Source organism: Stenotrophomonas sp. Marseille-Q5258, assembly GCF_946900935.1.
GTDB lineage: Bacteria > Pseudomonadota > Gammaproteobacteria > Xanthomonadales > Xanthomonadaceae > Stenotrophomonas > Stenotrophomonas nematodicola.
Map to the genome: position 1 here is coordinate 1 of NZ_CAMPPN010000007.1, position 114,149 is coordinate 114,149.

Genomic DNA, 114,149 nt, shown 5'->3' on the forward strand with positions numbered 1-114,149 from the left:
TCAAGGTGATTGCCGCCAACGGCCCGGTGAGCCTGCAGTCCAACACCGGCGAGCTGGAGCTGCTGGCCGACCAGGCCATCACCGTGACCGCCACCGACGACCGCATCGACATCCTGGCCCAGCAGAAGGTGGTGCTGCAGGCTGGCAACAGCGCGATCACGCTGGAAGGCGGCAACATCACTTTCAGCTGCCCGGGCACGTTTACCGTCAAGGCCGGGCAGCATCCGTTCATGGGCGGGGAGAAGAACGAAGCCTTCCTGCCGCCGCTACCGGACGGCACACAGCAACTCACTCATTGGATAGCACTGAACTACATGGACGTAGACACGCAGCAGGCTATGGCCGGTACGCCATACGAAATTCACTTCGACAACGGCGCCACCATTACCGGCAGGCTCGACGCGGATGGCAAGGCGCACCACGGTCCCATCCCTAACAGGAAGGTCGCCAAGGTGATTTATCAGGCGCGCGAACCGAACAAGGACAACGCCTGGCCCGCGCTTGAGCTGATCGCCGCTGCCAAGGAAGGTGGTCATGGCTGACGGCGGGGTTGACCGCCCCAACCAGGCCGCACCGGTCACGCTGCAGCAGCTCCGCGAAGCCCTCGCATTCGTCACCGATCAGTACAGCGCTGTAGCTGACGGAACCAAGAACGTCTTTGTCTGGCTGTGGGAGGCCATCCAGGGCGACTTCAACGAGCAGCGCACCACCGGTCAGATTGCCTTCGACACCGCCGTCTCGATGATTCCCGGCGTGGACCAGGTCTGCGACGTACGCGACATCATCGCAAGCTGCAAACAGATCAACAAAGACAGCAGCGACACCTGGGCCTGGGTCGGGCTGGTGCTGTGCCTGATCGGGTTGATCCCTACCGTCGGCTCCCTGCTGAAGGGCGTGCTGAAGATCTTCTTCCTCTACGTCCGCCGCTTCGGCCTCAATCACGTCGCCCGCGCCGTGGACGAAGCGATGGACTGGGTCATCACCTTCCTCCGCCGTCGCGAGGTGATGAAGTACTGGAAGTCGCTCAAGTGGGATCGTCTGTTCCACGAACTGGCGAATCAGACCCGTATCGTACGTGCCCTGGTCAGCCCCAAGATCCTGCTGGACGCCTTTGATCGCGCCATCAGCCTGATGGACAACCTGCTCGGCTTCGTCAAGAACATCCCCTTCATTGGACCCGCCGCGCAGGACACCATCAAGCTGGTGAAAGACGTCAAGGCCCTGGCGACAAAGAAGATCAGCGCCCATACGGCCCCCGCGCTGAAAATCCTGGACGAGATCATTCGTCGCCTTGAGATCGAGGATCTGGTACAGCGCCGCGGCGTTCTTGACGCGGGGAATGTGCATTTCACGGGAACGCTGCCGGAAGCGCGTGCGGTTACATTGATGCGGCAAGCAAGTCCGCCGCCCCGCTGGCTAAGCACAGGAAACATCTCAAGGAATACGCCCATAGCTCCTAAAGATGTGCGTGCACAAGTCGATCAAGCATCCAATGATCATGACTATCCGAAACTCACCAACTCTCAGATTCGGAGCTTCTCCACTTTAGAAGCAGTAGAACTCAACGGCCCGCTCAAACTGTATCGAGTCGTTTCTCCAAGTAACTTTGCTGCCAGTGCCGACTGGATGTCAGAAGACGTTTTCAAGAAAATCATGCGATCTGACGACCCCAAATCAGACTGGCGCAAGTTTCATGCCGTATGGCCCGACTGGAATCCAAACGGTCAGTTCGTCATCTATGAGCTCAAACGCGGCGAAAAGTTAAAGGTTTGGCGCGGGAAATCTGCGGCTCAAGAGAAGGATGAGCTACCCGGGCATCACCTTGAAGGAGGTTACGAACAGATCAAGTTCGATAGCAGTGCTCTGTTCGACGAGGAAGGACGTTCTCTGCGAAGTTCAACTGATACCATAAAAACTGCAAAGGACAGCAGCATTTACTACGAAGCGCATCCGAGGACTGGGGCTCTCACCCCCAGCCCTATGACTTATGACGCGTGGAAGGACCTTCCGGCACATGAACAGGCCAGATACCAAAGCCTGCGCACAGAGATCAATCATCCGAAGATCGTGGGTCCGTTCGACACGAACTGGGGAACCAAGGATTTTGACTCGCAGTCGAATGACGTCAGACTTGGCCTACCCTATCTTCCCGGCCAGATAACCAGGAGTTGAACGAAATGTCCAAGAGCCAGCCTGAGCTCAACCCTTGGCACAAGCGTCAGGCGGCACTCTTGTACCACTTCGCCTCAGCAGGTTACCTGAAGGGACTCCTCCCCAAGATCGATGCGCTCATCAGCTTCGCTGACGAAATCGTTGATCAACGAAGTCCTCTCGATGTCGCGGGAGCCGCGCTTGCAGGCTGGAGTTCCGTCAGTACAGCAACTCACTTCTCCACGTTTGCCTACCCTGCACTTGTTGAGTTTCGTGAGAGTGCCATTCACGCGTTGGCAGCACGCGCCTTCCAACGCTACTTTGCCGTTGGTGATAATCAGTGCGCCCGAATGCTCGATGAGTACGCGTATCAGATGACTTGGGCAACCACCGAGCAGGAGAGCGAATTCAGAGCCCGATCTGAGGCGGCCTTCAGGCATGCGGAGAACATCAGCGACATCATCCGCCGACCATTTTCATACACCGATTTCACCTTCTGGATAACGTGGGAACAGGAGAAGGTGGCATTCCCCTCCATTCCCAGCTTCAGAGTCCACACAGATATCCAGGCCCGATCGGGCCATATGCCGCCCAGGACCGGCGTGTACATGCCGGCAGATGATCCATTTGGAGCCCTTCAGTTCGCTTGGACTGGCGGACACGGAGAGTTGGGAGACGCACGTACGCTCAACTCTTTTGGGAGATACGTATTGGATCGAGTGGGTAGGGGGGGGCTGTGGTCCAACGCTGCGCTGCTCCATCAGATCATCAACGAACGCAAGCACAAGAATCTTGTGAGCGAGATGGAACGGTCCAGCGTGTCGCTCGGGCCCTCGACTGTCGCTCGCCACTCCTTTGAAGCGCGCCCGTGTAGATGGTACTTCGTCGAGATGCTGGACGACGAATACGAAGAGATCGACGGCACCTACGCAGGCACGGCGAACGTCGCGACTTCCACTCTCCCTCACAGAGTCGAAGCGGGCCAAGTCGTCCCACAAAGCGGCTGGTGGTACACCCCGGCAAAAATGGGATCACGCCGCTACTTCAAGAAGGATGACCGCTTCCCCGAGTTGAAGGGCAGCGACTACGGCAATGTGCTTTGGATCTGGTCACCCGATCAGTCCGATCCGAAGCTATGAATGAGACTGTAAGTTCATCAAGATATTTGGAGCTCAATTCCTGGCAAAAGCGTCAAGCCACGCTGCTCTACCACTTCTCGTCACTGGCATATGTGGAAGGCCTTCTAAACAGAATTGATCTGCTCGTCTCTTTCGCTGAATCACTTTTGGAAGAACGCTCCAATCTAGATCCGGCAGGAAGAATGCTCGCGAACTGGCAGCCGATCGACACTGCTGGACACTTCTCAACGTACGCTTACCCTGCTCTGATGGAATTCAGGGAGGGTGTTATCAAGGACATCGCCGCGCGCGCGCATCAGGTTTTTGACATCGCCGGCGAGCGCCAGTGCTCACGCATGCTGGACGAGTATGCGTACCAGATGCCTTGGGCGACTCAGGACCAGGAGGAGCAGTTCAAACATCGTGCCCAGGCTGTCTTTCACTATGCGAGCAAGATCAGCGAAATGATGAGTAGGCCGAGCTTGTGGGACGATTTCGTATTCTGGTCACTATGGCAGGAGGACGGGAAAGGGTTTTCGCACATCCCGAGATTCCGTGTTCGCTCAGACCTTTGTTGCTTCAGCGGCGACACGCCCCCGCGCACGGGCGCGTATGTCCCAGCAGATGATCCTTATGGCTCCTTGCAGTTCGGCTGGACGGGTGGACATGGTGAACTTGGCAATACCTACACGCTTAACCAATTCGGCAAGCTCGCATTGGAGCGTGTTGGCAGGGAAGGACTTTGGGAAGATGTCGACGGACTTCATCGACTGATCAGTGGCCCGGAGGGCCTCCTCCTTCGAAACATCCAACAGCGCGAAAGGTCGCGCCCCCACCTGGCACCCGCAGCTGCATCCCGGGAAAGCTTTGAGGATCGACCTTGCCGTTGGTTCTTTGTTGAGCTGATCGACGATGAGTATGAGGAGATCGACGGCACCTACGCAGGCACGTCGAGCGTCGCGACCGCCACTCGCCCACACAGAGTCGAAGCGGGCCAACAGGTGCCACAGAACGGCTGGTGGTACACCCCGGCCCAAATGGGATCCCGCCGCTACTTCAAGAAGGATGACCGCTTCCCCGAGTTGAAGGGCAGCGACTACGGCAATGTGCTTTGGATCTGGTCGCCCGATCAGTCCGACCCCAAGCTCTGAGCGCGATCATGGGTTCAGGCGCAAATCTGGTGCTCAATCTGTGACACAGGCGTCAGGCCACGCTGCTCTGTCGCTTCGCCTCCCTCCCTTGCCTCAAGGGTCTGCTGGAGCAGATCAATCAGCTGATCGGGTTCGCCGGCAGCACAGCATCCTTGTAGATCGAGGCGATAGTGGACTTCAGAGGTGATTGTGACGATCTCTCCTTGCAGCCTTGAGGCTACGAGGCGCCGAGGTACTTACCACGAACTACTGCGCTGGTTGTCGGACTTGTTGGATGCAGCAGCGTGACCTCGCCCATCCGATTCCCGCGATCACGGAGGTGTTGGCCACCAATGACACGCACATCCACCACATACATATCAGCATGGGCACCGATCAGCCATGAGCCTGCTTTTTCCTTTCGTCCTCGCTGCCGCAGCACTTTCACACGGCCCCTTCGAGATGCTCCCGGAACCGACCGGCCCGATCAACTGCCCCAAGCCGCCCGCAACGATCCGTACGGTGGAGGGCCGCATCTATGAATGCCATCCGCAAGAGGGAGAAGATGCTTACCGGGATGTCACCCCACCTGACGAGCAGACGCACTGGAGGATGAGGTTCGGTTCGACACGACTGCCACCGCAGGGAACAGGCAGCTATCACCCGCCCGAAGATTGGCCGTTCCGGGCAATCGTCTCATCAAGCAATCCCGCAGCAATGGCGGCGGAGTACTTCTATGTTTTTGATCGCCGCGGCGTAGTGATCGACTCCAACGATGCGTCGGCTATTGGAGAGCAGTTGATGGAAGTGCGCATCTCCGGCATCCGCCTCTGGCCGCGTGCGAATGTGTTCTACCTCATGCCGCCACCAGACGACAAGGAAAAGCTCAAGTGGACGAGCCCAACCGATCGGATGCGGGATGTGGGCTTCTACGGATTGGTGGTCGATGGAAAGATGCTGTGTCCCGTGCTGGATGAAAGCCTGGTCAGCAGTTGGCCTGGACCAGACATCCCCAACCACCCAGCAGGCACGTACATCAATGGTCACTGCGGCGAGGCCTACCGGATCGAGTCTACCCTCCCGAACGATCCGGACGACAACTTCCGCTACTACGCCTATCCCGGCTTCCGCGCCGGCGGCGCTGCGCTGCGGTGGAGCTTCCAGCGGCATGACGAGCCGGTGCGACCGCTACTTAATCGTCTCGGTGTGTGTGTGGCCTTCTGTCCGCCGAAATAGGCGGGAACCTTTCTCCCCACCCCAACGTCCAGTACACCGATCAGCCATGAGCTTTCTCTATCCCTTCGCCCTAGCCGCCGCGTCGATTTCACCGGGTCTATTCGAGACTCTGCCGGGAGAGCAAATGGGCCCGATCAACTGCCCCAAGCCCCCCTCCACCATCCGTACGGTGGAGGGCCGCATCTATGAATGCCATCCGGAAGAGGGAGAGGATGCGTACCGAGATGTCACCCCACCTGACGAGCAGACACACTGGAGGGTGAACTTCGGTTCGACACGACTGCCGCCCCAGGGAACGGGAAGCTATCACCCGCCCGAGGATTGGCCGTTCCGGGCGATCATTTCTTCCCGCAACCCTGCCGCGATGGCCGCGCAGTACTTCTACATTTTCGATCGCCACGGCGTGGTGATCGACTCCAACGATGCGTCGGCTATCGGAGAACAGATGATGGAAGTGCGTATCTCCGGCAGTTGACCAAGAACGAGGTAACACCGAGGCGTTCGCTACGGACAACACGCATATCCACCACATCCATATCAGCATGGGCACCGACCAGCCATGAGCTTGCTTCTACCTTTCCTCTTCGCTGCCGCGGGACTCTCTCAGGCTCCCTTTGAGACTCTTCCGTCTGCAGCAATGGGGCCGATCAACTGCCCCAAGCCCCCGGCCACTATCCGCACGGTGGAAGGCCGGATCTATGAGTGCCATCCGCAAGAGGGGGAGAGTGCCTACCGGGATGTCACCCCACCTGACGAGCAGACGCACTGGAGGGTGAACTTCGGTTCGACAAGACTGCCACCCCAGGGGACAGGCAGCTACCACCCGCCCGAGGATTGGCCGTTCCGGGCGATAGTTTCATCCCGCAACCCTGCCGCGATGGCCGCACAGTACTTCTATATTTTCGATCGCCACGGCATGGTGATCGACTCCAACGATGCGTCGGCTATCGGAGAACAGATGATGGAAGTGCGCATCTCCGGCATCCGCCTCTGGCCGCGTGCGAATGTGTTCTACCGCATGCCGCCGCCGGACGACAAGGAGAAGCTCAAGTGGACGAGCCCAACCGATCGGATGCGGAGTGTAGGCTTCTACGGATTGGTGGTCGATGGAAAGATGCTGTGTCCCGTACTGGACGAAAGCCAGGTCAGCAATTGGCCCGGGCCGGACATTCCCCATCACCCAGCAGGCACGTACATCAACGGTCATTGCGGTGAGGCCTACTTGATGACGTCGTATTTAAAGGATGATCCCGATGGCAACTTTCGCAACTACACCTATCCCGGCTTCAGCGCTGGCGGCCTTGAGCTGAGGTGGAGCTTCCAGCGACATGACGAGCCGGTACGACCGCTGCTCAATCGTCTCGGTGTGTGTGTGGCCTTCTGTCCGCCCAACGTCCAGCACACCGATCAGCCATGAGCCTGCTTCCATCTTTCTTGTTCGCTGCAGCAGCACTTTCACACGGCCCCTTCGAGACGCTCCCGGAACCGACCGGCCCGATCAACTGCCCCAAGCCGCCGGCAACGATCCGTACGGTGGAAGGCCGCATCCATGAATGTCATCCGCAAGAGGGAGAGGACCTTCGACACCGCCGTCTCGATGATTCCCAGTGTGGACCACGTCTGCGACGTACGCGACATCATCGCAAGCTGCAAACAGATCAACAACGACAGCAGCGACGCCTTGGCCTGGATGGAGCTGGTGCTGTGCCTGATCGGGTTGCCCTACCGTCGGCTCCCTGCTGAAGGGCGTGCTGAAGATCTTCTTCCTCTACGTCCGCCGCTTCGGCCTCAATCACGTCGCCCGCGCCGTGGACGAAGCGATGGACTGGGTCATCACCTTCCTGCGCCGTCGCGAGGTGATGAAGTACTGGAAGTCGATCAAGTGGGATCGCCTGTTCCACGAACGATAGTCCCAATCACCGGACCGCTCCCCCACACAGACAGCGGCGACGCCCCCTCCGACCGACCGCCACTGCGGCCCTCCCTGGCCGCCCGTGATGCTCCTCAGGCCGCGCGCCCGGCGCTGAACTGCTCTTCTTCCGTCGAACCGCTCAGGGCGGTCGTCGAGGACTGGCCCTGCTGGATCGCCTGGGTGACGGCATCGAAGTAGCCGGTACCAACCTCGCGCTGGTGCTTGACCGCCGTGAAGCCGCGGTCGGCGGCGGCGAACTCGGCTTCCTGCAGTTCCACGAAGGCGCTCATCTGGCGGCGGGCGTAGCCGTGCGCCAGGTTGAACATGGAGTAGTTCAGGGCGTGGAAGCCGGCCAGGGTGATGAACTGGAACTTGTAGCCGTAGGTCGCGATCTCCTTCTGGAAGCTCGCGATGGTGGCGTCGTCCAGATTCTTCTTCCAGTTGAAGCTGGGCGAGCAGTTGTAGGCCAGCAGCTTGCCGGGGAACTTTGCGTGGATCGCCTCGGCGAAGCGGCGCGCAAATTCCAGGTCCGGTTTGCCGGTTTCGCACCAGATCAGGTCGGCGTACGGGGCGTAGGCGAGGCCGCGGCTGATCGCCTGGTCCAGGCCGTTGCGGGTCTTGTAGAAGCCTTCCACGGTGCGCTCGCCCGTGGCGAACGGCTGGTCGTTGGCGTCGATGTCGCTGGTCAGCAGGTCGGCCGCCTCGGCGTCGGTGCGCGCCACCAGCAGGGTGGGCACGCCGAGCACGTCAGCCGCCAGGCGCGCGGCGTTCAATTTCTCGATCGCCTCGCGGGTCGGCACCAGCACCTTGCCGCCCATGTGGCCGCACTTCTTCACCGAGGCCAGCTGGTCCTCGAAATGCACGCCGGCGGCGCCGGCTTCGATCATCGCCTTCATCAGTTCGAAGGCGTTGAGCACACCGCCGAAGCCGGCCTCGGCGTCGGCCACGATCGGCTGCAGGAAGTCGATCTCGTCCTTGCCTTCGGCGTGGTGCAGCTGGTCGGCGCGCAGCAGGGTGTTGTTGATGCGCTTGACCACTGCCGGCACCGAATCGGCCGGGTACAGCGACTGGTCCGGGTACATCTGGCCGGCCAGGTTGGCGTCGGCGGCCACCTGCCAGCCGGACAGGTAGATCGCGTTGAGCCCGGCCTTGACCTGCTGCATGGCCTGGTTGCCGGTCAGCGCGCCGAGCGCGTTGACGAAGTCCTTTTCATGCAGGTACTTCCACAGCTTCTCAGCGCCCAGCCGGGCCAGCGAGTGCTCCACGTGCACGGTGCCGCGCAGGCGGACCACGTCGGCGGCGCTGTAGTTGCGCTGGATGCCGGCCCAGCGCGGGTCGGTGTTCCATTCGTGCTGGATCTGTTCGGCGGTGGGCAGCTTGCTCATGTCGGTTCTCCAGGGGGCATTGGGGCAGCGGGGCAGAGCCCCGCTCTACGGGTATGTGGCGGCGGGGCAGAGCCCCGCTCTACGGGGATGGGTCAATCGATGCGGTCGTAGGCGGGCAGGGTCAGGAAGTCGGTGAGTTCGTCGCGGCGGCTGAGGTCGGCCAGCAGGGCGATGGCTTCTTCGATGCGCGACGCGCCGGGCAGCGCGCTGCGGTCGCCAAGGCGCGCGGGCAGCTGGGCCAGTGCGGCGTCGAGCAGCGCCAGGTCGATGGCGGTACCGTCGTCCAGGTGCTGTCCGCCGGTATGCAGCCACTGCCACAACTGGCTGCGGCTGATCTCGGCAGTGGCCGCGTCCTCCATAAGGTGGTGGATCGGCACGCAGCCGTTGCCATCCAGCCAGGCCGCCAGGTAGCGCACACACACGTCCACGTTGCCCTCGAAGCCGGCGCGGGTGATGGTGCCGGTCGGGGTGGCGATCAAAGCGTCGCGATCCACCTGCACATCGCGGCGCAGCACCTGGTGCTGGTTTGGCCCGGGCATGTGCGCATCGAAGATCGCCTGGGCCACCGGAATCAGCGCCGGATGCGCGACCCAGGTGCCGTCGTGGCCAGCGCTCACTTCGCGCAGCTTGTCCGCGCGCACCCGTGCCATCGCCTGCTCGTTGGCGGCCGGATCGTGATTGATCGGAATCTGCGCGGCCATGCCGCCCATCGCGTGTGCGCCACGGCGATGGCAGGTCTGGATCAGCAGTTCCGAGTACGCCTTCAGGAACGGCTGGGTCATGGTCACTTGGCCGCGCTCGGGCAGCACCTTGTCGCGATGGCGGCGGAAGGTCTTGATGTAGGAAAAGATGTAGTCCCAACGCCCGCAGTTCAGGCCGACGATGCGGTCGCGCAGCGCATGCAGGATCTCGTCCATCTCGAACACTGCCGGCAGCGTCTCAATCAGCACGGTCACCTTGATCTGGCCGTGCGGCAGGCCGAGCATGCCCTCGATGTGCGACAGCGCGGTTTCCCACAGCGCGGCCTCTTCCATGCTCTGCAGCTTGGGCAGGTAGAAGTACGGGCCGCGCTGGCGGCACATCAGGGTGCGGGCGTTGTGGTACGCGAACACGGCCGCATCGAACAGGCCACCGGCCAGCGGCTGGCCGTCGATGCGCACGTGCTTTTCGTCCAGGTGCCAGCCGCGCGGGCGCACGATCAGCACGGCCTGCTCGTTCAACGGGCGCAGCGCGTACTGCTTGCCGTTGGGCGCGGTATGGGTGAGGTCGCCTCGCACGGCGCCGATCAGCGCCTGCTGGCCCGCCAGCAGGTTGCGCCAGGCCGGGGCGGTGGAATCCTCGAAGTCGGCCATGAACACCTTGGCGCCGGAGTTCAGCGCGTTGATGACCATCTTCGGGTCGGTCGGGCCGGTGATCTCGACGCGACGGTCCTGCAGGGCATCCGGAATGGGCGCCACGGTCCAGTCGTCGGCGCGGATGGCGGCGGTATCCGTCCGGAAGTCGGGCAACCCACCGCCGTCGAAGAAGGCCTGGCGCGCCTGGCGTGCCTGCAGCCTGCGCTGGCGCTCGGGCTCGACCGCACGGTGCAGCGACACCAGCAGCGCCAGTACCCCCGCCGGCAGCAGCGCGGACTGGCCGGCGAGCTGGGTGGTGAGGGCGATGCCCGGCGTGGCCGGGGCGTCGGCAGGGGTGGGCTGGGCGGTGGCGTAAGCGACGGCGGACATGGACGACTCCTGCGGTGCGGTAGGGCTACACCGTGCGCCGACGTATCGATATTTGACAAAGCAGTTATTGCAATGCTTTACATAAGTTGTGCTTATACTCGTTACGCCATGCCCACACCGCGCCCCCCAAGCCCCCGGTTTTCCTACAAATCCGACCGGCTGAAACCGCTTCGGGCGTTCTGCCAGACCGTCCGTCTCGGCTCGGTCTCACGGGCAGCCGAGGCGCTGTTTGTGAGCCAGCCGGCCATCAGCCAGCAGTTGCAGGCGCTGGAACGGGAACTGGGGGTGGGTCTGTTCGAGCGCAGCGGGCGCCGGCTGGTGCCCAGCCGTGAAGGCCAGCTGCTGTATGAAATGGCCCAGCCGCTGGTGGAGAACCTGGATGGGCTGGAGGCCAGCTTCCGCGACAAGGTGAAGGGGCTGGACGCCGGCGAGCTCAACATCGCCGCCAACAGTTCGACCATCCTGTACCTGCTGCCGCGCATCGTGGAGCGCTTCCGCCAGCGCCATCCGGATGTGCGGCTGACCCTGCACAACGCGATCAGCGCCGACGGCACCGACCTGCTGCGCAGCGACGCGGCCGACCTGGCGGTGGGCTCGATGACCGACGTGCCGGCCGACCTGAGCTACGCCCCGGCCTACCGCTTCGAGCAGGTGCTGATCACCCCACCCGCGCATCCGCTGGCCACCCTGCCCGAGCTGACCCTGGCCGCGATCTCGGCCTACCCGCTGGTGCTGCCGCCGAAGCGCCAGATCACCTACCGCCTGGTGGACCAGGTGTTCCAGCGGCAGCGCGTTCCCTATACGGTGGCGCTGGAAGTGGGCGGCTGGGAGGTGATCAAGCAGTACGTGGCGATGGGCATGGGCATCTCGATCGTACCGGCGCTGTGCCTCAACGATGCCGACTGCGACCGCCTGGCCACCCGCTCAATGAGCGCCTGGTTCCCCGAGCGCAGCTACGGGGTGATCGTGCGCCGCGGGCGGTTCCTGTCGCCGCAGGCGCGCGCCTTCATCGAGCTGATCCAGCCGGACCTGTTCAGTCCGCGCAGCTATGATGAAAGCGGTCACTCCGAACGCTGACGCGCCTGCCATGTCGATCGAACTGCGCCACCTGCGCTATTTTCTGGCGGTGGCCGATACCCTTCACTTCGGCCGCGCCGCCGAGCGGCTGGGGATGTCGCAACCACCGCTCAGCCAGCAGATCCGTCAGTTGGAAACGCTGCTGGGCGCGCGCCTGTTCCTGCGCACCAACCGCCGCGTGGAACTCACCGATGCCGGGCGCGTGCTGCAGGAGCAGGCCGGCGCGGTGCTGGCGCGGATGGACAAGGCAGTCGACCTCACCCAGCGCGCGCAGCGCGGCGAAACCGGCGAACTGCGCATCGGGCTGACCCGCGCCACGCCGCTGTCCACGCAGATTCCACGGGCGATCTTCGCTTACCGCCAGCAGTTTCCGCAGGTGCAGTTGAAGCTGCGCGAGATGAATACCCTCCAGCAGATCGATGCGCTGATGGCCGGCGAGCTGGATGTCGGGCTGATCCGCAAACGTGCGCTGCCGGCACCGTTGATGTCGCGCCGGTTGTTCAGCGATCCACTGGCGCTGGTGGTGCACGACCAGCACCCGCTGGTGCGCGGTCTGCCCGCCGATGCGGCAGTGGCGTTGCGGCTGTTCGCGCATGAGCCGTTCGTGGGCTTCCTGCGCGAGGTCGGTGCCGGCATCCATGATCATGTCATCGCGCTGTGCCGCAGCGCCGGGTTCACGCCGCGCATCGTGCAGGAGGCCGGCGAGGCCTCGACGCTGATCAGCCTGGCCGCGTCGGGACTGGGCGTTACGGTGTTGCCGGCCTCGTGCAGCCACATTCAGGTGGACGGTGCGCGCTTCGTCGCGCTCAGCGATCGCGCGGCGAGTTCGGAAGTCCACGTGGCCTGCCGGCGCGGTACGGCATCACCGTTGATCGCGCACTTCACCCGGCTGCTGCAGGACGTCAGCGGCTGAGCGCGAGCACGCCGGTGGCCGGTTGCGTACGGCGTCCCAGGCGCCAGGCGACGGCAGCGCCGGCCACGGTCAGCAGGCCGACGAAGCCGCACACGCCGAGCCAGTCCCAGTGCGTGTAGAACACCCCGCCGAGTACGCCGGCCACGCTGGAGCCGAGGTAGTAGGCGAACAGGTACAGCGCCGATGCGTCGGCGCGCATCGCACCGGCGCGGCTGCCGACCCAGCTGCTGGCCACCGAGTGCCCGCCGAAGAAGCCGAAGGTCACCAGCGCGATGCCGGCGGCCATGCAGCCCAGCCACGGCAGCGCCAGCAGCGCGATGCCCAGCGCGATCAGGCCATAGCAGATGCCCAGGACGCGGCTGCGCCCGTAGCGGTTGGCCTGCTGCCCCATCCATGCCGAGCTGAAGGTGCCCACCAGGTAGACGCTGAAGATCAGGCCGACCACGGTCTGGCTGAGGCCATACGGGGGCGCCATCAGGTGGTAGCCGAGGTAGTTGTAGAGGGTGACGAACACCCCCATCAGCACGAAGGCGGTGGCGAACAGCAACGGCAGGCCGGGGTCGGCAAACAGGCTGCGCCAGCGCGCCGGCAGTTCACGCAGGCCGCTGCGGCGGCTCTGGAAATGGCGCGACGGCGGCAGTTGGACCCACAGCAGCAGCGTGCTTGCCACCGCGATCAACGAGACCACGCCGATGCCCCAGCGCCAGCCCCAGTGGTCGGCGACGATGCCGGCGATGAGGCGCCCGCTCATGCCGCCGATGGCGTTGCCGCCGATGTACAGGCCCATCGCCAGGCCGAGCGCGCGGCTGTCCATTTCTTCGGCGAGGTAGGTCATGCCCACCGCCGGTACGCCGCTCAGCGCGATGCCGAGCAGCGTGCGCAGCACCAGCAGGGTGGACCAGTCATCCACCATCGCCGTGGCAACGGACAACACGCTGGACGCCAGCAGCGCGGCAACCATCACACTGCGCCGGCCGATGCGGTCGGAGATCAACCCGGCAATCAGCATCGACACCGCCAGCAGGCCGGTGCTGAGCGACAGCGCCAGCGCGCTGCTGGCCGCCGACACGCCGAAGTGGCGGCTGAACTCGGGCAGCAGCGGCTGCACGGTGTAGAGCAGACCGAAGGTGGAGAAGCCCGCCAGGAACAGGGCGGCAGCCGTGCGCCGGAACGCCGGCGTGCCCTGCACGATGTGGGAGGTGGGCGTCAGGGCTGCGGTGTCGCCGTTCATTGCGTCAGGGCCCAGGGGGCGGGCCGGTGCGTAAGGGTCAGCGGTCAGGATAGGCAGCCGTTACAGGACGATCCATAACCTGGAATGTCTGGATTGAGACGTTTCGAATATCAATGCAGATACCGGTCGAGTCACCACCGGCGAGGGGTGACCCGCGCCGGTGCAATGTGCCGCTTACAGCGCCTGCCAGGTGAACCCGTCGCCGCGCCGCCAGTACACGTGCGAGGCCTTGCCGTACAGCGCCGAGGCCTCGACCAGGCCGAAGAAGCGGCCATCCAGGCTGTTGCCGCGGTGGTCGCCCAGCATCAGCACCTTGCCGGCCGGCACGGTCAGCCCGGCGATGTCGGGGCCGCCGCCCTGGCCAAGATCGAGCTGGGCCAGATGGGTACCGAAGTCCTCGACCTCGCCCTGGCTGGCGTCGGCCAGCGGGCGGCCGTTGATGGTCAGATGGCCATCGCGCAGGTCGACCCGGTCGCCGCCCACGGCAGCGATGCGCTTGATCAGACGGACGCCATCGCGCGGCGAATCGAACACGGCCACATCGCCGCGCTGCGGGGTGCCGGTGGCCATCAGCTCCAGTCCGGTGAAGGGCAGGCGCAGGCCATAGGCGCGCATGTCCACCACCACGCGATCGCCGGGCATCAGCGTGTGCTGCATCGAACCGCTGGGCACCTGATAGTGGTTGGCCAGGGTGTCGCGCGCAGCGGCGAGCAGGCCCAGCATCACCAGCAGCGGCAGCGCTTCCTTCTTCAGCCAATGCAGTACGCGGTTGTGTCCTGCGGCGGGGCGGGCAGCGTGGGTATCCATGTCAGCGCTCGGTGAGGGGTGGCGGTGTGACCGTGGTGGCGGCCGGCAAGTTCCCGGGCGCCCGACGGAAAGCTACGCGGTATTTACGCCGCCGCTGCGGCCGTGGCATGGCGGTTTTACGGCCTGCGGCCGCATCGTGACCCCACCGCGCCGCAGGGCGCTCCAACGAGGTGTTCCATGACCATCCTGCTGATCCGGCACACGCCGCCGAGCGCGGCGCCGGATGCCGCGCCGCTGCCTGCCCGGGTCGCCGGGCACCGCCTGGCCTGCCATGACTGCGACTCGCTGCCGGCGCTGGTGCGCTGCCTGCAGGCCGCACGACGCAGCCGCCCGGCCTGGGTGCTGATCGCAACCACCGCCGTGGCGGCTCCGCAGTGGGCCCGGTACGGCGCAGCGGTGCGCGCGGCGCTGGACGCGCTGCCGGCGCCGTACATCGAGATGGCCAGCAACGACGATGACGCGCTTGATGACCGCCTGCATCCGCAGCATGCGCCGGCTGCACGGGTGGTGTGTGGCCGCAGCCGCGAGGAAGCCTGCCGGCTGTCACTGGCGATCGCCGCACGACGCCTGCAGCCCGCCGTGGGGAGTGCCTGAGCCATGTCGATTTTCATCATCCGTGGCCCGGAAGCCAGTGGCGCGCTGATCCGCACGGCGGTGCCGCTGCCGGCGCCGGTGCTCAAATCGCTGGTGCACCGCGCGATCGACGCCGGTACCACCGTGGCGATCCGCGCCTGCGGGTCGGAACAGGAACTGCTGGACGCCCTGCGCGTGGCCGACCACAGCCGGGGCGAGGTCACACTGCTCGATCCGGGTGCGTGCGTGGGCAGCGTGCGCCTGCAGCGGCTGCTGCCGCACCTGCGCAACCCGTACGTGGAAGTCCATGACGATGACGCCCGCACGCCGGAAGCCTGCCTGCCGGCCGATGCCGGCCAGCGTATCGGCGTGGCGCACGGCTACTGCGCGCAGAGCTACGTGCACGCACTGGAGATCGCGCTGGATCACCTGGGCTGCAGCGAGCTGCGCGAAGGCGTGCACGTGGGAACGTGAGAACCGCGCAAAGCAGAACGGACTACTGAGGCGACTATTGGAGTTTCAACGCCAAGGAACCCTCTTATGTGATTCCCGCCGTGGCTACCATTCAATAGAATCTCTGTGCGATGCTGCGCTAACGAAGCGTAGTCGGGACCAACTGAACCCTTCAGCGCTACGGCTAATCTCTCGTGCTGGAGCGCCTGTGAATGATTGATGCCACACCTGGAGTTCCTCCTCACATCGCAATGCTGCTGAACGAGGAGTTTGATTTAGCCGACGGACGAAGATCTATGCGAAAGCTGAAAGGCATGCTTCGCGAACTAAAGGATCAGTCGCAATCGGCAAGTGCCTTCGCCCTGCCCAGCCAGACCAATGAGTTTGATGGATTCAAGGCAGTGCTCAGTGGAGGGCTAGATCTATTTGCTGGGCAGGGTGCGTGCCAAGCCGTCCCCTGCAGAGTGAGCTACGCGAGACAAATTTCCCGAAGTATCGCCTTGATGGCAGATCAAGTTTTCGCCAGCGACACATTCTTCAGCACGATAAATTCTTTGAAATCCAGGCCAACCATAGAGGAGGCATTCCCGCTCCTCTCCGACCTCGTGGTACTCAAGCAAGTCAAGCCATTGATCGCCGCAGGTCTATTCAAATTTTCACCGCCTTTTTCTAGACTTTGCTCTGATTGCATTACTTCATTCGACGCAAGAATTGATCAACTTACAGACCGAGCTCTTCGCGAGTTTGGGGCCTCATTAAAAGTTGAGCGAGACGCTGATGGACACTCAATTGATTTTGGCGCGATGTATAGCCCCGGCATCCATATTCACTTGAATGATGAATTTTTACACGGCAAGAGTGACACCGAAGTAATCAGATCTGTCCTCAGAGAATCAATAAAAACGATATTTCTTGATGCAAAAAGTGCCAGCTGGCAGGGTGGAAGTGTATTCTCCAATTCAAATGCAGGCATATCCGCCCTGCTCTCAGAAGATGGAAAATTACTTGATTCATGGGATTTGCGGGCATTCTCTGCAGAGAGATCCGCAAACCTTCCTTGGATTTCAGGCCTTACCATTGAGCAGACTTTAAAACTGCGAAATGAAGCCAGCTCAGCTCTTCCGGCACTTCGCGAGTTTATGGCCAGGAGGCTTACTGCAGACCAGTCGTCACCATTTAATCCTCACTGGAGGGATACGGTATCTGAGCTGCGTGAACAAGCAGCGCAGGTTAGGTCCGAGCTGGAGATTTCCATATCCAGGTCGAACACAATTCGGAGAAATGCCACAGGCATTCTGGGCCTGTGTGTTTCTGCTGTATGCCTAGGCACACAGGGGGGAGTAGCAGCACTCGGAGGGCTGTTGTCCACTCTGGGTCTGATCCACTCTCTTCCTGCCAAAGATTCGCTGCCTACAAAACAAATCAAGGCAAAGCCCGGCTATGTCTTAGTTGCGGCTGAAGACATTCTTCGCCATGCCGCAAAGTAAGCGGCGACCAGTACATCACCGGACATCGTTCGAATCGAGGAATTAGGTAGAAAAACGGCAGGGCCTCCCCTGCCGTTTCAATGTCAGCGCTTACCGGCGGTAGGCGTACTGACCAACGGTATGCCCGCCGGTGGCGGGCACCCTCCGGGCCGTCGGCAAGCGACGTTAGAAACGGCATTCGCCGTTCCTTGCGGCACCTACCGCACCCACCAACGGTGGCTGCTTACTTCAGGCCGCGGTTGACCAGCAGCGGTTCCACCGACGGGTCCTTGCCGCGGAATTCGCGGTAGAGGTCGGCCAGTTCGACGCTGTTGCCGCGCGAGAGGATCTTGTCGCGGAACACCTGGCCGTTTTCCGGGGTCAGGCCGCCATGTTCCTTGAACCACTCGAAGGTGTCATGGTCGAGCACTTCGGCCCAGAAGTAGGCGTAGTAGCCGGCCGAATAGCCGCCGCCCCAGATGTGGTCGAAGTAGGTGGTGCGGTAGCGCGGCGGCACCTGCGCCAGGTCGACCTTGTACTTCTTCAGCGCGGCCGCTTCAAACGGCGCCACGTCCTGCAGCGGCGCGTCGGCCGGCTGGGTGTGCCAGGCCAGGTCGAGCAGCGCGGCCGAGAGGTACTCGGTGGTCGCGTAGCCCTGGTTGAAGGTGCGTGCCTTGAGGATCTTGTCGACCAGGGCCTGCGGCATCGGTTCGCCGGTCTTGTAGTTCTTGGCGTAGTTGGCGAACACCTTGGGGTCCAGCGCCCAGTGCTCGTTGAACTGCGAGGGGAACTCGACGAAGTCGCGCGAGGTGCTGGTGCCGGCAATGGACGGGTACTTCACCTTCGAGAACATGCCGTGCAGCGCATGGCCGAACTCGTGGAACATCGTGGTCACGTCATCGAAGCTGAGCAGCGCGGGCTGGCCGGCGGCGGGCTTGGTGAAGTTGCACACGTTGTAGACCACCGGCTTGGCGCCGGTCAGACCGTCCTGCTCGACGAACACGTCCATCCAGGCGCCACCGGACTTGCTGTCGCGCTTGAAGTAATCGGTGTAGAACAGCGCCAGCGAGGTGCCGTCCTTGTCGAACACCTCATAGACCTTCATGTCCGGGTGATAGGTCGGGATGTCGGTGCGCGGCTTGAAGGTGATGCCGTAGAGCTGGGTGGCGGCGTAGAAGACGCCGTTCTGCAGCACGTTGTCCATTTCGAAGTACGGCTTGATCTGCGACTCGTCCAGATCGTACTGGGCCTTGCGTACCTGTTCGGCGTAGAAGTCCCAGTCCGAGGCGGCGAGTTTGAACCCGCCCTTCTGTGCGTCGATGACCTTCTGCATTTCGGCGATTTCGCCGCGTGCCTTGGCGGTGGCGGCCGGCACGGTGTCAGTCAGCAGCTTGAGCGCGGCGGCCGGGGTCTTGGCCATCTGGTCGGCCAGGCTGTAGGCGGCGTAGTTGTCAAAGCCAAGCAGCTTGGCCTTCTGCGCACGCAGCTGGGCCAGGCGCTGCACGGTCTGCCGGGTGTCGTTGGCATCGCCCTTCTCGGCGCGGGTTTCCGACGCCTTGAGCACGGCGGCGCGCTGGTCGCGGTCGCTCAGCGAGGCCAGCACCGGCTGCTGGGTGGTGTTCTGCAGCGGCAGCACGTACTTGCCGTCCAGCTTGCGGTCCTTGGCGTCGGCGGCGGCGGTGTTGATCGCATCCTCGTCCAGGCCGGCCAGCTTGGCCTTGTCATCGACGACCACGGCACCGGCGGCGGTCGCGGCGACCAGTCGGGTGTGGAACTGCGTGGCCAGCGTGGTTTCTTCCACGTTGAGCTTGCGCAGGGAGGCCTTGTCGGCATCGTTGAGCTGCGCGCCGGCGCGGACGAATTCCTGGTAATCACGCTCGACCAGGCGCTTCTGCACCGGGTCCAGGCCAAGGGCGTCGCGCTGGTCGTACACAGTCTTGATGCGGGCAAACAGCTTCGGGTCGAGGTTGATCTCGTCCTGGTGCTCGGCCAGCCTGGGCGCCACTTCTTCCTGGATCTTCTGGCGCGCGTCGTTGGTATCGGCCTGGACCAGGCCGAAGAAGATGCGCGACACGCGGTTCAGGGTTTCGCCGCTGCGCTCCAGCGCTTCGATGGTGTTGTCGAAGGTGGCCGGCTCGGGGTTGTCGGCGATCCTGCGGACCTCGGCCAGGTGCTGCTTCATGCCTTCATTGAAGGCCGGCAGGTAGTCGCTGTCCTTGATCCTGTCGAATGGCGGCGCCTGGAACGGCAGCGTGCTGGCGCTCAACAGGGGATTGGTGGAGGCCTCGGCCGGCGGCTGCGCGGCGGGGCTCTGGGTATCGGTCACGGGGGTGGACTCCTTGCCGGAACAAGCCGCCAGCGCCAGGCTGATGGCAGCGGCCAAAACTACGGTACGCGACATGAAACGGGCTCCTTGGAAGGGGGTGCGGCGGCGGACAACCACAGCCGATCACCCTACTCCGATTGCCCGTGGGCAGCATGTGCCGGACGTGGCGTCTGGCTGTGCACGCCCCGGCACCCGCGCGGGCGGGGCCGGGCGGCGCTCAGACGGTGCCGCGGTTCTTGCCCTGCCAGGGGCGGTAGTACTCACGGATGGCCGCCATGTCGGCGGCATCGTCGCCGCTGGAGTAGAACAGCGGGCCGATCCCGATGGTCTTCTCGGGGTAGTGGAAGTACGCGGCCAGCACCGGCACGTCGGCCATCCGCGCGATCTTCAGGAAGCCGGCCTTCCAGTGGGTCACCGCCTTGCGGGTGCCTTCGGGGGTGATGGCGTACCACATGCGCTCGGAGCCCTTGATCAGGCTGACGGCCTGCTCGACAGTACCCTGCGGCGAACTGCGGTCCAGCGGAATCACGCCAAGGGCACGCAGCAGCGGTGACAGCGGCCACCAGAACAGCGAGGCCTTGCCGAGCACTTTGACCTGCATGCCCAGCGCGATCTTGGCGGCCATGCCCCAGAACCCGTCCCAGTTGGAGGAATGCGGGGCCACGATGAAGACCAGCTTGGGCAGGTCCGGGAAGGTGCCGACCACTTTCCAGCCGCCCAGGCGCAGCGTGCAGCGGGCCAGCCAGCGCAGGAAGCGGTTGGGTTTGACCTGCGGCATGTTGGGCGGAACGGCCGGCAACAGCGGACTTCGGTTGTTCAAGCGATCACTCCCAATTGCGTGTGGTGCGCCCGCGCTTGATCTGCGCGCGGCCCTTTTTTTCATCCAGGCGACGCAGCTTCGCGCCGTACGAGGGCTTGGTGGCCACCCGTGGCTTGGGCACGCTGAGGCTGGCCTGGATGAAGGCGGCCAGGCGCTCGCGCGCGTCCTCGCGGTTGCGGTCCTGGGTGCGGAAACGCTGGGCGTCGATGACCAGCACGCCCTCGCCGGTCATGCGCCGGTCACGCCGGGCCAGCAGGCGCGTGCGCAGCGGTTCGGGCAGGGACGGCGAGTTGGCCACGTCGAAGCGCAGTTCCACCGCGGTGGAGACCTTGTTGACGTTCTGCCCACCGGCCCCGCTGGCGCGCACGAAACGCTCGACGATCTCCGTATCCGGAATCGACAAGTGCGCGCTGACGGTGATCGGCCCGGTTCCCATGCGCCGCATTGTAAGGGGGGCACCGCCTGCGGGGCGACTGCAACATCTCCGATGAGGCCGATAACGTCCTCAAACTACCGCCTGATGACGGCCTGGGAGGTATGCTCCGGGTTCCATGCACTGCAGGATGCCCCGCACATGCTTTCGATCCATCCGCCGGCCCGTCGTGGCCTGACCCGTTTCGCCCTGGCCGTGGTGCTGGGGCTGGCTGCGATTGGCCCGGCCATCGCCGCGCCCCCGTCGGACGCCGACATCAACCGCCTGCTGGCCGCCTCGCGCGCGCAGAGCATGCTCGACACCATGTTGCCGCAGATCGAGGCGATGCAGCGCCAGCAGTTCGTCCAGGTGGCCTCGCAGCGCCAGCTCGACGAAGCGCAGCAGGCGCAGCTGCGGCGGATCGAACAGCGCACCAACCAGACCATCCGCCAGGCGCTGTCGTGGCAGCAGCTGCGGCCGATGTACGTGGACCTGTACAAGAAGACCTTCAGCAAGGAAGACGTGCTGGCGATGGCCGAGTTCTACGAGAGCTCGGCCGGGCAGAGCCTGCTCGACAAGACGCCGGCGCTGATGCAGAACGTGATGGTCGCCGTCCAGGACAAGATGCAGCCGCTGTTCGTGGACCTGCAGAAGGACCTGGAAGCGATCGTCAACGAAGAGACGGCCGCACCGAAGTCGCGGTAACGCGGTGGTGGGGCAGCCGGGCAGAGCCCGGCTCTACGGGGCGGTGTGCCAGCCGAACAGGTCCATTGCCTTGCGGAATTCGCCATCGACCGGGGCGCTGACGTCCATCGCGGTGCCATCCAGATGCGGGAAGCGCAGGCGCTCGGCGTGCAGCAGCATCCGGTGGATGCCCTGCATGCGGAAGCTGCGGTTGTGGCGACCATCCCCGTGGCTGGTGTCGCCGATCAGGTGATGCGACAGGTGCTTGAGATGCCGGCGGATCTGGCGGAAGCGCCCGGTCTGCGGCTGGCAGCGCAGCAGCGCATAGCGTGAGGTCTCGAACTCGCCGACCGGCACCGCGATCTCGCCCACGGCCACACGCTGGAAATGGGTGATGGCCTGCTTTTTGACCGGTTTGCCCGGGCCGCCGTCCAGGTCGTGGTCGACCGTGAAGGCATCCTCGGCCGGCCAGCCGCGGCAGATCGCCAGGTAGTCCTTGTCCACGTCGCCGCCCATCAGCGACTTGCCGAGCGCACTGGCGCTCTCGCGGTCGAAGGCGAGCAGCAGGCAGCCGCTGGTGGCACGGTCGAGGCGGTGCACGAGGAAGATCGGCTTGCCGAGCTGCTCACGCAGGCGGTCGGCGAGAAAATCGTCTTCGCCGCGGGCCAGCTTGCTGTCGTGGACCATGAGCCCGGCAGGCTTGTTGACAACCGCAAGGCGGTCGTCCAGATGCAGCAGCTGCAGGGGGGCGGTATCGAGGGCGGTATCGGTGTCGTTCACCGACCGATTATCCCCGTCGCGCGCCTGAATCGCCATCAACGGCGATTCAGGCGGTGCGCTGCGCGCCGGTCAGCGCCGCCACCAGGCACTGGCCAGCGAGAACAGGCCCGCCGCGCCGCTCACCCAGCTCCATACCGGTGCATCGCCGAAATACCAGCCACCAGGCTGCATGCCATACAGCACGGCAGCGACGATCAGCAGGCCGACGCCGGCAATCGCAGCCACCGCACGCTTCTGCAGCTTCTGCAGGTTGCTGTTCAAGGCCACCAGGTCCTGCGAACGCATCGACAGTTCGTGCCCGCCTTCGACCTGCTGCTTCAGCCAGGCATGCACCAGACGCGGCATGTCCGGGGTGTGGGTCATGATTTCCGGCAGGCGCTTGCGCAGTTCCTTCATCACCCGGCGCGGGCTGTAGCGCTCGCGCAGGATGCGTTCGAGCACGGGTCGCGCCACTGCCCAGATGTCCAGCTGCGGGTCGAGCTGGCGGCCCACGCCTTCGATGTTGAGCAGGGTTTTCTGCAGCAGGATCAGCTGCGGCTGCAGGGTGAGCTGGTAGCGCTGGGCGACGCGGAACAGCTTCATCAGCACTTCGGCCAGCGAGATCTGCGACAGCGGGCGGGTGAAGTACGGCTCGCATACCGAGCGCGCGGCCGCTTCCAGCTCGTCGATGCGCACGTTGTTGGGCATCCAGCCGGCTTCGACGTGAAGCTCGGCCATGCGCCGGTAGTCCTTGTTGAAGATGGCCATGAAGTTCTCGGCCAGGTAGTACTGATCTTCCTGCGAGAGCTGTCCCATGATGCCGAAGTCCAGCGCGATGAAGCGCGGGTTGTCGCGGCGTGCCGGATCCAGGTCGACCCAGATGTTGCCGGCATGCGCATCGGCGTGGAAGAAGTTGTCGCGGAACACCTGGGTGTAGAACACCCGCACGCCCTTGGCGGCCAGCGCCCTGCGGTCGATGCCGGCCTTGTCCAGCGCAGCGATGTCGTCGGACGGAATGCCCCAGACGCGCTCCAGGGTCAGCGCGCGCTCGGCGGTGTGGCTCCAGATGACCTCGGGCACGTACAGGTCGTCCGAGTCGATCCAGTTGCGGCGCAGGACGCTGGCGTTGGCGCCTTCGCGCTGCAGGTCCAGCTCGGCGGCCAGGGTGTTCTCCACCTCGGCCACCACTTCGCGCGGGCGGATCCTGTCGGCGCGCGGGTGGGTGCGCTCGACCAGCGCGGCGGCCGATTTCAGCAGCGCGATGTCGGCGTCGATCTGCTTTTCGATGTCCGGGCGCAGCACCTTGACCACCACCTGGCGGCCATCGGCCAGCGTGGCTGCGTGCACCTGCGCGATCGAGGCCGAGGCCAGCGGCTGCAGATCGAAGCTGGCGAACGCCTCGCTGACCGGACGGCCAAGCGCCGCCTCCACGATGCGCTGGGCGGTATCGCCGTCGAAGGGTTTGACCCGGTCCTGCAGCAGGGTCAGTTCGTTGGCCACGTCGGCCGGGATCAGGTCGCGGCGGGTGGACAGGATCTGCCCGAACTTGACGAAGATCGGCCCCAGGTCCTGCAGCGCCAGGCGCAGCCGCGCACCGCGCGACTGTGCGGCGATGTCGGCCGAGGCGCGCGGCACGAACGGCTTGGCCAGGCGCAGCCAGCGCTCGGCCGGGGTGCCGTCGAGCAGGTCGTCGAGGCGGTAGCGCAGCAGCACCCGGCCGATCCGGCTGGCGCGGAACATCGCCTTCATGCGCGCACCTGGCGCTGGCGTACGCGCTGCACGCGCACGGTCAAACGTTCCACATCGTCGCGCAGCACATCCACGTCGTCGTGGAAGGCCTCCAGCTCAGCACGCGCTACCACGTCGCGGGACTCCTCGGTGACAAATTCAGCGGCGCTGTGCGCCAGGTCGGACGCGCCACGGCGCGCATGCTGCAGGGCCGAGCGCAGCGCCAGGGCGATCTGCACGCCGAGTACCTCGCCAAACACCCGCACGAACGGCAGCTGCCAGTCCGGGTCGTAACGGCTGGCAAGCTGCTGCAGGCGGCGCGCCAGTTCGGCATCGCCGGCCACCTTGACCCGCCCTGCCGGGGCATCGCCGCCGCGCCGCGCGTTGGCCAGGAACGGCAACTGCGCCAGCACCCCGCCCAGCGAACTGCGTACCGCCAGATCCGGTTCCTGGGTCGGATCCACCGGCCCCACCGTCAGGCGCTGCCCGGCCACGCCGATGCGCATCGCCAGCGCAGGCGCCTCCAGGGTCAGGGCGATGTGGCGGCCGTCGAGCGCGCCCAGCGCGCTGCCCGTGTCCGGGTCCAGTGCCACGGCGCGGTTGAGTGCCACTTCCAGCGCGTGGCCGGCCAGGGGCTTGAGGGAAGAGAGCAGGGAACGGGCCATCGCCGCATTCTACCGCGCCCCCTTGAACGGCGGGCGTCCGCACGGCGGGTGCACCTGCCTTTTTGCCAAGCACCGTGCGCGGGTCCATGCTTGCTTTTTTCAGCACGCCAGGAGCGGTACTACGATGGGCAAGACCCGGGTCGGGATCATTTTCGGCGGGCGCTCGGCCGAGCACGAAGTCTCGCTGCAGTCGGCGAAGAACATCGTCGATGCGCTGGACAAGGAACGCTTCGACGTGACCCTGATCGGCATCGACAAGCAGGGCCGGTGGCACGTCAGCGACCCGCAGCAGTTCCTGCTGAACGCCGATGACCCGTCGTGCATCGCGCTGCACGCCTCCGGCCACGCCGTGGCGGTGCTGCCCGGCCAGTCGCAGCGGCAACTGGTGCCGACCACGGCGACGGCCGTGCTGGAGCAGATCGACGTGGTATTCCCGATCGTGCACGGCACGCTGGGCGAGGACGGGTCGCTGCAGGGCCTGCTGCGCATGGCCAACCTGCCCTTCGTCGGCTCCGGCGTCCTGGGCTCGGCCGTGGCGATGGACAAGGACGTGGCCAAGCGCCTGCTCCGCGATGCCGGCCTGGCAGTGGCACCGTTCGCCTGCATCACCCGCGCCGGCGCGGCCGCCGCCGACTACGCCGCGCTGGTGGCGACACTGGGCCTGCCGTTGTTCGTGAAGCCGGCCAATCAGGGCTCGTCGGTGGGGGTGAGCAAGGTGCGCAGCGAGAGCGAATTCCATGCCGCGCTGGCACTGGCGTTGTCGTTCGACCACAAGGTGCTGGTGGAATCGGCCGTGAGCGGCCGGGAGATCGAGTGCGCGGTGCTGGGCAACGAAGTACCCGAGGCAAGCGTGTGCGGAGAGGTGGTGGTGCACGATGATTTCTACTCGTACGACACCAAGTACATCAGCGAGACCGGCGCGGACATCGTGGTGCCCGCCGACATCGACGCGGATACGCAGGCGCGCATCCAGGACATCGCCGTGCGCGCCTACCAGGCGCTGGACTGCGCCGGTCTGGCGCGGGTGGATGTGTTCCTCACTGCCGGGGGCGAGGTGGTGATCAACGAAATCAACACCCTGCCCGGCTTCACCCGCATCAGCATGTATCCCAAGCTGTGGGCGGCCAGTGGGCTGGGCTACACCGCGTTGATTACCCGCCTGCTGGAGCTGGCAATGGCCCGGCATGCCGCCGAGCGCGGGCTGCAGCACGCCGTTGCGACGACGGCCTGAATCCTTCGCAGGATCCAGGCCGTCGCGGTCACGCGCGGCAACGCGCGTTGCCCGGGTACCGCGCCGGAGAGAAGGCGCGGGCCGGGGGGCGCACTATCCGCGCTTGCGGAACATCGACACCACGGCCAGGATCAGGAACACGACGAACAGTACCCAGGCGATGCTGCTGGCGGTGCCGGCGATGCCGGAGAAGCCCAGCACTGCAGCGATGATGGCGATGACGAAAAAGATTACGGCGTAGTGCAGCATGTCTATCCTCGCGTGATGCGTGCCGGATTGGCGTGCTGCCATCGTTACCGACCGGCGGTGTTCAGCAAGTGACGGGAAGTTCGCCGCGCGATGAAGCCTTCAGCCTCGTGAGCCCTTCGTCAATGCTTACGACAGGCACGTAACCGAAGTCGCGCCGCGCCGGTTCCATGCTGTACCAGTGCGGCGTGCACAGCTGTTCGGCGAGGAAGCGCGTCATCGGCGGCTCGCCGCGCAGCCGCAGCAGCGGCCACAGCCGCTCGGCCACCGCACCGATGCGGTAGGCGGTCTTGAAGCTGATCGACTTCTCCACGGCCGGTGCACCGACTGCCGCCAGCAGCTTGTTGAGCAGCTCACGCATCGGCAGCGGCTCGCCGTTGGAAATGAAGTACGCCTTGCCGGCACACGCCGCGCCAGGCGCCAACGCGTCGAAGGCGAGGAAGTGGGCGAGCGCGGCGTTGTCGATGTAGGTGGTATCGACCTTGTTGAGGCCATCGCCGACGTAACGCAGGCGGCCGGCGCGCGCGCGTTCGGCCAGGCGCGGTACCAGCTGCTGGTCGCCCGGCCCCCAGATCAGGCGCGGTCGCAGCGCCACGGTGGCCAGGGAGGCATCGTTGGCGGCGAGCACGCGCTGTTCGGCGATGGTTTTGGTGGCCGCGTACGGCGCCTGGAAGTCTTCGCCGTACGGCACCTCGTCCGCGCCGAGCCCTTCCACCGGATGCGTGGCGCGGTGGGTCACGCTGGGCGTGGACGTGTAGACCAGGCGGCCGATGCTGTGCGCACGGCACGCCGCGATCACGTTGTCGGTGCCCACCACGTTGGCCTGGAAATAGCTGTCGTAGCTGCCCCACGCACCGGCTTTGGCGCCGTTGTGGAACACCGCATCGACGCCGGCCACGGCGTGCCGCACGGCATCAGGGTCGGCGAGGTCGCCGCGGATCTGGCCGACCCCCAGCGCCTGCAGCGCCGGGTAGTGGCTGCGGTTGAAGGCGAGTACCTGGTGGCCGCGCTCGACCAGGCCGCGGCACAAGGCCTGGCCGAGGAAACCACCGCCGCCGGTGACGAGGATCTTCATGCGTGCTGTTCCATTCGGGTGGCGGCCCAGATCGCCAGCTTTTCGCGGCCGATCTTGGCGTTGTGGCGGATATCGACCGGGAAGGCCGGATGCGGCAGGAACACCTCGATGCGTGCGGTATGCGCGTGCGCGGCCGCTTCGACCCGCAGCTGCTCGCGCAGCGCAGGCGAATCGGCGACGCCGGGCTGCAGTTCATAGCACAGCACCGGGCGTTGCCGTCCGGCCGCACCGACACCCACCAGCGCGGTGCGCGCGATACCCGGCAGCGCATTGAACACCGGCTCCACCTGCTCGGTGTAGAGCGGCCCCTGCACGGTCTCCACGCGCTGGGTCTTGCGCCCGCAGAACCACAACCGGCCCTGCGCATCGAAGTAGCCGACATCGCCCATGCGGTGCACCACGCGCGTGCCACCCCCGGGCAGGGGTTCGACGATCTTGGCCGCGGCGGTGGCCTGCGGCCGGTTGAAGTAGCTGTCGGTCGCGGTGGGGCCAGCCACCGTGATCTCGCCGACGCTGCCCGCGGGCAGCACGCGCGCCTGCGACCACGCGGCCAGCGGGGCGTCGTCAATGGCGATGATGCGCACCTCGTTGGGCGCCACCACTGCACCCACGCAGGTACCTGCGCCGGTCTCGGTGGCCGCGCGCGTGCTTTCCAGCTCGCGGCCCTCGATCACCGCCACGGGCAGGCACTCGGTGGCTCCGTAGGGCGTCCAGAACTGCGCCTCGGGCGGCAGCAGGCGCCGGATCCGCGCCACCACGTCCGGCGGCACCGGCGCGCCGGCCGAGGTCACCCGGCGCACGGTGGGCAGCGGCTGGCCGTGGTCGGCCAGTACCCGCATCAGCGCCGGCGAGCCGAACAACTGGGTGACGCCGAACCGGGCGATCGCGTCATGCAGCTTGCGCGGATCAGCCTTGGCCGGACGCGTGGGGTCCATGTCCGGAATCACCGAGGTCAACCCCAGCGCCGGATCGAACAGCGCGAACGGCGGGAAGGTGGGCAGGTCCACGCCGCCAGGCTCCATGCCGAACGCGGCGCGCAGCAGGTCGACCTGGCCGACGAAATGGCGGTGGCGGTAGACCACGCCCTTGGGAACGCCGGTGGAGCCGGAGGTGAACAGGATCGCGGCCACGTCCTCGCCGTCGGTGTCGGCCATCGGCTGCGGCGCGCGCGCGCCGGCCGCCTCCAGGCGTGCCAGGGTGGTGCCGCCCCAGCCCCAGCGCCGGCCAACAGTGACCTGGATCGTCGCCGAGGGGCACCAGCGCAGCACCTTGCGCGCCACGTGGGCCAGGCCGATGCCGATGAAGGCCTGCGGCTGCGCTTCGTCCAGGCACTGGCGCAGCGCGCGCCTGTCGATGCCCGGGTCGACCAGCACCGGCACCGCGCCGTTCCTGAACAGCGCGAACATCAGCAGGAAGAACTCGGGCGACGGCCGCACCATGACCACCGCGCGCACGCCGCGGCCAATGCCGTAGGCGGCCAGCCCGGCAGCCATCGCATGGCTGCGGGCATCCAGGGTGCGGTAATCCAGGGTCACGTCGTAACGGGCCATGCCGCCGGGGCCGGGCTTTCCCGGGCAGCGGATGGCGATCTGGTCGGGGCGCTCGCGGGCCAGCTCGGGCAGGCGGGCGGCGATGTTGGTGGCGCTGTTCATCCGTTCATTGTCGCCGCTGCAGAAAATTCTTGCGCGCCGGGCGGCAGCGTGGAAAATTCGCGCCCTTCCCTCCTGCTTCCTGCCGCCCAAGGCCGGCGCCCCATGCCCCATCCCTGCCTGACCTGCGGCGCCTGCTGCACCCAGTACCGCGTGGCCTTCCACTGGATGGAGTCCGACGAGGTCACCCCCGGCGGCGTTCCCCACGCGCTGACCCAGGTCCTGGACCCGCACCGGCTGTGCATGCGCGGCACCCTGTCCAAGCCGGTCTACTGCGTCGCGCTGGACGCGGAGATCGGGGTGTACTCGCGCTGCAGCATCCATCCCAACCGGCCCAGCGTGTGCCGCGAGGTGGATGCGTCATGGGAATACGGCAAGGCCAGCCCACAGTGCGACAAGGCGCGCATCGCGCACGGCATGCCGGCACTGACGCTGGCGGACTGGCGGTGGCGCGATGACGCGGGCAACGACGACGACCACCCGGACGACAACGGCAATTCGCCGGCACCCCAGGCACCGATCGCGGCGTGAAGCGGGGCGCTGGGGGCGCCGGCCCGCGGCCGGCACTGCCTGGCGTGCCTTACAGCGGGTTGGCGTCCAGGAACGCGCGGATCTCCGGCACCAGCACCTCGTGCTTGTCTTCCAGCACGTAGTGCCCGGCATCCTCGAAGGCATGCACCTGCGCCTGCGGCAGCGCGGCCTGGAACCCGGCCAGGAAATGGTGGTCGAACACGAAATCGCGCAGGCCCCAGCCGATGAACGCCGGGCGGTCGGCGAACGACGGCAGCGCCTTGCCGGCACGCTCGAGCAGCGACCAGGCCTTGTCGGCCGGGCCCAGCGGAATGTCCTGCATGAAGCGGATGGTGCTGATCCGGTTGGCGTAGCTGTTGTACGGCGACACGTACGCACGACGCACATCGGCCGGCATCTTCCGCTCCACGCCGAACCACGACGCGCCGGCGGAGAACGCGTTGAAGGTGCGGATGATCCACTCGCCGATCGACCAGTGCCGGCCCAGCGCGATCTGCCAAGGCATCTGCTTGGCGGCGGGCATCGGGAAGGCGGCGGTGTTGAGCACCACCAGGCGCTTGACCTGGTCGTGGTGCGACAGCGCCCAGCCGAAGCCGATCATGCCGCCCCAGTCGTGCACGGCCAGGGTCACCGGGCCGGTGATGCCCAGGTGGCGGAGCAGCGCGTCCAGATCGTCCACCCGCGACTGCAGCGTGTAGTCGTAGTGCGCGTCATCGGGCTTGTCCGACAGGCCCATGCCGATGTGGTCCGGCACGATGCAGCGGTACCGGTCCGACAGCCCGGCCACCAGCGTGCGCCAGTAGTAGCTCCACGACGGATTGCCGTGGACCATCACCACCACCTCGCCGTCGCGCGGGCCTTCGTCGAGATAGTTCATCGACAGGCCGGGGCGCACCTCGACGCGATGCGGATGGGCGGGGTAACCGGGAAGCTTGGACATCGGGTCGCACCTGTAAAAAGGGCCGGAAGTACCGGCCCTTGGAGTCAACGCAGGGGTCTGTTTACCAGACCACTTCGGCCATCGAGCAGTTCAGGCCCGAGCCGATGCCGAGCAGGGCGATGCGGTCGCCCTTCTTCAGCTTGCCGAGCTGCTTGAGCTTGCTCAGCACGATCGGGACCGAGGCCGGGCCGATGTTGCCGTGCTCGCCGAAGATGGTCATGACCTTCTTCGGGTCGATGCCGAAGTTCTTGATGAACGCGGCGGTGTGCGGCTGGCTGACCTGGTGGATGACGAACTGGTCCAGCTCGTCCACCGCCCAGCCCAGCGCTTCGCGCGCGGCGCCAAAGGTCTTCTGCGCCAGCTTGATGCCTTCGATCAGCAGCATGCGGGTGTCGGTGACCATGCGGTCCAGGTTGCCGCGGCACAGCTGGTTCCACTCGGTGGCCGAACGCGTCACGCCACCGCGGTAACGCGGCGCATCGGGCACCAGTTCGGTGCGTGCCATCACCATCGCGGCGGCACCGCAGCCCAGGGTCAGGGCGGCCATCTCGTTGCGGAAGTCATCGGCGGTGACGCCCGGCAGGGCCATGCGCTCGAGGGTCTTCTCGTACACCAGGTTGGCGGTTTCGCCATCGACGATCAGCGCGTAGTCGATCTCGCCGCGCTCGAGCATGCGCGCCGCGATGTCCATGCCGTTGATGAAGGCCAGGCAGGCGTTGGCGACGTCGAAGGTCATGCACTCATCGCCGACGCCCAGGTTGCCCGAGACGATGCTGGCGGTGGACGGCTCCAGGTAGTCGCGGCTGACCGAGGTGTTGACCAGCAGGCCGATCTTGTCGGCACCGATCCCGGCATCTTCCAGCGCCTTGCGCGCCGCCAGGGTGGCCGCGTCGGAGGCCAGCATGTCCGCGTCCCACAGGCGACGGGCATGGATGCCGGCGATGTCGCCGAGCACGTCGGTACGGATACCCAGACGATCCAGCGTCGGCTGCAGACGTTCGTTGATTTCCTTGGACGTCAGCGTGTGCGGCGCGTCGATGTGCGCCAGGCCGGCGATAGAGACATTCTTGAAGAGCATCAGTTAGCGCCAAGGCTCAGGCAAAGGGGGCGCTATTGTAAGCCGGCGCCGCCTTCACCGCACCTTTACGAATTCACGCCCGGGCGTATGGTCCGCCCCGGGTGTGAAGGGTTCAGCGTGGCGGGCACTGGAAGGCCAGGAAACGCTGGCTGCCATCGGCCGGCAGGCCGGCCGCCTGAACGGCATTGGCCCCGGCACTGGGGGCCTCGTTGCGGGCCAGGGTTTCCAGCTCGTCCTGCACGCGCAGGGGGTTGCGGTTGTAGAAGCCGACCTTGCTCTTGACCGTCACCACCACCTCGCCCTTGCTCTGGCAGCCACTGGGCACTGCCCCGGCCGGGAGGACGCGGACGGTCTTGCCGACCGGTTCGATCGGCACCCAGGTGCAGGCGGTGACGCTGAGGATCAGGGCGGACAGGAGCAGATGGCGCATGCGGGAAGCCTTGCAGGACGACGAAGGGGATTGTGCGGGAAACGGCTGAATCGGCTGTGATCACCGCCCTGTCGCCAGGGCGGTGATCCTCCAGGCCGGCTTAGCGGGCCTTGGGCGTGGCCACCGGAGCGGCCGGCGCGGAGGCCTTCACGGGCTTGCCGTCGGCGTCGATCACGGTGACCTCGCCCAGGTTCAGCGCGCGGACCGGTGCCTCGGTCTGCTTCAGGTCACCGACCACGATCCAGGTCAGGGTCTTGGGATCGAGCGTGGCCGCGGCCTGCTGCACCTGCGCCGGGGTCATCGCCTCGATCTCGGCCTTGCGCTTGAACACGTAGTCGTCCGGGCGCTTGTAGCTGACGATGCCGCTGATGGTGCCCAGCACCGCGCTGGCGGTTTCATAGGCGCCCGGCAGGCTCAGGGTCTGGATGTTGCGGATGCGCTCGACCTCGGCCGCAGTGGCCGGCTTGGCCGCGCTGGCGAACTCGGCGATTTCCTTCTGCATCTCGGCGATCGACGGGGCGGTCTTGTCGATCTGGACCGGGGCACGCGCCGTCCACGGGCGCTGGCCCAGGGTGTTGCTGGCGTTGCTGCCGGCACCATAGGACCAATGCTTCTGCTCGCGCAGGTTCATGTTCAGGCGCGAGGTGAAGTCGCCGCCGAGCACGCCGTTGGCGATGTCGAAGCGGGTGGTGCCGGCGTCCATCGAGGACGGCACCACCTGGGCGGCGAACAGGTTGGCCTGCACGGCGCCCGGCTGGTCGATGAGGAACACGCGGGTTTGTGCCGGACGTGCCACATCCACCGGGGCCTTGATCTGCGGCGCCGCGCCGTCGGCCTTCCAGTCACCGAACTGGCGTTCCAGCAGCGGCACGATTTCCTTCAGCGTGGTGTCACCCACAACAATCAGGGTGCCCTGTTCCGGACGCAGCCACTGGGCGTGGAAGTCCACCAGCTCGGCGCGGGTCAGGGCCTGGATGTCGGCCTCGTTGCCGCTGCCGGTGAAGGGAATGGCATACGGATGGCCGGCGCCGTACAGCAGCGTCGGCAGCACGCGCATCGCCGAGGCGCTCGGGTTGACCTTCTCCTGGCGGATGCCGGCGATCCAGCTGGCCTTGATGCGGTCGATCTCGGTCTGGTCGAAACGCGGCTGGCGCAGCATGTCGGCATAGAGCGCCAGCGACGGCGCCAGGTTTTCCTTCAGGGCCGACAGGTACACGCTGGTGTTGTCCAGCGAGGCCGACGCGTCCAGCTTGGCGCCCAGCGCATCGGCGGCATCGGCGAACGGCAGTGCGCCGCGCTCGCCGGCACCTTCGGTCAGCATGCCCATCGTGAAGTTGGCGGTGCCGGACTTGCGGCCCTGGTCGGCGGTGAAGCCACCGGGGAACTCATAGCTGAACTGCACCACCGGGATGTCGTGGCGCTCGGCCAGGATCACCTTGGTGCCGTTCTTCAGCGTGGCGCGGTGCAGCTGCGGGAACTTCAGTTCCGGGAAGGTCTTGGTCTGCGGCACGCCGGTGCTGCGGTCGACGCCCTTGGGCAGGGTGGTGTACCTGGCGTCCACGGCCGGCACGGTGAACGGCTGCGGCGTTGCCGACGGCAGTTCCGGCAGGGCCACGCGCGCGCCCGGCTCGACCACGATGGTGTGGTCGCCGGTGCCCAGCCACTTGGCGCCCACGGCGCGCACGTCGGCGGCGGTGGCCGCGTCGATGTTGGCCAGCGACTTGCGGAAGCAGCCCGGGTCGCCTTCGAACACGGTGCATTCGGCCAGCGCGTCGGCCTTGCCGCCGAAGCCACCGATGCGCTCAATGCCGCGGATGAAGCCGGCGCGGAAGGCCGTCTTGCCCCGGCTCAGTTCTTCGGCCGTCGGACCGTCCTTGAGCAGGCGCTTGATTTCCTCATCGATGATGGCCTCGACCTTGGCCGGGTCCACGCCCTGCTTGACGCTGGCGACGATCATGAAATTGGAGCCCAGCTGCGAGCTGTAGGCGCCGGCGCTGATGTTGTCCACCAGCTGGTCCTGGTGCACCAGGCGCTGGTCCAGACGCGAGGACTTGGCGCCGCCGAGCACCTGCGCCAGCAGCTGCAGCTGGTCGATGTCGGTGGTGCCGACCTGGGCCACGTTCCAGGCGCGGTAGATGCGCGCCTGCGGCACCTTGTCGGTCATCACTTCGCGGGTGGAAGCCGGGCGCTTGGCCACGTCCACCTTCGGCTGGGCCATGCTCGGACCCGCCGGGATGTCGCCGAAGTAACGGGCAACCTTTTCCTTGGCCGTGGCCACGTCGATGTCGCCGGCCAGCACCAGCACCGCGTTGTTCGGGCCGTACCAGGTACGGAACCAGGTCTTGACGTCATCCAGCGAGGCGGCGTTGAGATCGTTCATCGAGCCGATCACGCTGTGGTGATACGGGTGCCCTTCCGGATACAGCGCGCGGTTGAGCTTTTCCCACACCTGGCCATAGGGCTGGTTCTCGCCCTGGCGCTTTTCGTTCTGCACCACGCCGCGCTGTTCGTCGAGCGCGGCCTGGTCGATCGCGCCAAGCAGATGGCCCATGCGATCCGACTCCATCCACAGCGCCATGTCCAGCGCGGTGGTGGGCACGTTCTCGAAGTAATTGGTGCGATCGGTGTTGGTGGTGCCGTTCTGGCCGGTCACGCCGACCTGCTTGAAGGGCTCGAAGTACTCGCCGGCGTGGTTCTCGCTGCCCTGGAACATCAGGTGTTCAAACAGGTGCGCGAAGCCGGTGCGGCCGGCCGGTTCGTCCTTGCTGCCGACGTGGTACCAGATGTTGACCGCGACGATCGGCGCCTTGCGGTCGGTGTGCACCACCACCCGCAGCCCGTTGGGCAGGGTGAACTCTTCGAACGGAATGTCGACCTTGGCCACCGCAGCCGGCTTGGCCAGCACCGGTGCCGGGGCAAGCGCGCCCAGCGCGGTGGAAAGGGCTACGGCCAGCAGCGCAGCGCGCGGGCGGAGTTGGACGGTCATTCCTGTTCCTTGGTCATGAAAGTGAAGGCCGATGCTAGCGCGAGCGCCCGTCGAAAGGCATCCGCCAACAGTCATTGCCGGTGTCCAGGGCTGCGATGCGGTGTCCGCGCCGGATGACGCGGACAGAACGGCGCGGCAACGGACAGGTGTCCGGACAGCGGACACTCACCGCGACCCAAAAATCCCTTTCAAATCAATACGTAAAAGTTGGCACGAAGCCTGCTTTGTCCTAAGTGCCCCTTGGGGAACCCAGCCTAAAGCTGACTGATGGCTGAACAAACAAAGAAAAATGCAGATTGTTCTTGCAAGCCCAGATTCGGTGTACTACCTTACTACCACACCACTGCTCACCAACACTAAACAGGACCCGCCATGAACACCAAGACCCTCGCCATTGCCATCGCCATCGCCGCCAGCACCGCCTTTGCCGGCAACCTGCAGGCCGCCTCGGCCATCACCACCCTGGACACCGTGCAGGTGCGCCCCTCCGCCGACCAGATCGCCCAGGCCAACGTCGAGCGCAACAGCACCATCCCCACCCTGGCCGTGGTCGAAGTCCGCCCGACCGCCGGCATGATCGCCGAGTACCGCGCCGAGCTGACCGCCAACCGCCGCGTCACCACCCTGGCCACCGTCGACGTCCGTCCGACCGCCGAGCAGTACCAGGCCCTGGCTGCCGAAGAAGCCGGCAACCGCGACTACGTGGCCGCCCTGACCGCTGCCGCCACTGCCGTTGCCCGCGACGTGATCGTCAACCTGCCGACCCTGCACGTGCGCCCGAGCCCGTCGGACCTGCAGGCCCTGGCCCTGGAAACCGCCGCCTCGGTGCTGGTCCGCTGATTTCCGGCTGCGAACTTTCGCAGCCGCGGCGTACACTGCGCCGATGACTGCCTCGCCTACGTTCCACGTCGTCCTGTTCCAACCCGAAATTCCGCCGAACACCGGCAATGTGATCCGCCTCTGCGCCAACACCGGCGCGCGGCTGCACCTGATCGAGCCGCTCGGTTTCGACCTGAGCGACAAGCAGCTCAAGCGCGCCGGCCTGGACTATCACGAATACGCTCGACTGCAGGTACATCCCGACCTGGATGCCGCCCTGCAGGCCATTGCCCCCAAGCGCCTGTTCGCCCTGAGCACCCGCGGCAGCGTGCGTTATGACACCCAGCCGTTTGAAGACGGCGATGCCTTCCTGTTCGGCCCGGAAACCCGCGGCCTGCCCCAGGACCTGCTCGATTCGCTGCCGCACGGCCGCCGGCTGCGCCTGCCGATGCAGCCGGGCAACCGCAGCCTCAATCTATCCAACACCGTCGCGGTGGTGATGTACGAAGCCTGGCGCCAGAGCGGATTCGCCGGCGGCCAGTAGGCCTGTGCCAACCAACCGTCGGCCCGGTGGCCTTCAGAACGCGTTGATGCCGGTCAGCTCGCGCCCGATCACCAGCTGGTGCACGGTCTCGGTGCCCTCGTAGGTGATCACCGATTCCAGGTTCAGCGCATGCCGGATCGCCACGTGCTCGGTGGTGATGCCGGCGCCGCCGAGCAGGTCGCGGCATTCACGCGCGATGTCGATCGCCATCCGGCAGTTGTTCCACTTGGCCAGGCTGACCTGCTGCGGCTGCAGCTGCCCGGCATCCTTCAGGCGTCCCAGCTGCAGCGACAACAGCTGCGCGGTGGTGATCCGCCGCGCCATGTCGGCCAGCTTGATCTGTGCGCTCTGCGTGGCGGCCACCGGGCGGCCGAACAGCACGCGCTGCTTGGTGTAGTTCAGCGCTTCGTCCAGGCACGCCACCGCCGCACCGATCGGCCCCCAGCTGATGCCGTAACGCGCCTGGTTGAGGCAGCCCAGCGGACCCTTCAAGCCCTGCACATTGGGCAGGCGGTTGCGCTCGGGGACACGCACATTGTCGAAGAACAGCGCGCCGGTGAGCGACGCACGCAGGCTCATCTTGTGCTTGATTTCCTGGGTGCTGAAACCGGGCATGCCCTTTTCCAGCACGAACCCCTGGATGCCGTCCTCGGTGTGCGCCCAGACGATGGCGATATCGGCCACCGGCCCACTGGTGATCCACATCTTGCTGCCGTTCACCACCCAGTCGCCGCCATCGCGCACGGCCCGGGTCTTCATTGCCGCCGGGTCCGACCCGCCGTGCGCCTCGGTCAGCCCGAAGCAGCCGATCACCTTGCCGGCGGCCATGTCGGGCAGCCAGCGCAGGCGCTGTTCCTCGCTGCCGTAGGCGAAGATCGGGTACATGCACAGCGAGCTCTGCACCGACACGAAACTGCGCAGCCCGGAGTCGCCACGTTCCAGTTCCTGGCAGATCAGCCCGTAGCTGACCGCATTGAGGCCACCACCGCCGTACTGTTCGGGCAGGCTGGAGCCGAGCAGGCCCAACGCCGCGATCTCGGGGATCAGTTCGTCGGGGAAGCGCCCCTGGTCGAACGCGTCGCCGATGATCGGCAGGACCCGTTCATCGGTGAAGCGCGCCACCGTGGCCTGTACGGCACGTTCCTCCTCGGTGAGCAGGGAGCGGACATCAAACAGGTCGTACGGATTCAGTGACATGGCTACCCGGGGCATCGTGGCGGTGGAACACGGCGCCCATTGTGGTCCCTGCGCAGGGGCAGGCCAAGGCATGCCGCAGCACGGCCTACAATGCCCATGTCACAGCAGAGGAGCCGGACATGCAGATCCGCGCGGAACGCCCCGACGACATCGACGCCATCCATGCCCTCACCCGCGAGGCCTTCCAGGACGCGCCCCACAGCAGCCACACCGAGTCGTTCATCGTCGATGCGCTGCGCCGGTCCGGTGCGCTGTCGGTTTCGCTGGTTGCCGAAGAGGGCGCGGCGCTGCTGGGCCACGTCGCGCTGTCGCCGGTCGAACTGAGCGACGGCAGCACCGACTGGTATGGGCTCGGCCCGATCTCGGTGCTGCCCGCGCAGCAGGGCCGTGGCATCGGCAGCGCCCTGATGCAGGCCGCCATCGATGCGCTGCAGGCCCGCGGCGCTGCGGGCTGCGTGCTGCTCGGCGATCCGGCGTATTACGCGCGCTTCGGCTTCGAGGCCGATCCGCGCCTGCGGCTGCCCGGCATTCCCGCCGCGTACTTCCAGTCGCGGCGGCTGCGCGGTGACAGTCCCGATGCCGACGTGCGCTACCACGCCGGTTTCGATGCGACCGGCTGAGCCGCGCAGCGCCATACGCTGCCACCACCCGTTGAATTGATGCGGCGCACCATCCGACGTTGCGAGCTGCGGGGCCCACCGCGCGACCGGTGGCGACCTAGGCGGAATCGTCGCGTGCCGGTACCCTGACAGCTTGATCCAGCAGTTGCGCGGTGCAGCCTCGCGCGATTCCCAGGCAACCGCCGCCGGCCTTGGCCGGGTCGGCACTACCCAAGAGTTACGCACCCCGATGAGCGAAGAAACCACCGCCCTGCCCCCGCGTGAAGCCATGGAATTCGACGTGGTGATCGTCGGCGCCGGCCCCGCTGGCCTGGCCACCGCGATCCGGCTGCGCCAGCGTGCCATCGAGGCCGGGCGCGAGCTGTCCGTATGCGTGCTGGAGAAGGGCTCCGAACCCGGCGCGCACATTCTGTCCGGTGCGATCATGGATACCCGCGCGCTGACCGAGCTGTTCCCCGACTGGGCCGAGCGCGGCGCACCGCTGAAGCAGAAGGTCACCCGCGACGAATTCCTGTTCCTCAGCCCGGACGGCGCGCGCAGCACGCCCAACGCGCTGCTGCCGGAGTGCTTCCACAACGAAGGCAACTACATCATCAGCCTGGGTGAAGTGACCCGTTGGCTGGCCCAGCAGGCCGAGGCGCTGGACGTGGCGATCTTCCCCGGCTTCGCCGCCGCCGAGGTGCTGTACGACGAGACCGGTGCGGTGATGGGCGTGGCCACCGGCGACATGGGCATCCGCAAGGATGGTACGCACGGTCCCAACTTCGAGCGTGGCATGGAACTGCATGCCCGCTACACGATCTTCGCCGAAGGCTCGCGCGGCCACCTTGGCCGCCAGCTGATCGCGCGCTACCAGCTCGATGCCGGCAAGGATCCGCAGGCCTACGGCATCGGCATCAAGGAACTGTGGCAGATCGACCCGGCCAAGCACGAACCGGGCCTGGTCGTGCACACCGCCGGCTGGCCGCTGGACAGCGACACCTACGGTGGCTCGTTCCTGTACCACGCCGACGGCGGCAAGGTCGCGGTCGGTTTTGTGGTCGGCCTGGACTACCGCAATCCCTGGATGAGCCCGTTCGAGGAGTTCCAGCGCTTCAAGACCCATCCGGCGATCCGCAAACACCTGGAGGGTGGCAAGCGCATCGCCTACGGCGCGCGTGCGATCACCGCCGGCGGCCTGCTGTCGCTGCCCAAGTCGGTCTTCCCCGGCGGCGCGCTGGTCGGCTGCGAAGCGGGTTACCTCAACGCCAGCCGCATCAAGGGCAGCCATGCGGCGATCAAGACCGGCATGCTGGCCGCTGATGCCGCGTTCGATGCGCTGACCGACGGCCGCCAGCGCGACGAACTCAGCGCCTACCCCGCCGCGTTCGAGAGCAGCTGGCTGCATGACGAACTCAAGCAGTCCAAGAACTTCAAGCAGTGGTTCAAGAAGGGCCGCACCGTGGCCACGCTGATGACCGGCATCGAGCAATGGCTGCTGCCCAAGCTGGGCATCCGCAACCCGCCGTGGACGCTGCGCCACAGCAAGGCCGACCACGAGTGCCTGGAACCGGCGTCGCAGCACACCCGGATCGTGTATCCCAAGCCGGACAACGTGCTCACCTTCGACCGCCTCAGTTCGGTGTTCCTGAGCAGCACCAATCACGAGGAAGACCAGCCCAGCCACCTGACGCTGAAAGACGCCAGCGTGCCGGTGCGGGTCAACCTCGCCGAGTACGCCGGGCCGGAAGCGCGCTACTGCCCGGCCGGCGTGTACGAGTTCGTCGGCGCCGAGGGCCAGGAGCAGCTGCAGATCAACGCGCAGAACTGCGTGCACTGCAAAACCTGCGACATCAAGGACCCCACCCAGAACATCGTGTGGGTGACCCCGCAAGGTGGCGGCGGCCCCAACTACCCGGCGATGTGATCCGGACGTGTACCGGAAGCGTCTTTCCTGCGTGATCGTGGCCAGCCTGTGGCTGGCCGCCTGCGCGCGCGCGCCGCAGACGCCCGAACAGGTGCACCAGCAGGCACTGCAGCGCGCGTTCGCGATCTGCGCCGGTTGCCACACTGTCAACGCCGGAGGCGTGCATCGCTTCGGGCCGAACCTGCACGGCGTGATCGGCCGCCGCGCCGGCAGTGTCGCCGGCTACCCGTATTCGCCGGCGATGCAGCAGGCCGGGCTGACCTGGAACGAGCAGACCCTGGATACGTTCCTGCGCTCGCCCACGCACGTGGTGCCCGGTACACGCATGGTCAACGCCACCGCCGATCCACAGCGGCGCCGCCAGGTGATCGAGTACCTGCAGCAGCAACGCTGAGACCCGCGCCTCACTGTGCCTGCAGCGCCTGCAGGTAGTCACGGAGCTGGCGTTCGAAGGCCGCCAGCGATGCCTCCACGGCCGGCGTTCCGACCTCTTTCACCTGCGCCATCAGGGCCTGCGCCTGCACTGCCAGGGCATCGGCGCCGAGCGTCCCCAGCCCACCGGCAATGCGATGCAGCACGTCGGTCAGCACCGCCGCATCCTGCGCCTGTACCGCCGAACGGCCGCGCAGCAGATCGGCCTCGGTCGCCTCGCGCATACTGTCGATCAATACCTGCGCCACGTGGCCGGAACCGAACCGGGCCTCGATGGCGGCGCGACCGGGCAGAGCACCCGGCAGCGCGGCCGGCACCGGTGCCGCCGCATCCACGATGCCGTCGCGGCCGTCGCTGCCGCCTGGCAACCAGCGCAGCAGAATCTGCCGCAGCGTGGCCAGCGCCACCGGTTTGGCCAGCACATCGTCCATGCCGGCCTCACGGCAGCGTTGCACATCCGCGTCCAGGGTACTGGCCGTCAAGGCGATCACGGGCACCCGGGTGGCGCCGCTGTCGCGTTCGCGTTCGCGCAGGCGGCGGGTCATCTGGTACCCGTCCATCACCGGCATGCGGCAGTCAGTGATCACCAGGTGGTATCCGGTGGACGCCAGCTTCGCCAGCGCCTGTTCACCGTCCTCGGCCAGCTCGTGGGCCATGCCGAGCTGCTGCAGCCGCCACTGCATCAGCACCTGGTTGGTGGGGTGGTCCTCCACCACCAGGATGCGGCGCTCCGCCAGCGCCGCCGGCAGCGGTTCGACCTCCGGTACCGGCATCCGCCCGATGTCGGCGTGGCCCTCGCCGGGCAGGCGCGGCAGCGTCAGCTCCACCGTCACCCGCGTACCCTCGCCGGGCACGCTGTGCATCTCCAACTGGCCATGCATGAGCGCCACCAGCCGCTGGCAGATGCTCAGCCCGAGACCGGTGCCGCCGTACTTGCGGCTGGTGCCCACCTCGGCCTGTGCGAACGGTTTGAACAGCCGCTCGCGCTGTTCGGCGGAGATGCCGATACCGGTGTCGGTCACGACCAGGCGCAACCGCTGTGCGTCGTCCAGGTTCTCCACACAGTCCAGCGTGATGGCGACCTGTCCCTGCTCGGTGAACTTGATGGCATTGCTGAGCAGGTTGAACGCGATCTGGCGCAGGCGCACGCCGTCGGCCAGGTGCAGCGCGGCCACCGCGTCGTCCACCCGGAGCGACAACTGCAGCCCCTTGGCCGAGGCCTGTGGCGCCAGCAGCTGCTGCACATTGTCCAGCAGCGATGGCAGCGCCACCGGACGCGGCTCCAGCGGCAGCGCGCCTGCCTCGATGCGCGAGTACACCAGAATGTCATCGAGGATCTGCCGCAGCATCTGCGCCGAGTCCTCGATCACCTCGATCACCTTGCGCTGCTCGGCATCCAGCTGCGTGTGCGAGAGCATCTCCAGCATGCCCAGCACGCCGCTCATCGGCGTGCGTATCTCGTGGCTCATCGTTGCCAGGAAGTCCGCCTTGGCCGCCGTGGCGCGCTCGGCAGCGGCCTTGGCGTCGGCCAAAGCGTCGGCCTGCGCACGGGCTTCGGTGACATCCACCCAGTACCCGCTCCACAGCACCGCGCCATCCTCGGCGGCATACGGCAGCGCGCGGGCGCGGATCCAGTGCAGCACGCCGCGCGGGTAGGTGCGGAACTCCATATCCAGCCCGGTGAAGTCGAGCGCGGCGCGCTCCAGCACCTGCAGTACGCGCGGGCGGTCCTGCGCGTCGAGCTGGGCCATCACCCGGCTCTCGTCGGCCATCGCCTCGGCCGCGCTCAGGCCGAACATCGCTTCCATGTCACCCACGATGTAGGGCAGCGACAGGCGTCCGTCGGCACCGCGGCGGGCCTGGTAGACAATGGCGGGCAGGTTGTCGGTCACCTCGGCGAGCCGCTGCTCCACACGCCGGCGCGTGGCCACTTCGCGGCGCAGGCGCAGGTAGCCCCAGCCATGCACCAGCAGCGCGGTGAGCAGGATCAGCGCGATCGGCACCGCCCAGCGCACCGCGTCGCGCCAGTCGATGCCGCTGCGGTACTCGGCCGACAGCCAGTCGTTGCGGATGGCCTCGTGTTCGCGCGGGGTCATGTTCACCAGCACGCGGTCGAACGTGGTGGCCAGCGGGGCGTACTGGCGTTTGACCGCGAGCGAGAACTGATCGTTGAAGCCGGCGGGCGCGGCCACATGCAGCTGGGCGGGGTAGCGCTCGCGCACGATGCGGTCGACCAGCGCCAGGTTGCCGACGTAGGCATCGGCATCGCCATTGGCCAGCCGCGCCAGGGCCTGCTCGGCGCTGCGCGCCGGCACAATGCGGGCGTTGGGCGCGTGCTGCAGGATATAGCCGCGCAGCCGGTCCGGATCGGACAGCAGAATGCTGAGCCGGTCCAGGTCGGCCACGTCCAGCACCGACGCGCTGCCGGTGGCGGTCACGATCACGTTGGGCACCGTGATGAAGGGCTGGCTGAACACCCAGTCCGGCCCCAGGTAGGCCGAGTCGTTGGGCATCCCGAGCACCACATCGACATCGCCGCGGCGCGCCTGCTCACGGACCTCGAACCAGTCGTGCGCGGGCACCCGGATCAGGTGGGCGCCGACCATGCGCAGCTGCTTGAGGTAGTCGCCGGCCACGCCGCTGGCATGCCCGTTGGCATCGATGAATCCCAGCGGTGTCGCATTCGGCGCGAACCCCATCCGAAGCGGTGTCGCCAGCACGCGCCGTTCGGCGTTGCCCAGGATCAGCCGCGACTGGGTGGACCATTGCGGGGTACGCAGCCAGCGCCGCGCGATCGTGTCGCGTTCGGCCTGGCCGAGGCTGGCCAGTGCGGTGTCCAGCGCCTCGGCCAACGGCTGCTTGGCATGCGGCACGCCGAAGTGAAGGCGCTCCGGCGGCAGATCGCTGGGGCGCAGCACGCTGATGTCGGTCAGGTGTTCCTGCTCGATCACCGCCGCAGCGACATAGGCGTTTCCTATGTACACATCCGCCTCGCCCCGGGTCACCATCGTCAGCGCCCCGGCGGTGTTGGCCGCGCTCACCTGGCGGGCGGCCGGGAAGCGGGCACGCACCTGGTCGCTGGTCACGAAGGCCTCTTCGGTCACCACGCGCAGGCCGCGCAGGTCCGGGTCGGTGGAGGTGCGGGTGTCATCCGGGCGCGCCACCAGCGCCAGCGGTGCATCCAGGTAGGCCCGGGTGTAGACCATGCAGCGGGTGCGGTCGGCCGTCAGCGCGACGTTCATCACCACGTCGACCTCGCCCCGGCATGCCGCATCCAGCACCTCGGTCCAATTGCGATACAGGCGGACCTGCACCGTCACGCCCAGGCGCTCGGCCACCGCCTGCAGGTAGTCGTAGCCCAGGCCGACCGGCTTGCCCTCCTCGATGGCCTCAAAGGGCGGCCAGCCGCTGTCGTACAGGCCAAGGATGATGGTAGGGTGCCGCTCAAGCCACTCGCTCTGGCGCGGCGGTACCGTCGGCGCCAGGGCCGGGTTGCCTGCAGCGGAGAGCGGCGCCGGCACGCCCAGCACGACGGCCAGCATCAGCACCCAGCGGGCGATCCGGGTACGCATGCGGCCTGATCTCCCTAGAATGAAGTTTCCACCCCAGCACGACCCCACGGGCGGCTGCCTTTGAGGCAATACTAGTCCATGACCCTGCGCATAATCATCGCCGACGACCACCCCGTCGTCCGGATCGGCACCAAGGCCGTGATCGAGACCAGCGGCGTCGGTCGCGTCGTTGCCGAGGCCAGTACCGTCGAAGAGCTGATGCGGGCATTGTCGTCTTTCCCCTGCGATGTGCTGGTCACCGACTACTCGATGCCCGGCGGGCAGCAGGCCGACGGCTTCGCCATGATCGGGATGATCCGCCGCCGCTTTCCGGACCTGCCGGTGCTGATGCTCAGCGTATCCAACAACCTGGCGATCCTGCGGATGGTGAAGTCCACCGGCGTGCTCGGCCTGGTCGACAAGGCGTCCTCGATGGAAGAGCTGCCGCTGGCGATCCAGACCGTGCAGCGCGGCACACCGTACGTCAGCCGCACGCTGAAGGAGCGCATTGACGCGATCGGCACGCAGAGCGTCGATGACGAGGGCCACAAAGAGCTTTCACCCCGCGAAGTGGAGGTACTGCGCCTGCTCGGCACCGGCCTCACCGTCAAGGAGATCGCTCTGCAGCTGCACAAGAGCGTGAGCACCATCAGCCGCCAGAAGGGCGATGCGATGCTGAAGCTTGGCCTGAAGGGCGACGCCGAACTGTTCGACTACCTGCGCGACGGCCACCTCTGAGCGACAGCGCCCCTGATCCGCGCTGCGCGCTTCTGCAATGCCGGACACCGTGCCGGCGTCGCCTGCCACCCCTGGTTACAATCAGCCTCCCCGCCGGGCGCTGCAGGGGCGATCACGGCAGGACATCCACCAGGACGCAACAGGACAGGGAATGAAGATGCGCTTCATGTCGGTATCACTGATGGTCGCCGTGCTGGCGGCCTGCGGGCAGACGCCGGAAACAGCTGATGCGACCGCACCTGCATCGGCACCTGCGGCAGAAGCAACGCCAGTGGCGTCCACGCTGGCCGAGGACGACAACGACATCGAGAAGGGCGTTGATCCGTCGGTATGGGACAACGAAGGCGAGCCGGCAGACGTCACCCCCGGCGACGACATCACGTGCGCCGACGCGCCGTTGGCGACCTACTTCTTCACTCTGGTCGGCGGCAACACGGTGGACGACTGCGGCCGCACAGACCCCAGGGTGCTGGCTGCATTCGATGCGCTGATGAAGGACGCCGCGCCCGCCGAATCCACCGATCCGGCGGTGCCGCCGCTGCGCGAGCGTCTGCTCAGTGGGCCCAGCGCACCGGGCAGGCCACTGCAGGTGCAGGACCAGACCTGGTGGTACTACTCGGCCTGCCAGGCGCATCAGTGCAGCACCACCGCGCTGGACATGCTGTACGCGCCGACGCAGGCGAAGCTGGTGGGCCGCCTGGTAACCGACTGCAAGGTGCGGTGGCTGGGCGATCCAAGCGGGGCGCAGCGTGCGCTGATCGAGACGACCCACCCGCTGGACGAGGCCTCGCTGCAGGGCGAAGACGGGTCCTGCAGCTGATACGGCTGCGTCCCGCAACGGTGTACGGAAAGGCCGGGCGGATGCGCGGCCTTTTCTGCTTTCTGCGGGCGCTAAAAAGCGGATCACTCAAGTTCCCTGAATGGCTCGTACATTTATGTACTGGTCAGTTTAATATTCAGGGCCGATTGGGGTGGCTAACGGATAATTCACACCTGTCGCCAGCAGCGCAGCTTCTCCCCTCCCCCGCGCTGCTGGCGATCAAACCAAAATAAAAAAGGTGTCCCGATGATGAAGTCTTCTCTGCTTGCCCTGGGTCTGCTCGCTGCACTGCCGTTCGCTGCTTCGGCAACCGACGGCCTGTCGTACAACTACGTTGAAGGCGGCTACGTGAACACCGATGCCAAGGGCGGCGACGCCGATGGCTGGGCTGCCAAGGGCTCGGTCGCGATCGCGCCGAACTTCCATGTCTTCGGCGATTACAACTCGCAGGAAACCAAGCGCGGCAGCGCCGACGTCGACCAGTGGCGCGTGGGTGTCGGCTACAACTACGGCATCGCGCCGACCACCGACCTGGTGGCCCGCGTCGCGTACCAGAAGTTCGATCCGAAGCACGGCCTGGACTTCAACGGCTACGCCACCGAAGTGGGCGTGCGCACCGCGTTCACCCCGATGATCGAAGGCTACGCGATGGCCGGCTACGAAGACTTCAGCAAGAAGCACGGCATCAACCCGGACGGCGAGTTCTACGGTCGCGTTGGCGCCCAGGCCAAGTTCAACCAGAACTGGGGCCTGAGCGGCGAAGTGAAGCTGGCCAAGGGCGGCGACAAGGAATGGTTCGTCGGCCCGCGTTTCACCTGGTAATCGGCGTCACGCAGCACCCTGTTGGATGGCGCGGTCTCTCTCCCCTGCGCCACGAAGCCCGGCTCCACGCCGGGCTTCACTTTTTCTGGCCACGCCCACGTCGGTATGCCACGCCAAACCCAGCGCACGCTGGGTTTCTGCGTTCTGGCCATTGCGGTCCAGCACGTGATCCATCTCCGGCCGCGCGTGGTCCAAAAAAAAACCCCGGCAATGCCGGGGTTTTTCACAATCACTTGAACAGCGTGTCCGGGTATTCCGGTTTCTGTTCGCGTGCCAGCAGCGCACGCAACCCTTCTTCGGGCGTTTGTTCGCCATGCAGCACGGCGCGCACACGTTCGGAGATCGGCAGGTCGATGCCGTGGCGGCGTGCCTGGCGCATGACTTCGTCGGCGGTCTGCACCGACTCCACCACCTGACCGATCTCGCGGATCGCGTCGGGCAGGGATTGCCCACGTCCCAGGGCCAGGCCCAGGCGACGGTTGCGCGAGAGATCGCCGGTGCAGGTCAGCACCAGGTCGCCCAGTCCGGCCAGCCCCATCAGGGTCTCCGGCTTGGCGCCGATGGCCGCAGCCAGCCGCAGCATTTCGTTGAGCCCACGGGTAATCAGGCCGGCACGCGCGTTCAGGCCCAGCTGCATGCCATCGGCAACGCCGGTGGCCACGGCCAGCACGTTCTTCATCGCGCCCCCCAGCTCGGCGCCGACCATGTCATCGCCGGTGTAAGCGCGGAAGGCCGGGCCGTGCATCGCTTCGGCCACCTGCTGGGCAAAGTCCACGTCGTCACCGTGCACGGTGATGGCGGTGGGCAGGCCCTGGGTGACTTCCTTGGCGAACGACGGACCGGTCACCACGGCCAGCGGCACGTCCGGCCCGAGGACCTCGCGCGCCACTTCGTGCAGGAAGCGTCCCGAACCGGGCTCGAAGCCCTTGGTGGCCCACGCCACGCCTGCTGCGGCGGGCCGCAGCGGTGCCAGCGCGCGCACGGTCTCACCGAACGCGTGCGAGGGCACCACGACCAGGATCCAGGCGGCTCCCGCGACGGCGGCGGCCAGATCGGTGGTCGCGCGCAGCGACGCGGGCAGCGGAATGCCCGGCAGGTAACGGGTGTTCTCGTGGCGCTGGTCGATGGCCTCGACCATGCCGGCGTCGCGGCCCCAGAGCACGGTCGGATGACCGTGCCGGGCCAGCAGGCTCGCCAGCGCGGTGCCCCAGGAACCGGCACCGAGAACGGCGATCTTGTCTGCGTGGCTGCTCATCGGAACGAACGCAGCGCCGATCAGGCGTTGCCGGCCGGCTCGGAATCGGCCAGCGAGGTTTCGCCCTGTTCCTGACGCTGACGCAGGGTTTCGGCGTACAGGCCTTCGAAGTTGATCGGCTGCAGGAAGAACGGCGGGAAGCCGCCGGCCTGGATCAGCTCGCTGACCAGCGAACGCACGTAAGGGAACAGGATGTTCGGGCACTGGGTGCCGAGCAGCACGTCGATCGCCTGCGGCTCCAGGCCGATCAGGCCGAACACGCCGGCCTGCTGCACTTCGGCCACATAGGCGGTCTTGTCGCCGGCCTTGCAGGTCAGGGTGACGGCCAGCACGACTTCAAACGCGTTCTCGCCCAGGCGCTGCACGCGCTGGTTCAGGTTGAGCTGCAGTTCCGGCTGCACGGCTTCGTTGAAGACGGCGGGGGCATTCGGCGATTCGAACGAAACGTCCTTGACGTAGATCTTCTCGACGGTGAACGCGGGGCCGGTGGCGGCGTCGGCCGGCGCGATCGCGCCGTTGGTGTTCTGATCGGACATTTCCTGTAGCTCCAGAATGAATGCTGTAAAAATGGATTGTTGCATCCCCAGCGATGGGGGCGTGTGGCGTCGCGCACAAGGCGCGCAACGCCATCAACGTGAAATCAGTTGCGGCCCTTGACCAGCGGCAGGTCGGCCTGCTGCCACGACGGGATGCCGCCTTCAAGCACGTTGACCTGCTCGAAGCCGGCCTTCTTCAGCGCCTTGGCGGCGGTTTCCGAGGCATTGCCGGTGCGGCACACCAGCACCACCGGGCGCTGTTTGGCATTGGCCACCAGCTTGTGCTCGGGACCGAACTGGCTCGGCTGCGCATTGCGGCTGCCGGCGATGTGGCCCTTTTCGAAGTCGCTGCTGGACGACAGGTCCACCACCAGCGCGTTCCCGGCATTCATCAGCTGGGTCAGTTCGGCCGGCTTGAGCGACGTGTAGCCGCGGAACAGGCGCCGTACTTCGGTCACGATGATGGCCACGGTCAGGCCGACCAGGGCCATCGACAACATCGGGTTTCGGCCGGCAAAGGCCAGCAACTCTTCGTAATTCACTCAGATCACGGGTCGATAAGCGGGCGCCGATTGTCGCACATGCGGGCGAAGCGGCGTCCAGCGGCCACGGGGGCCGGGATTATTGGCCTTGCCAGAGGTCCGGCAGGCCGCCGGCCTGCCACCAGCGCTTGGCCTGCGGGTCCCAGCGCCAGACTTCCTTGACCACCACGGTGCGCTCGGCCTGGGTGTTGACGTTGATGACCCCGATTTCGACCCGGCGCTCCACGGTCCCATCGGGAAGCGCGGCGGTGCTGCGTTCGCGATAGGAGGAAACACGGATCTGCTCGTAGCGGCGCAGCTGCAGGTCGGTCAGCGGGTGGGCCTTGCGGTAGTCCGGGTCCAGGTAGCCCAGCGCATCCTCGGCGTTGCCCCAGCGGATGGTGGAGCCGTACTGGTTCTGGACCTCCTCCAGCGCGGTACGTTGCTTGCGGCTGAGATCGGCCGCAGCCAGCGTCCCCACGCCGGTCAGCAGAAACGATGTCAGGAGCAGGATCTGGACCAGGCGGCGCATGCGAATTCCCCAATAGGCAAGGCGCCCATCCTACCCTCTCGCGAAGGCCACGAAGCGGCCGGTGAGTTCGGCGGCCGGCTTGCCGGCGCTGCCCGGCTGGCGCGCGGTGAGGCCGATCCGTGCCTTGCCGCGCTGCGCGAACGTGGCCAGGAAGCCGTCCCAGTCCGATTCCGCGTCCGCCTGGGCGTCGGCCTGCAGGTCGCCGTACACCGGCGCGAGGTAGCGCACGTGGCTGTCGGCCACGTACACATCGGCATCGAAACCGGCCAGGCGCAGCCGCAGCGTGACCAGCGCCCAGCCGGACAGGGTCAGGGCCGAGGCCAGACTGCCGCCGAAGGCATTGCCCTTGTCGTTGACGTTGGCCGCCAGCGGCGCCTGCAGGCGCAACACGCCGTCACGGTAGTCGTGGACACGGATCTGCATCGCCGCCACCGGCGGCATGCGGTCCAGCACGTGTTGCAGCGCAGCCAGCTGCGCGGGCAGGGAATCGGAAACGGACATCGGAGGGCAACGGCATCGAAGGGCTCGCATAATGCCCGCAATGGACACCGAAGCAAATCCGACGCACTGGACCCTGTTGTCGCTGCGCCCGCGCGGCCAGCACGCCCCGATGCGCCGCGCCGCCCACACGCTGGGCGCCACGACCATCGCGCTCTCACCGTGGGCGCTGCGCGCGCGCGGCGACGCGGCCACGCGTGCCGCGCTGGATGCGGCGCTGGGCGCCGACCGGGTGATCTTCAGCAGCCCCTCCGCCGTGGTGGCCGCATCGCGCCTGGCCCGGCTCGATGCGCCGCACCCGGGCCAATGGCTGGCGGTCGGCAGCGGCACCGCAGCGGCCCTGCAGCGTGCCGGCGCGCGCGATATCCAGGCCCCGGCGCGGATGGACAGCGAGGGACTGCTGGCACTGCCGGCCCTGGCCACCCTGGACGGCCTGCGCGCCGGCCTGGTGACCGCGCCGGGCGGGCGCGGCATCATCGCCGCCACGCTGCAGGCACGGGGCGCGCAGCTGCTGCGCGCCGACGTCTATCTGCGGCAGCCGCTGCCGCTGTCACCACGCACGCTGCAGCGCCTGCGCCATGCGGCGACGCCCTGGGCGCTGGCGGTGAGCAGCGCCGACGCACTGGCCCGGTTGCTGGCGCAGCTGCCCGGGGATCTGCAGGCTCCACTGCGGCAGGCCTGGGTGGTGGCGGCCAGCGAGCGCCTGGCCACGCAGGCCGAGGCCGCCGGCTTTGTCCACGTGGTGCAGGCCGACGGCCCGCTTCCCGCGCAGCTGGTACAGGCGGCGCACAGGGCGATCACACGACGCGCAACTTGCTGAACCCGCGTTTTCACCGGTCTTGCAGGCAGCGCGGGCGGCGGGTGATGCTGTGCACCACGTCGCTCGCCAGCCAGCGGACTGCCCGGCGCGCGCGACAAGGATGCCTGTATGAATGAAGCCGATTCGCCCCCTTCCACCCGTCGTCCCCTGCGCTGGATCGTTCCGGTGCTGGGCCTGCTTGTGGCCGGCGGCGGTGCCGCGTGGGGGTGGACGCAGTGGCAGGCGCAGCAGGCCCAGGCCCGGCAGCGCGACGAAAACGCGAGCCTGCAGCTGCAGGGGCTGCTCGACAGCGTCGAGGCCCTGCGCCGCGACCAGCGCTCCACCTCGCAGCGGGTGCAGGACGCGGCGGCCACCAACCGCGTGCTGCGCGACGAGATGCTCGGCCTGAGCCAGCGCAACGCCCTGCTCGAAGACAATATGGCCAAGCTCGCCGACAGCACCCGGCATGGCGCGCAGGCGCTGCAGCTGGAAGAGGCCGAACTGCTGCTGAGCCAGGCCGGCCAGCGGCTGGCCTTCGCCGACGACGTGGAGGGCGCCAAGCGCCTGTATGCGCTGGCCGCCGCTGCGCTGGGCGACATCCAGGGCGGCGACTACCTCAACCTGCGCCAGGCGCTGATGCAGGAGCGCAACGCGCTGGATGCACAGGGTCCCGGCGCACGGGCCCAGGCCAGCGCCGCGCTGGCCGCGTTCGCCCAGGCACTGACCGCCCTGCCGGACGCGGTGGCCGACGACGCACGGACCGCCGCCACACCGTGGTGGCACCAGGTGCTGGCCCCGTTCGTGACCATTACCCCGACCCGCACCCAGGGCCCGCTGACCGATGCCGAGCGCGTCGCGGCGTGGGATTCCCTGCAGCTGGAACTGACCCTGGCCCGCGCGGCGATCGAACGCGGCGACCAGGCCGGTTATGAACAGGCACTGGACCGCGTGGCACTGTGGCTGCCGCGTCTGTGGCCGGATTCACCCGCCCTGCGCGAGCGGCGTGGTGAACTGCAGCATCTGCGCACCCGCACGCTGCGCCCCACCCTGCCCGAACTGGGCAGCACCCTGCAGCAACTGCGCGCCATGCGCGATGGGAGATGATCGATGAAGCCATTCCAGTCCCTTGTGGTTCTTCTGTTGGCCGTTGCGCTCGGCGTGATTGCCGCGCAATGGCTCGGCGCCGACTCGCTGCGCCAGTTCGGCGAAGTGATCTACCGCTACGCCGGCAATGACTACCGCTCTACGGTGCCCCAGGTTGCGCTCGCGGCGCTGGTGGCACTGCTGTTGCTGTGGCTGCTGTGGAGCCTGGTGGCCGCGCCGTTCCGGGCGTGGGGCCGCTACCGCCGCAAGCAGGGCCGTGCGCGCCTGACCGAAGGCCTGCAGGCGCATGAGTACGGCCACTGGCAGCGCGCAGAGAAGCTGCTCGGCGCTGCGGCCGAGGACAAAGAGGTGAGCGCGGTGGCGCTGGCCACGGCCGTGCGCAGTGCGCAGGCACGCGGCGACGAGGCTGCCGCCAACCAGTACCTGCAGCGTCTGGCCGGCGAAGACGCCACCAGCCACGCGCTGCTGCTGGCCGAACGTCTGCTTGGCCAGGAACGCCCGGTGGATGCGATCAATGCGCTCGACGTGGCGGCGATCCAGCCGCTGCCGCCGCGCGGTCTGTGGCTGCGCACCGAGGCGCTGGCGCGTGCCGAACGCGCGCACGAGGCGTATGGCCAGCTTGGCGCGCTGCGCAAGCAGAAGGTGCTGCCCGATGATGCCGTGGCTGAACTGGAAGCCCGCCTGGCCGCGCAGTCGCTGCTGGAAGCCGGCGACGTCAATGCGCTGGCCGCGCAGTGGGAAGCCACGCCGAAGGCGCTGCGCAGCGATCCGGAGGTGGTGGCCGGCTACGCCCTGCGCGCGGTGGCGCTGGACTGGGACGAACCGGCCCTGCTGACCCTGGAACAGGCCCTGGACACGCGCTGGGACGAATCGCTGGTGACGCTCTACGGGCAGATGCCGGTGGACAAGCTGGCCACGCGCCAGGCCAACCTGCAGCGTTGGCTGACCAGCCACCCGGCCAGCCCGGCGCTGCTGCTGGCGCTGGGCCGCATCGCCGTGCGTCAGCGTCAGCACGCGGCGGCGGAGGATTACCTGCACCGCGCGATCGCCGCCGGTGCCGGCCCGGCGGCCTGGGAGGCGTTGGGCGAGGTGTTCCACGAGCGGGGTGATGCCCCGCTGGCCGCGCAGTGCTTCGCCAACGCGCTGCGCCAGCAGCGCGGCGAGGACAGCGTCGCGCTCGCCCGCTCCACCGAAGCGGCCGCCGCAGTGACCGAGCGTGCCACGGTGGAGGAGCAGTCGTTGATGGCGCAGCCGTTGCCGGCCGATCCCATCGACCCGGTCGGGGGGCTGCGCGACGAGCGCGACGACTACGGCAATCCCCGCCTGCCGTAGTACCGGGCGCTGCCCGGCAACAGTGCCCCTGCGTGTTGGGGGCACCAACGAAAAAGGCCGCCCTTGGGCGGCCTTTCTCATTCGCACATCGGCCGCGTCAGCGTTCGACGATCGCCACCACGCCCATGCCGCCGGCGGTGCAGATCGACACCAGCGCGCGGCCACCGCCGCGTTCGGCCAGCTGCTTGGCGGCCGTAGCGATCACGCGCGCGCCGGTGGCGGCGAACGGGTGGCCGGTGGCCAGCGACGAGCCCAGCGGGTTGATCCTGGCCGGATCGATCCTGCCCAGCGGTGCGTCCAGGCCCAGACGGTTGCGGCAGTAGTCTTCGCTTTCCCACGCACGCAGCGTGCACAGCACCTGCGCGGCGAACGCTTCGTGGATTTCGTAGATGTCGAAATCCTGCAGAGTCAGGCCGTTGCGCTTGAGCATCTCCGGGACGGCGATGGTGGGCGCCATCAGCAGGCCCTCGCCGTGCACGAAGTCGACCGCCGCCACCTGCGAATCACGCAGGTAAGCCAGCGGTTCGTGGCCGTGCGCGCGCGCCCATTCCTCGCTGGCCAGCAGCACCGCCGAGGCACCGTCGGTGAGCGGGGTGGAATTGGCCGCAGTCAGCGTGCCGCGACCGGATACCTTGTCGAAGGCCGGCTTGAGCGTGGCCAGCTTTTCCAGCGAGGTGTCCGCACGCAGGATGTTGTCGCGCTCGACACCGCGGAACGGGGCGATCAGGTCGTTGAAGAAGCCGCGCTCATACGCCGCAGCCAGCTTCTTGTGCGAGGACACCGCCCATTCGTCCTGCGAGTCGCGGGAGATGTTCCACTCCTTGGCCATGTCCTCGCAGTGGTCGCCCATGCTCTTGCCGGTGCGCGGTTCGGCCACGCCGGGAAACTCGGGCTTGAGCTCGCTGAGCTTGAAGCCACGGGTGAGGGCCTTGAACTTGTCGCCAGTGGTCTTGGCGCGATTGGCCGCCAGCAGGCGCGCGCGCAGCTTCTTGCCGTACACGATCGGCACGTCGGAGGTGGTGTCCGACCCACCGCCGATGCCCGATTCGATCTGGCCCAGCGCGATCTTGTTGGCCACCGCGATGATGGTGTCCAGCGAGGTGCCGCAGGCGCGCTGCATGGTGATGCCCGGCGTCAGCGGCGACAGCCCCGAGGACAGCGTGGCTTCGCGGCCCAGGTTCCAGTCGCTGGAGTGCTTGATCACCGCGCCCATCGCCACTTCGCCGAGCTGCTGGCCGTGCAGGCCGAAGCGCTCCACCAGCGCCCCGAGCGTGCGCACCGACATGCCGAGGTTCCCGACGTCCGAGTAGGCCGTGTTCTGGCGGCAGAACGGGATGCGGACGCCACCGAGAATGGCGACGGGACGGGCGTTGGGCATGGAGATACCTGGCATGGGAGGGGTGTCTGCAACATGGCCTGCACGAAGGAGCAGGCATAATGGGGGCAAGTGTAGCTGCCGCCCTGTGATGGGCCAACCGTGAAACCATGAGCAAACCCGACCACGGCATGAATGCCCTTGGCGTACTGGCATTGGAACTGGCCGGCGGCGACGCGCCGCGCCATGCCGCGCTGTCGTCCGAACAGGCCGGTGAACTGGCCGACCGCATCGGCCGCGACCTGGCCAAACTGGTGCCCGGCGTGAGTACGCTGGACTTCGTCTTCGCCGGCGCCCATTTCGACCCGGCCGAGGTGCTGCGTCCGGGCTGGCCGATCCACCGCCGTCTGGAAGAGCTGCAGATGCGCGCACCGGGCCGCAGCCAGGGCCCGCGCCTGCTGGCCTTCGGTGCCGGCGCCGACGGCGATGTACCGTTGCCGTTCCAGGCCGATGCCAGCCTCACCGGCGGTGGACTGCGGGTAGTGCCGTTCCTGCTAACGGGGACCGACGTGGCGCAGACCGCCGCTGTGGCCGAGGCGCTGGAGGACGTGCTGCTGGCCCAGGGCATGGCCCAGCCGGATACCGCCCTGCTGGCGCAGAACGCATTTGGCGCGCAGATCGAGCACGCCCGCTTCTTCACCGTGAACGACCTCGCGGCGATGATGTCGATGCAGTACGACAATCAGGGCCTGGCGGTGCTGTGGCCGTTGATCGAGACCGCGTTGATGGCGCCGCAGGCCGAGGAATGGGTGGACGCCGCGCCCGAGCCGCTGCTTCGATACGCCGAGGGCGAAGTGCGTATGGCGCTGTTCGATCCCGCCGGCTGGTGCGCACATTACAACCACGGCAGCGGCGACTGCGATCGCCTGCAGGGCATCTACGACCAGTACCTGATCCGTCAGCGGCAGATGGCTGCGGTGCTGGAAGCCCACGGGCTGCCGGTGCTGTTCGTGCACTGCGAAGCCGGGCAGGACGCCCGCCGGTTGATGGCGGGCTGACAGCGCCGGCCTCCGCTGATGCCCACCCAGAAAAACGCCGGCATTCGCCGGCGTTTTTCGTTCTGCGTCGTGTCGGTTACGGCGCGGCCTTGATCACCGCGCAGGCCAGGCGGGCGCCGGCGTTGCCGGTCGGCTGGGTCTTGTAGTCGTCGGCGTCGGCATGGACGATCAGGCCACGCCCGATGATGTCGAAACCATCGCCCTTGCCGATGTTGACGTTGGTCGACACATCGGCGTCGACCACCGCATTGCCTTGGGCGTCGGCCTTGATGTTGGGCATGTCGCCGCCGTGGTGCGGGGTGGCGGCCACGCTGCCGTGATCTTCCTTGCCCGGATTGAAGTGGCCGCCGGCGCTGGCGCCGTCCGGCGCGCTGCAGTCGCCCGTCTCATGGATGTGGAAACCGTGTTCGCTGTTGGGCTTGAGGCCGCTGACCTCGCCCTTCACGTGGACCTTGCCGTCGATGACGCTGAAGGTGACGTTGCCCTTGACGGCATTGCCCTGGGTCGGCGCCAGATCGGCGACGGCACTGTGGTTGGCATGGGCATCGCTGCTCATCATCGCCGGCGGCGCGTCCGGGGTGGCGTCGGCGGTCGGCTGGGCGGCGGCGGATTCAGCGGCGGGCGTGGCATCGGGCGTGGTGTCGGCCGGCTTGTTGCAGGCGCTCAGGCCGAGCGTGGCAATGGCGGCGAACAACGCGGTATGGATCGGACGCATGTGGATCTCCTTGCAGGTGGCAGTGAATGAACGGTCGTCAGCAGGTCGTGCGCTCAGCGCGTGACGCGGATGACGCCGCAGGCGATTCGGGCGCCGGCGTTGCCGGCGGGCTGGGTGCGGTAATCGTCGGCATTGGCATGCACGACCAGGGCACGTCCGGCGATATCGGTGGCTGCGCCGCCGCCAAGGGTGACGGCTGGCAGACGCACGTCCACGTTGACCCGGCCCTGCGCGTCGGCACGCAGGTTGTCCATGTCGCCGGCATGATGCGCGCCGGCGCCGTTGCGCCCGTGTGCCTGACCGGTGGGATTGAAATGGGGGCCGGCACTGCTGGCATCCACCGCGCTGCAGTCGCCGCGCTCATGCACGTGGAAGGCAGCGGTCTGCAGCGGCTGCAGACCACCGATGACGCCGGTGATGTGTACCCCGCGGGCGTCGGGGACCAGTGCCAGCCGGCCGCTGACCAGACTGGCCGAGGCCGGTGCCAGGTTGGCTTCGGCCTGCTGGGCCGTGCTGACCAACGGCGCGGCCGGCGCGGCAGGGCGCGGTGGCGGGGTGGTGCCGCACGCGCTGAGCACCAGCGCGGTGGACGCGAGCAGAACAAGACGGGAACTGCGCATGGGAAAACTCCTTGGAGCCAAGCTAGCCGTGGCGTCGTCCACGGGCCATGAAAGAGGGGACACGCGCCGCACACATCGCCGCGACGCGTGGTTCATGCGCCACGGCGGCGGCCGGCGCCGAGCTTGCGGGTAAGGGTATTGCGGCCCATGCCCAACCGCGCGGCGGCTTCGGCACGGCGGCCGTGGGTGATCTGCAGGGCGGCCTCCAGCAGCGCCTGGTCGACCCGCTCGCGCACCTGCGCGTGCAGCCCTTCGGCGCCCTCGGCCAGCCGTTGCCGTGCCCAGGCCGACAGCAGCGTTTCCCATTGCCCGGGATCGCCGGAGGGCCGCGTGCGCGGGTTGCCACCGCGATGCAGCGCGCTGTCGACATCGGCCACGCCGATGGTGTCCGACGCCGCCAGCGCTGCCATGCGCCAGCACACATTCTCCAGCTCGCGCACATTGCCGGGCCACTCGTGTTCGCGCAGCGCCTGCACCGCGGCGGCGGTGAGCCGTTTGGGCGGGGTATCGAGCTTGCGCGCGGCGGCGGCGAGGAAGGTGTCGGCAAGCTGGGCAATGTCGTCGCGGCGTTCGCGCAGCGCCGGCAGGCGCAGGCGCACCACGTCCAGACGATGCAGCAGGTCGGCGCGGAAGCGGCCCTGCGCGACCAGCGATTCGAGGTCCTGGTGGGTGGCGGCGATCACGCGCACATCGACCCGGATCAGCTCGCGTCCGCCAACGCGGAAGAACTCACCCTCGGCCAGCACGCGCAGCAGGCGGGTCTGCAGCGGCAGCGGCATGTCGCCGATTTCATCCAGGAACAGCGTGCCGCCGTGGGCCTGCTCGAAGCGCCCCACGTGGCGGCGCTGGGCGCCGGTGAACGCGCCGGCCTCATGGCCGAACAGTTCGCTCTCCAGCAGTTCGGCGGGAATCGCGGCGGTGTTGAGCGCCACGAACGGGCCGGCCGCGCGCGGCGATTCGTGGTGCAGCGCGTGCGCCACCAGCTCCTTGCCGGTGCCGGTTTCGCCATTGATCAGCACCGACAGCGGCGCCTGCGCCAGCCGCCCGATCGCACGGAACAGCGCGCGCATCGCCGGGGTATCGCCCACCAGTTGTGGGCGCTGGTCCGGTGCGGGGGGCGCGGCGGGCTCGCTGGGCGCGGCGAGCGCCGCATCGGGCGCCGGCAGCACGCGCTGCGCCAGTGCCACCGCGTCGTCCAGGTCGAACGGCTTGGACAGGAACTCCTGCGCCCCGCCACGGAACGCCCCGGCGGTGCTGGCGACATCGGTGTAGGCCGACATCACGATGACCGGCAACTGCGGATGGGCGGCCTTGAGCTTGTCGAGCAATACCAGGCCGTCATCACCGGGCATGCGCACGTCGGTGAACAGCAGGTCCGGAACGGTCTGCGCGTCCAGTGCCGACAGCGCCGCCGCCGCCCCGTCGAAACCATCGACCTGGTAGCCGGCATCGCGCAGTGCGGTACACAGCACGAAGCGCACCGCGCGGTCATCGTCGACCACCCAGACGCGCTGGCCGGTGGACGGTACTGGATCAGCCATGTGTGGCCGCCTCTTCGTCAGGCGTGCCGCCGCCGATCGGCAGCAGCACGGTGAACACGGTGTGCCCCGGACGCGAGCGGTAGGTCAGGCTGCCGCGGTGTTCGCGCGCGACCTGCTGGGCGAGCGCCAGACCCAGGCCGGTACCCTCGGCGCGGCCGCTGACCAGGGGCAGGAACAGGTGCTCGGCCAGTTCTTCGGGAACGCCGCGGCCGTCATCGGCGATCTCCAGCCGCAGCGCCAGCGGGTGCAGGTGGTCGGTGATGCGCACGCCATGTTCCACGCGCGTGCGCAGGGTGACGGTACCGGCGCCGGCCTGGATCGCATTGCGCACCAGGTTCCACACCGCTTGGGTCAGACGATCGGCGTCGCCATCGAATTCGGGAATGCTCGGGTCGTAATCGCGTTGCACGCGCACCGCCCAGCCGCCCTCGCTCTCGGCCAGGCGCAGCACGCGCTCCAGCGAGGCGTGGATGTTCAACGGCGCGTGCGGTGCGGCCGGTGCGGGAGAGAGCAGTTGTTCGAGCAGGCCGTTGAGGCGCTCGATTTCCGAGCTGATCAGGTCGATCAGCTCGCGCTCGTCGGGGTCGCGCTGTGCGTTGCGCCGTGCCAGCAACTGGGCCGCGCCCTTCAGGCCGGCCAGCGGATTGCGCAGCTCGTGCGCCAGGCCCTTGAGGGCGGCGCTGAGCGCGCTGGGCAGCGCCTGGGTCGGGTCCAGCCCGGGAAACTCGTCGACCGGATGGGCCTCCAGCAGCCACCCGCCTGCATCCCATCGGCTGAGCCAGCCCTCGGCAAAACGCGGCGCGTCGCCGGGCAACGCCAGCGCCAGACGGTGCAGGCGCAGGACATCGCGCTCGTCGCGCGCCAGGAAGTGCGCCAGGGCTTCGCCCTGCACTTCCAGCGAGGCCAGCGGTTGGCCCACCAGGCGGCGCCCACTGACGCCCAGCCAGCGCGAGAACGCGGGATTGCAGCCGGCCACGCGGCCGTCAGCGTCGGCCCAGGCGACCGGCGTGCCGAGGGCGTCGAGGGCGGGGGGAACGAGTGCGGCGGTCATTGCACCAATGTAGTGCAAAACGGGGGTGTTGCGCCTGATCGGCACCGCGCCGGCGCTGGACGAATTGGCAACGTCTGTGCTGTCTGCACCCTCTGTGGTGGATTCGCTGAACGCACGCTATGCCCCACCTGCCGTACATCTGCACCGCTTGTCGGGTGAATCCCCGAATGCAGAACGTCGGCCGGCCAGACCGGGGGAACCTGCCGGCCGGGGAGGCGGCGGCGGCTTGTGGGGAGGGCACCGATCGTTGCCGCGGCGATCCGGTTCGGCCGGTGCGTCCGCTGAGGCTCGTCCTTCGAGGGACCAATTGCGCTCCCCCCTGGTGCCTACGGCATACTCTGCCCACCTGAAGGATCTGCTGCGCACAGGGAAGCGCCCGCATCAGATACAGCATTGATTGGCCAAGCCGTTTATCGGGACTTTCGCCCCAGCTCAGTCGCGGCTCTGAACGACGCCTCTCCCCCAGCTTGCCCTTCAGGTGCTCGGATGCATCTTCAAGGGCGGCGCGCGTCCAGTCCGAAGATCGACCCAACCAGCACCAGCGCGCCGGCCAGGATCAACAGCGGTACCCCACCCCGTCCCGCTGACTGCCCCGGGCGTCGCGCGCGGCGCGATGGCCGGTGATGCGCGCTCACACGTGCTGAAGGAGGTTGACCAGCCGCCCCAGCGGATCGCGGACGTGGAACCGCCGCACGCCCCAGGGTTCATTGGCCGGGCCGTATGCCAGCGGGATGCCGGCCTGGAGCACCCTGCGCAGCGCTTCGTCCAGGTCATCCACTTCGATGGAGAGATCGGGCACTGCAGTGCCCGAGCCCCCTTCCGAGGCGATGCTGAGCTGTACGGCCATCGTGTCGTCGCCGGCGTAGGTGCGGATCCAGCCGTGGTCCATCGCCACGTGCAGCCCGAGGATGTCGCGGTAGAACCGGTCGGCGAGCGCAGGATTGGACGCGTGCAGGTTGGCCACGATGCGGGTCACTTTCATGGTGTGCTCCGGGCCTGCATCCGGCGGGCCATGAGCACCTCCACCGAATCCACCTCGGCCAGCTGCGCGCGCACCGCGTCGGCCACTGCAGTGAACCGGCGCCGCTGGATCAGGTAGCTCACCACGAACACCGGCAGCATCAGCAGCATCGGTGCCGCGCGCGGGATCATGGCGCTGGCCAGCAGAATCGCCAGGGTGATCAACAACGCATTCCAGTTGTACAGGCCGACGACCCGCACCTCGTTGCGCCGGGTGTCCACCGCCACCAGACCACGCATCACCGGGTAGTAGCGGCGCGCAAAGGAAATAAAGAAGCTCTCGCGGAAGGCGATGCGGCCATCCGGCAAGGGACGGAAGACCAGCGGCAGCCATGTTTCGTTGGTGACGTCGCGTTCTAGGGCGTTCAGCGCAAGGCGGGAGCGCAGCGCCGCCGGCGCGGGAACGCGCGCGGTGAAGGCGACGATGCCGACGCCAAAGTACCAGGGCACCCACGCAAGCTGAAGGACGACTTCGATCAGGAGCAGTGCGATCAGGGCAAGGGCCATCGATCATCCGCGACAGTGGGCGTTGTCTGGCCAGCATACCCCGGCGCGCCGGAGGGGCGCGGCGATCAACCGCCGCCGGGGCTGGGAAGCGCCACGCCCTTGGGCCACAGCAGCCACAGGCGGCCGCTCTGCTTCATGTGCCCGGCCAGCGCGCCGGCGGCATCACCGGTGCCCCAGAACAGGTCCGCGCGCACCTCACCGGTGATGGCACCGCCGGTGTCCTGCGCGGCCACCGGCCGCACCAGCGCCGCCCCATCCGGACGCGTGGTGGACAGCCACAGGAGGCTGCCCAGCGGTACCACGCTGCGGTCCACCGCGACGCTGTAGCCGGCCGTGAGCGGCACGTTCAATGAGCCGCGCGGGCCCTCGTCGCCGTCGGCACCCTTGGCGAAGAACACGTAGCTGGGGTTGCTGGCCAGCAGCTCGGGCACCCGCGTCGGATGCGCGCTGGCCCACGCTCGGATGGCGTCCATGCTGACCGCGTCCTTGGCCAGTTCGCCCTGCTCCACCAGCCAGCGGCCGATCGGGCGGTAGGGATGGCCGTTCTGGTCGGCGTAGGCCAGGCGCAGATGCCGGCCATCGTCGAGCTGGACGCGTCCCGAGCCCTGTATCTGCAGGAACTGCAGGTCCATCGGGTCGGTGAGCCAGGCCAGGATGGGCGCGTTGACGCCGTGGGCGGCGATGCGCGCGGCATCGTCATAGGGTTTGAGCACGCGCCCCTCCACACGGCCGCGCAGGCGCTTGCCCTTGAGTTCGGGGTAGACGCTGTCCAGCTGCACGCTGACCATGTCGCCCGGCACGCCATACACCGGCACCGTGGCGCGCGCGGTGCGGGTCAGGCTGCCGGGATAGATCGGCTCGTAGTAGCCGGTGATCAGGCCCTCGGCACGGTTGCCGGCGGCACGCAGGGCGTAGACATCCAGGCTGTTCTGCAGGAACGCGCGGATGGCGGCCGGCGTGGCGTCCACGTGACCCGCCGCCACACAGAGGGGCGCCCACGCGGCATCGCCCTTCAAGCGCGGGCAGGCGCTGCGCCACGCCGCGAAACCCGCCTTCAGGTCGGTGTCGGACACCGCAGGCAACGCGTTCCAGTCGGCTTTGGCGTAGGTGCTGGCAGGTGCGGCGCCGGGGCGGGCGTTCTGGACGGCGCAGCCGGTCAGCAGAACCGACGCCAGCAGGATCGTGGCGCTACACAGGCGTGCGGCGATGCGGCGCGGGGCCTTCATGGGCGGTATTCGTGTGGCGACTGCAGGGAGGCAATTGTAGGGGCGACGGGGAGTCGGCTCTACCGCGCCTGCTGCAGCAGTGAATGCAGGATGCGGGCGTCGTCGGCATCGAGCGTGGGCGGCAGGTCGTCGCGGCCGCGGAACCTGCGATGGAAAGCGCCGGCGGCCGCATCGCGATCGTCGAGCGGGTAACCGAAGGCCTGCAGCGCCAGCCAAGGATCGAACCCGGCCGGTGCGGGGCCGTCGGCGTCGCGCGGCCAGAGGCCGAAACCGGCCGCAGCCAGTTGCTGCCACGGGAAGAAGCGGCTCGGGTCCTGCTTGCGCGCGGGCGCGAGATCGGCGTGCGCGATGATCTGGCTGCGCGGGATATCCAGGCGGGTGCACAGGTCGTCGAGCAGACGGATCAGGGCCGCGATCTGGACGGGCGCGAACGGGCTGCTGCCGTCGTTGTCGATCTCGATGCCGATCGAGGTGGAGTTGAGGTCGGTGAGGCCGCCCCAGCGTCCACCGCCGGCATGCCAGGCGCGGCGGTTGTCGGCGACGAGCTGGTAGATGTGGCCATCGGCACCCACCAGATAGTGCGAACTGACCCTGCCGCCGCTGTTGGCGGTCCGCAGGGTGTGCAGGCTCTGCTGCACGTTGTCCTGGTCGGTGTGATGCAGAACGATGATGACCGGGCCGCGCGAGTTGTGGTTCGGCGATGGCACCCAGGTGGCGAGCGGGCTGCGCAGGTCGGTGGGTGTGGTAGCGCAGCCGGCGAGCAGCAGGAATGCGAGCAGCAGGAGGGGCGTGCGGAGATTGGGCATGGGGGGATTGTGGCAAAAAAATGGCCGGGGGTCCTTGCGGGACCGACCGGCCAATACAGCTTCTCTCTCTCGTTTCTTGTTTCTTCTGGTGCCGGGCAGAGCCCGGCACTACGGGTGGTTCGTTGCCGGGCAGAGCCCGGCACTACGTCATGCGTCGGCGCGGGGTCACGTGGACTGCGCGCGCGTGCGAGGCCGTCAGGCTTCGTACGCAGATTCGCCGTGCGAGGTGACGTCCAGACCGGTGCGTTCTGCTTCCTCGCTCACGCGCAGGCCGAACACCATGCGCACCACCAGCAGGATCGCCACGGTCACTACGGCGCACCAGACGATGGTGAAGCCGACGCTGACCAGCTGCACCCAGACCTGGTGGCCGATGTCGAGGTCGGCCTTGGTGCCGCCCAGCGACTGCGCGCTGAACACACCGGTGAGGATGGCGCCGACGATGCCGCCGATGCCGTGCACGCCGAACACGTCGGCAGTGTCGTCCACGCGCAGCAGACGCTTGAGGCCGGTGACGCCCCACACGCAGACCACGCCGGCGACCAGGCCGATCACGATCGCGCCGAGCGGGCCCACGGTGCCGCAGGCCGGGGTGATGCCGACCAGGCCGGCCACTGCGCCGGAGGCCGCGCCCAGGGCCGACGGCTTGCCCTTGCTCACCGCTTCCACCAGCGTCCAGCCAAGCACCGCTGCGGCCGTGGCGAGGATGGTGTTGATGAAGGCGAGCGAGGCGACGGTATCGGCAGCGGCGGCCGAGCCGGCGTTGAAGCCGAACCAGCCCACCCACAGCAGCATCGCGCCGATGTAGGTGAACGGTACGTTGTGCGGCTTCAACGCGGTCTGGCCGTAGCCGATGCGCTTGCCGACGAAGTACGCGCCGACCAGGCCCGCCACGCCGGCATTGATGTGCACCACGGTGCCGCCGGCGAAGTCGATCGCGCCCATCTCACCCAGATAGCCGCCACCCCAGACGATGTGCGCCATCGGGATGTAGCTCAGGGTGAACCACAATGCCGAGAACAGCAGCACCGCTTTGAACTTGATGCGTTCGGCGAAGGCGCCGACGATCAGGGCGGTGGTGATGCCGGCGAAGGTGGACTGGAAAGCGACGAACAGATAGTCCGGCAGGCCCTTGATCGGCGTGTTGCCCACCGAATCCGGCGCGAAGCCTTTGAGGAACGCGAACTCGGTGAACGAGCCGAAGAAGGCGTTGCCCTGGCTGAACACCGCGCTGTAGCCGTAGGCCACCCACAGCATCAGCACCAGCGAGAACACCACCAGAATCTGGCTGAGGATCGACAGGACGTTCTTGGACCGCACCAGGCCGCCGTAGAACAGGGCCAGGCCGGGCACCACCATCAGCAGCACCAGCAGCGTGGAGGTCAGCATCCAGGCCACATCGCCGTGATCGAAGGCGGGCGCGGCCGCGGCGGCCACCTCGGCGACCGGCACCGCCTGCGCGGTCGCGAGCGGCTCGACGGCGACGGTTTCCGACGGCGCCGGGGTGACCTGCGCCTGCGCATGCGCCTTGCCGGAGAACGCGCCAACGGCCAGGGCGCTGACCAGCATCATCAGGCACACGGCATGGAACCGGGCTTGCCACCCGGTGAACAGAGAAGTCTTCATTGTGGGCTCCGAAGGGGGTTAGAGCGCGTCGGCGCCGATTTCGCCGGTGCGGATGCGGACGACCTGCTCGACCGCGGTGACGAAGATCTTGCCGTCGCCGATCTTGCCGGTGCCGGCCGCGTTCTGGATCGCTTCGACCACCGCGTCCAGCCGGTCGTCGGTGACCACGGTTTCAATCTTGATCTTCGGCAGGAAATCCACGACGTACTCCGCGCCGCGATACAACTCGGTGTGGCCCTTCTGGCGACCGAAACCCTTGACCTCGGTCACGGTGATGCCCGACACGCCCGCATCGGAGAGGGCCTCGCGGACCTCGTCGAGCTTGAACGGCCGGATGATGGCGGAGATCAGTTTCATGCGCATATCCCGATGGTGGATGGAACCAGCCCGCGCGTGCAGGCCGATGTCAGGTCGACCGGCGGCCACTTGCACATGGCCGCCGGTCGTTGCGCCGAACGTTGCATGGGCCACGCCAGTGCCGACACCCACGAAGGGCGGCGCCAGCGGTGACGCGGGAGGGAGGAAGGGCCCATGCGCGTCCGGTCTCTCTTGCCCCTGGTGAAACGTGTTGCGTGCGATGTGGCTCCCCAGCCACGCCGCATTTCTGCAAAGCGGCGACGACGACGAAGGTGGGAGGGAAGTCCTTCGTCATCGTCGCCAGGTGCTCAGTTGGCGTAGTACATCTGGTATTCGAGCGGATGGGTCGCCGCGCGGAAGCGGGTCACTTCCTGCATCTTCAGCGCGATGTAGCCGTCGATGAAGTCGTCGCTCATCACGCCGCCGGCCTTGAGGAACTCGCGATCCTTGTCCAGCGCTTCCAGGGCCTGGTCCAGCGAGGAGCAGACCTGCGGGATCAGCTTCTCTTCTTCCGGCGGCAGGTCGTACAGGTCCTTGTCGCTCGGTGCGCCCGGGTCGATCTGGTTCCGGATGCCGTCCAGGCCGGCCATCATCAGCACGGTGAAGGTCAGGTAGCCGGACTGGATCGGATCGGGGAAGCGCATTTCAATGCGGCGCGCCTTCGGGTTGGACACCCACGGAATGCGGCACGAGGCCGAACGGTTGCGGGCCGAGTAGGCCAGCATCACCGGCGCTTCGAAGCCCGGGACCAGGCGCTTGTAGCTGTTGGTGCCGGCGTTGGTGAAGGCGTTGATGGCCTTGGCGTGCTTGAAGATGCCGCCGATGTACCACAGCGCCATCTGCGACAGGCCGCCGTAGCCGTCGCCGGAGAACAGGTTGACGCCGCCCTTGGACAGCGACTGGTGCACGTGCATGCCACTGCCGTTGTCGCCGACGATCGGCTTGGGCATGAAGGTGGCGGTCTTGCCGTTGCGGTGGGCGACGTTCTTGATCACGTGCTTCATGCGCAGCAGCTCATCGGCCTTCTGCACCAGGGTGCTGAACTTGGTGCCGATTTCGCACTGGCCGGCGGTGGCCACTTCGTGATGCTGCACTTCCACTTCGATGCCGACCTGTTCCAGCGTCTTGCACATTTCAGCGCGCAGGTCGTGCAGCGAGTCGGTCGGCGGGACGGGGAAGTAGCCGCCCTTCACCGCCGGACGGTAGCCGCTGTTGGCGCCGTCGTACTTGTCGCCGGTGCTCCAGGCCGCTTCTTCGGAATCGATCTTGAAGAAGGTGTGGCCCATGTCGTTGGCGAAGCGCACCGAATCGAAGATGAAGAACTCCGGCTCCGGACCGAAGAAGGCCTGCTCGGCGATGCCGGAGGACTTCAGGTAGGCCTCGGCGCGCTTGGCGATGCCGCGCGGGCAGCGGCCGTACGGCTGCATGGTGGCCGGGTCGAGGATGTCGCAGCTGATCACCAGGGTCGGGTCGGCATAGAACGGGTCGATGTAGGCGCTGGCCGGATCCGGCAGCAGGACCATGTCCGACTCATTGATGCCCTTCCAGCCGGCGATCGAGCTGCCGTCGAACATCTTGCCTTCTTCAAACAGGGCCGGCTCCACGATGCCGACCGGGAAGGTGACGTGCTGCTCGATACCGCGCATATCGACGAAACGCAGGTCGACGAACTCGATCTGGTTGTCCTTGATCAGCTTCTCAACATTTTCCACGGACATCGGTGAAACCTCGGATGGATGATTGCGTACTTGGGTAGAGCAATCGGCGTGCCAACTTTTTTCGCGAGGTAACCCCATGATTTCATTGAACACCCGCCCTGCTGGCGGCTGAACCGTGCGCACCATAACGGTGCAATGGCCGCACCACGCACACATTTGGTGCGCGGTTTGATGTTCTATGCTCTACCGCGATTTCACCCTTTCCGAGCCCCAGCCCGCCGATGTCCGACCTGCTCTCCGCCCTCCTGTTGGGCATTCTCGAAGGCCTCACCGAATTCCTGCCGATCTCCAGCACCGGCCACCTGCTGATCGCCCAGCACTGGCTCGGCGCGCGCTCGGACTTCTTCAACATCGTCATCCAGGCCGGTGCGATCCTGGCCATCACGCTGGTGTTCCGGCAGCGCCTGTGGTCGCTGGCCACCGGGCTGCACCAGCGTGACAACCGTGACTACGTGCTCAAGCTCGGCACCGCGTTCCTGGTCACCGCCGTGGTCGGCCTGCCGGTCCGCCTGGCCGGCTGGGAACTGCCCGAGACGGTCACGCCGGTGGCCTGGGCGCTGATCATCGGCGGGATCTGGATGATCCTGGTGGAAGCGCGCGCCGCGCGATTGCCCGATCGCGATACGGTCACCTGGAAAGTGGCGGTGCTGGTGGGCCTGGCCCAGGTGGTGGCCGGCGTGTTCCCGGGCACCTCGCGTTCGGCTGCGGCGATCTTCATCGCCATGCTGTTCGGGCTCAGCCGCCGCGCGGCCGCCACCGAGTTCGTGTTCCTGGTGGGCATCCCGACCATGTTCGCCGCCAGCGCCTACGCATTCCTGGAACTGGCCAAGGACGGCAAGCTCGCCACCGAGAACTGGACCGATGTGGGCGTGGCCTTCGTTGCCGCAGTCATCACCGGCTTCGTCGTAGTGAAGTGGCTGCTGGGCTACATCAAGGGCCACCGTTTCACCGCGTTCGCGCTGTACCGGATCGTGCTGGGCGCCGCGCTGTTGCTGTGGTTGCCGGCTGGCAACTGAACAGACCCGCCGCGCGACAACCCCGTTTTCCACGCCCCGGCGTTTTTCCCCTGGTTCCCAAGGAGATGTGCATGAACCGCAACCGCAACCTGATGCTGATCCTGCCGCTGGCCCTGCTGGCCGCCTGCAGCAACCCGTCCGCCACCGCACCTGCCGGTACCGGCGGCGATGACCTGGCTCCGGCCCCGACCGCCGCCGCCGATCAGAAGGCCGTTGCGGCACTGGACGCGCAGCGCCTGCAGGGCAACCACTGGCGCCTGGACAGCGCCACCGATGCCAGCGGCAAGCGCGTGGATGCGCTGTTCGCCCGCGAGGACAAGCCGGTCACGCTGGACTTCCAGGATGGCCGAATCGCAGTGAGCAACACCTGCAACCGCATGGGCGGCAGCTACACGTTGGCCGACGGCACGCTGACCGTGTCGCCGATGGCCTCGACCATGATGGCCTGCACCGACAAGGCGCTGATGGCGCTCGACCAGGCCATCGGCAGCCGCCTGGAAGGTGCGCTGAAGACCGAACTGGCTGGCGAAGGCCAGCTGACCCTGCGTACCGCCAGCGGCGACGTGCTGGTGTTCACCCCCGAGCCGACCGCCGAAACCCGCTACGGCGGCCCGGGCGAGACGGTGTTCCTGGAAGTGGCCGCGCAGACCAAGCCGTGCTCGCACCCGCTGATCCCGAACATGCAGTGCCTGCAGACCCGCGAAGTGGCCTTCGACGACAAGGGCCTCAAGCAGGGCACGCCGGGTGAGTTCGAGAACTTCTACGGCACCATCGAGGGCTACACCCACGAAGATGGCGTGCGCAACGTGGTGCGCGTGAAGCGCTACAAGATCGCCAACCCGCCGGCCGACGGTTCCTCCGTCGCGTATGTGCTGGACATGGTGGTCGAGTCGGCGAACGAGAAGAAGTAAGGCCGCCGCAGGGGAGGTGCCGGCCTGGGGCCGGCACCTGTCCGTGCTTCAGGCCAGCGCGGGATTGAGCGTGTAGGTCCCGTGCAGCGCCGCTTCGGCCAGGATGTGGCCCTGCATCGCACGGTGCACATCGGCAGCGGTGAACGGGGTGGGCAGCGCGAGCTGCGCCACGTCCAGGGCGAACACGCGGAAGAAATACCGGTGCACGCGCTCGTCGTTGAACGGCGGGTACGGGCCGTCATAGCCCAGGTACTGCCCGGCCATGTCCGGGTTGCCGGCAAACCAGCCGGTGAAGTCGTTCAGACCCTGGCGTGCGCCCGGCGGACCGGCCGGGGCCACCTTGCCCTTCACGGTGAACCCGTCGCTGCAGCTGCCTTCGGCGAGCTCACGCACGTCGGCGGGGATGTCGGCCATTGCCCAGTGGGTGAAATCGCCGCGCGGCTGGTCGCGCGGCACGGTGCAGTCGGAACGGCCGACCGTTTCGGGCACGGTCGGCACGTCCGGATCGATGCACAGCAGCGCGAACGCGCGCGTGCCGGCCGGGACATCGTCCCAGGCCAGGTGCGGGTTGCGGTTGCCGGCGAAACCGTGGGCGTCGCCGGCCGCGAAGGTCGCGGCGATCGGCTGGCCGTTGATCAGGCTGTTGCTGGTCAGATGCATGGGATCGTCCTCACTCTTCCGGGTAACCCAGACGCACCGCCACCGGGGTGAGCAGGGCGAACGCGCTGGCCATGATGTCGCGGTACTGGCGCCAGTGGCCGGGCGGCAGGCGTGCCGGGCCGAGGGTGTCGGCCGGCGGGAAGCGCACGCCGAACAGCGTTTCCAGGCGGTGTGCCATCGCGCCGGCATCGTTGCCGATGTCGTCGATGCGCAGCAGCACATGCGGGTACAGGCTCTGCTCGTGCAGCGTGGCCACCTGGGCCAGTGCGCGGGCCAGCCATTCGGCGGCTTCGTTGAGCGAGTTCACCGCGAACGGTGCCGGGGCGCCGAAGGCCATCCAGTCCAGCAGCATGTCGCGCGGATCGCGCAGTGCCACCAGCAGGCGGCCTTCCGGCAGCTGCGGACGCAGTGCCCACAGCAGGGCGTTGTCCCACCACAGCAGCCAGTCGATCACGGTGCCGTCGGCCAGGCCGCGCGCGGGCAGGGTTTCACGCCACTGCTCGACCAGACGCTCCGGGGTCAGCTTGCCGGTCGAGAGCTCCTGCAGCGTGTGGTAGCTCTGGAAGGCATCGTCGGGCGGGGTCGGGCCGAACCGGTCGCCGCGCAGCACCGGGCTGGCCGCGGCGATGCCGGCGATCACCCGCTCCACGCCGGAGCCCGGGGCGCCCCACACGAACATCGGGCGGGCGCTGACGTCGTCGCCCACTGGCGCCAGATCCGGCCAGCTCAGCGGCGCCTTGGCCTGCGGCGGCAGCGGCAGACGCTGCGGCGACTGCGCCGCGTGCACGCCCAGCCAGGTGTCGAGCGCGTCACGGTGCTGGCCGGCACGGTCCTGCACCGCGCCCAGCCACGACCGCAGGCCATCGCGGGCCTCGGCCGGGGCCTGTTCGATGAACTGCTGGACATGCACCACGGCGGCGGCCGGATCGCGCTTCAGCAGCGCTTCGACGATGCGGGTCTCGCCGCTGGCACGGCCGGGTTCGAGCGCGACGATGCGGCGGGCCACCGCCTCGGCGCCGTCCACGTCCTTGGCCATGTCGTGCAGGCGCATGCGCGTTTCCAGCGCCGGCAGATGCACCGGCATCGCCTGCAGCCAGCGTTCGGTGACCGCCACGGCCTCATCGCTGCCCACCGACTCCACCGACAGGCGCGCCAGCCACAGGTCGTGCACCTCCGGGTGCGATTCCAGCGCGGCGTCCAGATGCTCGCGGGCCTGCTGTTCGCGGCCAAGTCGCTGCCAGCACATGAGCAGCAGCTGCAGCACCTGGCGGTCCGAGGGAGCCTGCTCCAGTGCGGGCAGCAGATGCTCCAGCGCCTGCAGCGGTTGCCCGGACTGCAGCGCCAGTTCGCCGGCCAGGCGGCGCATGGCCACGCTGTCGCCGCCCGGGGCGGCCAGCATCGGGCCCATCATGGCCGCCGCGCTGTCCACGTGGCCCTGGCGCAGCGCCAGCTGCACGACCAGGCCCTGCAGCGTGGTCAGCGTGGGATTGAGCTCAAGCACGCGGCGGAACGCCTGTTCGGCGAAGGCCAGCATGTCCTTGCCCAGGTAGGCAAAACCGAGCGCGTACAACACGCGCGAGTCACCCGGCATGGCTTCGCTGGCGGCCGACAGCAGGGCCAGGGCACGGTCGCCCTCGCCACGGCGCAGCGCCACCATGCCGTTGATGGCGGCCACTTCAGGGTGGTCTTCCTCGATGCGGCTGGCCAGGCGCGCCAGGCGCTCGGCTTCGTCCACGTCGTTGCGGCCCAGCGCCAGGTGGGCCTGCATCAGGTAGGCCGACAGTTCGTTGGGGTTGAGCGCGGCAGTGCGGTCCAGCGCCGAGCCGGCGGCCTCGAACTGACGCAGCGCCATCAACAGGCCGGCCTGCATCAGGTGCAGGTCGGCATCGTCCGGGGCCAGCGCCAGCGCCTGCTGCAGGCTCTCCAGGGCCGGTTCGAGCTGATCCTGCTGCTGCAGCGCCAGGGCCAGCAGGCGATGGGCCTGCGGCTGGGTCGGTTCGGCCGCGGTCCACTCGCGGGCCAGCTGCACGGCATCGTCCACCGCGTTGCGGCGCAGGGCTTGAATGATCTTGTCTTGCATGACGGTCCAGCTTGGGGTCAAACCCCGATTGTAGGGTCGCGCCGGGGTCGCTGCCGACATTCCGGGCGATCGGCCGGCTCCGGGCTCAGCGCGGCAGCGCTTCCAGGCGCAGGCGCTGGGCGACCCAGCGCTCGGAGAAGCCATCGCCGCGCCAGTTCTCCAGGAAGCCGCAATGGCCGCCCCACGGGGCGATTTCCAGGTGGGCGTGGGCCGGCAGTCGCCAGCCGTTGAAGGTGGCGAACGGGATCACCGGGTCGTCCTGCGCCATCAGGATGTCGGCCGGCACTTCCAGCCCGGCCAAGCGGTCGCCGGCGATGGAGTAGCCGTCGAAGTACGCCTGCAGCGAGCCGAAATCGGTGTGGTGTTCGACCAGCCATGCGGTCAGCGCGCGGATGTCCAGCTTGAGCACGCGGTCATCCCAGTCGCTCAGCTCCGGGAAGAGATCGCGCTTGCGGCGCAGCGAACCGGCCCATTTGCGCCGGAAATACCAGTCGTACATCGCCGGACCGTTCTCGATGCTCTCCATCGTGATCGCCGGATCCAGCACCGGGCACACCGAGGCCACCCGCCGCAGCGGCACGCCCGCCGAGGGCGCACGCAGCGCCAGGCGCAGCACGAAGTTGCCGCCCAGCGAATAGCCCGCCGCCACCAGCGGCAGGGAGGGCCAGCGCCGCGCGATGTCGCCGGCGGCCTGCACCACTTCATCGATGCGGTTGGAGTGGAAGATGCCGGGATTGAGGTGATGGGTGTTGCCGTGGTCGCGGAAGTTCAACCGGACCACGTCGTACCCTTCCTCGAGCATGCGCGCGGCGGTCATGCGCATGTAGCTCGACTCCGCGCTGCCTTCCCACCCGTGCAGCAGCAGCGCCATGCCGACCGGCTCGCGGTCGTCGATGCGGCTGTGCCAGCCCTGCAGTCGCACGCCTTCGCCGCCATCCAGGATCAGCTCTTCAGTCACCGCCCCGGTCGCGGCCAGCAGCATCAGGCCGCGCTGCATGCGCATGCGGCTGGAACTGAGCATCGACTGCAGGTGCGGATTGCGCAGCCAACGCGGCGGACGGTAGTCGGCAGCGGTCAACATGGGCGCGAGCCTGCTCCGGCCTCCGACGCTGGCGCGTGAAGAAGCGCCATCGCCCTACTCGGCAGTCATGGCCGCCAGAATGCGCGCACGCGAGGTTTCGGCGATGCGGCGACGGCCGTCCAGATCATGGGTGTCGATGGGCGCGAGGAAATGCACCTCGGCCCGGCGTGCGGGTTCGCCCAGCAGGCGCAGGAAATTGGCGAAGAAACTCTCGCCGGGGCCGAAGGCGACAATCGTCTGCGCATCGCCGTGATGGCCGTAGCGCAGCGCCACCGGCTGCACCGGCACCTGGGTTTCGACCGCGGCCTGGAAGATGCGCGCATGGAACGGCCCGACATCGTGGCCGCCGCGGGTGCGGCCTTCGGGGAACACGCCGACGGCATGGCCCTCGCGCAGCCGGACCACCATCGCCTGCATCACCCCGCCCAGCGACTCGGTACTGCCGCGCTGGTGGAAGATGGTCTGGCCGCGTGCGGCGAGCCAGCCGACCACCGGCCAGCCGGCGATTTCGCGCTTGGCCACAAAGCCCATCATGCGCTGGCTGTGCAGCATGGAAATGTCGACCCAGCTGACGTGGTTGGCCACGAACAGCACCGCGCCCGGCAACGGCTCGCCGATGCGGCGCGTGCGGAAGCCGAAGATCCACATCAGGCCGCCGGACCAGGCGTTGACCACCGCATGTTCCAAGGGACGGCCACCCACGCGGAGGCGCCCCCACGGCGGCAGCATGCCGATCAGGGTCAGCGGCAGGAACAGCAACAGGTGGACCAGCAGCAGCGGTACGCGGTACAGGTAGCGGCACACACGCGCCACGCCGCCACGTGGGGCCGGGGTGGGGGAAGTCATCCGCGAACGATACCCGAGCGCCGCAGGCTCTGCCAGCATATAGCGGTCAGATCGATGACATGCCGGGGCCAGCCGCCGGCCCCGGTCAAGCCACTGCCCATCCACGGCACAACGCCCCCGCCGTCAGTGCGCCGGCGCACTGAGCCGACCGGCGCAACACAGCATCCGTGCGGTGCGTCGATCAGCCCGGCCGTACCGCCGGCACCACCGCCAGGGTCAGCCGCGACGTGCACACCAGGCGACCCGCGTCATCTTCGATGCGGATGTCCCACACATGCGTGCTGCGCCCGACATGCACCGCGCGCGCGGTACCGGTGACGAGGCCGCCGCGCATCGCACGGATGTGGTTGGCGTTGATCTCCAGGCCGACGCAGACCTGCTGGGTGGTGTCCACGCACAGGTTGCCGGCACTGCTGCCGAGGGTTTCGGCCAGCACCACCGAAGCGCCACCGTGCAGGATGCCGTACGGCTGGCGGGTGCGTTCGTCCACCGGCATGGTGGCGCTGACCCAGTCCTCGCCGGCCGCGGTGAACACGATGCCCAGATGCTCGATCAGGGTGTTGCGGCTCAGCGCGTTGAGTGCCTCGATGGACACTGCCTCGCGGAATACCTGGGTCATGCCGTGTCTCCGTCAGACGTAAGCGTTCAAAGAATCGGTACCAGCCCCGCGCCGAACGCGGTGAGCATGCGCACCAGCAGCCACTTCGGGCCGACGTTGACTTCGGGGAAGTCGCCCACGGCGGTGTAGCACGCGTGGAAGTTGGCGTCCTGGCGGGGCAGCGGCCGGGGGCAGTCCGGACCAGGCTGGAATTCGTAATCGGTGGCGTAGCGCCACGGCCAGAAATCCAGCACGGGCAGCGCCTCGGAGGCCTTGCCGACGCTGTAGTTCAGGCCGGACAACACCGGCGGCTTGGCGCGCGGTGCCACCGTCCAGGAGTTCTTCGGGTCGATGTCGCGCAGGATGCTCTGGGCAAGCTGCTCGGCGAACACCGGGTCGTCGATGATCACCGCGCCTTCGGTGTTGTAGTTCTCGCTGCGCGGATCGAAGTTGTGCGTGCCGATCACACCGATGCGGCGGTCCACCACCATCGACTTGGCGTGCAGCCCCATGCGCGCGCCGGTGCGGGTGACCGGCAGCGGCTTGTTGACCGCCTTGGTGCCCAGGAACGAAGGGCGCGTTTCGGCGCGCAGCACGCGGCGCTCGACCTCGCTGCCGTCGGTACCACGACGGCGGCCGCTCGGGCTGCTGTCGCGGGTGCCGTTACGACGCGCGGTGATGCTGCGTTCACTGCTGCTGCCGCTGCTGCCACCGTGTGCGTTGCTGCCGGCCGCGCTGCCACCGATCAGGCTGCTGCGCCGGCCTTCACCGGGCGTGGCTTCGCCCAGCGGTGCCGGCAACAGGTTGCGGTAGTCCACCGGCGCATCCAGCGGGAACGGCTTGTATTCGTAGATGTTGAAACCCAGCTCGCGCAGGTTGCGGCGTTTGTACTTGTAGGACAGCGCGTACACGATGGGGTTGTCGGTGGCGGCCAGGCTGTTGGTGGACACCACGATGCGCGGTGCCTGCGGCCGCTTGCGCAGCTCGCGGAACAGCGTCCGGGCCGGCTTGGACAGCACCAGGTAGGGTGTCTGCAGCAGCACTTCGGACCGGGCGCCGGCAATCAGCGCATCCAACTGCGGCTCGGTCACGTGCTGGCCGTTGGCCGGTTGGCTGGCGCGCTCGCGGCGGTGCTTGCGTGGCAGGTCGGCCACGTACTGGACCGCCGCCACCGGCAGGGCGGTATCGACGAATGTGCGCGTGATGAAGGCCGGGTCGTCGGCTTCGGCACTCACCCGCGCGACCCGCTCCGGACGCCGGAAACCGGTCGGCGGCATCGCCGGCACGCCCTGTCGCAGCAGGGTGCGGCCGACATCGTTCAGGCGCTCGGCCGGCACACTGCGTGGCGCGCGCCAGAACGCGTCGAAGTTGGCCGCCATCTCGCGCACTTCGGGGCCGGCGACCACCACGTCGCGATCGCGGAAGTTGTACTCGGCGTCCCAGTCGTAATAGTCGTCCTGGTAGTTGCGCCCGCCGACCATGCCGAGCGCGTCGTCGACCACCAGCAGCTTGTTGTGCATGCGCTGGTTGAAGCGCCGGAAGCAGCACAGCACGCTGCCGGCGTAGTCGAAGTAGTTCAGCCGCGCCTTGCCGAAGGTCGGGTTGTAGACGCGCAGTTCGAAATTCTGATGGCTGCCGGCAAGCGCGCCGAGGATCTCCAGGTCGGAGATCGCCGACAGCTGGTCGATCAGCACCCGCACCTTGACCCCGCGCCGGGCCGCGCCCAGCAGTTCGTCCAGGATCAGCCGGGCGCTGTCGTCCTTGTCGAAGATGTAGGTCTGCAGGTCGATGCTGCGCGAGGCGCTGCGGATCAGGTTCAGGCGCGCCACCAGCGAGGCCTCGCCCTCGTCGACGATGGTGGCGTAGTGGCGCGGTGCATCGGGCAGGGACTCGGCGAACGCCCGCCCGCCCAGCGCGCGCAGCGGCGAATCCAGCGCGCAGCGGTCGGGGCGGTCGCAGTCCACCGCCGTGGAGCGCGCCTGCACGGCAATGCCGGCCGCGCGGTCGCGCTCCGCGTTGGACAGCGACGCACAGCCGCCGGCCAGCAACAGGGTTGCCAGCAAACCAAGCCGCAGCAGTAGATTCACGGTTTCGGCGCCTCGCTCAGACGCGCACGCAATACAAAGGTCACTCGATCACTCAGGGCTAGCTGCCAACTGTCCATGCCATAGCGGCCACGTTGGACGTTGCCACGGCTGACCACGTCGCAATCATACCCGGCCCGGGGGCATTCGGCTTTTTCCACGCGCAGGGTCTCCGGGTGGCTGACCCCCCGCAGGATCAGCCGGCCTTCGATGGCCCCGCCCTTGTCGACCACCTCGGGCCAGTACGGCACCGAGTCGAACTCCACCACCGGGTAGCGGTCGGCGTCGAAGAACTCGTCGCCGCGCATCCAGCCGGTGTAGCGCGGCTTGCCGGGGATCTCCACGTAGCGGGTGAACATCCGCAGGTGGACCTGGTGACGACCGTCGGACAGTACCTCGATGCGCCCCTCAAACCGCGGGAACACCCCCTCGATGCGCTGCCCCAGCCGGGTCCGGATCTCGAACCCGAACCGCGACTGGGCCGTATCCAGTGCCAGCGAACGGGCCACGGGCACCGGTGCCGGCGGTTCGGCACAGGCCACCCCGGCCGCCAGCAGGGCCAGCCAGCCCAGTACGGCGCGAACTGCTGCCACCGGTTACGGCCACCAGAAGGCGGTCAAGCGGGCCACGCCCGGTTCGATGGAGGCCTCGCGGTCGAAGGCAAGCACCGCGATGCCGGCCGGCGGCATGCCGCGGTAGTCGCTGGTGCTGCCCTCGCTCATCAAGGCCACCAGGCGCTCCAGGCCGGGGTTGTGGCCGACCACGAGCAGCCGGTCGACCTCGCGGCGGTCATCGATCAACCCGGCCAAGGTGCCCGGGGTGGCGTCGTATACGGCATCTTCCAGCCGCTTTTCCACGAAGCCGGTCACGCCCAGCACCGCTTCAAGGGTCTCGCGGGTGCGGCGGGCCGGCGAGCACAGCACGCAGTCCGGCAGCAGATTGTTGTCCTTGAGCCAGCGGCCGGCGGCCTCGGCTTCGGCCAGCCCGACCGGAGACAGCGGGCGGTCCAGGTCGGCCTGGCCGGTGCTGGCGGCTTCGGCATGGGCATGGCGCAGCAGAATCAGTTCTCGCATGGGATCTCTTCCGTATCAGGCGTTCTTCAGCCACTTCAACAGCGGCTCCCAGTCACTCTGGTGCTCGCGCACCTGGGCCGAGCGGTAGTCGAACAGACTCCGCCCCAACCCGACCATCACCACATAGCTCTGGCTGTCGCGCAACTGCGCAACCACCTCGTAAGGCCATTCGGACAACATCTGGATCGCCTGCTGGGAGGTCTGCGTCCACGGCTTGGTGCGGTTGAGCACCAGCCCCACCGGCAGGCTCCGGTTGTGCACGCGGGGGACCCGCGACAGGCTGTTGAGGAAACCGACGATGGCTTCGATGTCCAGCGCGGAAGGCAGCACCGGCACCACCACCGCATCGGCCACGTCGAGGAAATGGGGCAGATCATCGGCCAGGGCACCGGCCGGGGCATCGATGATGACCTGCTCGGTACCCTCCGGGAGCAGGCGCTCCCACTGCTTCCTGCGATACACGTCGATCGGCAGCACGGCACTTTCGAGCACCGAGCGGCGCTGCGCCCAGCGGGTGCTGGAGCCCTGCGGGTCGGCATCGGCCAGGACGGTCCGTTTACCCTCCAGCGCCGAATGCGCCGCCAGGTGGGTGGCGACGGTGGTCTTGCCCACCCCGCCCTTGGAACCGGCCACCAGAATCGTCTTCATGCAAGCCTCGCTTCCGGGAAACGTCGCCGCAGCGTACACCGCCCTCCGTGACGGTGATAGTCGCGCGGCTGAACCCCGTGCAGGTCACGGCGCTTTGCTATCGTTGCCGATCCAATGGACTGCACCCCGGCATGAGCGAGTTACAGGACCTCAGCGCGCTGATCCGCGCCAACACCCCGTTGATCATCATCGAGACCCAGGACGAGGGTCGCATCGTGGAGCTGTTCCGGCAGACCCTGATGCACGTCTGGCGTGCGCTGCACCGCTGGTCGATCACCGAGGGCCTGCGCCGCATCGACATGGACCGCGAGGACGACCCGGTCGGACCGCCCGATGCCAGCGCGGCGCTGCAGATGATCCGCCAGGCCGAACAACGCGGCATCTACCTGCTGCTCGATTTCCATCCCTACCTGGGCTATGCCAGCCACCAGCGCGCGTTGCGCGACCTGATCCAGCGGCGCAACTGCCAGGCCCATGTGCTGGTGCTGATCGGGGCCAAGGTGGAGCTGCCGGCCGAGCTGGAAGCGCTGGCGACCCGCTTCAATCCGCGACTGCCCGACCTCAACGCCCTGCTGAAGATGCTGCGCGAGGAAGCCGAGGCGTATGCCCGCGAGAACGGCGGTCGCCGCGTCGAGGTGGACAACGAGGCGGTCAAGAAGATCCTGCACAACCTGCGCGGGCTGAGCATGGTCGATGCCCGGCGCATCGCCCGGCAGCTGATCTTCGCCGATGGCGCGCTCAGCCAGGACGACCTGCCGCAGCTGGCGCGGTTGAAGTTCGATCTGCTCAACCGCGCCGGACACCTGCACTACGAGTACGACACCACCCGCTTTGCCGATGTGGCCGGGGCCAACCGGCTCAAGCGCTGGGTCAACCAGCGCCGCCCGGTGTTCCTCGGCGGCACCGGCCCGGCCGGGCTGGACCCGCCCAAGGGCATGCTGCTGCTCGGCGTGCAGGGCTGCGGCAAATCGATGCTGGCCAAGGCCACGGCGGCCGGCTTCGGCGTGCCGCTGCTGCGCCTGGACGTTGGCAGCCTGTACGACAAGTACCACGGCGAAACCGAGAAGAACCTGCGCGACGCGCTGGCCTCGGCCGAGCAGCTGGCGCCCTGCGTGCTGTGGATCGACGAGATCGAGAAGGGCCTGGCCAGCGGTGGCGAGGACGGCGGCGTGTCGCGACGGGTGCTGGGCCATCTGCTGACCTGGCTGGCCGAGCGCACGGCCACGGTGTTCATCGTGGCCACCGCCAACCAGGTGCATGAACTGCCGGCCGAGCTGCTGCGCAAGGGCCGCTTCGACGAGATTTTCTTCGTCGACCTGCCAGATGCCAACACGCGGGTGGAGCTGCTGCGCCTGCACCTGGGGCGACGCCAGCTCAACGCCGACGATTTCGCGCTGCCGGCGTTGGCCGCCGCCGCCGAGGGGTTCTCCGGCGCGGAGATCGAGCAGGCGATCGTCGCCGGCCTGTATGCCGCGCACGCCGAAGAGCGCCGCCTGGACACCGACCTGCTGATGGGCGAGATCCGCGGCAGCCGCCCATTGTCGGTGCTGATGGCCGAGCAGGTCAGCGCCCTGCGCGACTGGGCCAGGGGCCGCACGGTCAACGCCGACGGGTAGTACGGCACGGGCTAGTGCAGCGCCCGCAGCACCCCTAGCCACGCCGGCAGGGTCGCCAGCGACAGCACGATGCCATAACCCACCATCGCCGCCGCCAGGCGGGGCGCCAGCCGATGCGCGATCGCCAGTGCGGCGGCGGTGATCATGGTCGGCATCGCCGATTCGAGCACGCTGACCTGCAGCGTCGCGCCCTGCAGGCCGAACGCCCAGGCGATCGGCAACGCCAGCGCAGGCATGACCACCAGCTTGAGCAGCAGGCCGATCCCCAGCGGCGCGAGTTCGGCCTGCGACAGCCGCAGCTGGATCGAGAACCCCACCGCCAGCATCACCAGCGGCAGCATCGCATCGGCCAGTTGCTTGAGGCCGGTGCCGATCCACGCCGGCGGCTGCGCCGGCATCAGCACCAGGGCGAACACCAGGGCCCACAACGGCGGGAAGCGGACGATCCGCAGCAGCACCTGCGCTGCCGTGGGCGGCCGGTCGCCGCTGTAGCGCGCGATCACGTACAGGCCGAAAGTGGAGAGCAGCACGAACGTGCCGAACTGGTCATAGACCACCGCATACGGCAGCGCGGCGTCGCCCAGCAGGGCACGCACCATCGGATAGCCGATGAAACTGGAGTTGGCCAGCGCCACGCAGATCAGCAGCACCGCGTGCACGTCGCGGGCAAAGCCGAACACCCGTGTGGCCAACGACACCAGCGCCCAGGTGGCCAGCATCAGCAGCCACGGCGTGGCCATCAGCCCCACCAGGCTGGCGTCGAGCCGCAGGCGCGGCACGTAGATCAGCACCGCAGCGGGCAGGCACACGTACAGCACGATGCGGTTGAGCACATCGGCCGTGTTGTCCGGCAACGCGCGCAGGCGCGAGAACGCCATGCCCAGGCCGAGCATGGTCAGGATCAGGGCGAATGCATCGAAAGCCATCGGCGCAGCCTAGCCGATGTACCCGCGTATTCAGCCCCGACAATGGTCGTAGGACCGGTGCGCCACGGCGCACCGGCCTCGGCTTACGGCCAGGCCGGCGGTTTGGCCGCCCACGCCTGCTGGATCTCCACCAGCACCGCACGCTCGCTGTCGCGCCAGTCAGGCAGCAGCTCGGCAAAGCGCGCGTTGCTGCTCCACAGCTGCGGCTCGGTGCGCACTGCGGCGGCGTACCACTGCACCGCCTCGTCCTTGCGACCCAGTGTCCACAGCGCCAGCGCATAGGTCGGCGGCGCCCACGACGGGTTGCCGCGCAGCCCGGCATGGGCTGCCGACCACTGTGCCAGCGCCGGTTCGACCTCGCCGAGCCGGAACAGATCCCAACCGTAGTTCCAGCGGACCGAACGCCCCGGCACCGAACTGGCGGCCGCGTTGCCCAGCGCCTCCTGGTACAGGGTGCGACCGAGATCGGTGCGGCCCTGGCCCATTGCCACGCCGGCCAGCTGCACCGTCGCCTCCAGGGCTTTGCGCCCGCGTTCGCGCTGCCGCATCAGCTGGTCGACCAGGGTGCTGCCCTGCCCTTCCACCACCACCATCGGTGCGGCCGCGCTGTCGCTGTCGAAGTAGAACTCCTGCAGTGCCGGCAACGGCTGCGCCGCTGCGTTGAATACCGAAGCCCCCACGGCCAGGCACAGCCCGGCCAGCATCTGTCTTGCAACTGCCATTCAAACTCCCCCAGGTTGTCACAACAACCTCCCATCCCGATCCTAACCTCAGCGAGCGCTCCGGCGCGAGTCCCGGGCCTGGACAGGCCCACTGTTACAATCCGCGCCTTTCCGGCCGCGCGTGCGCGGCCGTGCCAGCCGACTTCCCCGGGCCAGCCATGACCAGTACCGCCGAACTCACCTCGCCGTCCTCCGCCAACCAGCCCGGCCTGGACACTGGCTACACGCTGGACCACAAGTACACCCGTACCGATGGCCGCATCTACCTGAGCGGGGTGCAGGCGCTGGTGCGCCTGCCGTTGATGCAGCGGCTGCGCGACGAGGCGGCCGGGCTGGATACCGCCGGCTTCATCAGCGGCTACCGCGGCAGCCCGCTGGGCGGCTTCGACCTGGAACTGTGGCGCGCACGGCAGCACCTGGAGGCGGCGCGGGTGAAGTTCACCCCCGGCCTCAACGAGGACCTGGGCGCGACGATGGTCTGGGGTACCCAGCAGACCAACCTGTTCCCCGGCGCCAACGTCCAGGGCGTGTACGGCATGTGGTACGGCAAGGGCCCCGGCGTGGACCGCTGCGGCGACGTGTTCAAGCACGCCAATGCCGCCGGCACCTCGCCGTTGGGTGGCGTGCTGGCGCTGGCCGCCGATGACCATGCCTGCCGCAGCTCGACCCTGCCGCACGGCAGCGAGGACGAGTTCGTCAGCGCGATGATGCCGGTGCTGAACCCGGCCGGCGTGCAGGACATCCTCGACATGGGCCTGCTCGGCTGGGCGATGAGCCGTTACACCGGGCGCTGGATCGGCTTCAAGACCATCGCCGAAACGGTGGAATCCTCGGCCTCGGTGCAGGTTGATCCGTTCGCGCGCCGCATCGTGCTGCCGGAGGACTTCGACATGCCCGCCGGCGGCCTCAACATCCGCTGGCCCGACCCGCCGCTGGACCAGGAAATGCGCCTGCACCGGTACGCGGTGAAGGCGGCCCAGGCATTCGCACGCGCCAACGGCATCGACCGCATCGTGATGGACTCGCCGCGCGCGCGGCTGGGCATCGTCACCACCGGCAAGAGCTACCTGGACGTGCTGCAGGCGCTGGAATACCTGGGACTGGACGAACAGGCCTGCGCCGACATCGGCATCCGCGTGTACAAGGTGGGCATGACCTGGCCGCTGGAACCGGTGGGCATCGCACGCTTCGCCGAAGGGCTGGAAGACATCGTGGTGGTGGAGGAAAAGCGTGCCTTCATCGAGCGGCAGATGAAGGAACAGTTCTACAACTGGCCGGCCAGCGCGGGCCCGCGCCCGTCCATCGTCGGCAAGTACGACGAGCAGGGCGCGTGGATCCTGCCGTCCACCAACGAGCTCACGCCAGCCACCATCGCCGGAGTGATCGGCCGCCGCATCCAGCGTTTCTTCACCAATGAATCCATCGAACAGCGCCTGCGCTGGATGGATGACAAGGAAGCCGAGCTCGCGCTGCCGCGTGCCAGCTTCCCGCGCGTGCCGCACTACTGCTCCGGCTGCCCGCACAACACCTCCACCCGTGTACCGGAAGGGTCGCGTGCGCTGGGCGGGATCGGGTGCCATTACATGGTGACGTGGATGGACCGCAGCACCGACACCTTCACCCACATGGGCGGCGAAGGCGTGACGTGGGCCGGGCAGGCGGCGTTCACCGACACCGAGCATGTGTTCCAGAACCTCGGTGACGGCACCTACTTCCACAGCGGCTCGCTGGCGATCCGCCAGGCCATCGCCGCCGGCGTCAACATCACCTACAAGATCCTCTACAACGATGCGGTGGCGATGACCGGCGGCCAGCCGGTGGACGGCACCCTGAGCGTGCCGCAGATCGCCCATCAGATGCGGGCCGAAGGCGTGCAGACGATCGTGCTGGTCAGCGACGAGATCGGCAAATGGAACAAGCGCGAGCTGTTCCCCGAGGGCGTGGAGTTCCACGACCGCGCCGAGCTGGACGCGGTGCAGAAGCAGCTGCGGCAGGTGAAGGGCACCAGCATCCTGATCTACGAACAGACCTGCGCCACCGAGAAGCGCCGCCGCCGCAAGCGTGGCAAGCTGGTCGACCCGCCCAAGCGCGTGGTGGTCAATTCGCTGGTGTGCGAAGGCTGCGGCGACTGCGGCAAGAAGAGCTTCTGCGTGTCGGTGCTGCCCAAGGAAACCGAGTTCGGGCGCAAGCGCGACATCGACCAGTCCAACTGCAACAAGGACTACAGCTGCACCACCGGTTTCTGTCCGAGCTTTGTCACCGTGCACGGTGGCAGGCCGCGCAAGGGCGCGCGCAGCCAGCGCAGCGACCTGCTCGCCAACCTGCCCGCACCGACCTTCCGTACCACGCTGGAACAGCCCTGGAACATCCTGATCACCGGCGTCGGTGGCACCGGCGTGGTCACCATCGGCGCGCTGCTGGGCATGGCCGGCCACCTGGAAGGCAAGGGCGCCAGTGTGCTCGACCAGACCGGCCTGGCCCAGAAGGGCGGCGCGGTCACCACCCACATTCGTATTGCCCGCACCCCCGAGGACATCCATGCCGTGCGCATCGCCGCCGGTGAAGCCGACCTGGTGGTGGGCTGCGACATGGTGGTGGTCAACGACTACTGGGCGCTGTCCAAGGTGCGTGCCGAACGCTCGCAGGTGGTCCTCAACACCTATGAAGCGATGCCGGGCACCTTCACCACGCGGCCGGACATGCAGTTCCCCGCCGCCGACATCATCGCCGGCATCCGCGTGGCGCTCGGAGGGCGCGAGCCGCTGCTGCTCGATGCCACCCAGCTGGCCACGGCGCTGCTCGGCGATGCTATCGCCGCCAACCTGTTCATCCTTGGCTTTGCCTGGCAGCAGGGGCTGGTGCCGATCTCGTTCGAGGCGCTGATGCGCGCGGTGGAACTCAACGGCGCCGCCATCGAGATGAACACCCAGGCCTTCGCCTGGGGCCGTCTGGCGGCGGTGGACCCGCAGGCGGTGCAACAGGCCGCCGGGCTGGTGCGCAACGGCCACACCGATGCCGAGCGCACACCGGGACCGCTGCACGACCTGCCGCCGGGCGAATGGGAAGGCAACGAGTGGGGCGCCAACGCCGCGCCGCGCAACACCGGCGACGAGCGCGAGCTGCGCGGCCTGCCCGGCCACGGCGGCAGCGCCGATGTGGCGTTCCTGCCCCTGGACGACGAGCGCCTGTCGCGCTCGCTGGATGAGCTGATCGAGCGTCGCGTGCGGTTCCTGACCGACTACCAGGACAGCGCCTACGCCGCACGCTACCGCGCGCTGGTGGAGAAGGTGCGCGCGGTGGAGTGGGACAAGGCCGGCAGCACCGCCCTGACCGAGACCGTGGCGCGCTACTACTTCAAGCTGATGGCCTACAAGGACGAGTACGAAGTGGCGCGCCTGTACACCAGCGGCGAGTTCCAGCGCCGGTTGCAACAGCAGTTCGAGGGCGAGTTTGAAGTGCGCTTCCATCTGGCGCCGCCGCTGTTTGCAAAGAAGGACGACCAGGGCCGGCTGATCAAGCAGGAATACGGGCCGTGGATGCTCAAGGCGTTCGGGCTGCTGGCCAAGCTGAAGTTCCTGCGCGGGGGCACCTTCGATGTCTTCGGCCGTACCGCGGAACGCCGTGGCGAGCGTCAGCTGATCGCCGACTACGAGCAGACCGTGGCGCTGCTGCTGGATGGCCTGAGCGACGACCGTGTGGCGCTGGCGGTGGAGATCGCCAGCATCCCCGAGCACATCCGCGGCTACGGGCACATCAAGGAAGCGCACCTGCACGCGGCCAAGGCCCGCGAAGCCACGTTGCTGGCGCAGTGGCGCAACCCGCGGGCACTGCACATCGTGCAGGTGGCCTGACGGCAGATGGAGCCGACCGTTGGTCGGCTATCGCGCGCAGCGCGGGGGGTTTCGATGCCGGAACGGAAGGCAGCCGGGCAGAGCCCGGCTCTACGGGCGCAGCGCGCGGTGGGTGGCCGCCGACGTAGAGCCGACTTCTAGTCGGCTTCGCGCGCAGCGCGCGGGTTTTCGATGCCGGAACGGAAGGCAGCCGGGCAGAGCCCGGCTCTACGGGGGCCGTGCGCGGTGGGTGGCCGCCGACGTAGAGCCGACTTCTAGTCGGCTATCGCGCGCAGCGCGGAGGTTTTCAATGCCGGAACGGAAGGCAGCCGGGCAGAGCCCGGCTCTACGGGGCCGTGCGCGGTGGGTGGCCGCCGACGTAGAGCCGACTTCTAGTCGGCTTCGCGCGCAGCGCGCGGGGTTCCATGCCGGAACGGAAGGCAGCCGGGCAGAGCCCGGCTCTACGGGGGCCGTGCGCGGTGGGTGGCCGCCGACGTAGAGCCGACTTCTAGTCGGCTATCGCGCGCAGCGCGGGGGTTTTCGATGCCGGAACGGAAGGCAGCCGGGCAGAGCCCGGCTCTACGGGGGCCGTGCGCGGTGGGTGGCCGCCGGCGTAGAGCCGACTTCTAGTCGGCTTCGCGCGCAGCGCGGGGGTTTTCGATGCCGGAACGGAAGGCAGCCGGGCAGAGCCCGGCTCTACGGGCGCAGCGCGCGGTGGGTGGCCGCCGACGTAGAGCCGACTTCTAGTCGGCTATCGCGCGCAGCGCGGAGGTTTTCGATGCCGGAACGGAAGGCAGCCGGGCAGAGCCCGGCTCTACGAGGCCGTGCGCGGTGGGTGGCCGCCGGCGTAGAGCCGACTTCTAGTCGGCTATCGCGCGCAGCGCGGGGGGTTTCGATGCCGGAACGGAAGGCAGCCGGGCAGAGCCCGGCTCTACGGGCGTCGTGCGCGGTGGGTGGCCGCCGACGTAGAGCCGACTTCTAGTCGGCTTCGCGCGCAGCGCGCGGGGTTCGATGCCGGAACGGAAGGCAGCCGGGCAGAGCCCGGCTCTACGGGGCCGTGCACGGGGTTCGATGCCGGCGCGCTGCGCGCGCGGTTACGCAAAGCGGTGCCATACCCGCAGGCGGTTGTTAGCCGGCATGGCCACGTCGTCGATCAGCCGCAGGCCCTGGGCGGCGGCCAGTGCGTCCACCGCTTCGGCATCGCGGATGCCCGCCGCGGGGTCGCGCTGCTTCAGCCAGGCATCGAATATCCGGTTGCTGTCGCTGCTGTACTGGCCGCCCTGGTTGAACGGCCCGTAGATGCACAGCAGCGCGTCGTCGGCCATCACCGCCGGCAGTCCGGCGAACAACGCCTCCACGTGCGCCCAGCTCATGATATGCAGGGTGTTGGCGCTGAACACCGCATCGAAGCCCAACGGTGCTTCCGGCAGCGGTGCCAGGCCAGGCACGGGCGACAGCACGGCCTGCAACGGCCGCGGGGGCGGGGCATTGGGCAGGGCGGCCTCGGCCAGGCGCTCGGCAATGCCGGGCAGATGGTCCGGGTGGTCGCTGGCCTGCCAGTGCAGGTGCGGCAGCTGCGCGGCGAAGTGCGCCGCATGCTGGCCGGTACCGCTGCCGATCTCCAGGACGCGGTGGCGGTCCTGCAGGTACCGGCGCAGGACTGTCAGGATCGGTTCGCGGTTGCGCTCGCAGGCGTCGGACCAGCGCTGTTGGCTCATGGCAGGCTCAAGATGAATTCGGATGACCGCCATCCAACCATGACCGCAGTCACTTGTGCCACTGCCCGCCGCCATCGAAAGTCAAGAACTTGTCCACTGCGACCGGTCTGATGCCGATCGCACCGTCGGGGGATGGATCGCTGTGCAACGCCGTGAGTTTCTTGCGCTGTCTGGAATGGGCCTGGCTGGCCTGGTACTGCCGCACGGTCGGCTGATTGCCGCCGAGCAACTGCTCGAGCCCGGCGACCCGGTCCGCAACAGGGTGCTGGCCGAGGCGGCGCTGGGCGCGGCCAAACGCGCCGGCGCCACCTACTGCGACGTACGTATCGGGCGCTACCTCAACCAGGCGGTGATCACCCGCGAGCGCACCGTCCAGAACGTCACCAACAGCGAATCGGCCGGCATCGGCATCCGGGTGATCGTCAACGGCGCCTGGGGCTTTGCGGCCACCCACCAGCGCACGCCGGCGGCGGTGCTGGCCACGGTCGGGCAGGCCGCCGCCATCGCGCGCGCCAACGCCGGCATCCAGACCCGTCCGGTACAGCTGGCGCCGGTAACCGGTGTTGGCGAGGTCAGCTGGAAGACGCCGATCCGCAGGAACGCAATGGCGGTACCGATCCAGGACAAGGTCGAGATGCTGCTGGCGGTCAATGCCGCCGCCCTCGACGCCGGCGCCGATTTCATCAATTCCACATTGTTCCTGGTCAACGAGCAGAAGTACTTCGCCTCCAGCGACGGCTCGTTCATCGACCAGGACGTGCACCGGATCTGGCTGCCGTTCACCGCCACCGCCATCGACAAGGCCACCGGCAAATTCCGCACCCGCGCGGGGCTGTCCTCGCCGATGGGCATGGGCTACGAGTTTCTCGATGGCGACGCCAGCGGCAAGATCGCGCTGCCAGGCGGCGTCACCGCCTACCGCGATTCCTACGATCCGATCGAGGATGCAGTGGCCGCCGCCCGTCAGGCGCGCGAGAAGCTCAAGGCACCGTCGGTCAAGCCAGGCAAGTACGACCTGGTGCTGGACCCGTCCAACCTGTTCCTGACCATCCACGAGAATGTCGGCCACCCGCTGGAACTGGACCGCGTGCTCGGCTACGAAGCCAACTACGCCGGCACCAGCTTCGCCACGCTGGACAAGCGCGAGGCGGGCTTCCGCTGGGGCAGCGACATTGTCAACTTCCATGCCGACAAAACCGCGCCGGGCAGCCTGGGCGCGGTGGGCTACGACGATGAAGGGGTCAAGACCCGGCGCTGGGACCTGGTCAAGGACGGCATCCTGGTCAACTACCAGGCCACGCGCGATGAAGTGCACCTGCTGGGCGAAACCGCCTCGCACGGCTGCAGCTACGCCGATTCCTGGTCCAGCGTGCAGTTCCAGCGCATGGCCAACGTGTCGCTGGCGCCGGGCAGGACGCCGCTCAGCGTGGCCGACATGATCAAGGACGTGGAGAACGGCATCTACATCCACGGCCGCGGCTCGTATTCGATCGACCAGCAGCGCTACAACGCGCAGTTCGGCGGCCAGCTCTACTACCAGATCCGGAACGGCCAGATCGCCGGCATGGTCGAGGATGCGGCCTACCAGATCCGTACGCCGGAGTTCTGGAACGCGTGCAGCGCGATCTGCGATGAACGCGACTTCCGCTTCGGTGGCTCGTTCTTCGACGGCAAGGGCCAGCCGGGCCAGGTCTCGGCGGTCTCGCACGGCTCGTCGACCACCCGCTTCAACGGGGTGAACATCATCAATACCGCGCGCAGCCTGGGATGAGCCCGCCGCGCCCGCCGTTCGTTTCCCTGCCACACCACCCTGACGTGGAGCGCCGCCTTGCAAAGACGTGACTTCCTCGCCCTGACCGGGCTTACCGCAGGCGGCCTGATCGTGCCGTCCTTCTTCGGCAAGGTCATTGCCGCCGAACACCTGCACAGCACGCTGGACCCTGCGCTGAAGAAGCGCCTGGCCGATGCGGCGCTGGCTGCCGCGCGCCAGGCCGGCGCCACCTACTGCGATGTGCGCATCGGCCGCTACCTGCGCCAGTTCGTGATCACCCGCGAGGACAAGGTGCAGAACGTGGTCAACACCGAGTCCACCGGTGTGGGCATCCGCGTGATCGTCAACGGGGCATGGGGCTTTGCCGCCACCAACCAGCTCGGGCCGGGCGACGTGGCGCGCGCCGCACAGCAGGCCGCCGCCATCGCCAAGGCCAACGCGGCAGTGCAGACCGCGCCGGTGCAGTTGGCCGCCGCGGCGGGGGTGGGCGAGGTCTCCTGGCGCACGCCGATCCGCAAGAACGCGATGGACGTGCCGATCAAGGAGAAGGTGGAGCTGCTGCTGGACGTCAATGCCGCCGCGATGGGCGCCGGCGCCAGCTTCGTCAACTCGATGCTGTTCCTGGTCAACGAGCAGAAGTACTTCGCCTCCACCGACGGTTCCTACATCGACCAGGACGTGCACCGCATCTGGGCGCCGATGACGATCACCGCCATCGACAAGGCAAGCGGCAAGTTCCGCACCCGCGAAGGCCTGTCCTCGCCGATGGGCATGGGCTACGAGTATCTCGATGGCGCGGCGGCGGGCAAGGTGCCGACCCCCAACGGAGTGGTCAACTACAGCACGTCCTACGACATGCGGGAGGACGCCATCGCCGCGGCCAAGCAGGCCCAGGAGAAGCTCAAGGCGCCGTCGGTGAAGCCGGGCAAGTACGACCTGATCCTGGACCCCTCGCACACCTGGCTCACCATCCACGAATCGATCGGCCATCCGCTCGAGCTGGACCGCGTGCTGGGCTACGAGGCCAACTATGCCGGCACCAGCTTCGCCACCCTGGACAAGCGCGAGCAGCAGTTCCAGTACGGCAGCGACAAGGTGAACATCTTCGCCGACAAGACCCAGCCGGGCAGCCTCGGCGCGGTCGCCTACGACGATGAAGGCGTCAAGACCAAGCGCTGGGACCTGATCAGCAACGGCAGGCTGGTGGACTACCAGACCATCCGCGACCAGGCCCATATTCTCGGCAAGACCGAGTCCGACGGTTGCTGCTATGCCGATTCCTGGTCCAGCGTGCAGTTCCAGCGCATGGCCAATGTCTCGATGGCCCCCGGCAAGACGCCGCTGAGCGTGAGCGACATGATCAAGGACGTCGAGAATGGCATCTACATCATCGGCGACGGTTCGTTCTCGATCGACCAGCAGCGCTACAACGCGCAGTTCGGCGGCCAGCTGTTCTATGAGATCAAGAACGGCAGGATCACCCGCATGCTCGAGGACGTGGCTTACCAGATCCGCACACCGGAGTTCTGGAACGCCTGCAGCGCCGTGGCCGATGAGCGTGACTACCGCCTCGGCGGCTCGTTCTTCGACGGCAAGGGCCAGCCGGGCCAGGTCTCGGCGGTCTCGCACGGCTCGTCCACCGCGCGCTTCAACGGCATCAACGTCATCAACACCGCACGCAGCCTCGGCTGACCGGTCAGGAGCCCAATCGCAATGAGTATCTTCACCGAAGCCCAGGCCAAGGCCATCCTCGACAAGGTCATCGCGCTGTCCAAGGCCGACGAATGCACGGCCGTCCTGGCCGGCTCGATCGACGGCAACATCCGTTTCGCGCTCAACAACGTGTCCACCAGCGGCATCGTCGACAACACCGAACTGGCCGTCACCGTGGCCTTCGGCAAGCGCGTGGGCACCGCCTCGATCAACGAGTTCGACGATGCCGCGCTGGAACGCGTGGTCCGTCGTGCCGAAGACCTGGCGCGTCTGGCACCGGAGAATCCCGAGTTCATGCCCGCCATCGGCAGGCAGACCTACACCGCCAGCCCCACGTTCAGCGCCTCCACCGCCGCCATCGACCCGGCGTTCCGCGCCAAGGTTGCCGCCGATTCGATCGCACCGTGCCGCGGCAACGGGCTGATCGCCGCCGGCTTCCTGGAAGACGGGCAGAGCTTCTACGCCACTGCCAACAGCAACGGCAACTTCGGTTACCAGCGCAGCACCAATTTCGACTACACCTGCACCGTGCGCACCGAAGACGGCCGCGGCTCGGGCTGGGTCGGCCGCAACCTGAAGGACGCCGCCGACTTCAAGGCCGACCAGGACATCCGCATCGCCATGCGCAAGGCCACCGAATCGGCAGAAGCCAAGGCGCTGGAGCCGGGCAAGTACACCGTGATCCTGGAGCCGGCCGCCGCCGCGGGCCTGATCAGCTTCATGATGAACTTCTTCGACGCGCGCGCGGCTGATGAAGGCCGCAGCTTCCTGTCCAGGAAGGGCGGCGGCAACAAGCTGGGCGAGCAGGTCTACGATCCGCGCGTGAACTTCAGCGCCGACCCGTGGAATCCCGAGGCTCCGGTGCTGCCGTGGGATGGCGAAGGCCAGCCGCGCCAGAAGCTGGCCATCGTCGAGAACGGCCGCATCGCCAACCTGAACTACTCGCGGTACTGGGCGCAGAAGCAGGGCAAGACCGCCAACGCGCGGGCGGGCAACCTGCTGATGGCCGGTGGCGACAAGAGCACCGCCGAGCTGGTGCGCGGCACCCAGAAGGGCATTCTGGTGACCCGGACCTGGTACATCCGCATGGTCGATCCGCAGACTGTGCTGCTGACCGGCCTCACCCGCGATGGCACGTTCTACATCGAGAACGGACAGATCAAGTACCCGGTCAAGAACTTCCGCTTCAACGAATCGCCGGTGATCATGCTCAACAACATCGAAGAGCTCGGCAAGCCGGTGCGCGTGGCCGGCGACGAGTCCAGCCTGGTGATGATGATCCCGCCGATGAAGCTGCGCGATTTCACCTTCACCTCGCTGTCCGACGCGGTCTGATGCAGCCCTGTCGTCCCCGAGGGTGGCGGAGCGGCGCGCGGCGATGAACCGCGCGCAGTTTCTTCGGGCACTGCTGGGCGGCGCCGCGCTTGCGGCGCTGCCGTCGTGGGCCGGCGCGCAGGCCGGCCGCTACGATTTCTGGTTCACCCGGCTCAAGTACGACTCCGGCGACTGGGACGTGGATGCGCGCATGCCGTCCAACGTGATCACCTCGCTGATCGACTACACCTCGCTGCGCGTGGACCCGCAGGAGCACGTGATCGCGCTCGCCGACCCCCGCATGCTGCAGGCCCCGTTCTGCTACCTGGCCGGGCACAAGCTGGTCGAGTTCAACGCGGCCGAGCGACAGAACTTCGTGCGCTACGTGCGCAACGGCGGCTTCGTGTTCGTGGATGACTGCAACCACGATATCGACGGCCTGTTCGCCACCTCGTTCGAAGCGCAGATGGCTGCATTGTTCGGCCCCCGCGCGCTGAAGAAGCTGCCCAACACGCATGCGCTGTACCGCAGCTTCTTCCGTTTTCCGGACGGGCCGCCGGCGACCGGTTTCGAGCTCAACGGCTGGGGCGACGACCTGGTCCACGACTACCTCAAGGGCATCGAGATCGACGGCCGGCTGGGCGTGCTCTACAGCAACAAGGACTATGGCTGCGAGTGGGATTACGACTGGCGCAACAAGCGCTTCCTCGCCGAAGACAACACCCGTTTCGCGGTCAACATCGTCATGTACGCCCTCAACAGTTGATCCTCCCGCCAACGGCCCACCCAGCCTCTGCGCCACGCCTCCTTCCTACAGGTTCCGCCATGACCACCGCCGACATCGACACCCTCCTGCCGAAACTGCACCAGCTGCGCGAGGCGCTTGGCCAGGCGGTGGTGGGCCAGCATGCGGTGGTGGAGCAGTTGCTGATCGGCCTGCTGGCCGGCGGCCACTGCCTGCTCGAAGGCGCGCCGGGACTGGGCAAGACACTGCTGGTGCGCTCGCTCGGGCAGGCGCTGGAACTGCAGTTCCGCCGCGTGCAGTTCACCCCCGACCTGATGCCCAGCGACATCCTGGGCACGGAGCTGCTGGAAGAAGACCACGGCACCGGCCACCGTCACTTCCGTTTCCAGAAGGGACCGATCTTCACCCACCTGCTGCTCGCCGACGAGCTCAACCGCACCCCGCCCAAGACCCAGGCCGCGCTGCTGGAAGCGATGCAGGAACGCACGGTCAGCTACGCCGGCACCACCTACATGCTGCCGGCGCCGTTCTTCGTGCTGGCCACGCAGAACCCGATCGAGCAGGCGGGCACGTACCCGCTGCCCGAAGCGCAGCTGGACCGCTTCCTGCTGCATGTCCGGGTGGACTACCCCACCGAGCAGGAAGAACGCGACATCCTGCTGCAGACCACCGGCAGTGCGGCCGGCACGGTGCCGCAGGTGATGCATGCCGAGGATGTGCTGGCGCTGCAGGCTGCCGTCCGCCAGGTGCATGTCAGCGACGATGTGCTGACCTGGATCACCCGCGTGGTGCGGGCCAGCCGGCCCGGTAGCGGTGCGCCGGACGCGGTCAACCACTGGATCAAGTGGGGGGCCGGCCCGCGCGCCGGGCAGTCGCTGGTGCTCGCCGCCAAGGCCCGGGCGCTGCTGCAGGGTCGCTTTGCCGCCACCCGTGAGGATGTGCAGGCGCTGGTGGGGCCGGTGATGCGTCATCGCCTGCTGCTCTCCTTTGCCGCCGAGGCCGAACAGAAAAGCGCCGACGATGTGATCCACGCGCTGCTGCAGGCCGTGCCGTTCCCGGCCTGAGCGCTGCCGTGACGCCGCACGCGCCGATCCTCCTGCCCGCCGATGTGCGCAGCCGTCTGAAGACGCTGCGCCTGCTGCCTCGCCGTGCGCGCGGTACGCACGCGATCGGCCAGCACGCCAGCCGCAGTCGCGGGGCCGGTCTGGAGTTCGCCCAGTATCGCGCCTACGAGCCGGGCGACGCGCTGCGCCAGATCGACTGGAAGCTGTACGCCCGCTCGGACCGTTTTTTCGTGCGCGAATCCGAGCGCGAGAGCCCGGTCACGGTGTGGGTACTGGTGGATGCCAGCGCGTCGGCCACACAGGCCGACCGCGCGCGTCCGGACTGGTCGCGGCTGGACCACGCCTGCGCCACTGCGGCCTGTCTGGTGGAGCTGGCGCTGCAGCAGGGCGACCGGTTCGGCCTGATTGCCGTGGGTGGCGACGGTGTGCGGCTGGTGCCGGCCGGCAGCGGACCGCGCCAGCGCGACCGCGTGCACCTGCTGCTGCGCCAGCTGCATGCACACGGTGGCTGGCCGGCCGCCACGGTGCTGCGCCCGGTGTGGGAACGCGTGCAGGCCGGGGACATGCTGATCGCCCTGGGCGACGGGTTCGATGACGCCGGCGTCGCGCTGCTGGAGCGGCTGGCGGCGGCGCGGCGCGAAGTACTGCATCTCCAGCTGCTCAGCGCCGAAGAGCGTGATTTCCCGTTCACCGACGGCCATCGTTTCCACGACCCGGAAACCGGCGAGGAACTGCTCGGCGACGGCCGTGCGATCCGCGAGGGCTATCTGGCCCGGTTCGCGGCGGCGCAGCGCGCGCTGCACGCGCGCCTTCAGGCGGCGGGCATCGTCACGGCAACGGGGTACCTGGACCAGCCGCTGGATGTACCCCTGCGCACACTGTTCGCACCGGGCAGTGCTGCATGAGCCTGACTCTGCTGTTCCCGCTCGGGTTGCTGGCGCTGGCCGCGCTGCTGGTGCCGCTGCTGATCCACCTGGCGCGGCGCCATCAGTACGCCCCGCTGTCGTTCGCCGCCCTGCGCTGGCTGCGTGCCAAAGCGCGCCCGCGCCAGCGCATCCGGTTCGATGAATGGCCGCTGCTGCTGGTGCGCCTGCTGCTGCTGGCTGTCCTTGCACTGCTGCTGGCCCGTCCGCTGCTGCACGGTGCCGCCGCCGACACCCACGCGGTCACCGCGGTCGCGCCCGGCCTGGAGGGTGCCGCGCTGCGCGGCACGGACACGGCCGGCGACTGGCGCTGGCTGGCGCCGGGCTTCCCACCGCTGCACGCCGCCGCCCCGGCCGCGCCTCAACCGCTGGCCAGCCTGCTGCGTGAACTGGACCAGCTGCTGCCGGCCGGCACGCCGCTCACCGTCTACGTGCCCGATCCGCTGCCCGGCCTGGATGCGCAACGCCCGCGTCTGTCGCGCAGCGTACGTTGGCAGCCAGTGCCGGCACCGCCCCCCCGCGCAGACGACGCACGGCCACGCCTGCCCACGCTGCAGCCCGGCGGCCACCCGGCCGACGCGGGCAGCGTACCGGTGCTGGAGGCCCTGCAACGCGCGTGGAACGGGCAGGCGCTCGCGGCACCGCGCGCCGCGGACAGCGCGCCCGACGTGGGTCAGATCGGGGTATGGCTGTCGCCCGCCACGCTGCCGGAGCGCTGGCAGGCGTGGGTGCGGCAGGGCGGCACGGTACTGCTCGCCACGCCGGGCGCCGCACACGGGGAAGGCTGGTCGACCGCCCTGCGCGATGCCGAGGGCAGACCGCTGCTCCAGCAGCGCGCGGTCGAGCGGGGCAGGCTGCTGCGCTTCACGGGGGCGATGTCGCCCAGCGCATTGCCCGCGTTGCGCGAGGCCGATCTGCCACGTCGCCTGCTCTCCGTGCTCGCGCCCCCGGCGGCGCCGCAGCTCGCCGTGGCCGCGACGCAGGTACCGCTGACCGACGCGCCCGCGCCGCGTGCGACCCCGCGCGATCCCGTCCCGTGGCTGCTGGCGTTGATCGTGCTGCTGTTCGCGCTGGAACGCGCCCTGGCCACCGCGCCGCGCCGCGAGGCCGGCGCATGAGCGCGCGCGTGCAGCAGGCCTGGCAGCGTGCCCGCCGGCGCCGGTGGTGGAGCAGCGCGCTGATCGGCCTGCCGCTCGCCGTGGCCGCCACCGCGCTCGCCCTGCGCGTGGCCGGCTTCAACCCGGCCACGGTGGTGCTGCTGCTGGCCCTGCTGGCAACAACAGGCATCGCCACCTGGCGCGCGCGGCGGCTGGACCGTCGCTGGCTGGTCCGGCAGCTCGACCGGCATCCCGTCGCACAGGACAGTGCCGACCTGCTGTTCGCTGCGCCCGACACCCTCAACCCCCTGCAGCAGCGCCAGCGCCAGCATGTCGCCACGGCGCTGCAGTCCGCCCCGCCGGACCTGCGTCCGCGCTGGCCCGCGCGCGCGCTGTGGCCGGCCTGGATCGGCGCGCTGCTGGTGATCGCCCTGGCGTTGGGGTGGCCGCGCAGCCGTGACACCGCCGTTGCACCGGGCCCTGGGCCGGTTGCGAACAGTACCCAGGCGCCGCCGCCGCAGCTGCAGTCCACCCGACTGCAGATCCGCGCACCGGCCTACACCGGTCAGCCCGTGCGCGTGCAGGCCGTGCTGGATGCGAAGGTCGCCCAGGGCAGCCAGCTGCAGTGGGCGTTGCGCTTCTCCGCACCGCCGACAAGCGCGGCACTCCAGTTCCACGACGGCCAGCGCCTGCCGCTGCAGCGCCACGGCGACACATGGACCACGCAATCCACTGCTTCACGGCCGCGGCTGTACCGCGTGGTCACCACGCCGGCACTGCACGACAACCGGCTGTACCGCCTCGACGTAGTGCCCGACCGTGCGCCGGGCGTGCGCGTGATCGCCCCGGACCGCAGTCTGGTGCTCGGCGCACCCGGCCAACGCCAGTGGGCCCTGCAGTTCGAGGCGAGCGACGACTACGGCGTCGCCGCCACTGCCGAGCTCAAGGTGACCCTCGCCCAGGGCAGTGGCGAGAACATCACTTTCCGCGAGCAGCGCATCCCCCTGACCGGCAGCGGGCCCGCCACCCAGCGCCGCTTCGCGCGCACGCTCGATCTGGCCGCACTCGGCGCGGCGCCGGGCAATGATGTGATCGCGCAGCTGCAGGTGCGCGACAACCGCGCGCCCATCGCCCAGACCGGCCAGAGCACCAGCGTGATCCTGCGCCTGCCCAGCACCGAGCAGATACAGACCGCCGACCTGGAAGGCATGGTCAAGAAGACCCTGCCAGCCTATTTCCGCAGCCAGCGCCAGATCATCATCGATGCCGAAGCGCTGATCCGGTTGCGTGGGCAGTTGCCGCCCGGGGAGTTCGTCCGGCGCGCCGATGCGATCGGCGTGGACCAGCGCATCCTGCGCCTGCGCTATGGCCAGTTCCTGGGGGAGGAAAGCGAAGGCGCAGCGAAGCCGCCGCCGACCAGCGATGCCCTGCCGACCAGCGACGCTCCTGCGACGCAGGACCAGGAGCACGATCACGACACGGCCGACGCGGCCGGCCACGCGCAGGCCGGCCACGACGACCACGACCACAGCGGCGCGACGGCGGGCGGCCCGCCGGTATTCGGCAGCGCCACCGATGTGCTGTCCGAGTACGGCCACACCCACGACCACGCCGAAGCCGCCACGCTGCTCGATCCGCAGACCCGCGCCACGCTGAAGGCCGCACTCGACCAGATGTGGTCCTCCGAGGGCGAGCTGCGCCAGGGCCGTCCCGACGCGGCGCTGCCGTACGCCTACAAGGCGCTGGCCTTCATCAAACAGGTGCAGCAGGCCGAGCGCATCTACCTGGCGCGGGTCGGGCCGGAACTGCCGCCGATCGATGAGAGCCGCCGCCTCGGCGGCGACCGCACCGACCTCGGCAACCGCACCCTGCCGTTGCAGGCCGTGCCCGCCCCCGATCCGGCCATCGTCGCGGTCTGGCAGCAGCTGGCCGACACCGACGGCGCACCGGACCTGGATGCGGTGAGCGGCTGGCTGCGCGCCAATGAGACGCGGCTGTCCGATCCGCTCAGCCTGGCGGCGGCCATCGAAGCGCTGCGCATGGCACCGGAATGCAGCGAGTGCCGGACTACGCTGCGCGCCCAACTGTGGCGGGCGCTGCTGCGGCCGCCGCCGCAGGTCTCGCGACGCACCGCGCCGGATCGGATGGGCCAGACCTGGCTGGATGCCCTGGAGAACGTCCGATGAGCGATGCCCGCTGGATTGCCGTCGCACTGGCCGTCATCGTGCTGCTCGGCAGCGCACGCCTGCTCTGGCACCAGCGGCAGGGTCCACGTCGCAGCGCAGGGCGACTGCTGTGCCTGCTCGTGCTGCAGGCAGCCAGTGGCGTGCTGCTGTTCCGGTGCCTGGTGCCTCCGCAGACCAGCGCACCCGCCGGCCAGCTGACCGTGCTCACCGCCGCCGCCGACACCGTGCGCTGGACGCGCTCCCCCGGCGACACCGTGATCGCCCTGCCCGAGGCACCGGCCCATGCCGACAGCCGCCCCGCGCCCGATCTCGCCACCGCGCTGCGACAGCATCCGGGTACGCGGTCGCTGCGCGTGATCGGCGATGGCCTGTCCGCACGTGACCGCGATACGCCGCTGCCGGCACAGGTGAGCGCGCGTGCCTCCCCACCGCCGGTCGGATGGGTGGCGCTGCAGCCGCCTTCCGCTGCCGCCCCTGGCGCGGTGTTTGTCCTGCGCGCGCGTGCGCAGGGCGTGGCCACGGCAAGCGCCGAGCTGCTGGACCCGGCCGGCAGGGTGGTCGATCGCGCCCGCATCGGCGACGACGGTCGCGTGCAGCTGCAGGGCGTCGCCCGCGCCAGCGGCCGCAGCGAGTTCCGTCTGCGCCTGCTCGACGCCGATCAGCACGCGGTGGACAGCATCGTCGTCCCGCTGCAGACCATCGCCCAGCCGGTGCCACGTGTGGTGATCGTCGCCGGCGCGCCGGGGCCGGAACTCAAGTACCTGCGCCGTTGGGCCACCGACACCGGCCTGGCGGTCCAGACGCAGGCCAGCGCGGGAGGCGGGGTCCTGCTCGGCGACGGCCCGGTCGCGCTCAGCGCCGCGCGCCTGGCCGCCACCGATGTCCTGATCCTCGACGAACGCAGCCTGGCCGCCCTCGATGGCGCGCAGCGCGGCGCCGTGCAGCAGGCACTGCGCAACGGACTGGGGGTGCTGGTGCGCACCTCTGGGCCGCTTCCCGACGGCGCACGCCAGACCCTGCGCAACTGGGGCCTGGCCGTCACCGGCAGCAGCCAGACCCTGCCGTTGACCCTGCCGGCCGATCCCGACCCGGCACTGCTGCAGGCGCGGCGCGGGCCGCCACGCCCGTCAGGTCAATCTACCGTCCATGCCGACGAGGCCGACGCCGCATCACGCAGTGCCGCTGCTCCTGTACTGGAACAGTTCACCCTGCGCACAGCCGATGCCAGCGCGCTGCTGCACGACGCGAAGGGCGCGGCCATCGGTGGCTGGCGCGGCATCGGCCAGGGCCGGCTGGCGCTGCTGCCGGTTACCGACACCTATCGGCTGGTGCTGGCCGGCCGCGATGACCGGCATGCCGAGCTGTGGAGCGGCATGCTGACCACGCTGGCACGCGCGCTGCCGGCCACCGCCACGGTCCGTCCAGGCAGCGCCACGCCCTGGGCCGGCGAGCGCCTCGCGCTGTGCAATCTGCAGGGACCCACGCAGGTCCGCGCGCCGGACGGCAGCGACACCGCCCTGGTCATCGATCCATCCAGCGGCACCGATGCCTGCGCCGGCTACTGGCCGCAGCAGCCGGGGTGGCACCAGTTGCGCCACGGCGATACAACGCAGGCCGTGTACGTTTTCGACCCAGCTGGCGCGCAGGCGCTGTACCGCCAGCAACTGCGCGAGGCCAACGCCGTGCGCGTGGGCGGCGCCGACCGCGCCACAGCCACCACCCACGCGGTGCCAGGCCCGCGCTGGCCGTGGCTGCTGGCGTTCGTGCTGGTGAGTGGCCTGCTCTGGTGGCTGGAGCGACGGCGCCCGCGGGCAGCGACGGCCTGATCGACGTGCGCGCTGTCGCACATGCCTATACTGCGTCTCCACAGGGAGGATCATGCATGTCGCGAGTTGCAACGATGATGGCCATGACGCTGGCAGCCGGTGCAGCGGTGTTGAACGCCGGCACGGCCGGGGCAGCGGTGATCGGCCCCAGCAACATGACCGCCAGCCGCTACCCCGAACCGCGCTGCCAGCCGCCGCGCAGGGCCACGGGCAACAGCCCGTCCGAGCTGAGCCGCTACCAGAGCGACGTCAAGGAACATTTCCGCTGCGTGGAAAAGTACGTGGAAGCGGCGCAGAACGACATCCGGCGCATCCAGGAATCGATGGACGACGCCGTCAGGGGCGCCAGGCGCTACTGAGCACCCGGCCTGCGGCGGCGGTCACCCGCCCGGTGGCGCGCCGCAGCCGTCCTGCGCGCACAGCAGCAGCGCACGGCGCTGCTGCGCCTCGTCAAGCGCCGGCGACGGCCGTGCGGTGGCCGCCTGGATCGGGTCCGGGGCGCGGGTCAGGGTGTGCAGCCCCTGCGCGGTTTTGCCGATGACGTAATAGATTCCCATCATCACGTAGCCGCCGCTCATGCCCACCTGCTCCAGCGACGGCGCCTCGCGCCAGGCGCGGTTGAAGGTGTTGGGCTCGATCTGGACCGGACTCCGGTACCCGTACAGGTCCAGCGGCACGTCCTCATCGGGTTTGAGCGCACGCACTTCGCCCAGTGTGGTCACGTCCCCGCGCGCCGCGGGCGGCGGCGTGCCCGTCTCCGGCGGCGGAGCGGAAGGGTGCTGGGCCTGTGCCAGGCCGGCCAGCATCATGCCGGCGACTGCGGTGATGCGATGTCTCCCCCTTGCCACACTCACCATCCTGGTCCGTTGCGTGCGTCGGCAGATGATACGCAGGCGACCTTCAGATTTCGTTGCGCGCGTGTCTCAATCGATGAGACACGGCTGTGGTTTCATGGCGTCCTTTGCAGACCGTTGTACTCATGGCTTACGAACTCGCCAAGCGCACCGAGGACGCCGAGCGCCGCCTCGCCACCACCGATGGCCTGCCCTCGCGCAACGGCGCGCTGCTGACCGCGCGGCTGCAGCGCCGCTATGCCGACCGCATCACCGGCAGCTTCACCCTGCCCGGCCGCGAAGGCCGCTATGCGCCGCTTCCCGCCGATGTGCCGGCCGCCCTGGCTGCCGCATTGAAGGCGCGTGGCATCGAACAGCTCTACAGCCACCAGGCCGAGGCCTGGGCGGCCACCCAGCGCGGCGAGCACGTGGCCATCGTCACCCCCACCGCCAGCGGCAAATCGCTGTGCTACACCCTGCCGGTGGTCAGCGCGGCCATGCAGGGCAAGGCCAAGGCGCTGTACCTGTTCCCCACCAAAGCGCTGGCCCAGGACCAGGTGGCCGAACTGCTGGAGCTCAACCGCGCCGGTGACCTGGGGGTCAAGGCCTTCACCTTCGATGGTGATACCCCCGGCGACGCACGCCAGGCGATCCGCCTGCACGGCGACATCGTGGTGTCCAACCCGGACATGCTGCACCAGGCGATCCTGCCCCATCACACCAAGTGGGCGCAGTTCTTCGAGAACCTGCGGTATGTGGTGATCGATGAAGTGCACACCTACCGGGGCGTGTTCGGCAGCCACGTCACCAACGTGCTGCGCCGGCTCAAGCGTATCTGCGCCTTCTACGGGGTGGAGCCGCAGTTCATCCTGTGCTCGGCCACCATCGGCAACCCGCAGGCGCATGCCGAAGCGCTGATCGAAGCACCGGTCACCGCCATCACCGAATCCGGCGCGCCCAGCGGGCCCAAGCACGTGCTGCTGTGGAACCCGCCCGTGGTCAATGCCGACCTCGGCCTGCGCGCCTCGGCGCGCTCGCAGAGCAACCGCATCGCGCGCATCGCGATCAAGTCCGGGCTGAAGACGCTGATCTTCGCGCAGAGCCGGCTGATGGTCGAAGTGCTGACCAAGTACCTCAAGGACATCTTCGACCACGATCCGCGCAAGCCGGCGCGCATCCGCGCGTATCGCGGCGGCTACCTGCCCACCGAGCGCCGGGAGACCGAACGCGCCATGCGCGCCGGCACCATCGACGGCATCGTCAGCACCTCGGCGCTGGAGCTGGGCGTGGATATCGGCAGCCTGGACGTGGTGATCCTCAATGGCTATCCGGGCAGCGTCGCGGCCACCTGGCAGCGCTTTGGCCGCGCCGGCCGCCGCCAGCAGCCCGCCCTGGGGGTGATGGTGGCCAGCTCGCAGCCGCTGGACCAGTACGTGGTGCGGCACCCGGACTTCTTCGCCGATGCCTCGCCCGAACATGCGCGCATTGCCCCGGACCAGCCGCTGATCCTGTTCGACCACATCCGCTGCGCCGCCTTCGAACTGCCGTTCCTGGCCGGCGACCCGTTCGGCCCGATCGACCCGCTGGTGTTCCTTGAAGCACTGGCCGAAACAGAGGTCGTGCATCGCGAGGGCGATCGGTGGGAGTGGATCGCCGACAGCTACCCGGCCAACGCGGTGAGCCTGCGCTCGGTGGCCGATGGCAACTTCGTGGTGGTCGACCGCAGCGACGGCAAGCAGCAGATCATCGCCGAGGTGGACTATTCCGCCGCCGCGCTCACCCTGTATGAAGGCGCCATCCACATGGTGCAGTCCACGCCGTACCAGGTGGAGCGGCTGGACTGGGAGGGCCGCAAGGCCTACGTCACCCGCACCCACGTGGACTACTACACCGACAGCATCGACTTCACCAAGCTCAAGGTGCTGGACCGGTTCGACGGCTGCCAGGCCGGGCGCGGCGACTCGCATCACGGCGAAGTTCACGTGGTGCGCCGCGTGGCCGGCTACAAGAAGATCCGTTACTACACCCACGAGAACATCGGCTACGGCCCGGTCAACCTGCCCGACCAGGAACTGCACACCACCGCAGTGTGGTGGCAGCTGCCGCAGGCGCTGCTGCTGACCGCCTTCGACAGCAAGCAGGAGGCGCTGGACGGCTTCCTGGGTGCGGCGTATGCGCTGCATATCGTCGCCACCGTGGCGGTGATGGCCGATGCCCGCGACCTGCAGAAGGCAGTCGGCAATGGCGACGGTGCATGGTTTGCGGTGGCCGACCAGAGCGGCCGCGGCCAGCTGCGCGGTGCCGAGTTCGATGCCAGCGCGATCGAGCTGCAGCAGCAGTTCGTGCCTACCGTCTACCTGTACGACAACTTCCCCGGTGGCGTCGGCTTGAGTGAGCCGCTGTGGCTGCGCCAGGCCGAACTGCTGCTGCGCGCCCGAGAACTGGTGCAGCGCTGCGACTGCAAAGCCGGGTGCCCGGCCTGCGTGGGACCGGTGCTGGCCGGCCAGGAAGACGATGCCACCACACCCAGGGCGCTGGCACTGCACGTGCTGGACCTGTTCGACGCGCATGCGCTGCCCAGCGCCGCCGAGCGCGAGCGCGCCGCCGCCGAGGTGGTGCCGCAGTGAGCCTGAGCCTGGACAAGCTGCGCCTGTTGCGGCGGCAGGCCGGGGACGCCACCCCGGCGCCGGCGGCGTCGGCAGGTGCCGACCGTGGACCGGTCCCCCGCGACGCGCCGTCTGGCGCGCTCCCGTCCGCTGCCAATGATGCGCAGGCGCGCCCCTCTGCACCGGCCTCGGTGTTCGCCTGGGTCGAACAGGAGATCCGTCACAAGCCCACCGGTGACGCGGCCCCGGTCCCGGTAGTGGCAGCCCCCGCGCCCGCCCTGCGCACGCCCGAGGTTGGCAGCCTGCATCGCCTGCTCGGCCTGCGCGCACGCGGCGCTGCGCCGGCCGCCCTGCCCCGCGCCAACGCGCAGGACCGCCACGTCCCCGGTGAGGAGATCGCGCCGGGCCTGTTCCTGATTGAATCGTTCCTGCCGCAGCCCGTGCCGACCCAGCCGCTCTCGCTGGCGTTTGCCAGGCGCGAGGGCGAGCAGGTCCAGCCGCAGGACCTGCTGTTCTTCGATACCGAAACCACCGGCTTGGCCGGCGGCACCGGCACCCGCGCCTTCATGATCGGCGCGGCCGACTGGTACGCCCATCCCGACCAGGGCGACGGCCTGCGCATCCGCCAGCTGGTGATCACCACCCTCGGCGCGGAAACGGCGATGCTGCGTACGTTTGCCGGGTGGCTGCGGCCGGGCCTGGTGTTCTGCAGCTACAACGGCCGCTGCTACGACGCGCCGCTGTTGAAGACGCGTTTCCGGCTGGCCCGTCACGGTGACCCGATCAGCGCGCACGACCATGTGGATCTGCTGTTCCCCACCCGCCGCCGCTACCGTGGCACCTGGGAGAACTGCCGGCTGGCCACCATCGAGCGCCAGCTGCTGCAGATCGTGCGCGAGGACGATCTGCCCGGTTCGGAGGCCCCGGCCGCATGGCTGAACTACCTGCGCGGGGGCAGCGCGCTGAACCTGCGCCGGGTGGCCGACCACAACCACCAGGATGTGGTGACGCTGTCGATGCTGATGCTGCGGCTGGTGGCCGAGGAACAGCAGGAGCGCGAAACGCTGGCCCTGCAGGCCGTTGAACCCCCGCAGCGGCCGCGTTGACGCCGCGTAACGGCCCGCCCACGGACACTGCCGGTACCTACCGTGGGAGGAGTACCGCATGCGTTGGAATCTGATGTTCGCCGTGGCGTGCGCGTTGCCGCTGGCAGCCTGCAGCCATCCGGCCAGAACCGCCTCCGGCCCGTCGGCGGCGGCCGACGCCCCACCGGCCGCCACCGAACCTGCCGTGGCCGGCAGCGCGGCACGCTGCGATCCGGAGAAGGTGGCCAGCCTGGTCGGAAAGACCGCCACCGAAGCGGTGGTGCAGCAGGCCGTGAAGGCCAGCGGCGCGCGGCATGCGCGTGTGCTCAAGCCGGGGATGGCGATGACGATGGACTTCCGCGAGGATCGCCTCAGCCTGGAAGTGGACGCGCAGAACAGGATCGTGCGCGCCAACTGCGGGTGACCCCGTCGTGCTGCCTGCGCGCGGCGCAGGCAGCACATGGAACACGCCGGCCTCAGTCGCGCAGGCGCTCGGCCTTGCCACTGGACAGGGCCTGATCGATCGCCGCACGCACGTCGCGCGAGGCGCGGGCCGACGCCACGCTCTGCTGCCGGGCCAGACGCGCCTGCTCGCGGCCCATCTCGGCCTGCTCACGCGCGACCCGCGCGATCTGCTCGGTATCCACCGCCTTGCGTGCGGCGATGCGGGCCTGCCGCGCCGCCTGCGCCGCCTCGGACGCCGCCGACGCGCCGGACTGGCGAGCGGCCAGGTTGGCCACCGCGGCCACATCCACCGACGCCATCGCATCGGCGGTGACCTGCATCGATACGTCGGCCAGGTGCTGGCCCAGCTCGGACTGGAGAGTGCCCAATGCGGCCTGCGCACTGCCCAGTGCCGCGACGTCGGCCTGGCTGCGGGCCAGTTGCCGGAGCACGGCCGGATCGCGGATCAGATAACGCTCCTGGCCCCGTCGTACCCACAGGGCCGGCTCGTCGCCGTGGGCATCATGCTTGGCCTGCTTGAGATCGGCCAGCGAGGCGTCCACAAAGTTGCTGTCCCCGCCCATCAGCACGAAGGCCTGTGCGGGTTGCCGGGAGAGGTCGAGCTTGCCGTGGGTGACCAACGCCATGCCATCGCCCAGCGCTTTGGGCGGTTCCGGCGCGCGCGGTGCCGCGGGGGGAGCCGGTGCGATCGGCGCCGCCACCGGCTGCGGTGCGACCTGCAGAGCCGGTGCCGCGAGCGGCGCAGCGGCAGGCAGCGGCGTCGGCGGCGTCGGCACGCGCGGCGCGGCCGGTGCCGGCGGTGCGGGCGGCGGCGGGGTCACCGCCGCCACCAGGCGCATCGGCGCAACGCCGACCAGCACCACCATCGCGGTGATCGCCAACGCGGCCACGCGCGGGAAGCGACGGGTCTGCTGCAGGGTCAGCAGCCGTCGCTTGAGGCTGCGGAAGTTCGGCGACGCGCTGGCCACGCCCACCGCCGGTCGCGGTGCCACGCCCAGCTGCACCAGCAGCCGACCATAGTCGTGGCGACAATGGCCCTGCCCGGCCACCACGGCACCGTCGCAGGCCTCTTCGCGGGCCACGGCATATTCGCGCGCGGCCAGGTGTACCAGCGGATGGAAGAAGAACAGGTGCTGCGCCAGGGCGGGCAGCAGCCCCCACCACAGGTCGCGGCGCTGCAGGTGCACCAGTTCATGGGTCAGCGCCATGTCCAGATCATCGGCGCTCATCGCCTGCAGTTCGCGTGCCGGCAGCAGCAGTACCGGACGCCACGGCCCGATCAGCTGCGGCGAGCGGATCTGCGCGGACACCTTCAGGGTCGGCGCGCGGCGCAGACCGTGTGCTTCAGCGGCCAGATGCAGCGCCTGCTGCAGGGTCGCGTCGGTGCAGTCGGCCGCACCACGCACCAGCGCGCGGCTGTGCCGGTAGCCACGCAGGCTGTGCACCAGCATCACCAGCACGCCGGCCACCCATGCGGCCAGCAGCAGCGCCGGCCACGACCACAACGCCTGCGGAGCCGCCATCGCCACCGCGCCGGTCATGTCGGGCGCGCTCGCCAGTGCGGTCTCCACGGCCGGCAGCGCAACCAACTGCGTGGCGGGCGCTGCGGGCGCCGGCAGCACCGCCAGCTCCAGCGGGCTGCTCCAGACCAGGCCCAGCACCGCCTGCGCGGCCACCAGCCACCACAGCCGGCACCGCGTGGCGGTGGGCAGCGCCGGCAGCAGCCGGCACACGCCCCATACCAGGGCCACCAGCAGCACGCTCTGCAGGCTGGTCCAGCCCAGCCGCGTCAGCAGTTCGATCATCAGGGTGTCCATGTCTCAGCTCTCCCGCTTGCGTGACTGCAACTGCGCGACCAAGGCTTCCAGCTCGGCCAGTTCCTGGTCGCTCACCTCGGCCTTGTGCGACATGAAGGCCACGAACGGCGACACCGAGCCCTGCAACGTCTTTTCCACGAAGCTGGCCACCGCGCCCTGGACCACACTGTCCTGGCCACTGGTGGCGGCATAGCGATACACGCCTTGGACCTGCCTGCGCTGCAGGTAGGCCTTGCCGCGCAGACGCTCCATCATGGTCAGCACGGTCGAGCGGGCCAGGCCACGCTCCTCTCCGAACCCCGCCGCCACCTCACCCACGGTGGCACCGCCCTGTTCCGCTACGTACTGCAACAGGGCCAGCTCCTGGTCCCCGATGGTTTTGCCGCGCATGGCACACTCCGATGACTACACGTGTCGCCACGGTGCCAATGACTACAGATGTCGTCAAGTGCCGGAGGACGTCCGCCGACGAACGGTTGTCGTCAAGGTCGCCTTAAACCCTCTGCACGCGACCGGCATCCAAGCCGTCGAGCCGCTGATGGCCAAAGGACACCACATGCCTGCCCGACGACACCGCTTCCTGCTCATCTTCGCCGCACTGATCCTGCCCGGCCTGCCGCCGTTGCACGCGGCCACCACCGCCACCGCGTGGGAGGAGGCCAACGCGCGGACCCGCCGGTTCGTGCAGGAGACCATGCAGGTCCAGCGCATTCCCGGCCTGCAGATCGCGGTGGTCAAAGATGGCCGTGTGGTGCTGTCCGAAGCCCTCGGCCTGGCCAATGTCGAGAATGGCGTGGCGACTACACCGACCACGCGGTTTCCGTTGAACTCGGCCACCAAATCCTTCACCGGCGTGGCGATGGCGCAACTGGCCGACGCCGGGCGTGTGGACCTGGAGGCACCGCTGTCGCGGTATCTGGACGATCTGCCCGACGGGTGGCGCAGCGTGCGCGTCCGCCAGCTGCTGGCACACACCTCTGGATTGCCCGATATCCTCGACGCGCGTGGCCTGCTGGGCGGCGGCTCGGAACAGGACGCCTGGAAGGCGGTGGCCGCGTTGCCGGTGGAGGCGCCGGCCGGCCAGCGCTTCATGTACAACCAGACCAACTACGTGCTGCTGGCGCGCATCATCGCCGGGCAATCCGGCATGCCGTACGCGCAGTACCTGCAGCAGGGCCAGTTCGCGGCCGCGGGCATGCCCCGCACCACGTTCGGCGACAGCTACGACCTGGTGGCCGGCGCGGCCACGATGTACAGCTACGCACCGCGCGGCACCGATCCACCGGATGCGGCGCCGCGCCTGTCGCACTGGTTCTACGACATGCCTCCGAGCCTGTGGGCCGGGGGCGGCATCCTGACCACCGCCGATGACGTGGCGCAATGGATGGTGGCGTTGTCGCAGCATCGGCTGCTCCCCCGCCACAGCGTTGCGCGCATGTGGCGCGCCGAGCGCCTCAACGATGGCACCGACGGGAGTTGGGCCGCCGGCTGGCCGGTGCTGGGCACGGTGCCGGACCTGCAGGTCGGCGGCGTGGGCGGTGCCCGCGCCGCCTTCATCGTCTATCCCGAGCGGCAATTGGCGGTGATCGTGCTGACCAACCTGGTCGGCGCCAACCCGCAGCGCTTCATCCCGACCATCGCCGGCTTCTACGCGTCGCCGCAGGTCAGCCGCGCGGCCCGCCCATTACCGGCAGGATCACGCCGCTGATGTAGCTGGCAGTGACCGGCGAGGCCAGGAACACGTAGGCCGGCGACAGTTCTTCCGGCTGCGCCGGACGGCCCATGTCGCTGTCCCTGCCGAAATCGGCCACGTCCTGGGCCGCTTTGTCGGCCGGGTTCAACGGCGTCCACACCGGCCCCGGCGCCACCGCATTGACCCGGATTCCACGTGGCAGCAGCTGGCTGGCCAGCGCCTTGGTGAACGCGTGGATGGCGCCCTTGGTCGCCGAGTAGTCGACCAGCGCCTTGCTGCCGAACAGCCCGGTTTCCGAGCCGGTATTGATGATGCAGTCGCCTTCCTCCAGATGCGGCAGCACCGCGCGCGCCATCTGGATGTAGCCGGCGATGTTGGTCTGCAGGGTTTCCTGCAGATGCGCATCTTCCAGGTCTTCCAGGCGCTCGCAATGCAGCTGGAACGCCGCGTTGTTGACCAGAATGTCGATGCCCCCGAACGCCTTGACCACCTGCCTGACGGCCCTCGCGCAGAACGCGGGATCGCGGACGTCGCCGGCAATCACCACGCAGCGGCCGCCTTCGGCTTCCACGTGCTGGCGGGTGACCTTCGCGTCGGCCGCTTCATCCAGATGCAGTACGGCGACGTCGGCGCCTTCGCGCGCGAACAGCACCGCCACGGCGCGGCCGATACCGGAATCGGCGCCGGTGATGATCGCGCGCTTGCCCTGCAGCTTGCCGCTGCCACGGTAGTCCGGCGCCAGGAACCGCGGCGCCAGGTCCAGTTCGTGTTCGTTGCCCGGCTTGGCCAGGTGCTGGGCGGGCATTGCCTCGGGCTGCCTGCGGGTCCCGGCCTGGGTGGCGTCGCCGGCAGCCTTTTTTCTGCCGGTCTTCTTCGCTGGTGTGCCGGCCACCTGTTGCTTCGCCGCCTGCTTGGCCACACGCGCGTCCTTGGCCTTCTCCTGGTCCTGCAGGCGCCGCTGGCGTGCGGCGACGCGTGCCGCACGCGGGTCCTTGGCGGCCGCCTTGCGGGTGGCCGTCTTGACCACGGGCGTGCGCTCGGCCGCCGGCTTGGCGGTCTTGCCGGTGGTGGTCTTGCGCGGGGCGGAAGGGCGGGTTCGGGTCGTGCGGGTGGCCATCTGCGGCTCCTTTGCCAAAGCGTTCGAGTGCAGAGGCAGTGTGGCCAACCGCGCGGCCAGGCAGGGTGAGCGCGATGTGGTCGCACCGTGCATGCGTTCATCCGCTGCATACGTCGGCGAAGGCACGCTGCAGTCCGGCATCGCCCTTCCTGGAGTTCCCATGTATCGCACCCTCTTCGCGGTGGCCGCCGTGGCCACCCTTTCCGCCTGCAGCAGCGCGCCGATGGCGCAGGTGCAGCCCATCGACGGCGTGATCTCCGGCCAGTGCCACGTGGACAAGGTGCGCGGCGCGGTGGGCCTGGCCGCATCGGCCGCCACAGTTGAACGCGCCCGCGTGGACAGCGACAGCCTGCAGGTCACAGTCATCCGCGGCCAGCGCACCGGGAGCGGCCCCACCGCCAGCGGCGCGGCCGATCCCACACCCGGTGCACAGAGCGGCGGCGACCGGCTGACCATCGAGACCGGCCGTACCAACAACATCACCGCGCTCTACTGCGGCTGAGCACGCGCCCTCAGCGTTTCGGCGGTCCTGCGCGGTCTCTTCGCCGCGCGGCCTTGAGGAACCGCAGCGTCGCCTGCTCCCACTGGCGGTCGCCGCGCAGCCCGGCCAGGCGGTTCAACTGGCCGGCGCGCCACCCGTCGAATACGCACGGATCGATATAGGCCTTGCGGCACACCGCCGGCGTGTTGCCCAGCAGCGCCGCCACCGCGCCCACCACCTGGTTCTGCAGCGCCGCCAACGCCCGTTCGCTGGACGGCTCTGGCAGCGCGGTGGCTGCCAGCTGGCGCAGCGCGGCCACGGTGCCGCCCCAGGTACGGAAGTCCTTGGCACTGAAGTCCTCGCCCATCGCATCGTGCAAGTAGTCGTTGACCTGCCCCGAATCGACCGGCTGCACACTGCCGTCGTCGTCGCGGTACTGGAACAGTGCCTGCCCCGGGAGCTGCTGGCAGCGCCGGATCAGCTGCACCAGCCGGCGGTCGTCCACGTCCACTTCGTGGGCCTGGCCGGATTTGCCGCGAAAGCGCATCTGCGCCCGCCCGCCCCTGACCAGGGCCAGGTGGTGATTGCGCAGCGTGGTCAGGCCGTAGGAACGGTTGTCGCGGGCGTAGGCGGCATTGCCGATGCGCACCAGGGTATCGGCCAGCAGAGCGACCACGATCGCCAGCACCTTGTCGCGCGGAAATCCGGGCAGCGCCAGATCGCGGCGCAGGCGGCGGCGCAGCGCAGGCAGGGCCATGCCGAAGGCGATCACCCGGTCGAACTTGCCATCGCCGCGTACCCGCGACCAGTCGGCGTGGTACCGGTACTGCTTGCGTCCGCGTGCATCGCGCCCGGTGGCCTGCAAATGGCCATTGGCCTGCGCACAGATCCACACCGCGGTATAGGCCGGCGGGATCGCCAGCGCGCGGATCCGGGCCAGTGTGGCGGCATCACGGACCGCCGCCCCGTCCGCATCGCGGTAGCTGAACCCTTTTCCCGCCCGGCGCCGGGCGATCCCCGGCTGGTCGTCGCTGACGTGGCGCAGACCCGCCTGGCGGGCGGCGGTTTTCTCAGGAGTAGCGGCGACTCGGGTCGGCATGGCAGGCCTCGTGGACGGGGCGGTCAGTGTCGCCGCTGGCGGTGCGGCAGCGCGTCAATAACGCAACCCCAACACCTGTCCCCCGTCCAGGCGATATGCTCCATCGTTTCCCGGTTGGATGTCTGGAGTGCCGATGTCGTCCTTGTCGTTCCGCCGCCTGCGGCGCTGTGTGGGTCCGAAGATTCTGTCGACTGCCCTGTTCCCCGCCGTCCTCGTGCTGAGCGCGTGCCAAGCGCCGCCGATGGACGAGCAGGAGGCGGTGGGCATGCATGCGCAGCAGGCTGCCGAAGCCGCCGCCGCACCCGCCGATGCCACCGGCAAGGCACTGGAAGCGCCGCCGGTCGGCAACTGCGACGCCACCCAGGTGCAGAGCCTGGTCGGCCAGCCGTTCACCGATGCGGTGGGCAGCCAGGCCCAGCAGGACGCCGGTGCCAAACAGCTGCGCGTGCTCAAGCCCAGCGACCTGAGCACGATGGAATTCATGGGCGAGCGTCTGAACATCGAACTGGACGAAAAAGGCGTGATCAGCGGCCTGCGCTGCGGCTGAACACGCGGCGTTGGAGGCTGGAAAAGCAGGGGTTTGGTTGCGCCTGCAACCGTGTATTGCGGCGTTGCAACAACTATGCTCTAGTCGAGTCATCCGGTGCCTTCGCTTGCGCTCAACGGATTGAGCGGGGACGACTGTCGCCGCTCACCCGACTTCGAGGCAGAGATGGCCCCCCGCAACCGCCAAGGGCTTTACGACCCGCAAGATGAGCGCGATGCCTGTGGTTTCGGCATGGTTGCCCAGCTCGACGACCAGCCGTCACGGCTGCTGGTCGACACCGCCATTGCCGCACTCTCGCGCATGACCCATCGCGGCGGCGTCGCCGCCGACGGCATCACCGGCGACGGCTGCGGCCTGTTGCTGCGCCGCCCGGACACCTTCCTCAACGCGCTCGCCGCCGAGGCGGGGCTCAGCCTCGGCCCACGCTTCGCCGCCGGCGTGGTGTTCCTGCCGCACGACGAAGCCGCCGCACAGACCTGCCGCGGGATATTGGAAGAACAGTTGCGCGCGGCCGGATGCACCCCGGTCGGCTGGCGTGTGGTGCCCACCGATGCCAGCGTCTGCGGCCAGCTGGCGCGCGACACGCTGCCGCGCATCGAACAGGTGTTCGTCGATGCCGGTACCGGACAGGACGAGGCCGCCTTCACCCTGGCGCTGTTCCTGGCCCGCCGCCGCAGCGAACAGCAGCTGCGCGACCACGCCGACTACTACGTCACCACGCTCAGCCCGAACGCGATCAGCTACAAGGGCATGGTGCTGCCGGACAAGCTCAGCCGCTTCTACCCGGACCTGCAGCGCAACGACCTGGCCTCCAGCGCGGTCGTGTTCCACCAGCGCTTCTCCACCAACACGCTGCCGCGCTGGCCGCTGGCGCACCCGTTCCGGATGCTCGCCCACAACGGCGAGATCAATACCATTGAAGGCAACCGGCGCTGGGCGCAGGCGCGCAGCAAGGTGTGGAAGACCCCGCGCTTCGACATCGGCCAGTTCGACCCGGTGATCTCCATGCATGGGTCGGACTCGCAGAGCCTGGACAACATGCTGGAGCTGATGGTCAGCGCCGGCATGGAACTGATCCAGGCGCTGCGCATCCTGGTGCCGCCGGCGACCCAGTCGCTGGAGTTCAAGGACCCCGACCTGGCCGCGTTCTACGAGTTCTATGGCCTCAACAGCGAGCCGTGGGACGGCCCGGCCGGCATCGTGGCCTGCGACGGCCGCTATGCGGCGTGCACGCTGGACCGCAACGGCCTGCGTCCGGCCCGCTGGATGCTCACCTCCGACCGCCACTTCCTGGTGGCGTCCGAAGCGGGCGTGTGGGAAGTGCCGGCCGAACGCGTGGTGCGCAAGGGCAAGCTTGGCCCGGGCGAGATGATGGCCATCGACCTCAAGCGCGGCGACCTGCTCGATTCGGACGCCATCGACCGCATCAACCGTGGCCGCGCGCCGTACAAGCAGTGGCTGCAGCAGGGCGTGACCTACCTGCAGACCGAGTTGATCGATCCGTCGCTGGTCGAGGAGCCGTTCGACGAGCGCACGCTGCGCAGCTACCACAAACTGTTCCAGCTCAGCACCGAAGAGGTCGAGCAGATCCTGCGGCCACTGGCCGAAACCGAGCAGGAAGCCACCGGCTCGATGGGCGATGACACCCCGATGGCGGTGCTCAGCCAGCACAGCCGTCCGCTCTACGACTATTTCCGCCAGGCGTTCGCGCAGGTCACCAACCCGCCGATCGACCCGCTGCGCGAAGACTGCGTCATGTCGCTGTCCACCCAGCTCGGCAAGGAGACCAACATCTTCCATGCCGGCGCGGAGACGGTGAACCACGTCATCCTCAACTCGCCGGTGCTCAGCCAGCGCAAGCTGCGCCAGCTGATGAAGATGGAGCAGTACGTCGAGAAGAACCGCCTGATCGATCTCTCCTACAGCCTGGACGAAGGCCTGAAGGCCGGCATCGAGCGCATCTGCGCCGAGGCCGAAGCCGCCGCGCGCGATGGCATCGTGATGCTGCTGCTGAGCGACCGCTACCCGGTGGCCGACCGGCCGATGGTGCATGCCCTGCTGGCGACGAGTGCGGTGCACCACCACCTGTCCAATGCCGGGCTGCGCTGCGACGTCAACCTGATCCTGGAAACCGGCACCGCACGCGATGCGCACCACATGGCCTGCCTGCTCGGGTTCGGCGCCACCGCGGTGTACCCGTACCTGGCCTACCAGACCCTGTTCGATCTGGGCCGGCGTGGCATCCTGCAGCTCAGCAAGGGCGGCGAGCAGTCGCAGATCGGCCGCCGCTACCGCAAGGGCATCTACAAGGGCCTGTCCAAGATCATCTCGAAGATGGGCATCTGTACGGTGGCCAGCTACCGCGGCGCGCAGTTGTTCGAGATCGTCGGCCTCGACGACGACGTGGTTGACCTGTGCTTCCCGGATACCGCTTCGCGCGTGGCCGGCGTCGGCTTCGACCGCCTGGACCAGGAAGCGCGCGAACTCACCGTGCGCGCGTGGAACGACCTGCTGCGCCCGGACGTGGGCGGCGTGCTCAAGTACGTGCACGGCGGCGAGTACCACATGTACAACCCCGACGTGGTCATGACCCTGCAGCGCGCGGCGCGCAGCGGCGACGCCGCCGACTGGCAACGCTACTGCGAGGCCGTGCACGGCCGCCCGGTCTCCGCGCTGCGCGACCTGCTGCAGCTCAAGGCCGCGCCCACCCCGACGCCGCTGGAGGAAGTGGCTCCGGCCGAAGACCTGTTCCGCCGCTTCGATACCGCCGCCATCAGCCTGGGCGCGCTGTCGCCGGAGGCGCATGAGGCATTGGCGATCGCCATGAACCGGCTCGGCGGCCGCAGCAATTCCGGCGAAGGCGGCGAAGACCCGGTGCGCTACGGCACCGACAAGCGCAGCAAGATCAAGCAGGTCGCGTCGGGCCGCTTCGGCGTCACCGCCGAATACCTGGTCAATGCCGAAGTGCTGCAGATCAAGGTCGCCCAGGGCGCCAAGCCCGGCGAAGGCGGCCAGCTGCCCGGTCACAAGGTCAACGAGCTGATCGCGCGGCTGCGTTACGCCAGGCCGGGCATCGGGCTGATCTCGCCGCCGCCGCACCACGACATCTACTCCATCGAAGACCTGGCCCAGCTGATCTACGACCTCAAGCAGGTCAACCCGCAGGCGCTGGTCTCGGTGAAGCTGGTCAGCCATGCCGGCGTCGGCACGATCGCCGCCGGCGTGGTCAAGGCCGGCGCCGACCTGATCACCGTGTCCGGCCATGACGGCGGCACGGGGGCCAGCCCGGTCAGCTCGATCCGCTACGCCGGTGTGCCGTGGGAACTGGGCGTGGCCGAATCGCACCAGGCGCTGGTCGCCAACGACCTGCGCGGGCGCACTCTGCTGCAGACCGACGGTGGGCTGAAGACGGGCCTGGACGTGATCAAGGCCGCCTTGCTTGGCGCGGACAGCTTCGGCTTCGGCACCGCGCCGATGATCGTGCTGGGCTGCAAATACCTGCGCATCTGCCACCTCAACAACTGCGCCACCGGCGTGGCGACCCAGGACGAACGCCTGCGCGCGCAGTACTTCACCGGCCTGCCCGAGCGCGTGGAGAACTTCTTCCGGCTGCTGGCCGAGGAAGTGCGCGGCTGG

Annotated in this window: 102 protein-coding genes (1 of these 102 running past the window's edge); 49 read left to right on the forward strand and 53 right to left on the reverse strand. The window is 68.2% G+C overall.

The genetic code is table 11. The features are described from left to right. The 8 genes from OC534_RS05095 to OC534_RS05130 all read left to right on the forward strand — a co-directional run. The coding region (locus OC534_RS05095; RefSeq protein ID WP_262071503.1) for a DUF2345 domain-containing protein at window positions 1-542 on the forward strand (542 nt) is incomplete at its 5' end. Beyond that, on the forward strand, window positions 535-2,172 hold the full coding sequence (locus OC534_RS05100; protein WP_262071504.1) for a hypothetical protein: 1,638 nt from the start codon (window positions 535-537) through the stop codon (window positions 2,170-2,172). The genes OC534_RS05095 and OC534_RS05100, both read left to right, overlap by 8 nt. 5 nt (window positions 2,173-2,177) lie before the next feature. After that, window positions 2,178-3,290: a hypothetical protein gene (locus tag OC534_RS05105; protein ID WP_262071505.1), complete on the forward strand. Its 1,113-nt coding sequence runs from the start codon at window positions 2,178-2,180 to the stop codon at window positions 3,288-3,290. Further along, complete coding sequence (locus OC534_RS05110) at window positions 3,287-4,420, forward strand: hypothetical protein (RefSeq protein WP_166472464.1); 1,134 nt, start codon at window positions 3,287-3,289, stop codon at window positions 4,418-4,420. Before OC534_RS05105 ends, OC534_RS05110 begins: the two co-directional genes overlap by 4 nt. A 381-nt stretch (window positions 4,421-4,801) precedes the next feature. Further along, window positions 4,802-5,635, forward strand: coding sequence for a hypothetical protein (locus OC534_RS05115; RefSeq protein ID WP_262071506.1), 834 nt, complete (start codon window positions 4,802-4,804; stop codon window positions 5,633-5,635). A gap of 46 nt (window positions 5,636-5,681) precedes the next feature. Continuing rightward, complete coding sequence (locus OC534_RS05120) at window positions 5,682-6,110, forward strand: hypothetical protein (protein ID WP_262071507.1); 429 nt, start codon at window positions 5,682-5,684, stop codon at window positions 6,108-6,110. Window positions 6,111-6,272: 162 nt separating this feature from the next. After that, complete coding sequence (locus tag OC534_RS05125; RefSeq protein ID WP_166472462.1) at window positions 6,273-7,052, forward strand: hypothetical protein; 780 nt, start codon at window positions 6,273-6,275, stop codon at window positions 7,050-7,052. A 331-nt stretch (window positions 7,053-7,383) separates the two neighbouring features. Then, window positions 7,384-7,545 (forward strand): hypothetical protein, encoded by a 162-nt coding sequence (locus tag OC534_RS05130; RefSeq protein WP_168355658.1) that lies wholly within the window; start codon window positions 7,384-7,386, stop codon window positions 7,543-7,545. Between the two features lie 94 nt (window positions 7,546-7,639). On the opposite strand, the gene aceA is transcribed toward OC534_RS05130, so the two are convergent. Together aceA and aceB are read right to left on the reverse strand one after the other, a co-directional pair. Next, on the reverse strand, window positions 7,640-8,932 hold the full coding sequence (gene aceA / locus OC534_RS05135) for an isocitrate lyase (protein WP_017357430.1): 1,293 nt from the start codon (window positions 8,930-8,932) through the stop codon (window positions 7,640-7,642). Between the two features lie 92 nt (window positions 8,933-9,024). Beyond that, window positions 9,025-10,656 (reverse strand): malate synthase A, encoded by a 1,632-nt coding sequence (gene aceB, locus OC534_RS05140; RefSeq protein WP_017357431.1) that lies wholly within the window; start codon window positions 10,654-10,656, stop codon window positions 9,025-9,027. A 108-nt stretch (window positions 10,657-10,764) separates the two neighbouring features. Here aceB and OC534_RS05145 point away from each other — a divergent pair, with 108 nt between their 5' ends. Continuing rightward, window positions 10,765-11,733 carry a LysR substrate-binding domain-containing protein gene (locus OC534_RS05145; protein WP_262071508.1) on the forward strand — a complete coding sequence of 323 codons (969 nt, stop codon included), beginning with the start codon at window positions 10,765-10,767 and terminating at the stop codon, window positions 11,731-11,733. Between the two features lie 10 nt (window positions 11,734-11,743). Further along, complete coding sequence (locus tag OC534_RS05150) at window positions 11,744-12,646, forward strand: LysR substrate-binding domain-containing protein (RefSeq protein ID WP_017357433.1); 903 nt, start codon at window positions 11,744-11,746, stop codon at window positions 12,644-12,646. Here OC534_RS05150 and OC534_RS05155 read toward each other — a convergent pair. After that, the gene (locus OC534_RS05155; protein ID WP_262071509.1) at window positions 12,636-13,877 is read right to left on the reverse strand and encodes an MFS transporter; all 1,242 of its coding nucleotides are present in this window, start codon (window positions 13,875-13,877) and stop codon (window positions 12,636-12,638) included. The two genes, OC534_RS05150 and OC534_RS05155, sit on opposite strands and share 11 nt — an antisense overlap. A 174-nt stretch (window positions 13,878-14,051) precedes the next feature. Then, entirely contained in the window at window positions 14,052-14,684 is a 633-nt protein-coding gene (lepB, locus tag OC534_RS05160; protein ID WP_017357435.1) for a signal peptidase I, read from the reverse strand. 177 nt (window positions 14,685-14,861) lie between these two features. Here lepB and OC534_RS05165 point away from each other — a divergent pair, with 177 nt between their 5' ends. From OC534_RS05165 to OC534_RS05175, 3 genes are all read left to right on the forward strand, one after another. Further along, window positions 14,862-15,278 carry a hypothetical protein gene (locus OC534_RS05165; protein WP_136006694.1) on the forward strand — a complete coding sequence of 139 codons (417 nt, stop codon included), beginning with the start codon at window positions 14,862-14,864 and terminating at the stop codon, window positions 15,276-15,278. Window positions 15,279-15,281: 3 nt separating this feature from the next. After that, window positions 15,282-15,731 carry a 3-dehydroquinate dehydratase gene (locus tag OC534_RS05170; RefSeq protein ID WP_136006697.1) on the forward strand — a complete coding sequence of 150 codons (450 nt, stop codon included), beginning with the start codon at window positions 15,282-15,284 and terminating at the stop codon, window positions 15,729-15,731. Window positions 15,732-15,922: 191 nt separating this feature from the next. Beyond that, window positions 15,923-17,197, forward strand: coding sequence for a hypothetical protein (locus OC534_RS05175; protein ID WP_154081196.1), 1,275 nt, complete (start codon window positions 15,923-15,925; stop codon window positions 17,195-17,197). Window positions 17,198-17,420: 223 nt separating this feature from the next. On the opposite strand, the gene dcp is transcribed toward OC534_RS05175, so the two are convergent. From dcp to arfB, 3 genes are all read right to left on the reverse strand, one after another. Continuing rightward, window positions 17,421-19,577, reverse strand: a complete 2,157-nt coding sequence (dcp, locus tag OC534_RS05180) for a peptidyl-dipeptidase Dcp (protein WP_136006699.1) — start codon at window positions 19,575-19,577, stop codon at window positions 17,421-17,423. A gap of 142 nt (window positions 19,578-19,719) precedes the next feature. After that, window positions 19,720-20,280, reverse strand: coding sequence for a lysophospholipid acyltransferase family protein (locus OC534_RS05185; protein ID WP_229296590.1), 561 nt, complete (start codon window positions 20,278-20,280; stop codon window positions 19,720-19,722). A 46-nt stretch (window positions 20,281-20,326) separates the two neighbouring features. Beyond that, on the reverse strand, window positions 20,327-20,758 hold the full coding sequence (arfB, locus tag OC534_RS05190) for an alternative ribosome rescue aminoacyl-tRNA hydrolase ArfB (protein WP_026070967.1): 432 nt from the start codon (window positions 20,756-20,758) through the stop codon (window positions 20,327-20,329). Between the two features lie 138 nt (window positions 20,759-20,896). Here arfB and OC534_RS05195 point away from each other — a divergent pair, with 138 nt between their 5' ends. Then, a complete protein-coding gene (locus OC534_RS05195; protein ID WP_026070966.1) occupies window positions 20,897-21,439 on the forward strand; it encodes a DUF2059 domain-containing protein in 543 nt (180 codons plus the stop codon). 33 nt (window positions 21,440-21,472) lie between these two features. On the opposite strand, the gene OC534_RS05200 is transcribed toward OC534_RS05195, so the two are convergent. The 3 genes from OC534_RS05200 to OC534_RS05210 are packed head-to-tail and all read right to left on the reverse strand — an operon-like array spanning window position 21,473 to window position 24,570. Further along, window positions 21,473-22,234: a pseudouridine synthase gene (locus OC534_RS05200; RefSeq protein WP_051008654.1), complete on the reverse strand. Its 762-nt coding sequence runs from the start codon at window positions 22,232-22,234 to the stop codon at window positions 21,473-21,475. 33 nt (window positions 22,235-22,267) lie between these two features. Then, the gene (ubiB, locus tag OC534_RS05205; RefSeq protein ID WP_136006701.1) at window positions 22,268-23,926 is read right to left on the reverse strand and encodes a ubiquinone biosynthesis regulatory protein kinase UbiB; all 1,659 of its coding nucleotides are present in this window, start codon (window positions 23,924-23,926) and stop codon (window positions 22,268-22,270) included. Further along, window positions 23,923-24,570, reverse strand: a complete 648-nt coding sequence (locus OC534_RS05210) for an SCP2 sterol-binding domain-containing protein (RefSeq protein WP_166472457.1) — start codon at window positions 24,568-24,570, stop codon at window positions 23,923-23,925. The genes ubiB and OC534_RS05210 overlap by 4 nt, the downstream gene beginning before the upstream one ends. Window positions 24,571-24,694: 124 nt before the next feature. On the opposite strand from OC534_RS05210, the gene ddlA reads away from it, so the two are divergent. Further along, on the forward strand, window positions 24,695-25,801 hold the full coding sequence (gene ddlA, locus OC534_RS05215) for a D-alanine--D-alanine ligase (protein ID WP_262071510.1): 1,107 nt from the start codon (window positions 24,695-24,697) through the stop codon (window positions 25,799-25,801). Window positions 25,802-25,894: 93 nt separating this feature from the next. On the opposite strand, the gene OC534_RS05220 is transcribed toward ddlA, so the two are convergent. The 3 genes from OC534_RS05220 to oleC all read right to left on the reverse strand — a co-directional run bounded on the left by OC534_RS05220 (window position 25,895) and on the right by oleC (window position 28,774). After that, window positions 25,895-26,050, reverse strand: coding sequence for a DUF1328 domain-containing protein (locus OC534_RS05220; RefSeq protein WP_136006707.1), 156 nt, complete (start codon window positions 26,048-26,050; stop codon window positions 25,895-25,897). Between the two features lie 61 nt (window positions 26,051-26,111). Continuing rightward, entirely contained in the window at window positions 26,112-27,122 is a 1,011-nt protein-coding gene (gene oleD, locus OC534_RS05225; RefSeq protein ID WP_262071511.1) for a 2-alkyl-3-oxoalkanoate reductase, read from the reverse strand. Continuing rightward, window positions 27,119-28,774 carry an olefin beta-lactone synthetase gene (gene oleC / locus OC534_RS05230; protein ID WP_262071512.1) on the reverse strand — a complete coding sequence of 552 codons (1,656 nt, stop codon included), beginning with the start codon at window positions 28,772-28,774 and terminating at the stop codon, window positions 27,119-27,121. Before oleC ends, oleD begins: the two co-directional genes overlap by 4 nt. A 102-nt stretch (window positions 28,775-28,876) precedes the next feature. Here oleC and OC534_RS05235 point away from each other — a divergent pair, with 102 nt between their 5' ends. Then, window positions 28,877-29,302 (forward strand): YkgJ family cysteine cluster protein, encoded by a 426-nt coding sequence (locus OC534_RS05235; protein WP_017355517.1) that lies wholly within the window; start codon window positions 28,877-28,879, stop codon window positions 29,300-29,302. 49 nt (window positions 29,303-29,351) lie between these two features. Here the strand turns inward: OC534_RS05235 and OC534_RS05240 are convergent, their stop codons facing one another. From OC534_RS05240 to OC534_RS05255, 4 genes are all read right to left on the reverse strand, one after another. Continuing rightward, window positions 29,352-30,242, reverse strand: coding sequence for an alpha/beta fold hydrolase (locus OC534_RS05240; RefSeq protein ID WP_017355518.1), 891 nt, complete (start codon window positions 30,240-30,242; stop codon window positions 29,352-29,354). Between the two features lie 61 nt (window positions 30,243-30,303). After that, window positions 30,304-31,320 carry a 3-oxoacyl-ACP synthase III gene (locus tag OC534_RS05245; protein ID WP_017355519.1) on the reverse strand — a complete coding sequence of 339 codons (1,017 nt, stop codon included), beginning with the start codon at window positions 31,318-31,320 and terminating at the stop codon, window positions 30,304-30,306. A 112-nt stretch (window positions 31,321-31,432) separates the two neighbouring features. Beyond that, a complete protein-coding gene (locus tag OC534_RS05250) occupies window positions 31,433-31,750 on the reverse strand; it encodes a DUF4156 domain-containing protein (RefSeq protein ID WP_017355520.1) in 318 nt (105 codons plus the stop codon). Between the two features lie 100 nt (window positions 31,751-31,850). Then, complete coding sequence (locus OC534_RS05255; protein ID WP_017355521.1) at window positions 31,851-34,736, reverse strand: pitrilysin family protein; 2,886 nt, start codon at window positions 34,734-34,736, stop codon at window positions 31,851-31,853. A 372-nt stretch (window positions 34,737-35,108) separates the two neighbouring features. On the opposite strand from OC534_RS05255, the gene OC534_RS05260 reads away from it, so the two are divergent. Next, window positions 35,109-35,576, forward strand: coding sequence for a hypothetical protein (locus OC534_RS05260; protein WP_136006716.1), 468 nt, complete (start codon window positions 35,109-35,111; stop codon window positions 35,574-35,576). Window positions 35,577-35,619: 43 nt separating this feature from the next. Continuing rightward, window positions 35,620-36,099: a tRNA (uridine(34)/cytosine(34)/5-carboxymethylaminomethyluridine(34)-2'-O)-methyltransferase TrmL gene (gene trmL, locus OC534_RS05265; RefSeq protein WP_017355523.1), complete on the forward strand. Its 480-nt coding sequence runs from the start codon at window positions 35,620-35,622 to the stop codon at window positions 36,097-36,099. Window positions 36,100-36,132: 33 nt separating this feature from the next. On the opposite strand, the gene OC534_RS05270 is transcribed toward trmL, so the two are convergent. After that, on the reverse strand, window positions 36,133-37,296 hold the full coding sequence (locus OC534_RS05270) for an acyl-CoA dehydrogenase family protein (protein WP_136006718.1): 1,164 nt from the start codon (window positions 37,294-37,296) through the stop codon (window positions 36,133-36,135). A gap of 119 nt (window positions 37,297-37,415) precedes the next feature. On the opposite strand from OC534_RS05270, the gene OC534_RS05275 reads away from it, so the two are divergent. From OC534_RS05275 to OC534_RS05285, 3 genes are all read left to right on the forward strand, one after another. Continuing rightward, window positions 37,416-37,916 carry an N-acetyltransferase gene (locus tag OC534_RS05275; protein WP_017355525.1) on the forward strand — a complete coding sequence of 167 codons (501 nt, stop codon included), beginning with the start codon at window positions 37,416-37,418 and terminating at the stop codon, window positions 37,914-37,916. A gap of 229 nt (window positions 37,917-38,145) precedes the next feature. Continuing rightward, window positions 38,146-39,822: an electron transfer flavoprotein-ubiquinone oxidoreductase gene (locus OC534_RS05280; RefSeq protein ID WP_262071513.1), complete on the forward strand. Its 1,677-nt coding sequence runs from the start codon at window positions 38,146-38,148 to the stop codon at window positions 39,820-39,822. Between the two features lie 31 nt (window positions 39,823-39,853). Continuing rightward, complete coding sequence (locus OC534_RS05285) at window positions 39,854-40,216, forward strand: c-type cytochrome (RefSeq protein ID WP_017355527.1); 363 nt, start codon at window positions 39,854-39,856, stop codon at window positions 40,214-40,216. A 10-nt stretch (window positions 40,217-40,226) separates the two neighbouring features. Here the strand turns inward: OC534_RS05285 and OC534_RS05290 are convergent, their stop codons facing one another. Continuing rightward, a complete protein-coding gene (locus tag OC534_RS05290; RefSeq protein WP_166472450.1) occupies window positions 40,227-43,826 on the reverse strand; it encodes a transporter substrate-binding domain-containing protein in 3,600 nt (1,199 codons plus the stop codon). A gap of 78 nt (window positions 43,827-43,904) precedes the next feature. On the opposite strand from OC534_RS05290, the gene OC534_RS05295 reads away from it, so the two are divergent. The 3 genes from OC534_RS05295 to OC534_RS05305 all read left to right on the forward strand — a co-directional run bounded on the left by OC534_RS05295 (window position 43,905) and on the right by OC534_RS05305 (window position 46,185). Next, a complete protein-coding gene (locus OC534_RS05295; RefSeq protein WP_017355529.1) occupies window positions 43,905-44,543 on the forward strand; it encodes a response regulator transcription factor in 639 nt (212 codons plus the stop codon). 151 nt (window positions 44,544-44,694) lie between these two features. Further along, complete coding sequence (locus OC534_RS05300) at window positions 44,695-45,363, forward strand: hypothetical protein (protein ID WP_153165545.1); 669 nt, start codon at window positions 44,695-44,697, stop codon at window positions 45,361-45,363. A 249-nt stretch (window positions 45,364-45,612) separates the two neighbouring features. Continuing rightward, complete coding sequence (locus OC534_RS05305; protein ID WP_262071555.1) at window positions 45,613-46,185, forward strand: Ax21 family protein; 573 nt, start codon at window positions 45,613-45,615, stop codon at window positions 46,183-46,185. Between the two features lie 229 nt (window positions 46,186-46,414). Here the strand turns inward: OC534_RS05305 and OC534_RS05310 are convergent, their stop codons facing one another. From OC534_RS05310 to OC534_RS05330, 5 genes are all read right to left on the reverse strand, one after another. Beyond that, window positions 46,415-47,440, reverse strand: coding sequence for an NAD(P)H-dependent glycerol-3-phosphate dehydrogenase (locus OC534_RS05310; RefSeq protein ID WP_017355554.1), 1,026 nt, complete (start codon window positions 47,438-47,440; stop codon window positions 46,415-46,417). Between the two features lie 20 nt (window positions 47,441-47,460). After that, window positions 47,461-47,976, reverse strand: coding sequence for a protein-export chaperone SecB (secB, locus tag OC534_RS05315; RefSeq protein WP_017355555.1), 516 nt, complete (start codon window positions 47,974-47,976; stop codon window positions 47,461-47,463). A 104-nt stretch (window positions 47,977-48,080) separates the two neighbouring features. Continuing rightward, a complete protein-coding gene (locus OC534_RS05320; protein WP_017355556.1) occupies window positions 48,081-48,518 on the reverse strand; it encodes a rhodanese-like domain-containing protein in 438 nt (145 codons plus the stop codon). A gap of 79 nt (window positions 48,519-48,597) precedes the next feature. After that, entirely contained in the window at window positions 48,598-49,029 is a 432-nt protein-coding gene (locus OC534_RS05325) for a hypothetical protein (protein ID WP_136006726.1), read from the reverse strand. A 30-nt stretch (window positions 49,030-49,059) separates the two neighbouring features. Beyond that, on the reverse strand, window positions 49,060-49,530 hold the full coding sequence (locus OC534_RS05330) for a YiiD C-terminal domain-containing protein (RefSeq protein ID WP_017355558.1): 471 nt from the start codon (window positions 49,528-49,530) through the stop codon (window positions 49,060-49,062). 40 nt (window positions 49,531-49,570) lie between these two features. Here OC534_RS05330 and OC534_RS05335 point away from each other — a divergent pair, with 40 nt between their 5' ends. From OC534_RS05335 to OC534_RS05345, 3 genes are all read left to right on the forward strand, one after another. Beyond that, window positions 49,571-50,347 carry a uroporphyrinogen-III synthase gene (locus tag OC534_RS05335; RefSeq protein ID WP_262071514.1) on the forward strand — a complete coding sequence of 259 codons (777 nt, stop codon included), beginning with the start codon at window positions 49,571-49,573 and terminating at the stop codon, window positions 50,345-50,347. Between the two features lie 108 nt (window positions 50,348-50,455). Then, complete coding sequence (locus tag OC534_RS05340; RefSeq protein ID WP_136006730.1) at window positions 50,456-51,430, forward strand: uroporphyrinogen-III C-methyltransferase; 975 nt, start codon at window positions 50,456-50,458, stop codon at window positions 51,428-51,430. Window positions 51,431-51,433: 3 nt separating this feature from the next. Continuing rightward, on the forward strand, window positions 51,434-52,762 hold the full coding sequence (locus tag OC534_RS05345) for a heme biosynthesis HemY N-terminal domain-containing protein (RefSeq protein WP_262071515.1): 1,329 nt from the start codon (window positions 51,434-51,436) through the stop codon (window positions 52,760-52,762). Between the two features lie 97 nt (window positions 52,763-52,859). On the opposite strand, the gene OC534_RS05350 is transcribed toward OC534_RS05345, so the two are convergent. Continuing rightward, a complete protein-coding gene (locus OC534_RS05350; RefSeq protein ID WP_026070665.1) occupies window positions 52,860-54,155 on the reverse strand; it encodes an acetyl-CoA C-acetyltransferase in 1,296 nt (431 codons plus the stop codon). A gap of 92 nt (window positions 54,156-54,247) precedes the next feature. Between OC534_RS05350 and OC534_RS05355 the strand changes: the two genes are divergently transcribed. Next, window positions 54,248-55,135, forward strand: a complete 888-nt coding sequence (locus OC534_RS05355) for a hypothetical protein (protein WP_262071516.1) — start codon at window positions 54,248-54,250, stop codon at window positions 55,133-55,135. A 76-nt stretch (window positions 55,136-55,211) separates the two neighbouring features. On the opposite strand, the gene OC534_RS05360 is transcribed toward OC534_RS05355, so the two are convergent. The 11 genes from OC534_RS05360 to glnA all read right to left on the reverse strand — a co-directional run bounded on the left by OC534_RS05360 (window position 55,212) and on the right by glnA (window position 66,322). Then, window positions 55,212-55,850: a superoxide dismutase family protein gene (locus OC534_RS05360; RefSeq protein WP_136006734.1), complete on the reverse strand. Its 639-nt coding sequence runs from the start codon at window positions 55,848-55,850 to the stop codon at window positions 55,212-55,214. Window positions 55,851-55,903: 53 nt separating this feature from the next. Further along, a complete protein-coding gene (locus OC534_RS05365) occupies window positions 55,904-56,470 on the reverse strand; it encodes a superoxide dismutase family protein (RefSeq protein ID WP_017355375.1) in 567 nt (188 codons plus the stop codon). A gap of 92 nt (window positions 56,471-56,562) precedes the next feature. Next, a complete protein-coding gene (ntrC, locus tag OC534_RS05370) occupies window positions 56,563-58,011 on the reverse strand; it encodes a nitrogen regulation protein NR(I) (protein ID WP_136006736.1) in 1,449 nt (482 codons plus the stop codon). Beyond that, window positions 58,004-59,062, reverse strand: coding sequence for an ATP-binding protein (locus tag OC534_RS05375; protein WP_017356770.1), 1,059 nt, complete (start codon window positions 59,060-59,062; stop codon window positions 58,004-58,006). Before OC534_RS05375 ends, ntrC begins: the two co-directional genes overlap by 8 nt. 631 nt (window positions 59,063-59,693) lie before the next feature. Beyond that, window positions 59,694-60,044 (reverse strand): VOC family protein, encoded by a 351-nt coding sequence (locus OC534_RS05380; RefSeq protein ID WP_017356768.1) that lies wholly within the window; start codon window positions 60,042-60,044, stop codon window positions 59,694-59,696. Further along, window positions 60,041-60,589: a hypothetical protein gene (locus tag OC534_RS05385; protein ID WP_153165537.1), complete on the reverse strand. Its 549-nt coding sequence runs from the start codon at window positions 60,587-60,589 to the stop codon at window positions 60,041-60,043. Before OC534_RS05385 ends, OC534_RS05380 begins: the two co-directional genes overlap by 4 nt. Window positions 60,590-60,654: 65 nt before the next feature. Continuing rightward, window positions 60,655-61,815: an MltA domain-containing protein gene (locus OC534_RS05390; RefSeq protein ID WP_017356766.1), complete on the reverse strand. Its 1,161-nt coding sequence runs from the start codon at window positions 61,813-61,815 to the stop codon at window positions 60,655-60,657. A gap of 59 nt (window positions 61,816-61,874) precedes the next feature. Then, on the reverse strand, window positions 61,875-62,621 hold the full coding sequence (locus OC534_RS05395; RefSeq protein ID WP_262071517.1) for an N-acetylmuramoyl-L-alanine amidase: 747 nt from the start codon (window positions 62,619-62,621) through the stop codon (window positions 61,875-61,877). Between the two features lie 195 nt (window positions 62,622-62,816). Next, window positions 62,817-64,247, reverse strand: coding sequence for an ammonium transporter (gene amt / locus OC534_RS05400; protein WP_136006745.1), 1,431 nt, complete (start codon window positions 64,245-64,247; stop codon window positions 62,817-62,819). A gap of 18 nt (window positions 64,248-64,265) precedes the next feature. Further along, window positions 64,266-64,604 (reverse strand): P-II family nitrogen regulator, encoded by a 339-nt coding sequence (locus tag OC534_RS05405; RefSeq protein WP_026070924.1) that lies wholly within the window; start codon window positions 64,602-64,604, stop codon window positions 64,266-64,268. Window positions 64,605-64,912: 308 nt separating this feature from the next. Continuing rightward, entirely contained in the window at window positions 64,913-66,322 is a 1,410-nt protein-coding gene (gene glnA, locus OC534_RS05410) for a type I glutamate--ammonia ligase (protein WP_136006747.1), read from the reverse strand. 221 nt (window positions 66,323-66,543) lie between these two features. Between glnA and OC534_RS05415 the strand changes: the two genes are divergently transcribed. Together OC534_RS05415 and OC534_RS05420 are read left to right on the forward strand one after the other, a co-directional pair. Continuing rightward, the gene (locus OC534_RS05415; RefSeq protein ID WP_017357051.1) at window positions 66,544-67,338 is read left to right on the forward strand and encodes an undecaprenyl-diphosphate phosphatase; all 795 of its coding nucleotides are present in this window, start codon (window positions 66,544-66,546) and stop codon (window positions 67,336-67,338) included. Window positions 67,339-67,409: 71 nt separating this feature from the next. Continuing rightward, window positions 67,410-68,249, forward strand: a complete 840-nt coding sequence (locus OC534_RS05420) for an META and DUF4377 domain-containing protein (RefSeq protein WP_037591597.1) — start codon at window positions 67,410-67,412, stop codon at window positions 68,247-68,249. 48 nt (window positions 68,250-68,297) lie between these two features. Here OC534_RS05420 and OC534_RS05425 read toward each other — a convergent pair whose 3' ends face one another. From OC534_RS05425 to OC534_RS05465, 9 genes are all read right to left on the reverse strand, one after another. Next, entirely contained in the window at window positions 68,298-68,909 is a 612-nt protein-coding gene (locus OC534_RS05425; RefSeq protein ID WP_136006749.1) for a YbhB/YbcL family Raf kinase inhibitor-like protein, read from the reverse strand. A 10-nt stretch (window positions 68,910-68,919) separates the two neighbouring features. Beyond that, complete coding sequence (locus tag OC534_RS05430) at window positions 68,920-70,989, reverse strand: tetratricopeptide repeat protein (protein ID WP_136006751.1); 2,070 nt, start codon at window positions 70,987-70,989, stop codon at window positions 68,920-68,922. A gap of 85 nt (window positions 70,990-71,074) precedes the next feature. Beyond that, on the reverse strand, window positions 71,075-72,067 hold the full coding sequence (locus OC534_RS05435) for an alpha/beta fold hydrolase (protein WP_026070676.1): 993 nt from the start codon (window positions 72,065-72,067) through the stop codon (window positions 71,075-71,077). A 57-nt stretch (window positions 72,068-72,124) separates the two neighbouring features. After that, window positions 72,125-72,916: a lysophospholipid acyltransferase family protein gene (locus OC534_RS05440; protein ID WP_017355484.1), complete on the reverse strand. Its 792-nt coding sequence runs from the start codon at window positions 72,914-72,916 to the stop codon at window positions 72,125-72,127. A gap of 181 nt (window positions 72,917-73,097) precedes the next feature. Continuing rightward, window positions 73,098-73,535 (reverse strand): hotdog fold thioesterase, encoded by a 438-nt coding sequence (locus OC534_RS05445; protein ID WP_017355483.1) that lies wholly within the window; start codon window positions 73,533-73,535, stop codon window positions 73,098-73,100. Between the two features lie 26 nt (window positions 73,536-73,561). Further along, window positions 73,562-75,601 carry a phospholipase D family protein gene (locus OC534_RS05450; protein WP_262071519.1) on the reverse strand — a complete coding sequence of 680 codons (2,040 nt, stop codon included), beginning with the start codon at window positions 75,599-75,601 and terminating at the stop codon, window positions 73,562-73,564. Beyond that, on the reverse strand, window positions 75,598-76,140 hold the full coding sequence (locus OC534_RS05455) for a YceI family protein (RefSeq protein WP_229296584.1): 543 nt from the start codon (window positions 76,138-76,140) through the stop codon (window positions 75,598-75,600). The genes OC534_RS05450 and OC534_RS05455 overlap by 4 nt, the downstream gene beginning before the upstream one ends. A 54-nt stretch (window positions 76,141-76,194) precedes the next feature. Continuing rightward, window positions 76,195-76,671: a histidine phosphatase family protein gene (locus OC534_RS05460; protein WP_017355480.1), complete on the reverse strand. Its 477-nt coding sequence runs from the start codon at window positions 76,669-76,671 to the stop codon at window positions 76,195-76,197. Between the two features lie 15 nt (window positions 76,672-76,686). Further along, window positions 76,687-77,319: a ParA family protein gene (locus tag OC534_RS05465; protein ID WP_017355479.1), complete on the reverse strand. Its 633-nt coding sequence runs from the start codon at window positions 77,317-77,319 to the stop codon at window positions 76,687-76,689. A 131-nt stretch (window positions 77,320-77,450) separates the two neighbouring features. Here OC534_RS05465 and OC534_RS05470 point away from each other — a divergent pair, with 131 nt between their 5' ends. Then, a complete protein-coding gene (locus OC534_RS05470; protein WP_017355478.1) occupies window positions 77,451-78,935 on the forward strand; it encodes an AAA family ATPase in 1,485 nt (494 codons plus the stop codon). Window positions 78,936-78,946: 11 nt separating this feature from the next. Here OC534_RS05470 and OC534_RS05475 read toward each other — a convergent pair whose 3' ends face one another. Together OC534_RS05475 and OC534_RS05480 are read right to left on the reverse strand one after the other, a co-directional pair. Continuing rightward, on the reverse strand, window positions 78,947-79,861 hold the full coding sequence (locus tag OC534_RS05475) for an AEC family transporter (RefSeq protein ID WP_262071520.1): 915 nt from the start codon (window positions 79,859-79,861) through the stop codon (window positions 78,947-78,949). Window positions 79,862-79,944: 83 nt separating this feature from the next. Further along, window positions 79,945-80,583, reverse strand: coding sequence for a hypothetical protein (locus tag OC534_RS05480; protein WP_017355476.1), 639 nt, complete (start codon window positions 80,581-80,583; stop codon window positions 79,945-79,947). A 158-nt stretch (window positions 80,584-80,741) separates the two neighbouring features. Between OC534_RS05480 and OC534_RS05485 the strand changes: the two genes are divergently transcribed. Then, complete coding sequence (locus OC534_RS05485) at window positions 80,742-84,434, forward strand: indolepyruvate ferredoxin oxidoreductase family protein (RefSeq protein ID WP_166472429.1); 3,693 nt, start codon at window positions 80,742-80,744, stop codon at window positions 84,432-84,434. Between the two features lie 1,073 nt (window positions 84,435-85,507). On the opposite strand, the gene OC534_RS05490 is transcribed toward OC534_RS05485, so the two are convergent. After that, window positions 85,508-86,131, reverse strand: coding sequence for a class I SAM-dependent methyltransferase (locus tag OC534_RS05490; RefSeq protein ID WP_262071521.1), 624 nt, complete (start codon window positions 86,129-86,131; stop codon window positions 85,508-85,510). 142 nt (window positions 86,132-86,273) lie between these two features. Between OC534_RS05490 and OC534_RS05495 the strand changes: the two genes are divergently transcribed. Genes OC534_RS05495 through OC534_RS05540 form a run of 10 tightly spaced genes read left to right on the forward strand, consistent with a single transcriptional unit; the run spans window position 86,274 to window position 99,129 of the window. Continuing rightward, window positions 86,274-87,902 (forward strand): TldD/PmbA family protein, encoded by a 1,629-nt coding sequence (locus OC534_RS05495; RefSeq protein ID WP_017355472.1) that lies wholly within the window; start codon window positions 86,274-86,276, stop codon window positions 87,900-87,902. 57 nt (window positions 87,903-87,959) lie between these two features. Next, window positions 87,960-89,594: a TldD/PmbA family protein gene (locus OC534_RS05500; RefSeq protein ID WP_262071522.1), complete on the forward strand. Its 1,635-nt coding sequence runs from the start codon at window positions 87,960-87,962 to the stop codon at window positions 89,592-89,594. A gap of 21 nt (window positions 89,595-89,615) precedes the next feature. After that, window positions 89,616-90,950 (forward strand): TldD/PmbA family protein, encoded by a 1,335-nt coding sequence (locus tag OC534_RS05505; RefSeq protein WP_017355470.1) that lies wholly within the window; start codon window positions 89,616-89,618, stop codon window positions 90,948-90,950. 43 nt (window positions 90,951-90,993) lie between these two features. After that, complete coding sequence (locus OC534_RS05510) at window positions 90,994-91,695, forward strand: DUF4159 domain-containing protein (protein ID WP_017355469.1); 702 nt, start codon at window positions 90,994-90,996, stop codon at window positions 91,693-91,695. A 59-nt stretch (window positions 91,696-91,754) separates the two neighbouring features. Next, on the forward strand, window positions 91,755-92,738 hold the full coding sequence (locus OC534_RS05515; RefSeq protein ID WP_017355468.1) for a MoxR family ATPase: 984 nt from the start codon (window positions 91,755-91,757) through the stop codon (window positions 92,736-92,738). 8 nt (window positions 92,739-92,746) lie between these two features. Further along, a complete protein-coding gene (locus OC534_RS05520) occupies window positions 92,747-93,643 on the forward strand; it encodes a DUF58 domain-containing protein (protein ID WP_153165464.1) in 897 nt (298 codons plus the stop codon). 2 nt (window positions 93,644-93,645) lie between these two features. Next, the gene (locus OC534_RS05525; protein WP_262071556.1) at window positions 93,646-94,779 is read left to right on the forward strand and encodes a BatA domain-containing protein; all 1,134 of its coding nucleotides are present in this window, start codon (window positions 93,646-93,648) and stop codon (window positions 94,777-94,779) included. Next, a complete protein-coding gene (locus OC534_RS05530; RefSeq protein ID WP_166472426.1) occupies window positions 94,776-96,944 on the forward strand; it encodes a DUF4175 domain-containing protein in 2,169 nt (722 codons plus the stop codon). The genes OC534_RS05525 and OC534_RS05530 overlap by 4 nt, the downstream gene beginning before the upstream one ends. Beyond that, window positions 96,941-98,770, forward strand: a complete 1,830-nt coding sequence (locus OC534_RS05535) for a hypothetical protein (protein WP_262071523.1) — start codon at window positions 96,941-96,943, stop codon at window positions 98,768-98,770. Before OC534_RS05530 ends, OC534_RS05535 begins: the two co-directional genes overlap by 4 nt. A 56-nt stretch (window positions 98,771-98,826) precedes the next feature. Then, on the forward strand, window positions 98,827-99,129 hold the full coding sequence (locus OC534_RS05540) for a hypothetical protein (protein ID WP_136005672.1): 303 nt from the start codon (window positions 98,827-98,829) through the stop codon (window positions 99,127-99,129). Between the two features lie 21 nt (window positions 99,130-99,150). Here OC534_RS05540 and OC534_RS05545 read toward each other — a convergent pair whose 3' ends face one another. Then, window positions 99,151-99,579: a hypothetical protein gene (locus tag OC534_RS05545; RefSeq protein ID WP_262071524.1), complete on the reverse strand. Its 429-nt coding sequence runs from the start codon at window positions 99,577-99,579 to the stop codon at window positions 99,151-99,153. Between the two features lie 170 nt (window positions 99,580-99,749). On the opposite strand from OC534_RS05545, the gene OC534_RS05550 reads away from it, so the two are divergent. Genes OC534_RS05550 through OC534_RS05560 form a run of 3 tightly spaced genes read left to right on the forward strand, consistent with a single transcriptional unit; the run spans window position 99,750 to window position 103,718 of the window. Then, window positions 99,750-102,230: a DEAD/DEAH box helicase gene (locus tag OC534_RS05550; protein ID WP_262071525.1), complete on the forward strand. Its 2,481-nt coding sequence runs from the start codon at window positions 99,750-99,752 to the stop codon at window positions 102,228-102,230. Next, window positions 102,227-103,315: a ribonuclease H-like domain-containing protein gene (locus OC534_RS05555; protein WP_262071526.1), complete on the forward strand. Its 1,089-nt coding sequence runs from the start codon at window positions 102,227-102,229 to the stop codon at window positions 103,313-103,315. Before OC534_RS05550 ends, OC534_RS05555 begins: the two co-directional genes overlap by 4 nt. 58 nt (window positions 103,316-103,373) lie before the next feature. Continuing rightward, window positions 103,374-103,718 (forward strand): I78 family peptidase inhibitor, encoded by a 345-nt coding sequence (locus OC534_RS05560; protein ID WP_136005681.1) that lies wholly within the window; start codon window positions 103,374-103,376, stop codon window positions 103,716-103,718. Between the two features lie 52 nt (window positions 103,719-103,770). Here the strand turns inward: OC534_RS05560 and OC534_RS05565 are convergent, their stop codons facing one another. Then, complete coding sequence (locus OC534_RS05565; RefSeq protein WP_262071527.1) at window positions 103,771-105,576, reverse strand: M56 family metallopeptidase; 1,806 nt, start codon at window positions 105,574-105,576, stop codon at window positions 103,771-103,773. A gap of 3 nt (window positions 105,577-105,579) precedes the next feature. Continuing rightward, on the reverse strand, window positions 105,580-105,966 hold the full coding sequence (locus tag OC534_RS05570) for a BlaI/MecI/CopY family transcriptional regulator (RefSeq protein ID WP_136005687.1): 387 nt from the start codon (window positions 105,964-105,966) through the stop codon (window positions 105,580-105,582). 166 nt (window positions 105,967-106,132) lie between these two features. On the opposite strand from OC534_RS05570, the gene OC534_RS05575 reads away from it, so the two are divergent. After that, window positions 106,133-107,284 (forward strand): serine hydrolase domain-containing protein, encoded by a 1,152-nt coding sequence (locus OC534_RS05575; RefSeq protein ID WP_153165469.1) that lies wholly within the window; start codon window positions 106,133-106,135, stop codon window positions 107,282-107,284. Here OC534_RS05575 and OC534_RS05580 read toward each other — a convergent pair. Beyond that, window positions 107,241-108,386, reverse strand: a complete 1,146-nt coding sequence (locus tag OC534_RS05580; protein ID WP_153165470.1) for an SDR family oxidoreductase — start codon at window positions 108,384-108,386, stop codon at window positions 107,241-107,243. The two genes, OC534_RS05575 and OC534_RS05580, sit on opposite strands and share 44 nt — an antisense overlap. 160 nt (window positions 108,387-108,546) lie before the next feature. Here OC534_RS05580 and OC534_RS05585 point away from each other — a divergent pair, with 160 nt between their 5' ends. After that, window positions 108,547-108,888, forward strand: a complete 342-nt coding sequence (locus tag OC534_RS05585; protein ID WP_017355655.1) for a hypothetical protein — start codon at window positions 108,547-108,549, stop codon at window positions 108,886-108,888. 10 nt (window positions 108,889-108,898) lie between these two features. Here the strand turns inward: OC534_RS05585 and OC534_RS05590 are convergent, their stop codons facing one another. Next, window positions 108,899-109,966, reverse strand: coding sequence for a DNA topoisomerase IB (locus OC534_RS05590; RefSeq protein WP_017355654.1), 1,068 nt, complete (start codon window positions 109,964-109,966; stop codon window positions 108,899-108,901). A 133-nt stretch (window positions 109,967-110,099) separates the two neighbouring features. On the opposite strand from OC534_RS05590, the gene OC534_RS05595 reads away from it, so the two are divergent. Together OC534_RS05595 and gltB are read left to right on the forward strand one after the other, a co-directional pair. After that, window positions 110,100-110,513, forward strand: coding sequence for an I78 family peptidase inhibitor (locus OC534_RS05595; protein ID WP_017355653.1), 414 nt, complete (start codon window positions 110,100-110,102; stop codon window positions 110,511-110,513). 165 nt (window positions 110,514-110,678) lie between these two features. Continuing rightward, window positions 110,679-114,149: the 5' portion of a glutamate synthase large subunit gene (gltB, locus tag OC534_RS05600; RefSeq protein WP_017355652.1), read on the forward strand. The gene runs 984 nt beyond the window's last position; the window shows 3,471 of its 4,455 coding nt (coding positions 1-3,471); it begins with the start codon at window positions 110,679-110,681; the stop codon falls past the right edge of the window.

Coding starts and splice junctions, on each gene's coding strand:
- OC534_RS05100 (WP_262071504.1), top strand. CDS start 535: ATGGCTGACGGCGGGGTTGACCGCCCCAACCAGGCCGCACCGGTCACG.
- OC534_RS05105 (WP_262071505.1), top strand. CDS start 2,178: ATGTCCAAGAGCCAGCCTGAGCTCAACCCTTGGCACAAGCGTCAGGCG.
- OC534_RS05110 (WP_166472464.1), top strand. CDS start 3,287: ATGAATGAGACTGTAAGTTCATCAAGATATTTGGAGCTCAATTCCTGG.
- OC534_RS05115 (WP_262071506.1), top strand. CDS start 4,802: ATGAGCCTGCTTTTTCCTTTCGTCCTCGCTGCCGCAGCACTTTCACAC.
- OC534_RS05120 (WP_262071507.1), top strand. CDS start 5,682: ATGAGCTTTCTCTATCCCTTCGCCCTAGCCGCCGCGTCGATTTCACCG.
- OC534_RS05125 (WP_166472462.1), top strand. CDS start 6,273: ATGGGGCCGATCAACTGCCCCAAGCCCCCGGCCACTATCCGCACGGTG.
- aceA (WP_017357430.1), bottom strand. CDS start 8,932: ATGAGCAAGCTGCCCACCGCCGAACAGATCCAGCACGAATGGAACACC.
- aceB (WP_017357431.1), bottom strand. CDS start 10,656: ATGTCCGCCGTCGCTTACGCCACCGCCCAGCCCACCCCTGCCGACGCC.
- OC534_RS05145 (WP_262071508.1), top strand. CDS start 10,765: ATGCCCACACCGCGCCCCCCAAGCCCCCGGTTTTCCTACAAATCCGAC.
- OC534_RS05150 (WP_017357433.1), top strand. CDS start 11,744: ATGTCGATCGAACTGCGCCACCTGCGCTATTTTCTGGCGGTGGCCGAT.
- OC534_RS05155 (WP_262071509.1), bottom strand. CDS start 13,877: ATGAACGGCGACACCGCAGCCCTGACGCCCACCTCCCACATCGTGCAG.
- lepB (WP_017357435.1), bottom strand. CDS start 14,684: ATGGATACCCACGCTGCCCGCCCCGCCGCAGGACACAACCGCGTACTG.
- OC534_RS05165 (WP_136006694.1), top strand. CDS start 14,862: ATGACCATCCTGCTGATCCGGCACACGCCGCCGAGCGCGGCGCCGGAT.
- OC534_RS05170 (WP_136006697.1), top strand. CDS start 15,282: ATGTCGATTTTCATCATCCGTGGCCCGGAAGCCAGTGGCGCGCTGATC.
- OC534_RS05175 (WP_154081196.1), top strand. CDS start 15,923: ATGATTGATGCCACACCTGGAGTTCCTCCTCACATCGCAATGCTGCTG.
- dcp (WP_136006699.1), bottom strand. CDS start 19,577: ATGTCGCGTACCGTAGTTTTGGCCGCTGCCATCAGCCTGGCGCTGGCG.
- OC534_RS05185 (WP_229296590.1), bottom strand. CDS start 20,280: ATGCCGCAGGTCAAACCCAACCGCTTCCTGCGCTGGCTGGCCCGCTGC.
- arfB (WP_026070967.1), bottom strand. CDS start 20,758: ATGGGAACCGGGCCGATCACCGTCAGCGCGCACTTGTCGATTCCGGAT.
- OC534_RS05195 (WP_026070966.1), top strand. CDS start 20,897: ATGCTTTCGATCCATCCGCCGGCCCGTCGTGGCCTGACCCGTTTCGCC.
- OC534_RS05200 (WP_051008654.1), bottom strand. CDS start 22,234: ATGGCGATTCAGGCGCGCGACGGGGATAATCGGTCGGTGAACGACACC.
- ubiB (WP_136006701.1), bottom strand. CDS start 23,926: ATGAAGGCGATGTTCCGCGCCAGCCGGATCGGCCGGGTGCTGCTGCGC.
- OC534_RS05210 (WP_166472457.1), bottom strand. CDS start 24,570: ATGGCCCGTTCCCTGCTCTCTTCCCTCAAGCCCCTGGCCGGCCACGCG.
- ddlA (WP_262071510.1), top strand. CDS start 24,695: ATGGGCAAGACCCGGGTCGGGATCATTTTCGGCGGGCGCTCGGCCGAG.
- OC534_RS05220 (WP_136006707.1), bottom strand. CDS start 26,050: ATGCTGCACTACGCCGTAATCTTTTTCGTCATCGCCATCATCGCTGCA.
- oleD (WP_262071511.1), bottom strand. CDS start 27,122: ATGAAGATCCTCGTCACCGGCGGCGGTGGTTTCCTCGGCCAGGCCTTG.
- oleC (WP_262071512.1), bottom strand. CDS start 28,774: ATGAACAGCGCCACCAACATCGCCGCCCGCCTGCCCGAGCTGGCCCGC.
- OC534_RS05235 (WP_017355517.1), top strand. CDS start 28,877: ATGCCCCATCCCTGCCTGACCTGCGGCGCCTGCTGCACCCAGTACCGC.
- OC534_RS05240 (WP_017355518.1), bottom strand. CDS start 30,242: ATGTCCAAGCTTCCCGGTTACCCCGCCCATCCGCATCGCGTCGAGGTG.
- OC534_RS05245 (WP_017355519.1), bottom strand. CDS start 31,320: ATGCTCTTCAAGAATGTCTCTATCGCCGGCCTGGCGCACATCGACGCG.
- OC534_RS05250 (WP_017355520.1), bottom strand. CDS start 31,750: ATGCGCCATCTGCTCCTGTCCGCCCTGATCCTCAGCGTCACCGCCTGC.
- OC534_RS05255 (WP_017355521.1), bottom strand. CDS start 34,736: ATGACCGTCCAACTCCGCCCGCGCGCTGCGCTGCTGGCCGTAGCCCTT.
- OC534_RS05260 (WP_136006716.1), top strand. CDS start 35,109: ATGAACACCAAGACCCTCGCCATTGCCATCGCCATCGCCGCCAGCACC.
- trmL (WP_017355523.1), top strand. CDS start 35,620: ATGACTGCCTCGCCTACGTTCCACGTCGTCCTGTTCCAACCCGAAATT.
- OC534_RS05270 (WP_136006718.1), bottom strand. CDS start 37,296: ATGTCACTGAATCCGTACGACCTGTTTGATGTCCGCTCCCTGCTCACC.
- OC534_RS05275 (WP_017355525.1), top strand. CDS start 37,416: ATGCAGATCCGCGCGGAACGCCCCGACGACATCGACGCCATCCATGCC.
- OC534_RS05280 (WP_262071513.1), top strand. CDS start 38,146: ATGAGCGAAGAAACCACCGCCCTGCCCCCGCGTGAAGCCATGGAATTC.
- OC534_RS05290 (WP_166472450.1), bottom strand. CDS start 43,826: ATGCGTACCCGGATCGCCCGCTGGGTGCTGATGCTGGCCGTCGTGCTG.
- OC534_RS05295 (WP_017355529.1), top strand. CDS start 43,905: ATGACCCTGCGCATAATCATCGCCGACGACCACCCCGTCGTCCGGATC.
- OC534_RS05300 (WP_153165545.1), top strand. CDS start 44,695: ATGAAGATGCGCTTCATGTCGGTATCACTGATGGTCGCCGTGCTGGCG.
- OC534_RS05305 (WP_262071555.1), top strand. CDS start 45,613: ATGAAGTCTTCTCTGCTTGCCCTGGGTCTGCTCGCTGCACTGCCGTTC.
- OC534_RS05310 (WP_017355554.1), bottom strand. CDS start 47,440: ATGAGCAGCCACGCAGACAAGATCGCCGTTCTCGGTGCCGGTTCCTGG.
- secB (WP_017355555.1), bottom strand. CDS start 47,976: ATGTCCGATCAGAACACCAACGGCGCGATCGCGCCGGCCGACGCCGCC.
- OC534_RS05325 (WP_136006726.1), bottom strand. CDS start 49,029: ATGCGCCGCCTGGTCCAGATCCTGCTCCTGACATCGTTTCTGCTGACC.
- OC534_RS05330 (WP_017355558.1), bottom strand. CDS start 49,530: ATGTCCGTTTCCGATTCCCTGCCCGCGCAGCTGGCTGCGCTGCAACAC.
- OC534_RS05335 (WP_262071514.1), top strand. CDS start 49,571: ATGGACACCGAAGCAAATCCGACGCACTGGACCCTGTTGTCGCTGCGC.
- OC534_RS05340 (WP_136006730.1), top strand. CDS start 50,456: ATGAATGAAGCCGATTCGCCCCCTTCCACCCGTCGTCCCCTGCGCTGG.
- OC534_RS05345 (WP_262071515.1), top strand. CDS start 51,434: ATGAAGCCATTCCAGTCCCTTGTGGTTCTTCTGTTGGCCGTTGCGCTC.
- OC534_RS05350 (WP_026070665.1), bottom strand. CDS start 54,155: ATGCCAGGTATCTCCATGCCCAACGCCCGTCCCGTCGCCATTCTCGGT.
- OC534_RS05355 (WP_262071516.1), top strand. CDS start 54,248: ATGAGCAAACCCGACCACGGCATGAATGCCCTTGGCGTACTGGCATTG.
- OC534_RS05360 (WP_136006734.1), bottom strand. CDS start 55,850: ATGCGTCCGATCCATACCGCGTTGTTCGCCGCCATTGCCACGCTCGGC.
- OC534_RS05365 (WP_017355375.1), bottom strand. CDS start 56,470: ATGCGCAGTTCCCGTCTTGTTCTGCTCGCGTCCACCGCGCTGGTGCTC.
- ntrC (WP_136006736.1), bottom strand. CDS start 58,011: ATGGCTGATCCAGTACCGTCCACCGGCCAGCGCGTCTGGGTGGTCGAC.
- OC534_RS05375 (WP_017356770.1), bottom strand. CDS start 59,062: ATGACCGCCGCACTCGTTCCCCCCGCCCTCGACGCCCTCGGCACGCCG.
- OC534_RS05380 (WP_017356768.1), bottom strand. CDS start 60,044: ATGAAAGTGACCCGCATCGTGGCCAACCTGCACGCGTCCAATCCTGCG.
- OC534_RS05385 (WP_153165537.1), bottom strand. CDS start 60,589: ATGGCCCTTGCCCTGATCGCACTGCTCCTGATCGAAGTCGTCCTTCAG.
- OC534_RS05390 (WP_017356766.1), bottom strand. CDS start 61,815: ATGAAGGCCCCGCGCCGCATCGCCGCACGCCTGTGTAGCGCCACGATC.
- OC534_RS05395 (WP_262071517.1), bottom strand. CDS start 62,621: ATGCCCAATCTCCGCACGCCCCTCCTGCTGCTCGCATTCCTGCTGCTC.
- amt (WP_136006745.1), bottom strand. CDS start 64,247: ATGAAGACTTCTCTGTTCACCGGGTGGCAAGCCCGGTTCCATGCCGTG.
- OC534_RS05405 (WP_026070924.1), bottom strand. CDS start 64,604: ATGAAACTGATCTCCGCCATCATCCGGCCGTTCAAGCTCGACGAGGTC.
- glnA (WP_136006747.1), bottom strand. CDS start 66,322: ATGTCCGTGGAAAATGTTGAGAAGCTGATCAAGGACAACCAGATCGAG.
- OC534_RS05415 (WP_017357051.1), top strand. CDS start 66,544: ATGTCCGACCTGCTCTCCGCCCTCCTGTTGGGCATTCTCGAAGGCCTC.
- OC534_RS05420 (WP_037591597.1), top strand. CDS start 67,410: ATGAACCGCAACCGCAACCTGATGCTGATCCTGCCGCTGGCCCTGCTG.
- OC534_RS05425 (WP_136006749.1), bottom strand. CDS start 68,909: ATGCATCTGACCAGCAACAGCCTGATCAACGGCCAGCCGATCGCCGCG.
- OC534_RS05430 (WP_136006751.1), bottom strand. CDS start 70,989: ATGCAAGACAAGATCATTCAAGCCCTGCGCCGCAACGCGGTGGACGAT.
- OC534_RS05440 (WP_017355484.1), bottom strand. CDS start 72,916: ATGACTTCCCCCACCCCGGCCCCACGTGGCGGCGTGGCGCGTGTGTGC.
- OC534_RS05445 (WP_017355483.1), bottom strand. CDS start 73,535: ATGACCCAGGTATTCCGCGAGGCAGTGTCCATCGAGGCACTCAACGCG.
- OC534_RS05460 (WP_017355480.1), bottom strand. CDS start 76,671: ATGCGAGAACTGATTCTGCTGCGCCATGCCCATGCCGAAGCCGCCAGC.
- OC534_RS05465 (WP_017355479.1), bottom strand. CDS start 77,319: ATGAAGACGATTCTGGTGGCCGGTTCCAAGGGCGGGGTGGGCAAGACC.
- OC534_RS05470 (WP_017355478.1), top strand. CDS start 77,451: ATGAGCGAGTTACAGGACCTCAGCGCGCTGATCCGCGCCAACACCCCG.
- OC534_RS05475 (WP_262071520.1), bottom strand. CDS start 79,861: ATGGCTTTCGATGCATTCGCCCTGATCCTGACCATGCTCGGCCTGGGC.
- OC534_RS05480 (WP_017355476.1), bottom strand. CDS start 80,583: ATGGCAGTTGCAAGACAGATGCTGGCCGGGCTGTGCCTGGCCGTGGGG.
- OC534_RS05485 (WP_166472429.1), top strand. CDS start 80,742: ATGACCAGTACCGCCGAACTCACCTCGCCGTCCTCCGCCAACCAGCCC.
- OC534_RS05490 (WP_262071521.1), bottom strand. CDS start 86,131: ATGAGCCAACAGCGCTGGTCCGACGCCTGCGAGCGCAACCGCGAACCG.
- OC534_RS05505 (WP_017355470.1), top strand. CDS start 89,616: ATGAGTATCTTCACCGAAGCCCAGGCCAAGGCCATCCTCGACAAGGTC.
- OC534_RS05510 (WP_017355469.1), top strand. CDS start 90,994: ATGAACCGCGCGCAGTTTCTTCGGGCACTGCTGGGCGGCGCCGCGCTT.
- OC534_RS05515 (WP_017355468.1), top strand. CDS start 91,755: ATGACCACCGCCGACATCGACACCCTCCTGCCGAAACTGCACCAGCTG.
- OC534_RS05530 (WP_166472426.1), top strand. CDS start 94,776: ATGAGCGCGCGCGTGCAGCAGGCCTGGCAGCGTGCCCGCCGGCGCCGG.
- OC534_RS05535 (WP_262071523.1), top strand. CDS start 96,941: ATGAGCGATGCCCGCTGGATTGCCGTCGCACTGGCCGTCATCGTGCTG.
- OC534_RS05540 (WP_136005672.1), top strand. CDS start 98,827: ATGTCGCGAGTTGCAACGATGATGGCCATGACGCTGGCAGCCGGTGCA.
- OC534_RS05545 (WP_262071524.1), bottom strand. CDS start 99,579: ATGATGCTGGCCGGCCTGGCACAGGCCCAGCACCCTTCCGCTCCGCCG.
- OC534_RS05550 (WP_262071525.1), top strand. CDS start 99,750: ATGGCTTACGAACTCGCCAAGCGCACCGAGGACGCCGAGCGCCGCCTC.
- OC534_RS05560 (WP_136005681.1), top strand. CDS start 103,374: ATGCGTTGGAATCTGATGTTCGCCGTGGCGTGCGCGTTGCCGCTGGCA.
- OC534_RS05565 (WP_262071527.1), bottom strand. CDS start 105,576: ATGGACACCCTGATGATCGAACTGCTGACGCGGCTGGGCTGGACCAGC.
- OC534_RS05570 (WP_136005687.1), bottom strand. CDS start 105,966: ATGCGCGGCAAAACCATCGGGGACCAGGAGCTGGCCCTGTTGCAGTAC.
- OC534_RS05575 (WP_153165469.1), top strand. CDS start 106,133: ATGCCTGCCCGACGACACCGCTTCCTGCTCATCTTCGCCGCACTGATC.
- OC534_RS05580 (WP_153165470.1), bottom strand. CDS start 108,386: ATGGCCACCCGCACGACCCGAACCCGCCCTTCCGCCCCGCGCAAGACC.
- OC534_RS05585 (WP_017355655.1), top strand. CDS start 108,547: ATGTATCGCACCCTCTTCGCGGTGGCCGCCGTGGCCACCCTTTCCGCC.
- OC534_RS05590 (WP_017355654.1), bottom strand. CDS start 109,966: ATGCCGACCCGAGTCGCCGCTACTCCTGAGAAAACCGCCGCCCGCCAG.
- OC534_RS05595 (WP_017355653.1), top strand. CDS start 110,100: ATGTCGTCCTTGTCGTTCCGCCGCCTGCGGCGCTGTGTGGGTCCGAAG.